Source organism: Clostridium sp. AT4, from assembly GCF_001517625.2.
In the GTDB taxonomy this organism is placed as follows: domain Bacteria; phylum Bacillota; class Clostridia; order Lachnospirales; family Lachnospiraceae; genus Enterocloster.
On the sequence record NZ_LN999827.1, the window covers coordinates 346,030 to 461,372 of the forward strand.

Here is a 115,343-nt window from a genome sequence, read left to right on the forward strand (position 1 = left end):
TCTTTAAGTTTTCTGTAACCTTGGCCTCCAGACCTTCGATCTGTGTCAAATCCTGATCCCACATTTTTTCATTGGTCAGAACAGCATGTACCAGCTCCTCCTCAGAATCATCCTTATGGTCGTAGTAGAATTCCAGTACCCAGCGGTCATCGCTTACGGTATACTCATTGCCGGCCGGACGCTTGCATACAAGACCTGCATCTGTAAGGGCCTGGATATCATTGCTGTAAAATGCAATGTATGCAGCCAGAGACATGGTCAGGCACTCAGGCAGCCTGCCCTCTTCCTTGATGTACTCCAGGAAGGACGGCATATTTCTTGCCTTCCACTTGGAGGTAGAATTTAAGGAAATGCTCATCAGCTCATGGTTTACAAATGGATTATTGAAACGGTCAGATACAGCTGCTGCGAATTTTAACAGGTCATCCTTGTCCAGAGGAAGGGTTGGGATCACCTCATCATAGAGCATCTTGTTCATGAAGCCCTTGATCACCTCATCGTTCATGCAGTCGCGGACAATATCCTCGCCTGCCAGGTATGCGCCCAGAACAAAGCCAGTATGAGCGCCGTTTAAGATACGCACCTTTCTCTTCTTATATGGGCTCATATCAGGTGTTACAAATACCTTGTCCATCAGTCCGGCCTTCTTAAATGGCAGAACATCATTTAACTTCTCGTCACCCTCGATTACCCAGACGCCGAATACCTCGCCAACGTCTGTCAGCGGATCCTCGTAGCCGTTCTTTGCATCCAGAGCCTTTACTTCCTCTGCATCACGGATACGGCCCGGAACGATACGGTCTACCAGGGAACCGCAGAAGGTGCAGTCCTCATTGACATACTTCTTAAATCCGTCCTCAAGTCCCCACTGCTCAATGTACTGATTTACGCACTTCAACAGCTCTTTGCCGTTGTTGTCGATCAGCTCGCAGGCCAGCATGATAATACCGGACTTTCCAGCCTGATAGCGATGATAGAGCACCTGTGTCAGCTTTGCAGGAAAGCTTGCAGGAGGGCAGTCATCCTTCTGGCAGGAAGGATCATACTGAATACCTGCCTCCGTCGTATTGGATACGATAATCTCAAGATCGTCGCTTGCGGCAACCTCCATCATCTTGTCATAGTCAGCCTTCTCATATGGATTTAAGCAGTTTGCAACGCTGGAAATCACACGCTTGTCGTCTACCTTCTGACCATTTTCACTTCCGCGCAGATACAGGGTGTACAGACCCTCCTGCTCGTTGATCATCTTTGCCAGACCCGGAGCAATGGGCTGTACCAGACAGCACTTTCCGTTCCATCCGGCCTTTTCATTTGCAAGATCAAACCAATAATCCACAAATGCACGAAGGAAGTTTCCCTCGCCGAACTGAAGGACCTTTACAGGGGCGTCCTCCAGGATATATCCGTCATAGCCGGATTTCTTCAACACATCATAATTTAAAAGTGCCATAATAAATGTTCTCTCCTTTCCTTTGTGAACCATCTTTGTACTTTATTTTACCACAGGTATTTACCCTTTTTAAATAGAAATATTTTATTTTGTAGAAAACATGAAAATTATAGCTGTATTTTTGTAAAATTTGTTGTGTTTCTCGGTATTGTGTATTTTTTATCAATGTTACATTTTCTTACATGGCTCTTTCATAAGAAAACAGACAACTTTTCCGCTCTTTATAAATTTTTTAATGGCAAATCCGTTCCTCAGCCCAGCCACAGTCCATATAATGATTATAATAGGACGGCAGATCATCACCGTATATTTCTCTCAAATCCGGATTATTATCTGAATAATACTGTGCATCGAATACAAAGGAAATATGTTCCGGTATGTCCGGTTCTTCATTTCAAGCTTATGTCTGTACAGGCCTATTATACCCCATTCATACCCCCAGGCCAAGGGGGATATTAAGCTTGAGCATTTTTTGAGTAAAAGGTGTACGCCCTAATAAATATTTGAGTACAAAAAACGAAAAAAGCCCCGGAAACACCAAGTTTCCAGGACTTTCCCATGTCAAAATTATTCACATGTATAAGGCATTAAAGCGATGTGGCGTGCGCGCTTGATAGCTACAGTTAAAGCTCTCTGGTGCTTTGCGCAGTTACCAGTGATACGACGGGGAAGGATTTTTCCTCTCTCGGATACGTATCTCTTCAGCTTGTTTACATCCTTATAGTCAATTACGCCATTCTTGTCGCCGCAGAATACGCAGACTTTCTTTCTTCTGCGCATACCGCCCGGTCTTCTCATCTTAGCGCCCTCTGGTCTTTCAGTCTTATTAAATGCCATTGGTGTTGTCCTCCTTTATTATTCACCGTGAAGAATCCCGGTCTAGTTGAATGGAAGTCCTTCGTCCTCAACTCCGTCCGGAATATTCATAAACCCATCACCAATCGCGCTGGCAGGAGCCGGTCTCTGAGAAGGCGCAGACTGTCCGTAACCGGACTGTCCATATCCGCCCATATCAGAAGCCGCACCCTTACTGTCCGCGAACTCCTGGTCATCTAAGATGACCTCGGTGGTGTATACCTTTTGACCGTCCTTATTTACATAGCTTCCTGTCTGGATACGTCCGGATACAAGAACACGCATGCCCTGGCGGAAATACCGCTCTGCAAACTCGCCTGCACGGTCAAATGCCACACAGTTGATAAAATCTGCAGTCTGCTCGGAGTTTCCATCCTGATTTCTGCGGCCTCTTCTGTCCACTGCGAGAGTGTATCTGGCAATCGCCATGGAACGCTCTCCCTGGGAATATCTTACTTCCGGATCTCTTGTCAATCTGCCCATTAAGATAACTCTGTTCATACGGTCACACTTCCTTTTCAATTCCGCTTAAGCGGTCTGGGTATCTCTTATGCCTCAGCCTTAACGCATAAGTATCTGATCACTGGTTCCATAATACGAACGTGAGCTTCTACTTCGTTCGGGCATACAGAATCAGACTCGAACTGGATGAAGTAGTAGTAAGCCTCATGCATCTTCTGGATCTCGTATGCAAGTCTCTTCTTACCCCACTCATCTACGTTAGTTACAGTACCGCCGAAACGGGTGATGTAACCCTTTACCTTCTCGAGTGCTGCTGCGCGCTCTTCGTCTTCAAGCTTCACATTCAGAACAACGGTTAATTCGTACTTGTTCATCTTGCTTTACCTCCTTGTGGTCTCTGGCCCCTGCTTTCAGTTTCAGGAGCAAGGATTTAATATGTCACGAATAGTTATTCTACCAAAGGTTTTGCTTAAATGCAAGCCCTTTTTTCGCTTTTTTCATGGGTTTGTGGACATTTCTCCGCCGCTCTTTTTCAGGCCTCTGGTATTCTTCTCCACCATCCTCCTGGCCACCATGATCTGATGGCCGCAGCCAGTGCATTTTAAGCGGAAATCCGCCCCCACCCGCAGGATCTCCCATTCGCTGCTGCCGCAGGGATGAGGCTTTTTAAGCTTCACAATGTCTCCCACCTGGTAATCTGGTTTTTCAGTCATAATCCGCTCTCCCTTTTTTATTCCTCTGCCCTTGTCCCTATTCTGCCTGTTCTTAGGAATCTGCCAGAATACGGTCAATGGCCTCCTGTTCCTCTTTTGTAAATACTGGTCCGTCCAGAGCCTTTATATTGTCCTCCAGCTGGGCGACGCTGCTGGCGCCGATGAGAACGCTGGTCACTTCCTTTCTGCGAAGGATCCAGGAAAGAGCCATCTGAGCCAGACTCTGACCACGATTTTCTGCCATCTCATTTAACGCGCGGATTTTTTCCAGGCGTTCTGGCGTGAGGTAGCGCCCTCCTACTGTGGTGTTGCTGCGTGACGCTCTGGAGCCCTCAGGAATCCCCTTTAAATACCGTCCCGTCAAAGCTCCCTGAGCCAATGGGCTGTAGCAGATGCATCCGACTCCTTCCCGATCCAGAACCTCAAAAAGCCCATCTTCGCACCAGCGCTCGAACATATTGTAGCGGGGCTGATGAAGCAGACACGGGGTCTTATTTTCCTTTAAAATGGCAATGGCCCGCTCTGCTTCCTCTGCCTCATAATTGGAAATTCCCACATAAAGGGCCTTTCCCTGGCGCACCATATCGGAAAGAGCGCCCATGGTTTCCTCTAAAGGAGTATACGGATCCGGACGGTGATGGTAAAATACATCCACGTAGTCAAGGCCCATGCGCTTTAAGCTGGCGTCCAGACTGGACATCAGGTATTTGCGGGATCCCCAGTTACCGTAAGGACCGGGCCAGCAGTCATAACCGGCCTTGGTGGAAATAAACAGCTGGTCTCTGTAGGAAGCCAGATCGGATGCCAGAACGGCTCCAAAATTTTCCTCCGCCTTTCCTCTGGCCGGAGCGCCGTAATTATTTGCAAGGTCAAAATGAGTAATCCCAAGATCAAAGGCCCGAAGAAGGATCTCTCTCTGCTCCTCCAGAGGCTTTTCCAGTCCAAAATTCTGCCACAGCCCCAGAGAAATCTCCGGAAGCAGTACGCCGCTTCTTCCGCTGCGTCTGTATTTCATATGGTCATATCTGTTTTCTGCTGCCTGATACATAATTATTTCCTCCTCTATCTGATACCGGCCACGGCTCCTAAGACCTGGCCGATACTGTCGTTAATGATCAAATCTGCCTGGGAATCTCTGGGAGTGGCAGAACGGTTGATAAGCACAAGTTTCTTTCCTCTATAATAGTCAATCAGGCCGGCAGCCGGATAGACTGCCAGAGACGTACCGCCCACGATCAGCAGATCTGCTTTTGAAATGTGCTCGATAGAGCGGCGCAGAACCGTATCATCCAGTCCCTCTTCATACAGAACCACATCCGGTTTGACTGTGCCGCCGCAGGTGCATCTGGGAACACCTTCACTGTTCGTTATATAATCCAGATCATAAAACTGTCCGCAGCGGGTGCAGTAATTTCGGTGTACGGAGCCATGCAGCTCCAGCACCTCCCTGCTTCCTGCCATCTGATGAAGCCCGTCAATATTCTGGGTAATAACAGCCTTTACCTTCCCCTCCTGCTCCAGCTTTGCAAGCGCTCTGTGGGCGTCATTGGGTACAGCCTCTTTATAAATCATCCTGTCTTTATAAAAACGGTAGAACTCCTCCGTATTCTTCATATAAAAGCTGTGGCTGATGATTGTTTCCGGAGGGTACTTATACTTCTGACGATACAGCCCGTCCTCGCTCCGAAAGTCCGGAATTTTGCTCTCAGTAGAAACACCAGCACCTCCAAAGAAAACTATATATTGGCTTTCCTGAATCCACTCCTTTAACTGCTGCCATTTTTCATCCATGAGTTTTCCTCCTTTGCCGGATTTTGAACCTATTATAGCACGGGTTTCGTTTAGATTCACTATGAAAAACAAAATTGCTCCCATCCGTTTACTTATACTTCCTCTGATGATATGATAAAAGAAATTAAACATTCGATCCCGGAGATAACATACATGAGCCAAATCAGAAGAATTACTACAATCAAACAGCAGGTATATGAGATATTAAGAGATGATATCTGCAGCGGCGTCTATGCGCCAGGACAGCAGATCCAGGAAACAGAGCTGTCAAAAAAACTGGAGATTTCCCGCAGCCCCATCCGTGAAGCCCTGCGCCAGCTGGTATCCGAAGGACTTGCCGTAGAATATCCCAACCGGGGCGTATTTGTAAAAACCTACACTCCAAAGGATATTGAAGATGTGTTCGATTTGCGGATCCTGCTGGAAAGCTATGCCATTATGCGTTCCGGAAACTGTCTGACCTTAGAAAAACACCATGAATTAAACGACTGCATGGAACGCTTAAAAACCTATCACAGCCAGGACGATATACAGCGTTATGTGGAAGAGGACACTCTGCTTCACCAGCTTTTGATCCAGCTCAGCGGAAATAATCTGGTAATCAGTACCTATGAACGCGTCTACGCCATGGTTCAGCGGTTCCGCATCTATTCCTTAAAAAGCCGGAAGCGTTTTGACGATTCCCTGACCGAGCATATACAGATTATCCAAAATGTACTGGCCGGAAATGTCAAAGAGGCAGACCGGATCAATCGGGAACACCTGCTTCTTGCAAAGGATGCCATTATCGTATATCTGGACCAGATGCATCAGGATTGATGTATTTCCATACAAAGACAGCCGGCGCACCCGCAAAAAAAGAGCCATCTCCCAAATTAGAAGAGACAGCTCTTTTTTCATATCATATCACAGTCCTGCATTCTTCCCATCAATGGATAAAGATAGACAGGATGCAGAAAATAGCTGAACCAAATGCCGGAACCAGAATAGATCCAATCGTCCATGTCTTTAAGCTGGTCTTGATATCCATACCGGAGAAATTGGTTACAACGTGGAAATAGGAATCGTTTAAGTAGCTTGGGCACATGGTTGTCAGACAAAGTGACAGTGCTGCAAGATACGGATTGATATTCAGTGTGCTGATCATCGGGGCAATAATCGCGGAGCCTGTAATCATAGCTGTAGTTCCGGAGCCCTGCGGGAAACGCATGATGACACCAATGATGATCGGTACTAAAATACCTGGAACTCCCGCTGCAACGATTGCGTCTGCCATCATCTTTGCTGCGCCTGTCGCATTGATAACTGCGCCAAGGGCACCGCCTGCTGCTGTGATGAATACGATAGGACCTGCATCACGACAGGCTTCCTGCATCAGATCCACACAGGTCTTGCGGTCATATTCCGCACACAGAAGGAATGCGCCCATGCAGAGGGAAATAAACAGCGCCATAACCGGCTGTCCGAGGAATTTCACACACTCTGCAAATGCAGTTCCCTGAAGCGCTCCAATCTGTCCTACCAGAGTGTTGGCAAAGATCAGAACAATGGGTACTAATAAGGTGGCAAAGGATAAAAATGCACTGGGAAGCTTCTCAGCAGCCAGCAGATCTGCAAAATCCTCTGTAGCAAGATCTTCATTGCGGCTCTGTTTTTCCTGAATGCGGTCAAGAACCTTTAACTGGCCCTCACTGTACTTGGAACGGTCGATCTCATAAGGCACAACCAGATCCGGGTATTTCTTTCCAAAATAACGGAAAAGAAATACAGAAAAGATAAACAGGGGAACAGAAATCAGGATACCAAAAATGATATACATTCCCAGATCCAGATTATAACCATTTTCCTGGAAAGTTCCTACAACTGCCAGAGGACCCGGTGTAGGCGGAACCATAAAGTGGGTAATGTAAAGTCCCATACCAAGAATGCCGCCCAGCCAAACCATGGATTTCTTGGTAAGGCGTGAAAACTCTTTTGCCAGAGAGGACAGGATAACGAAACCGGAATCGCAGAATACGGGAATGGAAACTACGAAGCCTGTAAATCCAAGAACCACATCGCAGTTCTTTACACCGACCATTTTAAGGATTGTCAGAGCCATACGCTTGGCAGCGCCGCTCTTCTCAAGGAAAATTCCCATGATACAGCCAAAGCCGATTACAACGCCGATACTTGCCATAGTGTTTCCAAAGCCCTTGGTAACGGTGCTTACACATTCGGTCAGGGTCGCAACTGTGGCTCCCTCCGGACCAAATGGCATTGCAAGAACCGCAATCAGGATTGCCGAGATGATCAGTGACGGAAATGCATGCATTTTTGTAAAAATGATCAGTACCATCATAACGACAATACCGATTGCCATAGCTAATACAGGATTCAGCATAAATAATTACCCCCTTACATGATTAAACCCCAAATATCAGATTACAGGACCCAGGCAGAAAATATCCATGGATCCGTAATAGCCCAGTGCCTCGTTCTTTGTCATTTTTCCTGAAAGAACATCCAGCATCAGACGGAAGGCCTCTTCTCCTACCTCCTCGATCGTCTTTTCCCCCTGAATGATCCGTCCTGCATTCAGATCCATATCGTGCTGCATCCGCTCATATGTATGAGGATTGCCGCAGATCTTGATTACAGGCATGGACGGAAAGCCCTGAGGTGCTCCTCTTCCAGTGGAGAACATCATAAACTGCGCTCCCGTGGCCGCCATTCCGGTCAGAATCTCCGGTTCCCGTCCCGGAGCATCCTTGATCCACAGCCCCTTCTGTCCGTCTACCCGGTCACAATATTCTAAAACTCCCTGGATCGGCCGATGGCCGGATTTTACGATCGCTCCCAGGCTCTTTTCCTCAATACTGGAAAGTCCTCCTGCAATATTGCCCGGTGTAGGCTGACCGCCTCTCATATCCTCTCCTACAGATTTAGCCCGTTTTTCCATCCGATCTACGATTTCATAGATTTTCTGGCCTATGGGGCCGTTTTCTCCGCCTACTGCCCGTTTAGCAAGAATGTGCTCGCCGCCTAAGAATTCTGTGGTTTCCCCAAATACCACAGTTGCTCCCAGGTCTACCAGCTTATCTGCCACATAACCAATCACGCAGTTGGAAGCCATACCGGAGGTAGTATCGGAAGCACCGCATTTAATTGCCATGACTACCTCAGAAATATCAACCGTTTCCCTCTGCAGTCCGGAAATCTCCTGAACCAGTCTCTGAGCCGCATCAATTCCGGCCTGGATTGCCCTGGAGGTTCCTCCCAGCTCCTGGATCCGGATAATCTCTACCGGTTTTCCGGCTGCCCGTATTTCTTCCACCATCCGCTCGTGGTCTGTTCCCTCACAGCCCAGGCTGACGATCAGCGCCGCTCCCACATTGGGGCTCTGTCCCAGATTGGAAAGGGTGTCCGTCACTCTCTTTAAGTCAATGGGAAGCTGGCAGCAGCCCTGATGATGAAAATATCCGATGGTTCCCTGCACCTGACGGCAGATTGCCTGGCCTACGTCATTAGCACAGATAACGCTGGGGATCACAGCTACCAGATTGCGGGCGCCAACCTTTCCATTGGCTCTCCGATATCCCTGAAATGTATATTCGCTCATTGCTCCACCTCCTCCAGATCGCCTCTGCCTCTTAATGCATCCAGGTTATGCACATGGACATAATCACCCTTTTTGATATCCGTGCTCGCCGCTCCAATGGATTCTCCATATTTCATAATATGAGCTCCCTTCGGAATGTCCGTCACTGCGATCTTGTGACCGTAGGGAACATCCCCATGGACGCAGATTTCTTCCTTCTGCCCCTTTTTATCCCGGACCTCTACCACCGTGCCGTCTGTGATATCATCGGCAAAAATGGTAGCTACATTGTCCAGATCGTCTACCTTTAACGCCAGCTTAAGCTCCATCTTAGTCCTCCTGTTCCTTTACTGCCAGCACTGCCACGCCATCGGGAATAACAATCACCCTTGCGTCCCGTCCCATCATCTCATAGGCCATTTCAAGAGCCTCATCCGGCGAAGAGGCCGGGATCATATTGGCTTTGCGTACCATCTCATGATCCAGATAGGTGGTCACAAGAATCACCTTATGCTTCTTTAAGATCCTGGAATAGATCTGTGCACACCACTGCTCCGGGATCGTCTCTCTGGGAGGAATCTTTGACAAATAAGCATCAATTTCATCCACCGTTCCCTGAACGATCAACTTTTCAAAATGAGTGCCGCCCATACCGTCAAAGCAGGAGGCACACATGATGATAACTCCGCCGTCTTTACAGCAGGCCTCTGCTGTGGCCACTGCCTTGGGACTCTGATACAGGTTCTGATCCAGAGGATAACCGCCGTTTGAGGTGATAACGATATCTCCCGTCATGCCCGGACACTGAGCCAGACCGCGGACAAACTCCACGCCTTTTTCATGAGCCTTTTCCAGATCTCCTGCAAAGGCTGCAATTACCTTTTTCTCCCCATTTAATGCTACATTTAAGATAAACTGAACATTCACTGCTCTGGCCGCATACACCATATCCTCATGGATGGGATTGTGCTCCAAAACGCCTGTAGCAGCATAGGGACTGGAAATGGCCTTGTAGGAATGGTTTTCATTTACGGTTGCCGCATTGCAGATACCCGGCAGGATACTCTTTCGTCCTCCTGAAAAGCCGGCAAAGAAATGCGGCTCAATAAATCCTTCCGTAATCAGCAGATCGCAGTCTAAGGCCAGTTTGTTTACCCACAGCTCCGCTCCGGAGGGAAGACCGGTCACATAGGCAAAATCATCCGGCTCAAATGCCTTATTTACCGCAATCTTCTCATGGTCTACGATCGGATCGCCAAACATCCTGCGCTGCTCTGCCTCTGTGGTAGGACGGTGAAGGCCGGTAGCGATCAGAATCGTAATATCTGCGTCCGGATTTCCTTTGCGGATCTCTGCCAGAAGCAAAGGCAGAGTCAGTTTACTTGGTACGGCCCTGGTGTGGTCTGAGGTAACAAGCACGATCCGGTTCTTTCCCTTTGCCAGTTCACTGAGCCTGGGTGTTCCGATGGGATGCTCCAGCGCCTCCTTTACCAGCTCCTCCTCACTCTTTCCTGCCTCGTATTCATCTGTGCGAGCCGTGATCACCGCCTCCAGATTTTTTTCATCCACATGGAGATCTAGACTGGAAGTGTAATATGGAATCTTAATAGTCTTCAAACTTCATCACCTTCCCTGAATTTTAATCCGTCTTTTTAAATTGTCGACTGTCTACTTTTTCATTCTATTGCATTTGCAGCTTAATGTCAATATTTTCCAATATTTTATTTTGTTTTCAACTTTTTTTGATATTTTTACACATATGACTGTCATAAAAAACAGACCCTCCATAGAATTACTTTTCCATGAACAGTCTGTTTCCTTTTTTATCCCCTTGCCACCTCTTTTACCAGAAGAAGCCTCTGCCCGGCCTTAATCTCCTCGTCCGCCAGTTCATTGGCTGATATGATGTGACTGATGGTCGTATGGAATTTTTTAGCGATCATCCAGAGACTGTCACCGGGCTGAACAATGTATCCCGCAATTCCCGGCAGCTCCTGAAGCTTCTTTAAATCCAGAGGGCCGGAAGAGATACCTGTGATCACCTGTTCCTTTACAGGCTGCAGAACCAGGAAGTCCAGCACTGCCACAGCCTTAATTTCCACCATATCTCCGCCCATCATCACGGCTGTGAGCTGTTCCAGCCCCGCATCCAGCTGATATACGCTGTCTTCCCGGATCCCTCTGGCCTCTGCCGTACATTTAAAGGGAATCTGCTCTACTGCCGGCTGAACCGGAGCCTGGTCATCACTGGTAAGATAAAGAAGTGTCACCTCCAAAACCCCCTCTATCTTTAAGCAGTCCTCTCCCGGTTCTACCTCATCCAGTTTTATGGTTCCGCTGTGATGACAGATCTGTAAAATCCGCTCTCCCTGGGGAAGCTTCACTTTTTCTCCGATTCTGGAACGGCATACATTTCGTGTAAGGATCCGGTCAAACACCGTTTCCCTACGCTCCGGCGTCAATTCCCGGCTGTTGGAATATACATCGCTTAAAAGCTCTGTTTCCAGTTCCTCATACAGACGGATATCCAGCTCAAGAACCCCGTCAATCTCCAGTTCCCGCATCTCTCCGTCATAATCCGGTTTTGCCTCGATCTCCCGATGGGAAAGCCGGACCGTAATCATGGGGATCTGATCCTCCTTTACTCCCTCTGCCTCCATTTCTCCTGAAAACGGGATCGTTTCCTCCAGCCACTGCACAGGCATTGTATCATCCTCCGCCTCATAGATCACAAATACCGTGAGCTCCCCTTCCAGATGCAGAGTGCCGTCAAGAGGCTTTACCGATACAGCCCGCAGCTTCATTTCTTTCCATAAAAGGCGGCCGATCCCCGGCTTTCCGCCTGTAAGCCCTACTGCCTCCCGAATCCGATAGGTATCCTTTCTGCATACTGCCATAGATGCGGCCGTCCTCCGGCGCTTTAGGGTTTCAACCGGCATTTCCCCATGATTCTCCGCAGCCCCTGTATAGGCCTCTGTATCCGTCCCCCCCTGCTTTACATCCACGGCAGCTTCTGTATCTTTTGATGCCTCAATCCGCACTTGAAGGGTAACGATCGCCTGAACTCCCAGTTTTCGGGAATGGATCATATTGGTATTCAGGTCATCCAGCGTCCAGGACAGACTCACTGTATCCTTATCCTCTAACTGGGGAACATTGATCATCTCCTCAAAAGGAATGCTGCCTCCCAGCGTCTGCAGTCCGCCCCCCTCCCTGCGGTACAGAACCTGAAATTCCAGACGTCCCTTTACATTTACCTTATCCCCCATAGGCTTTACCTGCTCCGCCTGGATCTCTCCATTATCCAGCATAACCTGCTCCATATCGTCCATGGTGTCAGGCACAATAAAATCATCATCCAGGGTGATCTGAGTAGCCACATTTCCTTTCCACTGGTTCATATGTATCTGTTTCTTTATAAGCTCCATAAAAACACCTGCCATCCCTCATAGTCTCTTATAAAAAGAATCTATGCAAATGGCAGGTTAAATATAACTCTCAATAAGTTTCCAAAAAATGGTGCCGCACACCCTTCTGGACATAGCCCAGACAGGCATCCAGATTGATATTTTCCACACTTTTCATGATATTCGCATCAATAAAGGGGCTGTTTTTCCTAAGCCTTGCGATAAGCTCCTTCATCTCCTGGCGCTTGGAAGTATGGACAATATCACCACCGTTCACCGCTTCCCCGGCAGCCGCCCGTTCTTTTGCGATCTGCTCCGTAAACCGGCAGGCACATTGGAGGAAATGAAGGTGGTTGCTGTCCCTCCAGGCCAAAATATCCTCTTCCTTTACAAAATACAAAGGCCGTATGAGCTCCATACCTGAAAAGTTGGTGCTGTGAAGCTTTGGCATCATGGTATTGATCTGGCCGCCGTAAAGGATCCCCATAAGAATGGTTTCGATCACATCATCAAAATGGTGTCCCAGTGCGATCTTATTGCAGCCCAGCTCCTTTGCATGGGAATAGAGGTAACCCCTCCGCATTCTGGCGCAGAGGTAACAGGGGGACTGATCCACATCCACCACAATATCAAAAATATCCGAGTCAAAGATCCGCACAGGGATATTCATAAGAGCTGCATTTTCCTCAATGAGCTTCCTGTTTTCCGGCTGATATCCCGGATCCATCACAATAAATTCCAGTTCAAACTTCGTATCACTCTGGCGCTTTAACTGCTGCAGGCACTTGGCAAGCAGCATGGAGTCCTTTCCTCCGGAAATGCACACAGCCACCCGGTCCCCGTCCTGAATCATCTCATATTCCTGAAGCCCCTTTACAAAGGGCCTCCAGATGGTTTTTCTGTATTCTTTTATAATACTCCGTTCTATATTAACGTAAGGGGCTTCCTGCTTCATCCCTGTGTGCTTTCTCCTTCTGTTTTCTCATTTCCGGATACGGATTTCTGTGAAAGAAGCTTTACCGTTTCCTTCAGCTGCGTAATCTCCTGAGTCATCATCCGGATCTGGTTCTTCATCTGCTCGTATTCCTCTAACGTCATAGTTTCCCGCTTTTTCGGCAGGGTAACGCCGTCCTTTTTTATGGGACGGGCCGGAATTCCCACGGCTGTTACATTGTCCTCCAAGGGCTTTAAAAGCACCGCATTGGCGGCAATAGAACAGTTGTCTCCCACCTCAAAGGCGCCTAAAATCTTAGCTCCTGCGCCTACCATAACGTTATTTCCAAGAGTTGGATGACGTTTTCCCTTTTTAGTTCCCACGCCACCCAGCGTAACTCCCTGGTAAATAGTGCAGTTATCTCCCACCACTGCCGTCTCTCCGATGACCACACCGCTTCCGTGGTCGATCAGAATCCCGCGTCCCAGCGTAGCGCCCGGATGGATCTCGATCAGCGTAAAGAAACGGGCTATCTGTGAAATAAGCCTGGCAATAAAAAACATTTTATGCTGGTAAAACCAGTGGGCAAACCGATGCCAGATCAAAGCATGAATGCCCTGATACAGCAAAAGAACCTCAAGCGCACTGCGGGCCGCCGGATCCCGCTCCTGCACTGCCTTTATATCCAGCCAAATATCCTTTAAGATCATTTCTGCTACCAACCTTTCCAAAATGCATCCATTTTGATTCATAACGCATTTTGATGTAGTATAGCATATGATCCCGGCGAAAAAAAGGATTTTCTTTCTACTTAAAAATAACCGGCTCCTCTAAAAGCTCTGTCCGCAGTACAATATAGGGGAAGGACTTCTCCGTGCCCGGATCTTCCCCCTTTTCCGGCCCCATCAGCTCCGTTGCAAGGACAATCGAATTTTCCGTCAGATAAAGTTCTCTTATGCTGATACTGTATCCCCCTGTAGGCTGGGCCCCATATCCTACCGCTATGTACAGGTTCTTATCATCCGTGTAAGTCAGCTTAAAGGGCTGGGACACCTTTTCTGAAATCAGCTTTGAAAGTTCTTCAGGCAGCTCCTCTGAAGGGACAGTCTGAAATTCCAGATCCCGCACCTTATCCCTGTTTTCCTTTGAAACGGAACAGCCTGTAAAGCCTGCAGCAAGAGAAAGAATCAGTCCCGTCATCCAAAGAATCCTTAAAACTCGTTTCATATCTGCAAAAACCTCCCGAAATATACCATCTGTTATCAGTATATTCCGGGAGGCCTGTCTGCGACCCTTACATTATTTTACGGATCCATCCTTCTGGCGCCTCAATGCGTCCCATCTGGATACCGGTCAGCGTATCATACAGCTTCTTTGTAACAGGACCCATCTCCTCCATACCACTTGGGAAGCAGATTTCCTTGCCATGGTCATTAACCTTTCCTACAGGGGAGATCACAGCCGCGGTTCCGCAGAGGCCGCATTCTGCAAATTCCTTTAATTCTTCCAGCTTTACAGGTCTCTGTGTTACCTTTAAGCCCAGATAATGTTCTGCCACATACATGAGAGAACGTCTCGTAATAGACGGGAGAATGGAATTGGATTTAGGCGTAACAACCTCTCCGTCCTTTGTAATAAAGATGAAATTAGCTCCGCCGGTTTCCTCTACATACGTTCTGGTGGCCGGATCCAGGAACATATTTTCATCAAATCCATTGGCATGAGCCGTTTCATGGGCATGAAGGCTCATGGCGTAATTTAATCCAGCCTTTACATGACCCGTTCCATGAGGAGCCGCACGGTCAAAATCACTGACGCAGATGGTAATCGGCTTCGCTCCGCCCTTAAAATAAGGACCCACTGGCGTCACAAACATTCTAAACTGATACTCATCAGACGGCTTAACGCCGATCACAGGACCAGAAGCAAACATATAGGGGCGTATATACAGGGTTGCTCCGCTGCCGTAAGGCGGAACCCAGGCCGCATTTGCCTTTACCACCTGATCCAGAGCTTCCAGAAAACGCTCTTTAGGAAACACAGGCATCTCCAGACGTCTGGCAGAGTCCATCATGCGCTCTGCATTTAAGTCCGGACGGAAGGTAACGATGCTGCCGTCCTCTGTGGTATACGCCTTTAATCCCTCAAAGCACTCCTGGCAGTACTGTAAAATGCCTGCACATTCATTGAGCACTACCGTTGAATCAGCCGTCAGCCGTCCCTCTCCCCATACTCCATTCTTATAATCTGCTACATATCGCATATCTGTGGGCACATAACTGAAACCGATATTACCCCAGTCCAGATTCTTTTTTTCCATAGCTGCTTCCTCCATTCCTGTCCTTGGAATTTATTTTACAGACATTATAGACTTATTAAATCAGAAAATCAACGTCAAAACAGGAGGATGGGTATATCATTCGGATATGGAAGGTATAACCCGTACCGGAAATACCTTTGGATAGAATTGACATCCTTCCAGCAGTGTTCTATGATACAGTCAGAAACGGCAGAAAGGACTTTATCGATGAAACTTCCTGAGTTCAGAAAACAAATAGAAACATATTCCATAGAAGAGCTGCGCTATCTGACCGCAGAACTGTACAAAGCGATCCCGAAGAAAATAAAAGAGGAAAAGGACATTGACCCCCTGGTTCTGTCTGTTCCGGAGCATTTCAAAGAAAATGGAACAGGCAAGGCCTCTTCCCCCTCTAAAGTAAAAAAAGCCCCGGATCTTGGAGCCCTGGAATCAGAGATTGAACTTTTTCTTGAAAATGCCTATGCACAGAATTATTTTGCCCCAAACCGCTTCGTTCCAAAGCATGAGCGGCCCAAATGGCGTTTTAAGGTGAAAAACTATATTAAAACCCTTCGGGATCATTATACAGAAGGGGAGGAGGCTGAGACTGCGGCTCTTCTTCTGGAAAAGCTGTACCGTATGCTGTGTTACGGCTGCTGCTATTATATTTTCAGTACAACCGATCCTTTCCAGTCCATCGGAATGAGGCAGAATGAACTTCTGGATCTTGTGATCAAAAAAAGTTTTGCCTGCGGAGTCACCAGTGAACGCATCTGCAAAATGGAAGAAATTTCCACATTAAGCGGATTAAGCTATGATATGCTTTCTGGATCCCTTCTTTCTGTCCTTGCTGCAAATTTAAAGACTGCAGATATGAAGGAAACTGCGATTGCAGAGGCAAAAAAACTGAGACAGAAAATTGTCAGCATACGTTATTCCGACCGTGAACAGAAAAACAGCTTAACTACTCTGATTCTGATGATCCATTTCTCTCTGTACGAATATGAGGAGGGGATCAGGGATTTTAAGGAAAAGTATCTGGAACCGGATAAAGAGATCTTATATTACGTACTGCTAAGCCATATGTTTTTCTATGATCTTAAAAATCACTGGGTGCGGGAGTACAAAACGGCTTTGAATCAAGGAATTTCTCTGAGGAAATCTCTGATGGAAATATATGAATATCTGATGGAGCATGGGGAATTTCCGGAGAGCTTTTATTTATAAAAGGAATGGAGGATACACTTATATGTGGCTGTTTTTCGCGCTGCTGTCCGCTCTCTTTGCGGCCCTTACTTCCATTTTGGCAAAACTTGGAATCGATGGAGTAAATTCAAATCTGGCAACCGCCATCCGGACCGTTGTAGTCGTAGTGATGGCCTGGGGAATGGTATTTCTTACCCATGCTCAAAACGGAATTTTTTCGATTGGAAGAAAAAGCTGGATTTTTCTCATCCTGTCCGGCCTTGCCACCGGCGCCTCCTGGCTCTGCTACTACCGTGCATTACAGCTGGGAGACGCCTCAAAAGTTGTTCCTGTGGATAAACTCAGCGTTGTGATGACGCTGATCCTTGCTTTTGTCTTTCTCCATGAAGATTTTACCGCAAAGTCGCTCATAGGGTGTATTCTTATTGGAGCCGGGACGTTGGTAATGGTATTATAGGTATACTGCTGAAGCTTTTTACCTCTCCAGAAAATCTATAAGTAAAAATAAAATCAAATTGGAAAGGTGACGATTATGTTAAAGAAAACTCATATGCTGTACAACAACCGGAAATGGATTTCCAACGGTATGACAGCCAGCATAAACCGCATAAAGGATATCCTGGCGATCAGTTTTCAGCCTGTGGTAGGGGAATTAAACCAAAAATACAAAGCGTCTATCCACCCTCTATAAGATAAATAGACGCTCTGTTCATTTGTATATCATGTTTCTTCATACTCAAAAATCAGTTCTTCTGTCAAATACTCATCGCTCATACAATGTAAATCTGATACCCCTTCACGGAGTAAAGGATAAAGAGCAGAACAATAGAAAAATTTCAGGGCTTCATCGAAAGACAGATTTTTCTTTTTCGAAAATCGCTCAATGATCCGGGCATATTTTTTTGCAGCAAAATCGGATTGGCTGTCAAATCTGTTCACTCCCTTCATAATGCAGATACTCATCAAGAACCGTTTGTGTACGCAGGCACATCTGCAGGTTTGGTTTTTCATAACGCAATCGGCGAATCGCTTCCTTCTTATCAATTAAATTATCAAAGTAAAGTTCAACAGTATTAAATACTTTATCATTTGCAGCACCGCCAATCACTATATCGTAATCGGTTGCATCATTCCCCTTCTGCATTTCAGAATTTTAAGTCTCTGATAAGCTGATTCGTCAAAACTGTAGTGAGAAACAATTCCTCTTTTCCCGCGCCGCTTAAATCTTTCATACCACTTTATTGCCTGTTCATAAAGTGGTGTTGTATAAAAACCACGCCCAAAATCAAGATTCTCTCTGGAATGTACTAAATCCGGAGTTTGAACTTCCAAATATGAACCATGATATAAAATCATAATTGGATACCCATTTCTTCTATAAGATTAATAATATCGTCCACAATATATTCTTTGCTCTGGGTATGAAGCATCTCATACTCCGGTATAACATAACTGTTTAAAATATCGCTCTTTTCTGTCAAAGCTCGATACCATTTTTTCAGACTCATTGCAATATTTTCAATGCAGAAAACAGCAAATTCCAGTTCATCGGTATTTTTTATTTTTATATCATCCAACATCGTCAGCTCCCCTCCGTCATTCATATTTTTGATCTCAGCATCTTGAGGTTAAAGTAAATACTTCTGTATACTTTTAATTTCCATGGAACAAGTATATGACAACCTTCTGCTTTTGGCTATCTCCCCAATGCATAAAATACCACAGCTTGTAATATGATGGTAAAAACGTTCTCAGGGTGAAATACCATGAAGGAATATATTGAAGAACGGGCCATTGCTATTGCGAATTACATTATCGACCACAACGCTACCGTGCGCCAGACAGCCAGACGGTTTGGAATTTCCAAGTCTACGGTACATAAGGATGTCACCGATCGTTTGGAACACATCAACCCATCCCTCGCCGCCCAGGCCAGAGTAGTGCTGGACATCAACAAATCCGAACGGCATATCCGGGGCGGACTGGCTACAAAGGAAAAATACCAGCATCGGCTGGCAATCTGCAGTAAAGAGAACAGCTAAACAAATACTTATGTGTACTACATAATCGAGTAGGAGGCGGTGATTAACCGCCGTCCTCTCACAGCACCGTACGTACCGTTCGGTATACGGCGCTTTCAATAGTTGACGTGCACAGACTGGTAGGCTGTGGCTAAATCATAATAGCCACTGTTTATCAGTCTTTCTTTATTCAGCGCCCAAATCACAGCTTTGTTATTACTGATATACCAATACTTTCTGCGACTGTTTGCTATTGTTGCCGCATAGTGTTCTGGAATTCCCAGCTTGACTAGATTCTTATATTTTGTTCTAGGTTTCTTCCACTGTTTCCATATACACATACGTATTCTGTGATAGAGCCATCCCCTCGCATACACTTTGATTTTTCCAAGGCTCGGCTTGATTGACTGACATGACCTACGGGAAGATAACTCTTTCAGTCTCGACTTAAACTTCTTCCATGACTTCGGATGTACTCGGACATAAATGCCCTGTTTTGGTTTCTGAAAAACTTCTTGTGAAAGCCCACGGAAAAGGTACATTTGTTGCTGCTGCAAAATCAAAAATCAGCAATTCAACATTTTTAAGTTTTACGGAAAACGTTACATCTATGGGAAAAACGCTTGTAACAAAAACAATTCGCGTTACTCATACTACCCCCACAGAACACCAAATGCATTTTTTTGAAATGGCTACGCAGGAGCCGCTTATTATGATCGAACGTCTTCGAATTGTAGATCATGTGCCAATTTGTGTAGAAACATCCTGGTTTTCTCAAAAATTTGATTCTCTGGAACATAAAGATTTAAATGGATCTCTGTATTCCATTTTGCAAAACGATTACAATATTATTCCCTATAATGGAAGTAAAACTATCGAACTATGTTATGCATCTCAGGAAGAATCCGAACTTCTCGATGTACCAAGAGGTTCTGCATTAATGCTTGTAGAAGACCTTGTGTATGACAGCAGCGGAACCCCTTTGCACATCTCGAAACAGGTTGTTCGCGGGGACAAATTCAAATATGCCCTCAAATAATTGTCAAAAAACACAGAACGACTGACGCAGTAAAAAGATACTATGCTTAACCTCTATATCCATTTTCTCCGTACCGCTCTCTCCATATCTGCCGGATCTCATCCATCAGCCGGATCAGCGCTATGCTGTCCTGAGGGCTGTGTATCCGGCTGAAGCTCTTTCCCTCTGCCACGCAGCGGGATACTTCGCGGATTTCATACTCAAAGCCGTTGATCTCTACAGGAAGCTCCACATCCCAGGCCTCTTTATCCAGAGGCTGCACGGTCATTTTCACCGCATGCTGAAAATCGGGAAGGAAAATGCTTCCTTTTGTACCTGTGATCACTGCGTTTCTCTCAATCAGACGGTCTGTAGCCTGAACCGAATCAGCCCGTACGCCTCCCGGATACCAGAGAGTCAGGCTGCTGTAGTCATCGGTCCCCAGCTCATTCAGCTTCATTTCCGTTTCAATGCGTTCCGGAACCATATTTAAAACCATCTGTATAAAGCCCAGATTGTAGATACCTATATCCATCAGGGCTCCGCCTCCCAGCTCCGGCGTAAGCTTCCGTGTTCTGCGGATTCCCGAGGCTTCAAAGCCGTACCGGCATTCCGCCTTCTGAAGCTCTCCAATCACACCCTCAGCCAGAAGCTCTCTCATTTTATCATAGAGCGGCAGGAATCGAATCCAGAATGCTTCCATAAGAAATAATCCTTTTTCCTCTGCCAGCCGGTACAGCTCTTCCGACTCTTCTCTTTTCGTTGTCAGAGGCTTCTCGCACAAAACGTGCTTTCCCGCCTCCAGACATTTCTTACAATCCTCAAAATGCAGACGGTTGGGCGTAGCCACATAAACTGCTTCTACCTGCCGGTCTGCCAGAAGCTCCTCATAGGAGGCATAATAGGTACTGATTCCATATTTTTCTGCAAATTCCTTTCCCCGCTCCAGACTCCGGGAGCCTACGGCCACAATCTGCTCCTCCTTTTCCATTTTCCCTACGGTTTGCGCAAACTTTCCTGCAATATTTCCTGTTGCCAAAATTCCCCACTTCATAGGCTGACCTCCTGTTTTTTCAGAATTATCATTTTCTTTCCCTATTATAATAATCACATGACAGCCTGTCAATTTTGCTCTTGTATCCCTCTTCAAAAACAGTTATAATTTTCTGTACTGTCCATTTTCGAGTTATAAGGAGGTTTTTACAAATGACATTTTATCAGGAACTGCAATTAAATTCCGCTGGTTCCAAAGCCCTGATCCGGATCACCCGGGACAAAAAGGAACGTATGCGCCACATTCTTATCTACAACTTCAAGGTCTATCTGGTTGTCGCCTTCTGCTTTGCCGCCGTCACGCTGTTCAGTATGATATTTGGAAATGAAAACAGTATCGCCGGAGTAGTTGTGCTGCTGGCTCTTTTAGTGCTGCGCCAGGCCGATTTTGGAATCCATACCTCTCACGGGCTTTTATGTATTGTCGGCATCTTTGGCATTCTCATGACCGGCCCCAGACTGTCCAATATGGTATCTCCCTTTGCCGCCTTTTTTATCAATCTGATCTGCATCCTGCTTTTGATGCTTTTAGGCTGCCACAATGTAATCATGTCCAACCATTCTACCTTTGTGCTGTCCTATCTGATTCTTCAGGGCTATGATGTAAGCGGCTATTCCTGGATGATGCGTACGGCCGGGCTTTTTGTGGGTATGCTTTTATGTATGGCAGTATTTTATAAAAATCAGAAACACCGGCTTCACAAAAGAGAATTTAAGGATCTGTTCCACGAATTTGATCCCCGCTCCCTGAGAAATCGGTGGTATATCAAGCTGACCTTATGTGTATCTACGGTACTTTTAATTGCATCTCTTCTCGGTATCCCACGGGCCATGTGGGCCGGAATTGCCTGTATGTCCGTGTGCCTTCCCTTCCAGAAGGATCTTGTAAAACGGGCTCACATACGCTGGATCTACAACATCCTGGGATGCATGATCTTTCTTGTAATCTATGCCGTTCTGCCCAAAGAACTCCATCCCATGATCGGACTTTTAGGCGGCATCGGAGTGGGATACTCTGCCGGATACCCCTGGCAGACGGTATTTAATACCTTCGGCGCCCTCTCCATTGCCTCCGGACTTTTCGGTGCAGCCGGCGCTGTGATCCTGCGCATTGCAACCAATGCAGGCGCTGCCTTCTATACAGCTCTGATGGGCAGTCTCATTGACAGGGCTTCCGACCGGCTTTTCTGCAGGGAATAGAATATGGAAAATCAAAAAACAGCCCAAGGGCCGCCGCCATTTTCAGGCAGCACACCCTGAGCTGTTTTTCATTTTAAAATATTACTTAAGCTCCGGCCAATACTCCTTATTTGCCACAATAAGCTCATCCAGGATCTGCTTTGCCACACCGGCGCTTGGCACGGTCTTGGACAGAGTAAGAGCCTGCCACAGCTTTAAGTAGCTCTTCTCTACATAAGCCTCTACCACAAGCTTCTCAACTGCCAGCTGCTCCTGCATCATCCCGCGCTCAAAGGTGGGGATCTCGCCCTGGCACATAGCCTCAGGACCGTTACTTCCTACTACACAGGGAACCTCTACCATGGCGTCGGAGTCAAAGTTGCTGATCGCGCCCTTGTTCTCCACGATGCACAGCATGATCTCATGGGTGTTGTAGGCGATAGCCTTTGCCAGAGACACGATAAAGGAAGCGTGATTGTCCACGGTAAACTCGCCGCCGGTGGCCGTACCCTTGCGGATGATCTCTCTGGCTGCGCCGAATACCTCTTTCTCACGGCCTTCGATCACCTCGTCGGCGCGGGTGTGGTTTGGGTCGGAATGTTCTACCACATAGTCGGGATAAAGATAATATTTCAGATAAGTATTTGGTAAAAACTGGGGATCCAGTGCCAGAAGGTCCTTTGCCTTTCTGTGGGTTGCCTGCCAGCTCTCATCCATGTGCTGAGTCTCAATGGCCTTCTGAGTAAGGTAACCGTTTTCAGACACATACTCTAAGAGCTTTGGCATATAATCCTCGCCTGTGGTCTTATCCTTTACGCTGGTCCACCAGCCGAAATGGTTCAGGCCGAAATAGCGCACATCCAGATCATCATACTCTTTTCCCACGATATAGGCCATTCTTCTTCTGGTTCCTACGGGCATATCGCAGATATTGATGACTCTTGCATCGGGACGCAGTACCCGGCAGGCCTCTGCCACGATAGCAGCCGGATTGGAGTAGTTTAACATCCAGCACTCAGGAGAATATTTTACCATATAGTCAATGATCTCCAGCATACCGGTGATGCTTCTCATACCGTAGGCAATACCGCCCGGTCCGCAGGTTTCCTGACCAACCACACCATACTTTAAGGGGATTCTCTCATCTAACTGGCGCATGGCGTATTTTCCCACACGGATATGTGCCATACAGAAATCCTTTCCTGTAAATGCTTCCGCAGGATCTGTGGTGTAGGAGAAATGAATGTGAGGTGCTTCCTCCTTCATCAGTATCTCCAGCGCTTCCCCGATGACAGCCTGACGCTCCCCGTCATTGTCGTAAAGGGTAACGGAATTTAACGGAAAATCCTCCTGGTGCTCCAGCATCATTTTCACGATTCCCGGTGTATAGGTGCTTCCGCCACCTGCGATTACTACATCAAATGCTTTCTTTGCCATATCTGCATACTCCCTTTCTAAACTTTACTGATCCAGGCCCAGTTCCCTATCCACTGCCTGTCTCACCTGGTTAATGTGGAGACCGTAAATTACCTGTACGTTTTCTCCCTTTTTCATCACTCCGGCAGCTCCTGTCTTCTGCTTTAAAACATCATCCTGTACCAGAGTATTATCCTTTACAATCAGACGCAGACGGGTAAAGCAGTTGTCTACCTTTACGATATTGCCTGCTCCGCCCAGCGCTTCCACGATCAGAGCTGCGTTGATTTCTTCGCCCTTTGCGTTCTTTTTGCCTTCCTGCTTCTCCTTGTACTCAGCCTTGGTATGAAGCTTCATTTCCATGCCCTCAGACTCACGTCCCAGAGTTTTTAAGTTGAACTTGGCGATCATAAAACGGAACAGCAGGTAGTAAACTACAAATTCGCCTACACCGATCAGCAGGTACGTCGGCCATGCTGTCTTTTCAATCCCCAACGGCAGGTTGTAAAGGATAAAGTCAATAAAACCATTCGGTCCGATGGCACGGCAGTTCAGCAGGTTAAATACAACCATACCCAAACCGCTTAATACAGCGTGCGCTACAAACAGGATAGGCGCTGTAAACAGGAAAGAGAACTCGATGGGCTCTGTTACGCCTGCGATAAAGGAGGTAAATGCCGCCGGGATCAGGATTGCCTTGATCTTTGTACGGTTCTCCGGTCTTGCAGTATGGTACATAGCCAGACATGCGCCCACCAGACCGAACATCTTGGAAAGTCCTCTTGCATCCCATACAACAGAAGCGGATAACATCGTTACGTTCGGATCTGCCATTTCTGCATAGTAAATGTTGCGGCAGCCCTCAAATACCTGTCCTGCCACCTCAGCAGTACCGCCAAGATTGGTGTACAGGAACGGAGTGTATACCAGATGGTGAAGTCCTGTGGGGATCAACAGACGCTCTAATGCTCCATAAAGGAAGATTCCGAAGTTTCCGGCCTGATTGATGAAATATCCCAGCTGGTCAATACCGGACTGAACCACCGGCCATACATAAGTCAGCACTACTGCCAACAGGATAACCACAGGAATCAGAACGATAAATACGAAACGTGTTCCGCCGTAAATCTGGAACGCATTGTTAAATTCTGTATCAATAAAACGGTTGTGTACATACGCGGTCACGCAGCCCAGGATCATTCCCAGGAATACGCCCATATCCAGAATCTGGATTCCCAGAACCATCGCCTGTCCGGTTCCTCTTAAGGCTGCCGGATCAGCTAAAATACCGCGAAGATCCATAAATTTGTTCATGGCATTGATAAATACCAGAAATGCCAGCATGGCAGTAAATCCGGCTTCCGCCTTTTTCTTCTTTGCCAGTCCAACTGCGATTCCTGCACAGAAGATCAGTCCCAGGTTATTTAAAATAGCCACCAGAGCGCCGGATAAGATGGTTCCGAAGCCCTTTGTTACCGGATTATCCAGGAATGGAAGGATCTCGATCAGTCTTGCGTTTGTAAATACATTTCCCACTGCAATGAGAAGACCGGCGATCGGAAGGATCAGCACCGGCATGAACATAGCTTTGGAAAATGCCTGCATTGTGCTCATAACTTTTTCTTTCATTTCATACCTCTCCGTTTTTCTAACTTTAACCCCGCGTGGTCGATGATTGGATTATACGCAGACAACGGGCAAAAGTACATAGATTTCAGACAAAAGAAAACGTGTTACCCGGATGTGTAACACGTTTTCTTATCCCAGAGAAACCTGGTAATATTCATAAACCAAAAGCTCGATCATGGTCATTATCTTAGAAAAAAACAGGGTCGGCTTCATGTTTCTGTCATCTAAAGGATTGTCATCCGGCACCTCTATAATACAGCCGCAGTGCTCCTTTAAGGGGCTTGCCCCGTCATTGGTAAAGCCCACGGTAAACACTGTGTTCTCCTCTGCCATTTTCACACGGTTGAGCACATAGGGAGAACGGCCCGATCTGGAAAAAACGATAAAAACGCCGATATCCTCCAGATTATTCTCAAAGACTCCAATGGAATCAGCCCCATCAGAAAAAATGCACTTGATTCCCAATACCAGCAGCTTTTTTGCCAGATATTCTGCCATCATGGATGAAAATCCCATGCCATAGATAAAAACCACCTGATCTGTCTGGTAGATCTTTTCTGCAGCCAGACGGAGGCTGCGGTAATTTTCCATGGAAACAGCTCCCTCTCCTGCAAAATGGCTGATAAAGCCCTCGTTCAGCTCATAGCTCTGGCTTCCTTCTCCCACAGCCCCCAAAAGCTTATAATACATCTCAATAAAACCGTTATAGCCCAGCTTTCTGGAAAGACGCATCACCGTAGAAGTAGAAGTAAAATTAGCCTTTGCAACTCCCCGGACCCCCAGCTTCAAAGCCTCATCAAGATGAAGCAGCAGATATTCCAGCACCGCCTGCTCTGTATCCGTCAAAGACACACCGCAGGTCAGCTTATTCAGATCCAGATTCATAAATTTCTCCTTCCTGCTCGGGCAGCTTCTGCAGATATCCAACTGCCACGATCCGGTCGATCAGGTCAATATACCTGCCATCCCGGTAGCTGTACCAGATCTGCTCACAAACCTGACGGAATGCTTCATATTCACTGTCTGTCAGCTGAGTGATCACAGCATTTTTCTGTAAAAGCGCTTCTCTCACAGCCGCCTCTTCCTCAGCCCACAGCTTCCTCTGATATTCGCAGGATTCCTCCGCCGTCTTATCCAGAATCAGCAAATCTCCTTCGGACAGCTTTTTCCGGCTTTCCAGGCTCATCACCAGCACATCTGCAGACCGTGTGTGATTGTCCTCTGTAAAATAAGGCGCCACCTCATAAAATGCCTGAGCATAATAATTTACAATGGAATTTTCCGCCGCGTCTGCCTCCTTTGACTGCAGCGTACGGTACAGTTCGGAATAATCCGCAGTTACCGGCCTTGCCCCCAGTGCTCTTGCCATAGAAAGCGCTGTTTCCGACTGCTGAACCCGTACGTCAAGTCCCTCAAGATCTCCAGGACTGTGTATTTCCCCCCTGGAACTGTAAAAGCAGCGGCTTCCTCCGTCATAGTAGGTCAATCCGTACATCCCAAGCTCTGCCATCTGCGCTCCCCGGAGCAGTTCTTCACCGATCGGGCCATTATGAACCGCCCAGAAATGTTCCGGATCCTCATAAATATACGGCATTCCCAGTACATTAAATTCCTCAACAAAATTTCCCAGAGCCGAAACATCTGCCTTTACGATATCTGTTCCTCCGTACTGAAGCTGCTCTAAACAGGCGCGCCCGTCCCCCATATCCGCATTATTCAATACTTCTATTTTTACCCGTCCCTCCGTCCGCTCCTCTACCTGCTCCGAAAACCATTCCACCGCTTTTGTTGTAATGCTTTCATCTGGAAGATTATTCTTTAAAAGAAGCGTTATCGAAGGCTCTTCCATCCGACCGTCAAAGCCATCGGAAGCAGAACCGCAGGATGCCGCTATCAAACAAAGTACAGCGGCAGCAGTCAGAAAAAACAGCCGTTTTTTTCTATTCACCATGATTTTTTCCTTTTGTTTATCTTATCGCAGCAGCCATCATTTATTCATCAAAGCAGCCAAGAACCGTCTCTAAAAGCAGCCCATTGGCAGTATCATTGATCCGCCGCTCCTCCTCTGCCTCCGGCCCCTCTGCGCCTTCCGGGTTTTCACCGCATATATCTGCTCCGATCAGTGTACGTCCTTTAAGAAAAGTCCTGATAAAATCCGCCGTTTCCGCTATGCCTGCCTGTCCCTGATCCCAGTTGGTGCGGGCAAAATCGGGCGAAAGGACATCCTTATCAATGGAGAGATACACAGGATCCTCAGAATCCTCCAATCGCCGGATATCTCCGGCGCATCCAGAATCCCCAAAGCATCTGGCATATTTTAAAGCTCCGGCTCCCCACTTCTCCTTAAGTGCCTCCTCCGGAATCCATACCACCTTTTTCCACAGTTCTTCCGGAAGCTCATTTTCCGCTTCTTTCACTGCCTCACAGGGTGGGCCTGCCAGAAAAACCCGGTTCAGATAAGGATTCTCCTCCAAAGAGGCCCGAATCCATCCCCCGCAGGAGAGAATATCTCCAAACATGGGCTGCTGCAGATCTGTGTGATGATCCAGTACCAAAAGATCGAAGGGTTCCTTCACCTGATCCAGCCACAGCTTTGTGACATAATGATAATTGCCGGAATCCAGAAAATGGATCCCCTCCGCTCCAAGAGGCTCCATCCTTTCCTTCAGCTCCCTTTCCCCCTCTTCGTCACAGTAGCAGTTGGTGCCGGGAATTGTTCTGCAGTCCAGCCATATTCTGTTTTCCTGCGGAACCGTTTCATAAAAGCTCTCTGTTTCGTAGATCCCGCTGAAATTCATCAGAACCACCTGTTTTTTTCTCATTTGTTTCTGGCTCCTTTTTACAGTGCTGTTCCCTTCTTCGGAATATAAAACCGGCCCATATCCATGCCCTCCAGTTTAAGCAGTGCTTCCTTTGTCCGAATCCCGCCTCCAAATCCGGTTAGATTTCCTCCCGTTCCTACAACCCGGTGACAGGGAATGATGATGCCTATGGGGTTATGTCCTACCGCTCCTCCCACTGCCTGGGCAGACATCCGCAAAATGCCTTTTCGGTCTGCCACCTGCTTTGCAATCTGGCCATAAGTTATTGTACAGCCATAGGGGATTTTTAACAGTTCCTCCCAGACCACCTTTCTGAAATCACTTCCCTGCGGCGCCAGAGCCGGGGTAAAGTCCGGCCTTTTTCCTGAAAAGTAAATATCCAGCCATTCCCTTGTTTCTCTCAGAATCCGGGGGATTTTGTCCGCAGCAGGAATACATACCTCACGCTCTTTCGTCAGCCGCTCTACATCTTCGGGATACCGCTCTTGTGGAAAGGAAAGCGCCGTCAAAGCATCCTCTGAAGCTGTAAGAGTCAAAGCACCTACAGGGGACTCATACACTGTCTGATAAATGATTCTTCCTTTGTCATCCATCCGCTCAAATTCTCCTGCTCTCCCAGATCATACCGTTTTTCGTGCCGCTCCCGCCATCTGTCCGATCAATCCCGGCCCAGAGTCCGGTCCGCCTTCAGGCAAAGAAAAAGGAGCCCTGCGGCTCCCTTCCCTTCTTATCACCTGCAGGCAGATTACTTTACTGCGATTGCCTCGATCTCACATAAAACTCCCTTTGGAAGAGTCTTTACTGCTACGCAGCTTCTTGCCGGCTTGGAGGTAAAATACTTTGCATATACTTCATTAAATGCTGCAAAGTCGCCCATATCTGCTAAAAAGCAGGTGGTCTTGAATACCTTATCGAAACCGCTGCCTGCTGCCTCCAGGATAGCGCCTACGTTCTTACAGCTCTGCTCTGCCTGAGCGGCAATGCCGTCTGCTACTGTACCGTCTGCCGGATTTACAGGAATCTGTCCGGAAGTATAGATTACCCCATTTACCTCAAATGCCTGAGAATAAGGTCCGATTGCACCTGGTGCGTTCTTTGTGTCAATTACGTTCATTCCGAAAACCTCCTAATACCTTAATAAGGCCTATTATAGCCGACTTTTATACATTATGCAATGTTTTATTCTTAATGCAGATCCTATGTTTATGCATCACTTACAGAGGACAACAGAGACAGCAGATATTCCTTCGTATTCCTCACCGGATCCTCCAGCACCAGTTCCAGAAACTGCTGCAGCCGGGTTCCAACCTCTTTTCCGGGCTTCATCCCCGCCTTTATAAGATCATTCCCCGTAACTGCCAGCATTTTAAGGCTTATGCAGTCGCCATCCCGGCGGATCTCATCTCTGAGACAGCAAAGTGCTCTCAGGCACTCCGCCGCAGGCGGACACTCCTCAGCCAGACACAGCTTTACTCTAAGGAGATCGTCAAACAGCTCCGGCTCCATCCGGCTCATAGCCCGGCGCAGTCCGGTTTTTATCCTGTCATTATGCTTGGAAAGCCCTTTTTTAAAATATCCAGCCTGTATAGCTGCACCGTCTTTATCGGACTGTATACTGTCCTCTGTCGGCTCCCCACACAGGGAAACTTTAATCCACTGAACCAGAGTCTTTACCCTGTAAATAGTATCATTATCCAGCTTCAGCGCCTTAAGCACCAAAACAGCCTCTTTAGGCTCGCATTTCCGCATAAAAACCGCCCAGCGCAGTGATTTTTCCGCCGGAACAGAGGACGGTATGTGAAAGCAGGAGCCGCCGGAAATCTCCGGGATCCGGTGAAAGGTCTCTGATACCCAGGGGCTGATCCCTGTCTCGTAAACTTGCCGGATGCGTCCGGGAAGTGGGCTTATAAGAAGCTTTGTAAGCTCCACCTGAACCCGCTCCCGGCTTACATGGACCAGATTGGGAGCAATTTTTTTTATGGCATTTTCCGTATGCTCCTCAATTTCAAAGCCAAGCTGGGCGGAAAAACGGATGGCTCTTAAAATGCGCAGAGCGTCCTCTGTAAAGCGCTCCTCTGCCGCTCCCACACAGCGGATCACACCATCCTCCAGATCCTTCCGGCCTCCAAAGGCATCCACAAGACCGCGATCCCGGTTATAAGCCATAGCATTGATGGTAAAATCCCGGCGCTTTAAGTCCTCAATGAGATCCGGCGTAAAGGTCACGCTGTCCGGATGACGGCCATCAGTATAATCGCCGTCAATCCGGAAGGTAGTAACCTCGTAGCCTTCCTTTCCCATCATTACAGTCACCGTGCCGTGCTGGATTCCTGTATCCACGGTTCTGCGGAATACAGCCTTGACCTCCTCCGGTTTTGCACTGGTGGTAATATCCCAGTCTCCCGGCTCCCGTCCCAGAAGCATATCCCGTACGCAGCCGCCTACCAGATACGCCTCATATCCATGCTCACAAAGCTTTTCTACAATCTCCTGTGCAGCAGCGGGAATCTGTATTTTCATCAATATGCCCGTCCCCAGTAAACCATCTTTTTCGCCGGCTTGCCGCAGCATACGCAGTGGTCGGAGAGATTCTCCTGCTCAAAGGGCATACATCTGGAGGTAGCGCCTGTCTCTTCCTTAATCTTATCCTCACACTCACGGCAGCCGCACCACATAGCCTTTACAAAACCTGGCTTATTGTTAATGGTATCCACAAACTCATCCCATTCTGTAGCAGTATAGGTATGAGCCTCTCTGTGAGCTCTGGCCTTTTCCAGCATATCCTTCTGAATGGTTTCAAGCAGTTCGCCGGCCTTTGCCTCCAGCTCGTCCAGGCAGACAACTGTCTTTTCGTGGGTATCTCTGCGCACCAGAACGGCCTGATTCTGCTCCATATCCTTAGGACCGATCTCCACACGCAGAGGAATACCTCGCATCTCGCAGTCTGCAAACTTCCAGCCGGGGCTCTTGTCCGTATCATCTACCTTTACAGCATAGCCGGACTTCACCAGCCGGTCTCTCAGCTCAAACGCCTTGTCTAAAACGCCTTCCTTCTTCTGCTGGATCGGTACAACCATGATCTGTACTGGAGCAATTCTCGGAGGCAGAACCAGGCCGTTGTCATCGCCATGTACCATGATAATAGCGCCGATCATACGGGTTGTCATACCCCAAGAAGTCTGGTAAACGTGCTTTAAGGTATTGTCCTTATCTGCAAACTGGATGCCGAAGGCCTTTGCAAAACCGTCGCCAAAGTTATGGCTGGTACCGGACTGCAGTGCCTTTCCGTCATGCATCAGAGACTCGATGGTATAGGTAGCCTCTGCGCCTGCAAACTTCTCCTTGTCTGTTTTCTGTCCCTTTACAACAGGGATCGCCAGAACCTGCTCGCAGAAGTCAGCGTACACATTTAACATCTGTACGGTTCTCTCCTCTGCCTCTTCCGCTGTGGCATGAGCCGTATGGCCCTCCTGCCATAAGAACTCTCTGGAGCGCAGGAACGGACGGGTTGTCTTCTCCCAACGGACAACAGAGCACCACTGGTTGTAAACTCTCGGAAGATCTCTGTAGGAGTGAATGTCCTTTGCGTAAAAATCACAGAATAACGTCTCAGAGGTAGGTCTTACACACATACGCTCCTGAAGAGGCTCCAATCCACCGTGTGTCACCCATGCAACCTCAGGCGCAAAGCCTTCTACATGATCCTTCTCCTTCTGAAGAAGGCTTTCCGGAATAAATACAGGCATATATACGTTCTGCACGCCTGTTTCCTTAAATCTGCGGTCCAACTCCTTCTGGATATTCTCCCAGATCGCATAGCCCGCAGGCTTGATTACCATACAGCCCTTTACGCTTGCATAATCGCAGAGTTCTGCTTTCTTTACCACATCCGTATACCACTGGGCGAAATCCACGTCCATGGATGTGATGGCTTCTACCATTTTTTTGTTGTCTGCCATGATGATTCTCCTTTTCTTTTCTATATAACAAAAAAGCCATCCAATCCCATGCATCTATGCGCTCTGCAAGGGACCGAACAGCTCGGCGGTACCACCCTGATTAGTCTTTATGACTCTCTCTTTTATCCATTAACGCCGGATCTGCGCTGTATTCATCATACAGGGCTCCAGGGCCGGTTGGGTCCGGGCTTTCGTAAGGAACTTCCACCTTTTGTTCCTCTCTCTGCAACGTGCTCCGGGCTTACTATTCCCCTTCTTAGCCTTTCTCATGTATCTATGTCGCATCATGGAAAGTATGTCTTTCGTCATTGTAAATTCTACGACGGATTGTGTGGTTTGTCAACATGGATATTTTTCTTAAGGTTTTGCATCTTATCTCCACAGAAACTTTGAAACAGTCTCCCCATATGTACTTTAACTTATTATAAACGAAAAACACATATCCTCCTGTGCACTCACATGGTACCTGTCTTCTACATCAGCCCCCCAACTATTGATCCCCCCTACGCCGCGTGTTGCTCCATAAATGCAAAGTACAGTTCTTCTGGCACATGGAAGTTCTTCTAAATGTGTAGCATTTTCAATTTCACATGCTGTATATGGCAGGCAGGAAAAATTAAATTTTTCCTGATTGCTGCATATCTGCAATGATTTTCTTCCAAAAGTTTTATTACTATTATCTAATGTTGTATTTCGATATATGGTTACCCACTTCGTGTCCATATGCATTCCGCAATCTTGCGGTGTAAGATAGGGCGTCATGTGTGGTTTTTCTATATAAATTCCTTTTTTTGCTCCAGCTTTCCTATCCGGATACGTTTCTCCTGAAAGCCCTTCATATTGATATTTTTCTGCCAATGTAGGCATGATCATCCGAAAACCAAACACCGGAAGTTCTGGTAAACCTGGTTTTCCATAATAATAATTTTCAACCAAAATTTTTCCTTCCGCATTAACAGTGTATGATATGTCTACTGCCGTTTTAGGATTTGTAATAGTTTCATATCTGAATATCACCTGTATCTTATCCACAAATTCAGCTGATGAAAAACAATTATTTTGAGGTGCGCAGGGAATCCCCAGATCTTTTCCATCTACAATTACCCTCTTATCAACACAACTAATAAACATATCTGATGCCAACCAGCTTCCACTTTTCAGATGAAAGCCACATCCTCTGTCATTATCTGTAAGTGCTCTCCAAAATGTAGGCTTTGGGCAACGATACAGCCACTCCATCCCCTCTTTAACCAACGATTCCATTCCACCCGTAACATAAGAAAAAATGTATGAAAATCCCTCACCAGATACTCCCAAAGTGCAATCTCCATATACAACTTTTAAACGATTTTTATTTATATTTTCCATAATAGTAATTTACCTCCTGCATTGCTGGTTTTTCTGTCCTATCTGCAAATACAATTCCATTTCCAGAAAAATTATAATCAGTTGGCCTATCGTCAAAATCTCCTCCATAACGAAGTACTTCTTCTCCTGTCACCTCATCTTTTACATATATTGCCTGATCAATATAATCCCAGATAAAACCTCCATGAAACATCATATACTCATCTAAAATACTCATATATGAACTCATTCCCCCCAGTGAATTTCCCATGCTATGCATAAATTCACATAAAAGATATGGCTTCTTAGGATTAGACGACAAATATGCCCTAACTTCATCAGGCGTTGCATACATCCTGCTTTCTATCTGAGATATCTCATCTTCATATTTTCTATTAACTGATACACCTTCATAATGCACCAATCGTCCATCTTCCTGCTGCATAAAATATTTATTCATTTCTGCTATATCATCCCCTGCATAAGATTCATTTCCCAAAGACCAAAAGAGGACCGATGTATGATTTTTAAATGTTTCATAATTGTTCTTTGCACGATCAATTACAGCATTCTTCCACTCAGGCAATGAACCCGGAACATTATACGATGGTTCCACCTCTCCCATCTTTTGCCAGGAGCCATGACTTTCTAAATTGGTTTCTGACATCATATAGATCCCCGCTTCGTCACACATATAATACCATGGTATTTGATTTGGATAATGGCAGGTTCTAACAGCATTAATATGATTCTTTTCAAAGTGCATTAAATCTATCTTCATTTCCTTTTCTGTAATACATCTCCCTACATGCGGCTCCCACTCATGCCGGTTTACACCTGTCAATATTAATCGTTTGCCATTTAGGCAAATAACCTTATCGATTATCTCCAATCTCCTAAATCCTACACGATACGGTACTACCTCAATTATATTTTCATCTTTATCCTTAACTTCCAGATAAAAATTATACAGGTATGGATTGCGGTTTTCCCATGGAATAACCTTTTGCGGAATCAATCCGCTAACAAAACCGTTTACTTCCAAACAACTATCTGAAGTATTATTCCCATATGTCATTGCAACATCACTTTTCCAGCATATATTTTCGTTATCCTTCAAAACCGCTGTTGCATGAACATCGCAGACACTTGCCAGAGAAAGCTTCACTTTTATATCTATTTTTCCATTTTCATTGGTGTCCAGCAATATAGGATGAATAAAAATATCTTCTACATGTGCATATGGCTTTGCCTTTAACTTTACGCTCCGAAAAATTCCAAAGAAACGAAAAAAATCCTGATCTTCCAAAAATGCTGCTGTGCTTCGTTTATAAACCTCAACAGCCAGAATATTTCCTGTATTTTTTATGTATGGGGTTAAATCAAACTCTGATGGAGTAAAACTATCTTCAGCATATCCGAGAAAATAGCCATTTAGCCACACATACATTGCCTGCTCTACTCCTTCAAAGCAGACAATTGTCCTTTTTCCATGAAACTCATTTGGTAAATCAAACTGACATACATATGAACCTACCGGGTTGTAGGAAGCATCACTGAATGCCCCCTCTCCTTTTCCTGCATTCGGAAGACTAAATGCAGGCCTGTAATATTCATGTCCCTCCCATGGATACATTGTATTAATATAATGAATTTTATCATATCCCTGAAGTTCAATATGCCCTGGAACTTTAATCGTATCAAAATCTGATCGATCATAATCTTCCCTGTAAAAATCTGCGGGACGTGAAGCAGCATTTTTACTGTAATGGAATTTCCATAATCCATCCAATAAAACTTCCCACTTATTACTGCTTTTCCCAATTTCCTCATAGCTTTCAAAATACATATGGTCACTATGCGCATCTAATCTGTTTACACAATAAATTTCCGGATTATCCAACCATTTAATATCTGCTTTCATTTCTGCTTCCTTTCTACAAGCAGAAAATGATGCGATTTTTATCATAATAAACCTGAATTATTCACGGAACAGTATCTGAATTGATAACAGTACCATGAATCTGAAAATTGATCCATGCAGCCATAACATCACTCAATTAACCCGTCAAAAGGGTATAAAATCCCTGTGGCAGAGTTCAGAGCAGTTGTTAAGCTGTCAATGTTCGTTAATAGTTGCTATTCCAGCTGTACATTCAGCTTGCCGATATTTGAAAGTGTCTCATAGAATTCATTCTTATAGGGGCAACTGCTGCACAGTTTGAATGTGATATATCTTGCTGAATGAACTACTTTTGCAGCAATCTTCAGCAATTTTAAACGGACGGTATCAATGCGTTGCTTTCTCATATTTGCTGATAGCACCAATCTTCTAAACCAATTAAATATGTTATACGCAAGAGCATGTACCTGCAGTCTATTGGCATTTACCATTCTGGTATGACTGCTTACGGACGCAAAATCAAAACCGGATTTGCTTTCTTTAATGAAGTTTTCCATCAGCCCTCGCTTGCAATAAAATTTGATGAGATACTCTGGTGAGGAATCCATGTTTGTGACAACAAATGTGTACATGTAAACCATTTGGTTTTCCGGCTTTTCAACCTTGCATACCACACGCCTTTCATAAGGCCATGAACTCGCTCTATACATGAATTCGCCATAGGCTACTGCATAATCGACTTTATTATTTTTGGTGATCTCATCAAGCTCATCCACAAGATAGGATGCTTTTTTACGGAGAATGCCATTCTCCTTCAGCCGGATCACATAGCTTGTGCCGTTTTCCTCACACTGCTTATAAAGATCAGGTGTAGCGAAACCGCTGTCACCACGAAGCAGAATACGGATCGCCGGATAATCATTCAGGTATTCATCAAGTATCGGCTGCAGGAAGTCAACCACTCCGGTAGAGGAATACTCGGTTCCATCACGAAGCTGGATTTTTACCAGATCTCCGGTCATTCCATCCTAACAGACAAGTGGATGGTATCCATTGCTTTGATAATGAAAGTTAAAGGCTCTGCCTTCCTGTTTGCCGTATGCATCAAGAAGAGTGGAATCCAGATCCAGAATAACAGCCTGTGGCATCTGAATACGATAAACTCTCTTTCGGAGTATTCTGCCAATCATAAGTAACTGGTTTAAGGTATCTTCATCCATACGGTTAAAGAATCTTGATACCGTAGGCTGTGATGCAAGGGTGTCTTTTTCAAGTACAGGCTTGAATACAGGATCATTTGTAAGTTCATCGGAAGTATCATCTTCAAAGTAGCCTGCAATGATCATATATATCATCTGGAGCAGGTTTTTCTGATCTGTATGATATCTGAATAATGCAGAATCGTTGGTCTTGAAAACTTTGCCTAAAAGATTATCAATACCAAGTTTGCTTACGAATTCTTTGATGAGAAGCAATCCTGCATCGGAGGATAAATCTCCTCCATCAAAATTTATTTTAATTTGTCTATTGCTTTCTAGTGATAAGGTGTTTACAATACTCATAAAGGGCTCCTTTGTTGGTATTTATTTTGATTAGACACCTTAATTTTACCACAAATGGATGCTCTTTTTTCATTCACTTGATAGGTGAAAAGCAATATTCAGTTAAAATACAGTAACTATGTGGCTTTCAGCCACATTCGTGGCAAAGTCGTGAATAATTCAGGATAAATATAACCGCATCATTTCCTATATCCATTTTAGCTATATATTTACTTCAACGCCTCATAATCAGCATCTGTATAATCTTTCGTTGCATCCCAGTTGGAAAATTCAAGCAAACTGTAATCTAAACCAACAGCCTCACATGCACGTTTCCACTCTGTGGTTGTATCATCTGCCAATGTCTTTAATGCGCTGTCATAATCTACAATACTCTGTGAAATAATTCCCTGTACAATAGCGCCAAGACTGGGCTGCACATCTTTAACCTCTGAATAAAATGCATTTGCCAGTTCACTTCTCTTAATAAGTGTGGGAACTGTTTTAGATGTTTCTTCGGCAATTGTGTAATACTGTTTCATATGTTCATTCGTCATATACTTTTCATTAATTTCCGGAATACAGGACACGAAGCTTCCACTTTCTACATTACTCTGCTGATAACCATACTCTTCATCATACAATGCCATCAGATACTCTGCTGCTTCTTTCGGATGTTTAGACTGCTTATAAATACCCATCCATGGTGATAATTCTCCTGCCTGTACATACGTATTGCTTACACCATCTGGAACAGGTACTGCCATAACTCCATAGTTCAAATCTGGATAATTTACATCCCATTGAGACACGCACCACATCCCCTGACAAAGGAACGCCGCCTGGCCCTGTGCAAATAACTCCCTCGCCTCTGGTGCACTGATATTATTCGTATCTGGATGAATACTTCCATCATCTACCAGTCCTTTAATCAACCCCAGTGCCTGGCTCATGGCCTCACTATCGTACGGTGCTGCACCATTATCTGTTAATACTTTTTGTGTTGCAGCAATCTTGCCTCCAGCTGCGGCAGCTAAAGATCTAGCCATAACATCCATACGATTCATCTGCTTTCCGCCATCGATCAAACCATATACATTGCCGTTCCCCATCTCTGTAACTTTTTTGCAGGCATCTCTAAATTCCGAATAGGTTCTTGGAATATCTGTAATACCTGCCTGATCCAGGATATCTTTATTATAAAAGAACAGGCACTGAATTATCGGCATCTGCTCGGTAACCGTATACCAATCTTCCCCAATATCAGTAACTCCCTCTGCAAAAGATGCTGGATCAAACTTATCTCTAAAATCATCTGTTACATAATTATTAATCGGTTGAAACCAGCCTTCATCTACCGCTGTATTTAAGGTTAATCCGACAGGTATCGGGAATAAATCTGGTCCTTCTCCCGATTTAATCATAGTAACAATTGTATTTTTAAATTGATCTACCGTAAGCATGGTATATTCAATTTTAATATTAGGATGAGTTTCTTCAAACTTTTTATGAAATTCTTCTCTCTGTTCAGCAGATCCATCGCTCCAATCGACCACACGCAGTGTGATCTGCCCATCCTCAGTTTTCTCCTCTTCTGTTGAAATACTGACATTTTCATTTTCTGGTGCAGCATTTGCTTCACCATTCCCTGTAGATGGCATTGCTCCACATCCTGATAATACAGACGTCATCATGATACCTGTCAACAACATTGCTTCAAATTTTTTTAATTTCATCCTTTTACCTCTTTCTTATTTGAATGGTTACCTTATCAACTTTTAACCGCACCAGCAATACCTTCCACAAAATACTTCTGCATAAAAATGAATAATACAATGACTGGTATTACTGCAATTGCTCCTCCTGCTGCGATTCCTGTCCAGTCTACTGTATTTTCTCCTTTAAATGCATACAGCCCTACTGCCAAGGTTCTGGATGATGGATTATTCAATGTTAATACCAATGGGAGCATAAATGCATTCCAAGCCCATATTGTTTCCATGATTACAACTGTTGTTGCTACAGGCTTGCATAATCTCATCATTATATAGTAAAATGTCTGAAAATAATTGCATCCGTCTATCTTGGAAGCTTCCTCCAGTTCATTTGGTACGGACTGAAAAAAGCTGGTAAACAACAGCAGAAAGATAACATGAGCGCCTCCAGCCTGAGACAAAATCAATCCTAATTTGGTTCCTACCAAATGCATTTCTTTTACCACTTCATATGTAGGAATAATAGTACTCACAAGAGGTATTGCAATACTTCCAAGGAATACTCCCATACATAAATTTCTTCCAATAAACTTGTATCTGCCCATTGCATATCCAGCCATCATAGTCATGACCAATACAATAATAACAGAAAATACTGTAACGATAATGGTATTTATAAAATAAGTTCCAAAATCAGCCTTATTCCAGATACGAATAAAATTATCTATGGTAGGCATTTGTGGAATCAACCCTAGACGATTCTGAAAAAATTCATTTTGACTTTTAAATGATGCGGAAATCATCCAAAAGAATGGATATATCCAAAAAAATCCAATCAAAAGCAATAGAATATGCTTTATCACTGATTTTAGTATGTGAATCCTTTTTTCTTTACTCAATTCATCCACCTCCATTAAGCATTTCTCTGCAAATGATTTTTAATTGCACTCAATATTAATCCAATTACTATTACCGCACCGCCAAAGAATAATGCCGCTGCACTTGCATAACCAAGTCTTGGCATTCCAATTTCACTGGAAAAAGCAGTTCTATATACATACGTTGCAATTACATCCGTTGCATAATAGGGTCCCCCTTCTGTCATTGTCTTTACAATATCAAATACTTTTAGGGAATTAATTGCACATAAGATAGCTATAATACCTCCTATTGGTGCAATAAGAGGCAATACAATGTGGAAAAAGGTCTGCCCCCTGGTTGCCCCGTCAATTGTTGCAGCTTCATATACATCTTTAGAAACACCCTGTAAACCTGCCAGCCAGTAAATCATATAGGTTCCACAATCTTTCCATAATGAAATAATCACTAATGTAGGCAATGCATACTTTGCATTTCCAAGAAAATTTATAGGGTTTTTAATAATATGCAGTGTAACCAGCAAATGATTTACCGGACCCTGTACTCCCAAAATAAAAATCATTATAATTCCAACTACAGATGCAGTTGTAACAACTGGTACAAAATACATTGTCCTGTATAATCCCCGGCCTTTCATTTTTTCATCATTTAATAAATATGCCAGAAATAACGATACTGAAAGTTCTAACGGAACAATCATTATCATATACTTAAAGCTATTCTTAAATGCATTCCAAAATAATTCATCATGCATCAATTCCCTGTAATTTTGTAATCCTATATAAGTCGCATTAGAGGTCATTCCTGACCAGTCAAGTAATGAATACTGAATACTGCATATAATTGGATAACCCTGAAAGAGGATATAGAATCCTACCGCAAGCGCCATAAATAGCCAGCACCATGCATTTAGTTTTAATTCCCTTATAAAACGAATTTTTTTGATTTCTAAATCCATGTTATTCTTTACTTTCGTCATTTTTAGCCCCCATTCCATACAGGTACTTACCTCTAACCGCTTCCTTCATCGGAAGCCCTGTATCATAATCTAATTGCCTAGGTTCATATTCCTCATTTTCTCTCTGTCTTGTAAATCCTTCATTATCCCATTTTGGAATATAGTCTTTATTCCAGGGTCTTAACGACCACTGATAACCTCTATACAAATCCCTGGTATCATTCATATGGTCGATCATTTTTTTGTGATATTCCTTAATTATATCCAAATATTCCGGATTATCTATCTCATTTACCATTTCATCTGGATCTTTCTTCAAATCATAAAACTCATCCTTATCAAAAAGATTGATTGCTAATTTGTACTCTTCAGAAATGATTCCTCTCATCATCTGAAGGCCGCCAAATCCATCATGATCAATCTCATATCTGGTAAATTCTGTATATACCTCACAATTCACCTTACTATTTGTATCATAGATTTGTGAAAGCATACTTTTTCCTTCCATTAATTTAGGAATATTCAAACCAAAGTAATCCATTATTGTAGGTGCAATATCAATATGAGACGCAGGCGCAGTAACAACTTTTCCTTTTTCTCCTCCTTTTATGATTAAAGGAATATTCGTTACTGCATCGTAGATTGCCGCGTTCTTGGAAAAAAGTCTATGTTCTCCCAACATATCTCCATGATCTGACGTATAAATTACCATAGCATCTGGAATTATCCGTTCAATTACATCCAATACCCGACCTATTTCATAATCTACAAAAGAATTACAGCCTAAAAATAACGCTAATGAATCTGTCGCCTGATTAATCTGCTCTTCTCCTGCTGTAAGATTATCACCAGCCCACAAACGCTGCATTAATGGTTTATTTTCCAAAGAGTCTGTAAATTTTTTAGTCGACGGAAACTTAAATCCCTGATACATCGTGTTATACGGCTCTGGACATAAAGAAGGTCCATGAGGCTCGTCATAAGATACCGTTAAAAAAAAGTCTTCATCCTTATACTGATCAAGAAATCTGATTGCTCGATCTGAACATCTGTGCGCAAAAGTAAACTTTTCTGAAAAATACGTTTTATAGGATTCCTCTGACTGCCTGGAGCGAACACGTTCCTCCTCACTGAGTTCATCTAAATAACATTTCATATCATACCAATAATCTTCATCCCATCCTTCCGGACAACATCCCAGTCCAAAATAATCACCTCCATCCAAATGCCATTTACCTATATAACCACATTTAATCCCATTATCCGTTAATCTCTGTCCAACTGTCTTAACGTTTGCTCCTAATGGAACTCCATTTGTTACCATACCATTTGAATGAGGAAATGTTCCGGTAAAAATTGCGCTTCTGGCTGGTCCGCACACTGGCTGGCAGGAATATGCATTTTCATAACGTATTCCCTGCTGCGCTAAAGCATCCAGGTTAGGGGTTATCATTCTTTTATTTCCGTAGCACCCCACCATATCCTTTCTGGTTGTATCTGTCATTAATAGAATAATCTGCTTTTTCAACGACACCTTGACCTCCACTATATTTTCCACCAATTCTTCTACGTATATAGTATTTTATATGGCTGTTAAGCACAATCTCAATAATTGCTTTTGACATGGATTTTTCTGCTTTTATATGTTATACTTACTATGATAATCATTTGAATCCACAGGAAAATTACCGAAGAATAATATCCACGAATAATAGTATTCTGTAAAAAACTATACTCTAAAAAGCTTATTAGCTTGAAAGCGAAATGGAGATTATTATGATTAATATCAGCGGACATTTACGGGATGAACGAAAAACTATAGGTTTTTTTAACAATGAAGTTCCCATCATGGTCAATTGTTGCGGAAAACAGATTTTTCAAACACAGAATTACTTCTGTAATAGAAAAAATGGAAGACTTGATTATCAGATTATTTATATCTATCGTGGATATGGACATTTTTATTTTAATAATGAATGGGTCACACTTTCTGCCGGAAATATTGTATTGTATCGTCCTGGAGTACCACAATTCTATTCCTATTATGCAAATGAAAAACCAGAGGTTTATTGGATCCATTTTACAGGCAATCAAAGTGAAGAAATTTTAAAAAAATATAACATTCAAAATTGCTATATCGGCGAAAATTTATATCTAAAACTACTTTTTCAGGACATTATCACCGAGCTTCAGCTAAAAAAAATACAGTATGATGATATTGTTCTACACAATTTTTTCATACTGCTGTGCTCTATTCAACGATCTTTTTATAAACTGTCCAAACCTTTTGAAAATGACTTTTCATTTGATCGGTTACTAATTGAACTAAATTCAAAATATGCAAATAAATGGACCGTAGCTTCTATGGCCGATTACTGTAAACTAAGCGAAAGTTATTTTTCCCACACTTTCCGAAAACGTATGGGAGTTTCACCTATGCACTATTTAAATAATCAGCGGATAGAAAAGGCCAAGGATTTCCTTTTATCAAATTCGATGACCATTGCTTCAATTGCTCATCTGGTTGGCTTTGATGATCCCTTATATTTTAGCCGTGTCTTTAAAAAGTACACAGGTATATCCCCACAAATGTATTATCAAACTACTGGGAACATAAATACTCCCGAATGGTTTCTAAACAATTCTCCTATACGGTAATTTGAGTTTATAAAATAATATAACAATATCTGCAAATGCCGCAGATACCGGATGAATCCGGCTCCTGCGGCATATCGTTATTCATTTATATTACAACACATTTCTTAAAGCAGATTATTAACGATACCACGGCACAACCTGAACCCGAAGCTCGGAACCGCCGTCATAGTAGAAATCTCCTACTTCCTTTAACTTATAGCCTTCCGGTACATTGGTCAGCTCGCTGGAATTTACATTTCCCTTTCCGTCTACAAGGCCCGCTGCCCAGATCTCTCCGTTCGCCCATACATGGTTCTCTTCCTCGCATACATACACTACGTTTACCATTCCGCCAAGTTTCTGCTCCGGCACAATCTGAATACGAAGCTCTGCGCCGCCGTCATAGTAGAAATCTCCTACTTCCTTTAACTTATAGCCTTCCGGTACATTGGTCAGCTCGCTGGAATTTACATTTCCCTTTCCATCTACAAGGCCCGCTGCCCAGATCTCTCCGTTCGCCCATACATGGTTCTCTTCCTCGCATACATACACTACGTTTACCATTCCGCCATACTTATGCTCTGGCACAACCTGAATACGAAGCTCAGAACCGCCGTCATAGTAGAAATCTCCCACTTCCTTTAACTTATAGCCTTCCGGCACATTGGTCAGCTCGCTGGAATTTACATTTCCCTTTCCGTCTACAAGGCCCGCTGCCCAGATCTCTCCGTTCGCCCATACATGGTTCTCTTCCTCGCATACATACACTACGTTTACCATTCCGCCATACTTATGCTCTGGCACAATCTGAATACGGAGTTCTGCGCCGCCGTCGTAGTAGAAGTCTCCTACTTCCTTTAACTTATAGCCTTCCGGCACATTGGTCAGCTCGCTGGAGTTTACATTTCCCTTTCCATCTACAAGGCCCGCTGCCCAGATAACGCCATTGGCCCAGACGGTATTATCCTCCTCACAGAAGTAAACTACATTTACTGCTCCGCCTGCTGCCGGACGGTGCTCGCTGTTATTACCACCTCCATGATTCCCATTTCCATGACCGTGTCCGCCTTCCCAACGATCGTCATCATCGTCATCGTCCCAACGGTCATCGTCGTCATCGTCATCGTCCCAGCGATCGTCATCATCATCGTCATCATCCCAACGATCTTCCCATCTGTCCTCCCAATCCTCTCCATGGTGAGGTCTTGCCTGAGCTTCTACACTGCCGAACTGGGTTCCTGCCATCACGAATGCTGCTGCAAATAATAAACCGGTTAAATTACGTTTTCTCATATAGGAAACCTCCTTTTATACATATTGTTTGTTTTATCTGTTTTTTATGAGCAGATTATAGCTAATTTTTCACCATGAATCAATAGATTTTAAAAAAAGTAAGAAAACGTATAGGAAATGTAAACAAGACAGAAAAATGTAAGAAACCGTTATGAAACTGTTACTTTTTCTGCATGTCCTTTCCCTGATGCAGTGACAGAAAGCAGTTTTCTTCATGCCCCCATACAACGCCAACCGCCTGCAGATAGGCATATACAACTGTAGTTCCCACAAACTTCATTCCGCGCTTTTTAAGATCTTCTGAAATCCGGTCAGACAAAGCAGAGTTTGTCTTGCCTGTCTCGCAGATTACCTTTCCCTCTGTCCAGTGCCACAGATAACAGTCAAAGCTTCCGTACTCTGCCTGAATCTTTCTAAATATACGGGCATTGGTGACAGCGGCAATTATTTTCAGAGAATTACGCACAATTCCCGCATTTTCTTTCAGTTCCTGAAGCTTCTCCTCTCCATACCCGCAGACAGTTTCCAGCTCAAACTCATCAAATGCCTGTTTGAAGGCCTCTCTCTTATTTAAAATGCATTCCCAGGAAAGCCCTGCCTGAAAACACTCCAAAACCAGCATTTCAAACAGCTTTCTGTCATCATGAACCGAGCGTCCCCATTCCTCATCATGGTAGCGGATATACCGCTCATTCTTTGGATTGGCCCAGCAGCACCTGCATTTTCCATCCTTCCATTTCACCCTGTCTTCCTCCTGTATAACAGAAAATGCTCCCGAAAGCCCCATACAGGGATTCCGGGAGTACATTTTCCTCTCATCATTTCACCTTTATTTTCTCAGAATAGTTACAGAATCTTTTCACCGCAGGCATATTTTCCATATACCTCCCGTTCGTCGCCCAGATAGATCACTCGCTCCAGACGCTGCTTCACCGTCAGCGGTTGGGGATGGATCAGGCGGCTGTCGTCAATGATAACCGCATCAAATTCATATCCCGGCTCAAAGCTTCCTGTTTTTCCAAAGAATGCCCCGCCGCCCTTGGAAGCCATATAAAAGACCTCCTCTGCGGTAAGAGGCTTTAAGGAGTCATCCTGCAGCCTCCATCTTAATTTGGATGCCTGGATGGCCTGAGACATGGCGGTAAAGAGATTTTCTGTAGAACCTCCTGCCACGTCGCTTCCAAGACCCACATGAAGGCCCTCCTCCAGATACCGCCGCACCGGTGCGACGCCGGAAGAGAGATTGGTATTGGATTCCGGACAATGGGCCACAAATACGCCTTTCTCCTTCATAAGAGCCATTTCCTCTTTTCCGGAATAAACGCAGTGAGCCATTACAGTGGGGCAGTCTCCTCCGAACAGTCCGAACTTATCATAAGCATCGCCATAAAATTCAGACCAGGGACAAAGCTCCTTCACCCAGGCAATTTCCCCCGGATTTTCTGATAGATGAGACTGCATCGGAAGATGGGTTTCCGTCTGAATCTCCTTTAAAAGCTCCATCAGCTCATCTGTACAGCTGGGAGTAAAACGCGGAGTCAGAATCGGTCTGGTATGCTTATACTTCCGGTCAGCTACGGCCTTCAGCCACTCCCTGGTAGCCTGAGCGGAAGCCTCAGCTGATGGCTCACATAGATAATCCGGGCTGTTGCGATCCATATTTACCTTTCCAACCATGGTGTGAAGCCCGGCCTCCTCTAAAAGATCCATCAGAATCAGCGTGGCCTCATTGTGAATGGTCCCGAAAATGCAGGCCCGCACGGTAGCGCTCTTTTTCAACTGCTCTGCAAACATTCCATAGGCCTTTTGGGCATACTCCGCATCCTTATATTTGGACTCCTCCGGAAATGTATTTGTTTCCAGCCACTCCAACAGCTCCATGTCCATTCCAAGGCTGCGGAATGTATACTGAGGAGCATGGATATGGAGATCCGTCAGTCCGGGGATAATCAGGCGATCCCCCATATCCTCCACGGGTATGCCCTTTAATTCCTCCGGAAGCACCGAATACACATCCCGAACCCGGCCTTCTTCACATACCAGCCAGCCCTGTTCCATCACTTCAAATCGGGTTCGCTCCTTTGTATAAATGATATTTCCCTTCAGTGCAAATGTTTTCTGTTCCATAGATTCCATCCTCCTTACAATTCCCTTTTATCCAAGGGTCATAAATGCATAGCGGAACACAAATACCACAGCGATCAGTCCTGTCAGTACTTCTACCTCCTTCGGTCTTCTTGCAAGGATCTTCAGAAGGCAGTATGTAATAAGCCCCATTGCAATCCCGTTTGCAATTGAATAGGTAAAAGGCATAAATACAACGGTACAGAAAGCCGGAAGTCCGTTTGTCATATCCGAAAAATCAACATCCTTGATATTGCTCAGCATCAGAACGCCCACAAAGATCAGAGCCGGTGCAGTTGCCGCTGCCGGCACAATGCTTACAACCGGGGCAAAAATAATGGCTCCAAGGAAAAGAGCTGCTGTTACCAGGCTGGTCATTCCAGTCCGTCCTCCTGCTGCAATGCCTGCGCTGGATTCCACTACAGTCGTTACGGTAGAAGTACCCACTAATGCTCCTGCTGCTGTGGAAATCGCATCCGCCATCAGTGCTTCCTGCATATGAATCACTTCTCCGTTCTCGTCGATCAGGCCGGACTGGCGTCCTGCTCCCATAAGTGTTCCCATTGAGTCAAACATATTTACCAGTGAAAAGCTGAGTACCAGCATAATAATAGTAAAAATGGCATCTGTAACGCTCTTTCCCTCAAACAGGCCTGCCACATCCATTTTAAACAGAGAAACCTCACCAAAATCTCTGAATTTTGCAGCCAGATCCAGATCAAAGGCAGACAGCTTTGTCACTCCCAGAGGGATTCCTACCACTGTGGCTGCTACAATTCCCCAGAGAATCGAACCCTTTACATTCTTTGTGTGAAGAACTCCTATGACAATCAGTCCGATCAAAGCCACCAGAGCGCCGCAGATCAGCTGTGTATCCACGCCATTTCTCCACTGGGCAAAATCAACCATGCTTACAAGCGTAGAGGGATTGCTTACAACCAGCCCCGCATTCTTTAATCCCACAATGGTGATAAACAGGCCGATTCCCGGCGTGATCGCCATTTTAATCGGCTCCGGTATGGCCCGGATAATCGCCTGGCGCAGTCCCACTGCTGTGATTACGATAAACAGTACGCCTGAAATAAATACAATTGTCAATGTCTGATGATAAGTATACCCCATTCCCAACACAACCGTATAAGCAAAAAATGCATTCAGTCCCATACCGGGAGCCTGAGCTAAAGGCACCTTGGCATATACCGCACACAGAATCGTACCAATAAAAGCGCCGATGCAGGTTCCAATAAATACGCCGTTGGAGATTTTAGAGGCCATATCCATGTCTCCCCCGATGACAAATGGATCAGCCAGGATCTGAGGATTCAGGATCAGGATATACGCCACCGTGATAAAGGTGGTGATCCCTGCCAAAACCTCTGTGCGCATATTAGAGCCGCTTTGTGAAATCCCAAAAAACCGTTCGAAAAAACCTTCCCTTTTTTCCAATGTTATGTCCTCTCTTTCACATTTTTCTTCATCAGCAGCCAGTCTGCGTGCGTTCTGCCTCATCCCTCCTTTCTCTACAGATAATCTCTGCTTGTGTAACCCACTGAATTTCATAGGATGCTCTTTCCTATGAACTAAAAAAGGTTCCGCCAACGCGGAACCTAAATCTGCTCATATCTGCCCCAAAGACCGCGCACAGCTGCATGGCGGCCGCCCAAAACCAGCCCCATGAAACTATGTAGTCAACTATTTACGGCAGTTGGTAGAAACTCTGGACCAATCTCCAGGATATACATAAAAAATCTGCTTTTATGAAGTTACTTTCATTATAAGCATTCCCATTTTATTTGTCTATCCTAAAAAGTATCGAAAAACCAAGCTCTTTTATAGGCACTTTATACAAAAATTTTTGTGGTGCCTTTTATTTTTTGTATTGTCTAAGTATTTATAAATACTCCCCATTGCTTCGGATTACATCCTGATACCAGTAAAAGGATTTCTTTTTCTGTCTCTTAAGACTTCCTTTTCCTTCATCATCTCTGTCTACATAAACAAACCCATATCGTTTGCTCATCTCCCCTGTAGATGCAGACACCAGGTCAATACAGCTCCAGACAATATAGCCCATAAGCTCTACTCCGTCTTCCATTGCCAGCTTCATCGCCTCAATGTGCTTTTTCAGATAGTCGATCCGGTAATCATCCTCAACCGTTCCTTCCGGTGTGAGCACATCTCTTGCGCCAAGACCATTTTCTACAATAAAAAGCGGTTTCTGATAGCGGTCATAAAGCTGATTCATTGTGATCCGAAGACCAAGAGGGTCAATGGCCCATCCCCACTGGCTTGTTTTCAGCCAGGGGTTTTTCACGGATTTCACCACATTTCCCTCATTTGACATCTTATCCGCCATATCCGCAGCCACACAGCGGCTGGAATAATAGCTGAAGGACATAAAATCAACTGTATTTTTTAAGATATCCGAATCTTCCGGCTCCATATTCAGACAGATACCCTTTTCCCTGAAAAGCTTTTTGGCATAGCTGGGATAATGTCCGCGAACCTGCACATCAATGAAAAACAGATTTTCCTGTTCTTTTTTTACAGACTCCCATACATCCTCCGGATTACAGGAATACGGATAAAAGCTTCCTCCGGCCAGCATACAGCCCACTTTATTTTCTGGATCTGTTTCATGGGCTGCTTTTGTGACAAGAGCGCTTGCTACAAGCATATGGTGAGCCGCCTGATAAATAACCTGATTTCTGTTTTCTCCCTCTGCAAAGGCAATTCCTGCCCCTGAAAACGGACTGTGCAGCACAATATTGATTTCATTAAATGTAAGCCAGTATTTTACCAGTCCCTTTAATTCCCTGAAGCATGTTTTTGCATACCGTACAAAGCAGCCGATCACCTCTCTGCTTCTCCAGGAGCCATATTTCCGGATCAGGCCATACGGCACATCAAAATGGCACAGCGTAACCAGAGGCTCTATCCCATATCTGCGGCATTCCTTAAACAGGTCTTTATAAAAAGCGATTCCTTCCGGATTGGGGAATGCCTCATCTCCCTCAGGAAACAGTCTGGACCAGGAAATAGAGGTGCGGAATACCTTAAGTCCCAATTCCCCCATTAAGGCCAGATCCTCTTTATAATGATGATAAAAATCAATCGCCTCATGGCTGGGATAAAAGGCATCTGTCTGCAGCTCAGGATCAGAAACCTTTCCCAGCTTCACATCCATACGACTGGAACCGTGGGGGATCAGGTCGATATTGCTGATCCCACGGCCTCCTTCCCGATAAGCTCCTTCTGCCTGATTGGCAGAAATGGCTCCTCCCCATAAAAAATTCTCCGGTACTCTGAAATCACTCAATGTTATTTCTCCTCTTCTGGAATATCCTCAAAACCGATCACCAGTGTCAGCACAAAGGACAGGACAATGGATAAAATGGTGATGCCTGCAATCCACGCAATACTTCTTCCCGGATTCGCCGGATCGATAAACTGTACTCCGGTGAGAACGCTGGGCGATACCATGGAACGACTGGCAAGCCCTCCGATTCCGGCCAGACAGCCACAAACAAAGCCTGTGATCAGAGAAGCCAGAAGAGGACGCTTTAAGCGCACTGCAACGCCATAGAGAGCAGGCTCTGTAGTTCCTGCGATCAGAGCAGAAGATGCTGCCGCAAGAGCCGTCTGTCGAAGCTCACTGTTCTTTGTTTTTAATGCAACTGCAAGAGATACGCCGCCCAGTGAAAGATTTGCTCCGATCTCAGAGGGCATTACTGTACCCTCCATTCCCGTCTCGGAAATAGTCTGTAAAATAGTTGGCGTAAATACACGGTGCATACCGGTAATTACAAGGAGCGGCCAGATCGCGCCCATGATTCCTACTGCCACAAAGCCAAGCTTGTCCTGAACTGCGAAAACGAATGAGGAAATGCCTTCTCCTACATATATACCTGCCGGCCCAATGATTAAAATAGCAATGGGAGCCGCAATCAGAAGAATCAGCATGGGCTTTAAGAAGTTCTTTGTCACAGCCGGAGTGATCTTATCAACGCCCCGCTCAATATAGGACAGAATCCATGTCATACAGATTGACGGGATAACGGTATAGGTATACTTTACGGAAGCAATGGGGATTCCCATAAAATGAGCCGCTGTATCGCCTACTGTAACTGCCTCCATCATGCTTCTGAAATCCGGATGGATCAGAACTCCTGCAATGGAAATTGCCAGAAACATATCCGTCTTAAATTTCTTTGCTGCGGACGCTGCTACCAGCATCGGAAGGAAGTAGAATGCTCCGTCGCCAATGGTATTGATCAGCTTATAGGTTTCTGAATCAGCAGACAGGATACCTGCCATTCCAAGGAGCATAACCAGAAGCTTTACCATGGAGCCGCCGATGATAGCCGGAATCAGCGGGGACATGGTTCCCACAATCGCATCCAGAATGTTATTTCCCACTTTTTTCAGTGTCAGAGGTTCTTTCTTCTCACCTTTGGCAATTTCACTCTGCTCGCCAAAATTTCCCAGTTTTAAAACCTCCTGATAAGCGGTTCCTACATGGTTGCCGATGATGATCTGGTACTGTCCTCCCTGTTTTACCAGACCCATAACACAGTCAATTGCTTTTACTGCCTCATCATCTGCCAGTGTTTCATCCTTTAACACAAAGCGGAGACGGGTCATACAGTGAGTAACGTTTGCAATGTTGTCGATCCCACCAATCTGCTCTACGATTTTTCTGGAAATAACCGTATAATCTTTTGCCATTTTCTTTTCCCCCTTAAGGATTTTGATAGATACATTATACGAAGGGAATCATCTACTGTCATCGCTTTCAGGGCCTAAAAAAACAAGTGACACCTTTAATCACTTGTTTTTTATATGTAACAGGATGTTTTATCAAATAGCTCCTGGCCCTTTAGAGGTATAGCGGTACAGCTTCTTGCCCAGACGTTCCACAATACTCACCGCCGGGATCTGGGTTGTAACATCATAATCACCCAGCCGCATATAGCTGACATAATATGCAATATTATGATCAGACAGCTTTGCTATGGTGCAGTTTTCCGTATTCGTGATGCTGAGGATCCGGCAGTTCTGCTCCTTAAACCGCATAACATGCCGGATGGTATCTCCGGATTCCCCCGATACAGAAAATACGATCACAAGACTGTCCTTTAAAAAACTGCTCTCTGTAGGATAGTGCGGTTCATCAATATACAGGCAGAATTTACCCATACTTGAAAAATACCGCGCTCCATATTTTGCCACGATCCCCGACATACCGCTGCCTACCAGAAAAACATGGTTTGCATGAAAAATAACCTCTGCCAGCATTTCCAGCTTATCTTCAAACTCCTGCGCTGCGGTTTTTTTTAGAAAGTCAACGACTTCTGAAATATCATCCCTTACGTTTGCCTGATCCTTCCTGGTCTGATAATCCCGAAGCTGCAGCTTAAATTCTGAATAGCCGCTGCATCCCATTTTTTTACAAAACCGCAGAATGGTAGACGTTGAAACATGTACCTCATCAGCCAGCTCCCGAATCCTCATATATTTCACCTTTTCAGGATCTTTTACAACATATTCATAGACCATTCTCTCCAGATCATTTAAGGCTTTTACCTGCTCCACATCAAACATTTTCATGTCCTCTCCCATCATTTCTAACACCAGTCTATCAGCCAAAGCTTCTGCCTGTCAAGTAAGTTTCCCTCTGTCTGCTCCTTCTTCCCATATCTCTGTCAGATCCTCGATCAAAAGCAGTCCCAGAGGCCCTAAAATAAATCCCAAAAAACCAAATAATTCCATTCCCACATACACTGCCGCCAGCGTTTCCAGAGGAGATAAGCCAACCTCACTGCCCATATACTTCGCTTCCAGATACTGGCGCGCAAAGTAACAGGCCAGATAGAGGGCCGAAAGGATCAAAGCATCCTTCCACTGTCCTCCCAGCACGCACAAAAAAGCCCAGGGCAGAAGGACAGCCCCTGCTCCCAAAAGAGGCAGGGCGTCCAGAAGAGCTATGGCTGTGCCTGCCAAAACAGCATATAGATTTCCCATCCAGATCATGGCTCCTATACTCAAACCACAGGTTAAAAGAAGGATGATGCCCTGGCTTTTAAACCATGCCTTCCCGGTCTGTACCAGGCGGCTCCCGATAAGATTAAACTCTCTGCGAAACAAGGACTGATCCCGCCTGTGCCGAAGCTCTTCCATCTCCTGAAGACTCAAGACGGCCGCCAGAAAGGAAACCAGGCAAACGAGAGTCAGACGTATAAAAAAAGCCGCTGCAGGCAGGGAATTTGTCATAAGAAAAGGCATCAGGCTTTCTTTCGCCTTCTCCCCCAATGTGGCTGTCATTTCAGCTGCTGTTTCAAACAGACAGCCGGACTTTAAGCCTGCTGCCCGTTCCATTTTCATACAGTATTCCGCCATCCGGCTGTCAAAATCCATGATCCACAGGGGCAGACGGACTGCCAGAAGCTGCAGTTCCCGGCACAGGCGCAGGATTCCCTGCCAGACCCAAATCCCCAGACCGCCAAATATAATCCCTATTTCTGCTGCTCCGATCAATCCAGAGGGAATTTTCCATGTTTTTCCAAATGCAGAAAACTGAAAACGATACCGGATAAAACGGACCGAAGGGCGCAGGATCAAGGCCAGCGTATAGCCAATGAAAAAAGGAGCCACAAGAGGCAGCAGGTACTTTAAACCTGCATAGACCAATCCTGTGGTTCCTGTTATGATTAAAAATTTCTTCAGTTTTTTACCGGGCTTTTCCATGGACTCACCTGTTTTTTGATTTGTACTTCCTTTGTACACTCCTAGTATGAGCCTTTGGAAAAATAATATTCATAAAACATATATTTTCTTTTTTTAAGACAGATCCCGGCACAACTCTCCCAGATATGCCGTCACTGCTCTGAGACAGCCGTCCACTCCTACGAGTCCGCTGTCTACGCACAGATGATAATTCTGCGCCTTTCCCCAGGTATTTCCAGTATAATACTGATAATAATCCTTCCGCTTCCGGTCTACCTCACGGATCCGGCGCTCCATTTCCTTTTCATCCGATCCCGGCTCCAGCTCCATCATACGGCGGATCCTGTTTTTCATCTTTGCATAAACAAAAATATTGATGCTGTCCTCCAATACCATATCAGCACACCGGCCGACAATAATACAGGGGCCATGGGATGCCAGACGGCGGATCACATTCGACTGCGCCACGAAAATCTGATCCGACATGGGAACCTGGTAAATGTCAGAAAATGCATGATAAAAATTCCGATCCAGGGGATCTTCCACCACAATATGCTCGTCATACCTGCGAAATGCTTCTTCCGCAATATTGATATCGTCGGCAGCCATGGAAATCAGTTCCTTATCATAAAAAGGAATCCCCAGCGCATCTGCCAGCTTTACCCCCAGCTCGCGTCCACCGCTTCCAAATTCACGGCTTACTGTAATTACTTTATTCATAACGTCCACCGTCCCTTCTCCTTTGTCTGTGCCTGTATGGATCCATAAGAGCCATCCGGTTATGGGGCTATTATAGCATACCTTACCGTCATTCCACAAGGATGAACCGGACGTAATTTTTCCTTATCTCCCCTCAGCCACAATCCGGTCGATCATATCCACATAATCGCTGCAGTATTTTCCGTACATAGGCATAACCGCAGCCTGAAAGCGGGACTTTTCTTCTTTGGAAAGCTCTGTTATGATACAGCCTGCTTCACGGATATTCTGCTCAGACTGTGCTTCGCGCTCCTTCCACAGAGAACGCTCATACCTTGCGGATTCTTTGGCACACTGGGTAATAATGATCCTGTACTCCTCAGGCAGCTTATCCCAGGTGGACTGGGCCGCCAGCTGCAGCTCCGGCACTCGGGTATGCTCGTCGATGGTGTAATACCTGGCTACCTCATAATGCCTTGTGGACTCATAAGAGGGCCAGTTATTTTCCGCTCCGTCGATTTCCCCGGTCTGAAGACCGGAATAAACTTCCCCGTAAGCCATCTGCTTCGGCACAGCTCCCAGCACGCGGATGCTGTCGCTCATAAGCTCCGACTCCTGAACACGGATGGTAAGCCCCTTCATATCCTCCAGCTTCTCTATGGGACGGACCGAATTGTAAAAATTTCTGGCTCCTGCGTCATACCAGGAAAGAGCTACCAGACTGGAGCCCTCAAAGGAACCTAAAAAGCTGTCCCCGATTTCCCCTTCCAGCACCTTCCACATATGCTCCGCACCTGTATACAGATAGGGAAGCTGAAGGACATTCAATTCCGGCACAAATTCCGATAAAGGCGACAGAGACACACGGGCAAAATCAACGCCGCCGAACTGAAGCTGCTCGATCACCGTTCTCTCATCCCCCAGAATCCCCTCGGCATTGATCAGGATTTCCACCTTTCCTCCGGTTCTCTGCTTTACCAGTTCTGCAAATCTGTAAGCTCCCTGAGTAGTAGGATAGTCCTCTGCCTGATTTTCTGCATAGGTCAGCACAAACTCTGGTACATTTTCTTCCCCAGCCCCCTTCTCTCTGCTTTGGCACCCCCATACCGAGGCGGACAACGCCAGGATCAGGCCGGCAGCCAGGATGTTTCTCTTCCCTTTCACTGCTTCCTCCTTACTTTTTTCCATGATTCATACGGGCAGTGATAAACGAATAGACCGCTTCACGGTCTCCTCCCAGCACCCGGTCCGTAAGCACATATCCATGGGTCGTATCGGAAAAGATCACCAGCATATCCGGTTTCTTTGAAATACGGCGGATCTTGTCCCATACAATATCCGTATGAGCCGTTCCCACAGTCACATGGATCCCCTTGCCGTCAATCATGATATGAGTATCCTCTTTGATCGCTGAAGCAATCTTTTTGGAACGTCTCCAGATCGCCAGGGGCTGAAGCACGGTAAACAGACTGCAGCCTAAGATCAGCATGGCCCGGTAGCCCCATCCTGCTCCTCCCCATTTTACATAGGTAAGGATAAATAAAGCCGCTGTAAATATCAGATTGCACACGCCTACCATAGATCCATACGTATAGTACATAGACAGACGCCAGTATTCTCCATTGCTGAGACGATAGGTATATTGATACATAAGCCTTCCTCCGAAGTGATTTTTAAAGCCGTCCTGATAAAGCATCAGAACGGCTTCATGATTGTTAATTATAAATGATTTCTGCTGTTATGCCAATACCTGAGGCAGCCACAGGCTGATTGCCGGTACAAATGTGATCAGAAGCAGCGTAATGATCATACACAGGTAGAATGGAAGGGTAGCTTTTACAACCTTCTCCATTGGCAGCTTTGCAATGGCGGAACCGATGAAAAGAACGGAACCAACCGGAGGAGTCAGAAGGCCGATACCGCAGTTTAATACTACCATGATACCGAACTGAATGGGATCGATACCGATAGAGGTTGCGATCGGCAGAAGGATAGGAGTTGCGATCAGGATGATCGGAGCCATATCCATGATACAGCCTAAAACCAGAAGGATCAGGTTTAACAGCAGTGCCAGTACGATTGGGTTGTTGGTAAAGTTTGTAATAGCAGTTGCTGCCAGATCCGGCACATGGAGCTGTGTCAGGCAGTAACCGAAAATACTGGAGGTTGCGATCAGGATCAGTACGATAGACAGTGTGTCGATGCAGTCGCCTAAAACTCTCCATACGCCCTTCCAGTCAAGTCCCTTGTAGATAAATACACTTACAAGAAGACTATAGATAACAGCGATCGCTGCGGACTCAGTAGCTGTGAACACACCGCCTACTACGCCTACTACAACGATCAGAACGGCTGCCAGAGCCCAGAAGGAAACGCTGAACTGCTTTAACAGCACCTTCATGCTGAACTTGTCGCCCTTTGGATAATTGCGCTTTACAGAAATAATGTAAGAGCCGATCATCAGGGAAGCAGCTAACAGAGCGCCTGGAATATATCCTGCTAAGAACAGGCTTCCTACGGAAATACCGCCGGCTGTGGTAGCGTAGATAACCATGTTGTGGCTTGGAGGTACTAACAGTCCCTCACAGGAAGATGTAATCGTAACTGCAGTGGAGAAATCTCCGTCATAGCCCTGGTCAACCATCATAGGGATCAGGATGGAACCTAAGGAAGCTGTATCTGCAGATGCAGAACCGGAAATACCGCCGAAGAAATAGGAAGCAACGATGTTTACCATTGCCATACCGCCGCGCATCCAGCCCACGCAGGCATTTGCCAGAGCGATCAGCTTTTCGGAAATACCGCCGGAGCCCATAAGGCATCCCATGGTGATAAAGAACGGAACAGCCATCAGGCTGAAGGAACTGATTCCCTTTACCATCTGCTGGCAGATCGTAGTCAGGTTATGTCCCTGAGCTACCAGACAGAATACGGAAGAAAGAGCAACCGCATAAGCGATGGGGAAACGCAGGAAGATCATCAGGAAAAAGCTTCCAAGTAAAACTAAAATTGCAAATGTATTCGCATCCATTATTTTGCTTCCTCCTTTACAAAGATCTTTTTCACATGATTGTAAAGAGCCTCAATCTCAAACACAACCATAGCCACTCCGGCTAAAGGAACCGGGAAGTACATCCAGAATCTGGATACCTTTGGCATACTTACATAAGTACCCTTGGAACCAATGCCGGTTGCATATTTCCAGCCCACTGTGATCATGATCACAGCCAGTACCAGTACGGCAACATCTGCAAGGATATCAAGGAAGGTTACTACCTTTTTCGGTAAGTAATTGTCAAATGCGGTCATACGGATATGAGCGCCTCTGCGGATGGCCAGCGCTGCAGAAAGCACTGCCATATAGGACATACAGGTAAGAACTACTTCTTCACTCCAGGCCGGGTCGGGAATAAAGGAAACGTAACGGCCCACAACAGACATGGATGTGATCACAATATCCGCAACCAGAAGCAGCTTGCAGATCAGCATTACAGCCTTGTATACCAGGTCGTATGCCGGTTTGATCTTGTCGATCTTGTTGAAAATCTCTGGCATTTCAGATTTTCCCCCTTTTCTTTATTGTGTATTTGGATATCTGTTAACAACATTTTAACAGATTCCCTGATACCAAAACAGGACACAGAAAATACCCAAAACTCTCTGTGTCCTGTCAGTTACAAATTTACTGCAAGATTACTCCATATCAAGGAGCTGCTGATACAGTTCAGCCTGATCGGAAGTGTTGGACTCGATTACATCCTTACAAGCCTCTTTCCATGGAGCCTTATCCTCAACCTCAACAACGGTCACGCCGTCAGCCTTAAGCTGCTCCAGAACCTCATTCTCTTTGTTCTCAGAATTTTTACGGTTGTTAGCAGAAGCGTACTCGCCTGCCTCCATCAAGATAGCCTGCTGATCCTCAGTCAGTCCGTTCCATGCCTCGTCTGTGATAACAACCTGAACAGCGCCCAGAGTATGTCCATCCAGCATCAGGTAAGGTGCAACCTCAGGGAATGCATTGGAAGCATAGTTTGCGATCGGCTGCTCAGCAGCGTCAACAACACCTGTCTGCAGTGCGGAGTACAGCTCGTTCATGGAAACAACAGTTGCGTTAGCGCCCAGTCCGGCTACCATACCTGTCATAACAGGGTCATTGGAAACACGGATCTTTAAGCCCTTTAAGTCTTCAAGTGTGTTAGCCTCTTCCTTAAAGAAGAAGTGACGGAAGCCTTCCTCACCGTAGAACAGACCTCTTACGCCCAGGCCCTGCTCAACCGGCTCTGCTAAGAACTCATCAGCCAGATCGCTGGTTGCGAAGTTCCAGAAATGCTCACGGTCAGCAAATGTATAAGGAATGGAAAGAAGCAGAGACTTCTTTGCGCCGTAGCCGTTTAATGCGAATGCGGAAATACGGGACATATCAATGGTACCGCCGCCGCCTAACATGGTATCCAGAACGTCATTCTCAGAACCCAGAACGCCGCTGGCCTGTACGTCGATTATCATCTTTCCATCGGAAAGCTCTTCAACCTTTTCCTTGAAATCGGTAGCCATCTGGCCAACGATCGTATCCAGTGGGTTAACCTCTGCGTATACCAGAGTTACCTCAGGCATATTTGCAGTGTCATACTTGCCGGAAGCTGCTGCCTCTGCCTTGGTCTCACCCTCTGCCGCCTCAGTCTTCTCTTCTGCCTTGGTCTCCTCCTTTGCAGCCTCAGTTGCAGCCGGAGCAGCTGTCGTAGTCTCTGGTGTCTTCAGACCGCAGCCTGCCAGAGTACCTGCAGCCATTGCTGCGCAAAGTGCTGTGCTTAACCATCTTTTCTTCATGTTACACATCCTCCTCTTAATACATCATTCACGTTTTTGATATATATCTTAACGCTTTATTTATGTTGATTTCATTATATAAGGAAAAGCGCACAATGAACATGGTAAATTTTTGCGAATCGTAGTATAATTTTAACTTTCTTTATATTTTCTTTATATTTTTCCTTATCACCCATTCCGATACTCCGTCGGACTCTGTCCGGTGATCCTCTTAAATACCTTTGTAAAGTAATTGGAATCACTGTAGCCTACCGCTTTTCCCACATCCTTGATATTAAAAGTGGGCTGCTCCAAAAGCTTTTTTGCCTCAGCAATGCGGTACTCGGTGAGATAAGCAGTAAAATTCTGGTCAAAGTACTGTTTAAAAAGCTTGCAGAAATAGGGCTCTGAGTAGTTCATTCTCCGTGCCAGCTCCTGCATGGAAATGTCATACATATAATTTTCTTCAATAAACGAGCGGATCATGGCCCCTACACGGCTCATGTGATCATTATCATCCTCCGGCTGAACCGGATCTTCTTCAAAATCAGCTTCCTCCGATTCATTTTGAAAGAACTGTTCCATCTCCTTCCTCTGCCCCTGCTCTTCTACCATGCGCATGGCCTCCTCGATCACAAGCATAAGCTCATTTTCATCATATGGCTTAAGCACATAATCAATGGCCCTTACAGAAATAGCTTTCTTTGCATAGGAAAATTCATCAAAAGCTGTAAGGAAAACGATCACACAATCCTTATCCTTTTCCCTGATTTTCTCTGCTGCCTGGATCCCGTTGATCCCCGGCATCTCTATATCTAAAACAGCAATCTGGATCTTCTCCTTTTCATACAGCTCCAGTGCCTGTCTGCCGTTTTCTGCCTGATAGATCTCACACTGGCCTTCCAGATTTTTACTGAGCATTTTATACAGTACAGCCCGCTCTATCATTTCATCATCCGCTATCAGCATTCGGTACATTATTTATCCCCCCTGTTATGCTTTTCCTGAGGAATGAACATCTGAATCACCGTGCCCCGTCCTTCTATGCTGGCGATCCGGAATTCTCCCTGTTTATACATCATGTGGATACGCTTGTAAATATTTCCCAGTCCTATTCCAATCCTGGAGGTCCGGCGCTCCTTCATGGCCTCCGTGACCTCTGCCAGACGCTCCTCAGACATTCCGAGCCCCGTATCGGCTACAGAAATAACAAGCCTGTTTCCCTGTTCCCAAATCCTTACGTGAACTCTTCCGCCCTGTTCCTTCTTTGACAAACCATGAACCATGGCATTTTCCACCACAGGCTGCAGCGTAAAGGCCGGAATCATAGCCTGCTCTGCATCAACCTTAAGATCACAGCTGTAGAGAATACGGCTTCCAAAACGCATCTGCTGAATATACATATAATCCTGCACCACCTTCAGTTCCCTGGCAAGGGTTACGATCTGCTCTGAGGTCTTTAAGTTATACCGGAACAGGCTGCTCATGCTGCTGATCATCCGCTCTGTCGTAACCGCCTCCTCCAGCTTTGCCATGCATGCGATCATATTCAGAGTATTAAAGAGGAAATGGGGATTGATCTGACTTTTCAGCAGCTCCAGCCTGGCTCCGCTAAGCTGCTTTTCCATCTCTACCCTTTCGATCTCTTCCCTGTGGAGCAGTTCGGACATACGGTGATTCTCCTTTAATGTATCAATATACCCCTTTGTAGACCGTTTCATTTTGTTAAATGCCCGCACCAGTTCGCCCATTTCATCCCGGTTTTCTACAGAGGGATCTTCTCCGGTAAAATCATTTTTGGCGATTTTTCTGGCGCACTGGGCCAGAAGGACTGCCGGAGATACCAGCGCGTTGGAGAGGATTTTGGTTAAAAACATCACAAAACCCATAAAGACGGCGGAAATAGCCAGAATCAGATAGGGCATGTTATAAAATACAGGTACTTTTTCCTGATAACTGTCATTTCCTTCTTTTAAAGTGACCTGCACCAGACGTCTGGCATAGGTCTGAAGATATTCCTGCATCTTGTACACCCGGTACAGCCGTTCCACAAAATCGCTTTCCCTTACCTGTGTCTCAGCAAGCTCATCCCGATAGGCCTGATAGGTTTCATAACCATTTAAAATACTCCAGGTGCGGGCGTAGCGCTCTGTGCCAATCCGGGCATAGTCAAAGGGAAGGGAACGGAGACAGCGCTCTGTACGGACGCAGGACAGAACATACTGATCTCTCGTATCAGGTGTGGCATCGCGGATATAATCCGCAAAGGACTCAATCTCAAGATCCAGTGCCTCCTGAAAATCATGGCAGCGGGAATTGTCATTTAAAATGGTATTGAAGCCTCCCAGCGAGAAGTTCATAATACAAATACTGAACGTAGCCGAAAGAGCCATGATCAAAATGACCATGGCTGCAAAAATACCGATCTTCTTTTTAATGGAAATCGTTAACCATATATTACGAAGCATAGATCTGTATTATAATCTGCGTTTCCTTTCTGTCTGTATCCTCGGCCCCTCCTGTGTTTTACGACTCAGTGCGTTTGAAAGATTGAGCCGTCTTTTGGGTTCTTTCCCGGCTCTTTGCCTCCATTATCTTTTTAGGTTCCTCTTTTGTAGTAGAAAGTTTTTTAGGTTCTTCCCTGGCTGTAGACAGCTTCTTCGGCTCTTCCTTCACCGCGGCTGTCTTTCTTACGCCGGTCTCTGGCTCCTTCTTTGCGGCAGCCTCCTTAACAGAGCTTTTTGCAGCCCTCCCGGCCTTCTTTTTGCCAGCTTCCGGCGTACAGGAAAATACCAGAAAGCTCATTGGCGGGATATTGCATTCGATGGAGTTCTCTCTGTCATCCCATGGAATCTTCTTCGAGCTCTTTGCGCGGGCGTTGATCCTGCCCTGACCGCCGAATTCCCTGGCTTCACTGTTGAAGATTTCCTTATATTTGCCTGCAAACGGTACTCCCAGACGGAATTTCTCATGCTCCACATTATCAAAGTTGCAGATAAAGAGCAGCGTTTCCTTTCCGTCTTTGCTTCTGCGTACATATAAAACCATGCTTTCTTCATAATAGCTACAGTTGATCCACTCAAATCCACTGGGGTCAAAGTCCTCCTCGTAAAGAGCCGGATGCTCCAGAACCATGTGGTTTAATGCCCTTACATAGCTCTGCATATTTTTGTGAAGAGGATACTGCAAAAGTTCCCATTCCAGAGAAGCATTTTCATTCCACTCGTCAATCTGGCCAAAGTCCTGTCCCATAAAGAGCAGCTTCTTGCCCGGATGGGACATCATAAAGCCGTACGCAGCGCGCAGATTTTCTGCTTTCTTTTCCAGAGTTTCTCCCGGCATTTTCCCCATCATGGAGCCTTTTCCGTGAACCACCTCGTCATGGGAAAATACCAGGACAAAGTTTTCACTGTAGGCATAGAGCATGGAAAAGGTAAGCCCGCCGTAATTATTTTTCCGGAAATAGGGATCGCAGCGCATATAGTTGGTGAAGTCATTCATCCAGCCCATATTCCACTTGTAGTCAAAGCCAAGACCGCCGTCCTTTGGATTGCCGGTGATCATGGGCCATGCTGTGGACTCCTCTGCGATCAGCACAGCGCCGTCTTTGCGTCCCTTAAATACGCTGTTTAAATGCTTTAAGAATTCTACGGCTTCCAGATTTTCATTTCCGCCGTACATATTGGCTACCCACTCGCCGTCATTTTTGCCGTAGTCCAGATACAGCATGGAAGCAACTGCATCCATTCGGATACCGTCTGCGTGATATTTTTCAGCCCAGAATAAGGCGTTTGCGATCAGGAAATTGGATACGCCGGGACGGCCGTAATTGTAGATCAGAGTTCCCCAGTGGGGGTGAGAACCCTGTCTGGGATCTGCGTGTTCATATACACAGGTACCGTCAAAGCAGGCCATGCCATAGGCATCTCTGGGGAAATGAGCCGGTACCCAGTCAAGGATCACCCCGATGCCGTTTTCATGCATATAATCCATAAAATACATGAAATCATCCGGGGTTCCGTATCGGCTGGTGGGCGCATAATACCCTGTCACCTGATATCCCCAGGAAGCGTCTAAGGGATGCTCCATCACCGGCATCAGTTCCACATGGGTATATCCCATATTCTTTACATAATCAGCCAGCTTTACAGCCAATTCCCGGTAATTATAGAACTCAGACCCGGCAATCACATTTCCATTTTCATCCTCTGCAAACGCCTTGCGGATCCAGGATCCCAGATGAACTTCGTAGATATTAAACGGCTTGTCCTTTGTATCAGATGCGGCCCTCTTTTTCATCCACTCCTGATCCTTCCACTGATAGTTTCCAATATCCCACACAATGGAGGCATTATTGGGGCGCAGCTCTGCATAGTTGGCATAGGGATCACATTTTAACATGGGTTCCCCGGCCCGCGTTTTCACCTCATACTTATAAAGGCAGCCTGGTTTTAAGCCGGGAATGAACAGCTCAAATACACTTGCATCTCCCTCCCCCAGCTTCCTCATCTGATGGCGTCTGCCGTCCCAGAGGTTAAAATCTCCTACCACGCTGACTCTCATGGCACAAGGGGCCCATACGGAAAAATATACACCCTCCACACCGTCTATTGTCATGGGATGAGCACCCATTTTCTCATAGATGTTATAGAAAATTCCCGCTTCAAACTTCTTGAGCTCCCGCTCCGTATACTGAGGGCCAAAGGCGTAAGGATCTGTAACTTCTTCCTCCGCCCCATTATCATAGGTCACTAAAAGCGTATAGGCTGTTTTCGTCTTTCTGGGAATGAGGACTGCAAAAAAGCCTGCTTCATCTGCCAGCTCCATATCATATGTCTTTCCCGTATTGGAAAGCTTTACCTTTACAGCCGAAGCCGTAGGAAACAGAGCCTGGATCAAAAGCCCCTTTTCTGTTATGTGAGATCCCAGAAGTCTGTGAGGATCTGCAGACTCCGAATAAGTCAGCTCCTCAATTCCCGCCCAATCCATCAAATCGTATAATACCTGTTCCATAAATACAGCTTCCCCCTTCTGCCGACTACAATGTCTGAGCCCGTTCTGAAATATTTTGCCTGAAATTGATCACATCATGCTCATACTCCTCTTCCATCAGAGGAGAAGCAATCATAAAATCCGCGCTTGCTTTATTGTTTGCAATGGGAATGTCATAAACCTGTGCGATCCGAAGAAGCGCCTTCACATCCGGATCGTGAGGCTGGGCCGTGAGAGGATCGGAAAAGAAAATCACAAAATCAATCTTTCCTTCCACAATCTTGGCTCCGATCTGCTGGTCGCCGCCTAAGGGCCCGCTGTTGTATCCCTTTACCGAAAGGCCCGTATACTCTGTAATCATCCTGGCTGTGGTGCCTGTCCCGCACAGAAAATGCTTTGACAGTGCTTCCTTATGCTCCAGACACCAGTCCATCAGTTCATGCTTTTTCTGGTCGTGTGCAATCAACGCAATGTTTTTCTGTTTTCCAATGGTCATTGATAAGTAATCCATTTTCCCGGCCTCCTTTTATGCTGTGCCTGTTTCTTTTCTACTCTGAAACCCGGTTTACCAGGGTTCCTATTCCCTCAATGGAGCACTCCACCACATCCCCGGGCTTTAAAAAACGGGGCGGATCAAAGCCCATTCCCACACCGGCCGGCGTTCCTGTAGCAATAATGGTGCCTGCCTTCAGGGTCATTCCGGCAGAAAGCTCGCTTACCACATGGTCAATGCCAAATATCATAAGCTCTGTACTGCTGTCCTGGCGAAGCTCTCCGTTTACCCTGGACTGAATGGAAAGCCTGGGCGGATAGGGAAATTCCTCCGCGGTAACAATACAAGGCCCCATGGGAAGAAATCCATCCAGGCTTTTGCCGAAATACCACTGCTTATGACGGGTCTGAAGGGTTCTGGCACTCACATCATTGATCACCGTATAACCGAAAATATAATTTTTCACCTCGGAGACAGGCACATTTTTTGCGTCCTTTCCAATAATAACCGCCAGTTCAGCTTCGTAATCCAAATCCTGCACTAACTCCTTATGACTGGGGATTTCAGCGCCTGTACCCGTAGCTTCGCTGACCCGTTTTGAGAAATATACGGCAAAGGGGCGCTCTCCGCCAAAGGCCTCCTTCTTATAGCGGGCCGATTCCTCTGCATGGGCCATATAATTGATGCCCAGGCAAATTACATCCTGCACAGGATGAGGAATAGGCGCAAGAAGGATAGCCTCCTCTGCGGGAACTGCCCCTTTGATCTTATAAGGATCCTGTCCTGACACATACTCCAGAAGCTGTTTTTCAGACTCACTGATGCCCTCGATCAGCTCCTGCATGGTTTTATAATCCATATCCAGAGAGCGCAACGGATAGATCCATGTTCCATCCCTGTTTATAACGCCCAGTCTTCTCTTATGTTCAATCTCATATGTAACAAATTTCATTGACGGCCTCCTGTATTCTGCACTCACTTATTGTCTACTGTACCACATTTTTCCGATTTTTTCTACTTTTCGGCTCTGATTTCTATTTTTTCAGTCTCTTACTGCTGCGAATCCCTGAAAATCCTTCCCAGCTGTATCACCACTGTAGGAAGAAATGCAGCCATTCCTACAGCTGCCGCCTGAACCGGCATGAGATCGGATGCGGCAAAAAACATCTGCAGCCCCGGCACAAAAAGAACCGCTGCCAAAAGAATGCTCCCAAGCATAAATGCCGCCAGACTGCCCGGATTGCTGAGAAGGCCAAGCTGTATGATCGAATGGCTGCTGCGGCAGTTAAAGCCGTGAAACAGACGCGCCAGTGTAAGCGCAGAAAATGCCATAGTACAGGCCAGAGCTTCTCCCCCCTGTCTCATTCCCAGGCTCCAGGCCCACATGGTTGCTCCCGCCATCAGGCCGCCCTGAAAAAAGATCTGTCCGACAAAGCTGGGAGTCAAAATCCCTTCCTTCGGGTCTCTGGGCGGTTTCTTAAGCAGTCCATCCTCTGCCGGCTCCATCCCAATGGCGATTGCCGGGAGAGAATCGGTGATCAGGTTGATAAACAGCAGATGAACCGGAGCAAAGGGAAGGGGAAGCCCCAAAAGCGAAGTGTAAAGGACGCACAAAATCCCTGCCATATTTCCGGACAAAAGAAACTGGATGGCATTTTTAATATTGCGGTATACGTTTCTTCCATTGGCAGCAGCTTTGATAATCGTAGCAAAATTGTCATCCGCCAGAATCATGGAGGCGGCATCCTTTGACACCTCTGTTCCTCCCAGACCCATAGCAATGCCGATATCTGCTTTTTTCAGGGCGGGAGCATCATTTACCCCGTCGCCCGTCATGGCTACGATATGCCCCCGGTTCTGCCATGCTTTTACAATGCGTATTTTATGCTCCGGAGATACGCGGGCATAAACAGAAATCTGCGGCAGCTTTTTTTCCAGTTCTTCTTCTGTCATCTGATCCAGCCGGGCTCCTGTAAGCGCCAGATCTCCGGGCAAAAAAATGCCGATCCGGCCTGCTACAGCCATTGCCGTTGTCCGGTGATCTCCTGTGATCATCACCGTGCGTATTCCGGCCTGACGGGCCGCAGCCACTGCCGGGCGTGACTCCGGCCGGGGCGGATCCATCATTGCCGCAAGCCCCAGAAACACAAGGTCTGTTTCCGGATCCTCCTGCCATTTGGCTCCGGACCGGCAGGCAAATGCCAAAATTCTGAGCCCCCGTAAGGACCATTCCTGATTCTGATTTAAAATCGCCGCCCGGTCGGAAGCAGAAAGCTGTCGTGACGGAACAAGATCCGCTCCGGCAGGATTTATGATCCGTGTGCAACGCTCCAGCAGCACATCCGGAGCACCCTTAACAAACATGATTTCTTCCCCCTGCACCTCATGGATGGTCGTCATTCTCTTTCTTGCAGAATCAAAGGGAATCTCCCCTTTTCTTGGACAGCACAGACGCAGCTGTTCCGGGACTGCTCCGGCAGCCTGAACCATATGAAACAGGGCCAGCTCCACCGGATCCCCCTCCTTATCCCCGGCAGATGGAGATGTATTATTATTTAAAGCGGCTGCCATTAAAAAGAGCTTCGCATCCTTTTTTCCTGATCCCGCATACTCTTTCAGCTGATCCGTCTCCATTTCTCTTCCATTGATGTAGACCGCCTCTGTTTCCATACGGTTCTGAGTCAGTGTTCCCGTCTTATCAGAGCAGATCACAGATACGCAGCCAAGGCTTTCCACTGCCTTTAAATCCTTGATGATCGCGTGCTCCCTTGCCATTTTCTGGGTTCCCATGGCCTGGACAATGGTAACAATGGAGCTTAATGCTTCCGGGATTGCCGCCACAGCCAGAGCCACGGCAAACATCAACGCGTCCAGTACAGGTTCCTTCCGGTAAACACTGAGTCCAAAAACCAAAACACAGATTCCCATGATGCCAAGCGCCAGATGACCGGAAAAATGGTCCAGGCTAATCTGCAGGGGTGTTTTCTGTACCTCTGCCCGGTTCATCAAAGAAGCGATCGAACCGATCTCCGTATTCATTCCTGTGGCTGTAACTACTGCGGCAGCCCGCCCGGAGGTAACCAGAGAACCGGAAAATACCATATTGACCTGATCTCCGGGAGACAGCCGCTCTCCTTCCGTTCTCAGACACCCGGTATGTTTTTCTGCGCTGAGCGATTCTCCGGTAAGAGAGCTTTCATTCACCGTAAGTCCATAAACTTCCAGCAGCCGGCCATCTGCCGGTACCAGGCTTCCGGCCTCTAAAATCATCAGGTCTCCCGGCACTACGTTCGAGGAAGGAATGGTAACCGACTGTCCCTCTCTCACTACCCTGGCCTCAGGAGAGGACAGCTTTTGAAGGCTTTCCAGGGATTTTTCCGCCTTCCTGTGCTGGATCGTTCCCAACAGGGCATTTAAAAACAAAACCGTAAAAATAACCAGAGCGCTCTCCGGATCTCCTGTAGCCATGGATATCCCGGCAGCGATCATTAAGATCACTACCAGAAGATCCTTAAACTGACTTAGAAAAATCTGCCACCAGGGTACAGCCTCCCGCTCATATAGAACATTTTCCCCATATTTTTCCAGCCTGGAATGGGCCTCTGCATCGGTCAGCCCCCGGCGGCAGGAGGAAAGCTCCCTTAAAACCTCTTCCTCTGATCTGCTGTACCATTCTGTCATTCCGGCTCCCCCTTTTATACTCTGGATCTGTAAAAACCGCAACTAAAAATGCTCCCGGGACCATCCTTGAGCGGCCCCGGAAGCATCCGGTCTGTACACTCTGTTTAATTTATGAAAAAGGGAGGTCTGTTATGACATCAGCCAAATATCATGCCAAATACGACCTTCATCCCCTCGGATATGGAGGATTTTTCAATGTATTCCTCTCTGGTATGAGCGCCTTTGCCCCGGTAGCAGCCCGCGCAGACGCTGGGGATTCCCAACGACATGGGGATATTGCAGTCTGTGGAACCGGAGCCTGTCTGGGGGCGCTGCCCTGTAACCTGCGCTGCAGCCATGCAGGCCCGCTCTAAAAGAGTCCTCTGGCGCTCCGGGTCAATGCTGCCGGAGCAGGGACGAATCCCTAAAACCTCCGTTTCGATCTCCATCCCCTGCGCTCTAGCCTGTTCGATCACTTTATCAAACTGATCCTGCATATAGTCCAGATGTTCCCTCCGGTCTGAACGGAACTCATAAAGCATATGAGCCTCCTGAGCAATGGTATTAACCGATGTTCCGCCCTGGATCTGGCCTACATTAAAAGTCGTTTTTCCCTGCTTAGGAATCTGGATCCGGTACAGCGCTCCAATGATGCCTGCCAGCCTTTCAATGGCATTTTCCCGGCCGAAATCATTAAAGGAGTGTCCTCCTTTCGTGCGCACTGTGACCTTAAATCGCTTAGATCCCACAGCCTGGTCTACGATCTTATCCAGCTGGCTGTCAAAGGTACAAAAAGCTGTGATCCGACCGGCATAATCCTCGCATATGTTCCGGACGCCCTTTAGATTTCCCAGCCCTTCTTCCCCGGAATTGCATACAAACAAAAGCCCCGGGCGGTCAGAGGGATACACCTCCTCAAGGCGCCCTTCCCGGATGGCCTCTGCCAGATACTTTGCCCCAAGGAGCAGGCAGACAAGACAGGCTGTATCATCCCCAATGCCCGGACAGAAGATACGGTCTCCTTCCTCTTTTAAAGGCAGCTCCTCCTCATCAGGAAATACCACATCCGTATGGGCCATATAGACCTCCAGGCCATTTTTTTCACGGATCACGGCCGGCCAGACAACATTTAATGCCTCATCTATATATACCCCTTCTGCCCCCTGCTCTTTTAACCACCGGGAACAGAATTCCGCCCGTTTTTCCTCATGGTTTGAGGGCGCAGGAATCCTGGCAATAGTTCTTAAAAGTTCCAGGGCCTCCTCCTCATGTTCTCTGATAAACACTTCCATTGACTCACTGAGCATCTTTTTTTCCTTCTTTCTCCCGAACCGTTTTTTCAGGCAGAACCTCCGGGTTCTCCATAAATACACAGACTGCCCGCGCTCCGATCATAACCTTTTTCTGATCCTTTAATACAGGGCCTTTTCCCTCCGGCCAGAAACCGTTTACACTGTCCTCGGCTGTATTGAAAACCATCTGCCATGCCCTTCCTTTGGGGAGATTCGGCAGCGCAAATTCATGTGGCTCCCAGTGCATATTATAGGCTGTATAAAAGCTGGTTTTTTCTGTATCCTCTGAATAATCGCCGCAGTAAAATGCGCCGAACTGACGGCTGCACCGGTCAAATTCCGGCTGCCATGCCTTCTCTCCGTGATAGGACAGATCCGGCAGTCCCAGCCCCCGGTAATCCATCAGTCTGGGTTCTTTCGCCATATGGAACAGATCATGGGACTTTCTGAATGAGATCACCTGTTTTACAAAGGCAAATAGATCCTTATTACGCCGTATAAGCCCCCAGTTCAGCCAGGAAATTTCATTGTCCTGACAGTAGGAATTGTTATTTCCCTGTTTGGTCTGCCCAAACTCATCACCAGATAGAAGAAGGGGCGTTCCCTGGCTTAAAAACAGAAGAAGCAGGGCATTCTTTAACTGACGAAGCCGCAGACTGAGAACTTTTTTCTTTCTCACCGGCCCCTCTGCCCCGCAGTTCCAGGACTGATTCTGGTCTGAGCCGTCCTGATTATCTTCCCCATTGTCCTCATTATGCTTTTCATTATAGGAAACCATGTCCATCATGGTAAAGCCGTTTACATTTGCCATGTAATTGATGACTCCCATATGATCCGGATTGTGGCGGATATGGTAGGATAGCGCACTTAACATCCCCTCATCGCCCTTTAAAAAGCGTCTCATATCCATCATAAAGCCGGAATTATACTCACAGATGCGGCGGGAATCCCCCTCCTTCCAGCCTTCTCCCCACAGCTTTAAATCCTTTAAATAAGGGTCTTCCGCCAACAGGGAAAGAGGTGCAAAACCTACCAGATGAACGCCGTCTACATGGTATTCCATCGCCCAGAAGCGCACCACATCCAGCACATATCCCGGCGCTTCACTTCCGTCAAAATACAGTTCGATCACCAGTTCAATCCCTGCATGGTGAAGAGCCTTTACCATCCGTTTAAACTCTGCAGACGGGTTTCCGGATGAACAATAGGAGGCCTTGGGAGCAAAATAAAAGCCGCTGCAGTAGCCCCAGTAATTGAGCTTTACAGGCTCTGTATGAGAAGGCCTTTCTTCCTGTTCTTCCCTCCGCATTCCCTGGGGAAGACCGAAAATTTCGGACTTTTCCGGAAGGATAATCTCATTAAATTCCACCGGAGGCATCATTTCCAACGTGGTAATCCCCAGCTCTTTAAGATAGGAAATCTTTTCAATTACTCCTTCAAAGGTTCCCCTCTTTTCCGGACTCAAACCAGAAGAAGCATGCTTTGTAAAACCTCTGGGATGGATCTTGTAAATGATGCAGTCCTGAGCAGGAACAGCCGGAAGACGGTCATCTTCCCAGTCAAAATCCGCACCTTTTTTCGGAAATACTGTATGGATCCCGCCTGTTCCCCGTTCTTTATGGCCCCAGCGTCCGCAGCCTGCAAACTGCCGTCCAAACGGATCTGCTGCCTCCTTTCCATCCTCCTCAAAGGCGTATTCCAGACCCTCAAACTCTCCCTTTACGGTCATAAAGTGTACATTTCCCATCCGTCCCTCATGGGGGAAGGGGATTCTGGCGACAGGCTGCCTGCTCCCTTTTTTGAAGAGAAGCAGCCCGCATCTTTCTGCCTCCGAAATAAAACACACATCAAAGCCATCCCCATTCGCCGCCACACCAGGCGGATAGATCCGGCTTTTGTCTGCCACCGCAATATAATCCTGTTTCATCTATATGCCGCCTTTCACTGAATTCATACTCTACTGCTCTGCAATCTTTGCAGCCAGCTCTTCCAGATACATCCACCGCTCCATCTTCTCCTCTAAAGCGGCTTCCGCCTCCTCCTTCTCTGCCATGAGCTGGTTCAATTTTACAAAATCATGGGCTGAAGCCTGGATTTCCTGTTCCAGAGAGGAAATCCTCTCCTCCAGGTCTGCCATCTCACCTTCGATGGTTTCATAGTCTCTCTGCTCCTTATAGCTGAATTTCAGCTTCTGGGGGCCGCGGGTGCGCTGGGTTTTTCCGTTTGTACGGACTTCGGTTTTCCCTTCCTGTCCGCCTCCCGGCTGTCCTCCTTCTGCTTCTGCCCTTTTAAGGCAGGCATTCTGATAATCCGTATACCCGCCTTCATACTGCTGTACCCTTCCATCGCCCTCAAAGGCAAAGATCCTGTTTACCACGCGGTCCAGGAAATACCGGTCATGGGATACGGTAATCACAATCCCCGGGAAGGTGTCCAGATAATCCTCCAGGATCACCAGCGTCTGGATATCCAGGTCATTGGTAGGCTCATCCAGAAGGATCACATTGGGCGCTTCCATCAGGATACGGAGCAGATACAGCCTGCGCTTCTCCCCTCCGGAGAGCTTTCCGATCACCGTATACTGAACACTGGACGGAAATAAAAACCGCTCCAGCATCTGGCTGGCGCTGATGCTTCCATCTTTTGTTTTCACATATTCTGCAGCGTTTTTAATATAATCAATGACGCGCAGGCTCTCGTCCATGGCTTCATTTTCCTGGGAAAAATAACCCAGCTTTACCGTCTGTCCGATTTCTGTTGTACCGGAATCCGGCTGTACCCAGCCTGCAATGATCTTCATCAGAGTAGACTTTCCGCTTCCGTTGGGGCCGATAATTCCCACACGGTCATTTTTCAGGAAAATATAGGTGAAATCCTTTAAGAGCACCTTATCTCCGTAGGACTTGGAAATATCCTTCAGCTCTACCGTAGTCCGTCCCAGACGGCTGGCAATGGACTCTAACTGTACATTTCTGTCATACTGGGGCCCCTCCTGGTCACGCAATGCCTCATAGCGCTGGATATGGGCCTTCTGCTTGGTTGAACGGGCTCTGGCCCCTCTCTGCATCCAGGCGATCTCTGTCCTTAAAATGGACTGGCGCTTGCGCTCTGTGGCCTCTGCCATCTCTATCCGCTCTGCTTTAAGTTCCAGGTATTTTTCGTATCCTCCCTGATAGCTGTAGAGCTTTCCCTTGTCCAGCTCCACGATCCGGCTGGTTACACTGTCCAGAAAATACCGGTCATGGGTGATCATCAAAAGAGCGCCCTTAAAGGCCTTTAAATATGCCTCCAGCCACTCTGCCATGCCGCTGTCCAGATGGTTGGTCGGCTCGTCCAGAATCAGCAGATCTGCCGTACTTAAAAGAACGCTGGCTAAAGCTACCCTCTTTCTCTGTCCGCCGGAAAGAGTATCTATCTTTGCCTCGCAGTCCGGCACCTCCAGACGGTTTAACATAGAGCGGGCCGCTGCCTTTAACTCCTCCTTTGAGGAAAAATGAGGCTCATTTTCATTTTCACGCACAATGGCCTCCAGCACGGTTTCTCCATCCTGAAATTCCGGGATCTGGGGCAGATACCGGATATACAGGCTGCGTCCCTTCACCACCGAACCCTCATCCGGCTCCTCCAAGCCTGCCGCGATCCGAAGGAGCGTGGACTTTCCGGTTCCGTTGATTCCGATCAGGCCGACCTTTTCCCCCTCATTGATGGAAAATGCCGTATCGTCAAACAGCAGACGTTCGGTATATGATTTCGTTAAATGCTCAATGGTAAGAAGATTCATGGATCCGTTTCCTTTCCCTCATTTGCTATTCAATCACCAGTTCTACCGGACAATGGTCCGAGCCAAATACCTCTGTATGGATTCCTGCGCTTACCAGACGGTCCTTTAAGGCCTCGCTGGTACAGAAATAGTCGATGCGCCACCCGGCATTCTTCTCTCTGGCCTTAAAACGGTAGGACCACCAGGAATACACGCCCTCTGTATTCGGATTAAAATAACGCCAGGTATCAATAAAGCCGGCATCCAGAAGCTCTGTAAATTTTCCCCGCTCCTCATCGGTAAAACCGGCATTTTTCCGGTTAGTTTTGGGATTTTTCAGGTCAATCTCTTTGTGGGCCACATTCAGATCCCCGCAGAAAATCACCGGCTTTTTCTCCTCCAGCTGCTTCAGATAGGCTAAAAATGCTGCTTCCCATTCCATGCGGTAATCCAGCCTTGCAAGGCCGTCCTGAGAATTGGGAGTATAGCAGGTGACAACGTAATAATCGCCAAATTCAGCCGTGATCACACGGCCCTCATGGTCATGCTCCTCAATCCCCAGTCCGTATGATACAGAAACCGGCTCCTCCTTACAGAATAAAGCCGTTCCGGAATACCCCTTCTTCTCTGCATAATTCCAATACTGAAAATACCCCGGAAGCTCAAGGTCAATCTGTCCCTCCTGAAGCTTGCTCTCCTGAATACAGAATACATCTGCATCCGCCTCCTTAAAAAAGTCCAGGAACCCTTTTCCCACACAGGCCCGCAGGCCGTTTACATTCCATGAAATCAGTTTTTTCATACAGAACTCCTTTCCTGATCCAAAAAGCCCTACTGCGGATACTCCAGTCTGGATTCCGGATAGCTGTCAATCTGTTCCAGCACCTTTAAGTATCTTGCAGCCAGATACTTTGCCATCCCCAGATTCATATCCAGATAATTGCCGCAGTCCCTTGCAGAAGCCCCAGGCACCTCACCCTCAAAATCCCGGATAAAGGCAAATAGCTCCACCATCAGAGGCAGAATCTCCCTTGAAGCCAGATTGCCTGCCAGAAGCAGATAAAAACCGGTACGGCAGCCCATAGGACCAAAGTAAATGGTACGGCTTCCATACTCCTTATGGTTTCTTAAAAAGGTAGCTGCCAGATGCTCAATGGTATGCATCTCCGCCGTATTCATCACCGGTTCCTCATTGGGAGAGGTCATACGCAGGTCAAAGGTCGTAATCACCTGATTCCCTACCTGATCCTTTCTTGAAACATATACCCCCGGCTGAAGCCGGATATGGTCGATGGTAAAACTTGCAATTTTTTCCATTTTGAATCTTCTCCTTTTCTTCATTGTCTCGCTGCCTGCGGTGTGCACTGCACACCACAAACCGCCTCTTCTTCCATCCGAAAAGGCAGGACCCTTTGTCCAGATCCTGCCTCCGTCTTGTGCCAAAACGCACCTTATAATCAATCATCCTGCTCGTCGCTTTCAGCAACGGTAAATGTAAATCTCTTTCTAGCCATCTCATCGCTTTCCAGATACTCATCATATGTGGTGATCTTGTCAATGAGCTTTCCATTGATGATTTCCATGATGCGGTTGGCTGTTGTCTGTACGATCTGATGGTCACGGGAGGAGAAGATCATCACACCCGGGAACTTGATCATACCACGGTTTAACGCATCAATAGACTCCATATCCAGGTGGTCTGTAGGCTCGTCAAGCATCAGTACATTTGCACCGGAAATCATCAGCTTGGACAGCATACAGCGAACCTTCTCGCCTCCAGAAAGAACCTTTACCTTCTTTACACCATCCTCGCCCGCAAAAAGCATACGGCCCAGGAAACCACGCACATATGTTACATCCTTTTCAGGAGAATACTGGGTCAGCCACTCTACGATAGTATCGTCATTTGCAAACTCAGCGGAGTTGTCCTTGGGAAAATAAGACTGGGTAGTTGTCAGACCCCACTTATAGTTTCCCTCGTCGGGTTCCATCTCACCTGCAAGAATCTTAAAGAGAACGGTCTTTGCACGCTCGTTTGGCCCTACCAGAGCAACCTTGTCCTCTCTTCCCAGAATAAAGGAAATGTCGTCAAGAATCTTCTCGCCGTCAATGGTCTTGCTTAAATGCTCTACGGTCAGAACCTCATTTCCGATCTCACGGGAGGGACGGAAGTCAATGTAAGGATACTTTCTGCTGGATGGCTTAATATCGTCCAGCTCGATCTTTTCCAGGGCGCGCTTACGGGAGGTTGCCTGCTTGGACTTGGAAGCATTTGCAGAGAAACGCTGGATGAACTCCTGCAGCTCCTTAATTTTCTCTTCCTTCTTCCGGTTGGCTTCCTTCATCTGCTTGATGATCAGCTGGCTGGACTCTACCCAGAAATCGTAGTTTCCGGCATACAGCTGAATCTTGCCATAGTCGATATCTGCAATCTGTGTGCAGACCTTATTTAAGAAATAACGGTCATGGGATACCACGATAACGGTATTTTCAAAGTTAATCAGAAACTCTTCCAGCCATGCAATGGCGTCCAGATCCAGGTGGTTGGTAGGCTCGTCCAGAAGCAGGATGTCAGGATTTCCGAATAATGCCTGTGCAAGAAGCACCTTTACCTTCTGTGCGCCCAGAAGATTTCCCATCTGGGAATAGTGGAGCTCAGGGCCGATGCCAAGGCCGTTTAACAGGCTCTCTGCATCAGACTCTGCTTCCCAGCCGTTCATGGTGGCAAACTCGCCTTCCAGCTCTGCCGCCTTGATGCCGTCCTCGTCTGTGAAGTCCTCCTTCATGTAGATGGCTTCTTTTTCCTTCATAATCTGGTACAGTCTGGCATTTCCCATGATAACCGTATCAAGCACTGTATACTCGTCATATTTGAAATGATCCTGCTGTAAGAAGGAAAGTCTCTGTCCCGGTGTAATGGCAATCTCACCGCTGGTCGGCTCTAACTGGCCGGACAGAATCTTTAAAAATGTAGACTTTCCCGCACCGTTTGCACCGATCAGTCCATAGCAGTTACCCTCGGTGAATTTGATATTCACTTCCTCAAACAATGCCTTCTTGCCTACGCGAAGGGAGATATTATTTGCACTAATCATGTCTCTTACCTTTCTTTGGAATCTTATTTTTATCGTTCCTCGTCAAAAGAGGGGTCAGAATCTGGCCCCTCTTTTTATGTTTCTCTCAATATCAGATTGTACAGGGAAAACAGGGTTTTTGCAAGGGGATTTTCGGAAAAAATAGGACATTTTGCATCTCCCTACTGTCCCTTCACAATCTCCACTGGAAAATTCATCCCCTCAGAGGTCACATACGTCACCCGGACCGGATCTCCGCTGTCCTCTGACAGCGCACCGTCCTCTATGGGGCAGTTATCCTTTAAAAAGCTCAGTTCTCTTCCGTCCGCTGTTTTCATCGCAAAGGAACTCATGGCATTAGCCGTGGTGGTTCCTTCCTCTGTGGAAATCGTCCACTCTTCCTGCTCCGGCAGGGCCACTACCAGATCCGCATCCTCCAGTTTTCCAAGCGGCTCGCCAATATAGGCAATGGCAATCTGGATATCCTCTGCAATCTCCGTCTCTACATCCCGGATATCGCTTAGGGAAATCTCATACTCTTTCCCATCATCTGCCAGAAGCGTAAAGGCAGAACCATCTTCTTTTTCCTCAATCACTGTTCCCTGAAGCATATGATAGCGCCCGGCTTCTGCTGGTTCCTCTGTCTGTGCCGGGGTTGTCTCTGTCTCAGAGGATGCCTCCGATTCTGTGGCTGTCTCTGTCTGCGGAACCGATGAAGACGGCATCTCATCCTGATTTTTGCTGCATCCCGAAGCAAGAAGAACTCCTGCCATCACTGCCACAGCTGTCATATATACCTGTTTTCTCATATTTTTACCTCCGATCTTCCGTCAAAAAACAAAATTTCCATACTTTTACCCAGATGTTACCATCCCTGTCTGAAAAATACAAGAAGTTTTCCCTTACAGTTTCTTAATATTATGCACGGAACGCGCCTATTCCTCAACAAAAACAGACAGCGCCGGAGGATGCTTTTCTCCTCAGGCACTGCCTGCCATTTATTTTCTCTATCAAATCGTTCCATATCTCCCCAGAAAGCTCTGCGTCCGCTCATTATCTGAGGAAAATACCTCCTCTGGTGTTCCCTCTTCCACGATCACCCCTCCGGCCATAAAGACGACCCTGTGGGAAATATCTCTGGCAAAGGCCATCTCATGTGTTACGATCACCATGGCAATATGGAGATCTGCCAGGGAGCGGATCACCTTCAACACCTCTCCCGTAAGCTCCGGATCGAGAGCTGAGGTAGGCTCATCAAAAAACAGGATCCTGGGCTTTAAGGCCAGGGCTCTTGCGATAGCAACCCTCTGGCACTGACCGCCGGAAAGCTGGTATGGATAGGCGTCTTCTTTATCTTCAAGTCCCATCTTTTTTAACAGCTCTCTGGCTTCTGAATAGACCTCCTCCTTATTGCGCTTCTGTACATGGATCGGCGCATCTGTGATATTTTTCATCACCGAAAAATGAGGAAACAGATTAAAATTCTGAAATACCAGACCATACTGGCTGCGGATTTCCTTTAATTCTGCAGGAGATGCATACTGAATGGAACCGGAATCATTTCCCCATACCGCCTTTTTTCCCAAATAAACCACCTCGCCCCGATCCATGGTTTCCAGCATGGTGGCACAGCGCAGGAGGGTTGATTTGCCGGAGCCTGAAGGGCCGATGATGGAAACGATCTCCCCGTCCTCCACGCTCATTGATATATCCTTTAATACCTTCAGATCGCCGAAGGACTTTTCCACATGATTTAATTCCAAAAGCTTCATTTTCCACATCCTCCTGTTTCTAACGGTAATACTCCAGCTTTTTTTCCATCCATTCCATGGTGCAGGCCACAATCAGATTGAAGATGTAATAGAAAAGGCCGGCTGCCACAAAGGGAATCATACTGGTCTGAGAGGATGCCAGCGCCTTTGCAACTGAAAACATCTCCACTACGCTTAGGGTAAACGCCAGCGACGTGTCTTTTACCAGGGTAATCACCTCATTGGTAATCGAGGGGAGGATCCGCTTGATCACCTGAGGCAGAATGATCTTAAAAAAGGTCTGGAACCGGCTGTAGCCCAGGATATAGGCCGCCTCATACTGTCCCTGAGGCATGGACTGAATGCCGCTGCGGTAAATTTCCGCAAAATAGGCGGCATAGTTAATCACAAACCCGATAAAGGTAGCCCAAAGACGGTAGCCGCTTCCTACACGGATGCCGAAAAGATAGTAAGGGCCAAAATAAACCACCATGAGCTGCAGCATCAGGGGCGTTCCCCTCATAATAGAAATGTAAACCTTAACCAGATTTCTAAGGAAACCGTTTTTCGTCATACGGCCAAAAGCCACTATGAGACCCAAAGGCAGAGAAAATACAAGCGTAACCACAAATATCTGTATGCTGGTTCCCATGCCTCCTGCTAACTGTGCAACCATCTGGGAAAGTGTCATTTTACCCATTTTAAACTACCTGCTTTCATTTTCCAATTGTCGTAATGTCCTTGCCAAACCATTTTTCAGAGATGGTCTTTAAGGTGCCGTCCGCAGCCATCTCCTCCAATGCGCCCTGGACTTTATCCTTTAACTCTGTGTTTCCCTTCTTAAAGCCGATCGCATACTCCTCTGCCGCCAGCGAATCCTCCAGTATAACAAAATCTGCGTTTCTCTGGCTGATCTGATATCCGGCCACAACTACATCCATGGCAATGGCGTCTACTGCGCCCTGCTCCAGATCCATAAAGGCTGTGTTGTAATCTGCGGTAGTAAGAAGCTGTGCAAAGGTGGCTGTCAGATCAGGAACCTCCTTTAAGGCTGCTTCCGCGGAGGAATCCACCTGACACTCCACTACCTTTCCTGCAAGGTCTGCCTGGCTTTTAATTCCGGAATCCCCTGCCACTACAAACACCTGAGAATTTTCCATGTAGGGCTCGCTCCATGTATATCCGTCCTCCCGGCCGGTCATGGTAAAGCCATTCCAGATACAGTCAATATTTCCCGACTCCAGTTCCATATCCTTTGCATCCCATGCGATAGGCTGGGGCTTATACTCCAGACCCAGGCGCTTTGCAGCCTCCTGTGCCAGCTCCAGGTCAAAGCCTGTATACTCGCCATCATCTCCCATAAATCCCATCGGCGGGAAATCCTGATCAAATCCCACGATCAGGGTACCGCCTTCTGCCTTTGTTTCTCCTTCTGCTTCAGCGGCTTTTTCTGTGGTCTCTGCTGCCTCTGTTTTTGCTTCTGTGGATTCAGCCTTTGTCTCAGCCGGTGCAGATGCGGCTCCACCGGAGCAGGCTGCCAGTGACATGGTCATTATAGATACAAGTGCGGCACATACAACTCTTTTTTTCATAATCGTTTCCTCCTCGATGGCGAGCCTTTGGCTTCCTGCTTTGAATCTCCATAAATCGTGTCGGCTCTTATTTGCTAATGTGTTATCATATTAGCATACTAAAGTGTTTTTGTAAAGGGGAAAATGAAAATTATTTCCTCTTCCGTACTTCCGAAGTTATTTTCCCGCAGCCTTTCCATGGTGGTGGAAGTGTGGTATCATGGTTTTTAGAAGAATGGAGTGAACGTAATGAAAATAGTAAGTCCTAAAACATTTATCGTTTCATTACTGCTTGGAATACTTGTTCTCTATAAAGTGTTGTCCATTGATGGCTTTACCGACATACTGTGGATTATCCTGATGGGATATTGGACCATAAGGGGAATGGAGGTTGCATTTTCACAGGAGTCGGCTGTTTTAATCTTTGCAGCGGGCTATGCAGTGTGGATTGCTCTGTATATTTCAAAGCATAAGAAAAAAGCGGTTGAAACCGGAAGTTGGGAAACTGGAAAATTAAATGCCGATAATGAACGGGCATGGAAGCTCTCAGATCTTTGTCATAATGTTATATATTTTATTGCCGCTGTGTTTCTGATCTTTTATTTTATTTTCGGGGATCCGATGATTTATATAAATAATTACAGGCTGAGGACAGCATTAGTGAAGGAATGGTAAGCCTGATATTTATGAATCACAGCAGAGTCGTTTCCAGTGTATGCAGATATCCTTCGTCTACAGGGTATTCATTAAATCTTGCTGTTAATGCTGCTTCTGATTTTGATCAATATGATAACTATTCAAGGATAGATTATGGAGATTTAATCGAGTTTGAAGTAACCCTGGAAGATGGAATTGTTAATCTGACAGCTGCTAAACCGGATATTTAGAGGGGATCCGCTGCGTATGAACCGTGGTAAAAATTTAAGGATGAGGGAATGAAATGAACGAATGGAATAAAGCTCAGGCAGGCTATTTATATGACGCCAACTATGACAGGGAAGTTGTGGAAAACAGAACGAAATGCGCTGATCTGTGCTATGAATTTAATCAGTGCAAACCATCGGATACAAAAAAACAGGCGGAAATTATAAAGAAAATAATTGGATGTATTAAAGGAGACTTTGTAATTACAGCGCCCTTTTACTGCGACTATGGGAGCAATATAACGATTGGGAATAATTTCTACACAAATCACAACTGCACAATATTGGATGGGGCTAAGGTTACCTTTGGCGATAACGTATTTATTGCTCCTAATGTTGTTTTTTCAACAGCTGGTCATGCCATAGATGCAGGGCAAAGAGCAAAGGGACTGGAAATCGCACTTCCAATTACTGTCGGTGACAATGTATGGATTGGTGCAAATGTATCTGTGCTGCCGGGAGTTTCGATCGGAAGCAATACAATAATAGGTGCTGGAAGCGTTGTTAATAAAGATATACCTGATGGAGTAATTGCCGCAGGCGTTCCCTGCAGGGTAATTCGCAGAATAACGGAGAAAGACAGACAAAAATATCCAGAGTATATAGAAATATAGCGAATTTTCTGGTTCACGGAATTGGGAATTGACTGGGCTGAAAGCTGAAATAGAAACAGGAAAGTCGAAAGTTGTAAGGTGACAGTGAAAATGAAATGTACAGTATTTTATGAGAGTTGGCAGCTGGAATGCTGTGGTAAAGCTTTTTCTATAGGTGATATAGTGAAGTGGTTCGTTTATAAAATAGAACGTGAACAGATACTTGCCCCTGTAGACCTCGGAACGATTGACTATTGTTATGAAGCTCATGATGAAAATTGGGAAAAATTATTTGTTCGAAAGGCTTTGAAAAGAAAATCGAAGATATGAGAGCAACAGGGTATATTGTTGAGTTAAATGAATGTTCAATCAGACATTCCAAACAGGAAGAAGTTACATTCAAATAGCTTCCGTTTTTGAAGCTGCCTTTTGGGTGCAGTATAGTCTGTAATATCTTAGCGTTTATTGATGTTATTATGTGGTATGATTTATAAGTAAAAAACAACAAATTGGAATTTTCACATATAAAATGGGAGTGGACAAAATGAGAATAAGTGGCATAAAGTTTAGAGAGACTTTATTAAGTCAAATGAAGGACTATCTGGATGGAAGAATCACGAAAGAAGAATATTACAATCAAGCAGAACCCTTTTATACTGAATACGCAAATACTTATGAAAATCCACTGTTTCACAAGTGCTTTATGGATAAAGTTCCAGACGCTTGTTTGCTTTATATTGATGAGCCTGGGCTTACTCCAGAAATAAAAGAATCGAGATTCCATGAAGCATTGCAGGAAGCGTATGTGACCTTGGAGAAACTGTGATGTGGCGTAGAGATTTTAATATAGTTGATTAAAATAATAAGGGACAGATGATACAAGAGGACATCATATTCCAGCTTATCAAATAATCAATCAAAGGAGGAAAACACATGCCCAAACACATTTTAGTAATCTCTACAAGCCCAAGAAAAGGCGGCAACTCAGAGACTCTTGCAAACGAATTTATCCGAGGAGCAGAGGAGTCAGGAAACCAGGTAGAAAAGATATGCTTATACGATAAAACCATCAGCTTCTGCAAAGGCTGTCTGACCTGCCTGAAAACCAGAACGTGTATCATCCATGATGATGCAGAAATCATTGCACAGAAAATGAAAACAGCAGATGTGCTGGTATTTGCCACTCCGGTTTACTATTATGAAATGAGCGGACAGATGAAGACCATGCTGGATCGTGCAAATCCGCTGTATGATTCTGATTATCAGTTCCGGGATGTTTATCTTTTGGCAGCGGCCGCGGAGGATGAGGATACCGCAGTTGAGGGAGCCGTACACGGACTTTCCGGTTGGATTGCCTGCTTCCCCAAATCCCGTCTGGCAGGAGTCGTATTCGGCGGCGGCGTTGGTGCAGTTGGTGAAATTGCAGGAAATCCAGCTCTTGAAAAGGCCTATGAAATGGGAAAAGCAGTCTGCTAGAATCTACGGAATATACATAGAAAAATGGATGCCGCAAAGTCCGGGCGGCATCCTCTTTTTCTTATATAGCGGTATTTATGCTAATCCTGATACACTACCTTTCCCTCACAGATGGTATACTTCACCTTTCCTGTCATAGACCGGCCCAAAAATGGGGTGTTGGATGCCTTTGATGCAAACTGATCTGCCGTCCATGTTTCATTTTCATCAAAAATAACAAGATCCGCAGGTGCGCCCTCGCAGATCCGGCCACAGTCCAGCTTGTATAATCTGGCCGGGTTTAAGCTCATCTTTTCCATCAGCTCCAGCAGGCTCAAATGGCCAGGCTTCACCAGTTGTTCAATTCCCAGAGAAAGGGCTGTTTCCAGTCCGATAATGCCGCTGGGAGCTTCTGTAAGGGGCTTATCCTTCTCCTCCTTACTGTGAGGCGCATGGTCTGTAGCGATCAGGTCAATGGTTCCGTCCTTTAAGCCGGCAATCAGCATCTGGCGATCCAATTCCGTACGCAGAGGAGGATTCATCTTCGCAAGAGTTCCGTGTTCCAGCACTGCTTCCTCGGTAAGCGTAAAGTGATGAGGCGTTACCTCAGCCCACACATCTGCCCCCAGCTTCTTTGCCAGACGCACCAGCTCTACGGAATAGCCAGAGCTGATATGCTGAACATCGATCCTGGCTCCTGTTTCCAGAGCGATCATACAGTCTCTTGCTACCAGGGAATCCTCTGCCAGAGAAGGGGAACCATAAATCCCAAGCTGATCGGATACAGCGCCATGGTTGATGCCGTTTTCACGGATAAATGATTTATCTTCCTCATGGAAGCTGATTACTGTATCCAGTCTGGCGGCCTCCTCCATAGCCTTAAGCACAAAGGGGCCGTCCATTAAGGGGATTCCGTCATCGGTAAAGCCGGCGGCTCCTGCAGCCAGCAGGCCCTCCATATCGGTCAGTTCTTCGCCCTTAAATCCCTTTGACACAGCGGCACAGCTGAGTACATGGATTCCTGTCTTTTTCCCCTCTTCAAGAACATAGCGCAGCGTTTCCTCATTATCAACTAACGGCTTTGTATTTGCCATACATACTACAGTAGTAAAGCCTCCTTTGGCAGCTGCAGCCGCTCCTGTATGAATATCCTCTTTATAGGTCAGGCCCGGATCTCTGAAATGGACATGAACATCCACCAGACCCGGAGCCGTCACCAGACCCGTTCCATCGATTATCTGTTCATATTCCGCTTCTGTTCTTCCTCCCAGCGTATCCGGAGGGCAGATTTCTCTGATGATTCCATCCTCAATCACAAGATCTGCTCTGCTGTCTGTCTTTCCCGCCGGATCCAGTACCCGGCTTCCCTTGATAAGTATCATATAACTGTTTCTTCCTTTCTTTTCCGCAATTTATACTATAACTGAAAGCTTTCCCCCTGACAACGAATTTCCATAATCTTTTCTGCATAGTCAGCTGCACAGGGCAGAGTCTTAAAACGCTCTGTCACGCCAAAATCTCCCCAGAAATGCATGGGAAACACAATATCAGCTCCCACCATATGCATAAAATCATCCATTCCCAGATAAAAGTCCTTTCCTTGCCGGGGATCCAGCAGCATAAAAGCCACATCAATATGATTTCCAGCTATTTTCAGAAGTTCACTGTGAAATGCTTCGCTCATTCGGAAGTTATATTCCTCCGGTTCACCCTCCCAGACCCAGTTATTCAGATCTCCTGCGTGATAAAGAACCTTTCCCTCTGCTTCAATCAGAAAGGCTACTCCCTCATCTGTAGATTTAAATGCTTTGACCGTTACAGGCACCTTTTCTCCTGTCTCCTTCTGAAAAGAAAATTCCTCTCCCGGCCCCAAAAAACTGGTCCGACACAAAAATTCCTCCGGAACTCTTTTTCTCCAGATATCGTCCGAAAGGACAAACCAGATTTTGGGATGATTCTCTGCCAGATCAAAAATTCCAGGCGAGAAATGATCTCCATGACGATGGCTGGCAAACACAATCAGCAGCTGATCTTGTCGGATTTCAGGGATCTCTCCCTCAAAATAATCAAAGAGCAACGCAATCTGCTCCATTTCCACCAGAAAACTGCTGTGGTGGATATAGGTAATCTTCATATTCTGCCTTCTCCTTTCGGATTATTTCACATAAAAACGCGGAATGTGTCTCATTACAAGCCTACCGCAACACACATTCCGCGTCAATACTTTATTACAGTTCCTTTCCGCACTCCGTACACATGCCGGCTACTGCCGCCATAGCTACCTCATCCTTCTTTACCATTTCATAAAGCCGGTAACCGCCGCTTAAATTCCAGGTCTTAAACCCAGCCTGATCCAGAATTCTCTGGGCCAGATAACCTCTTAAGCCGATCTGGCAGGTGATATATATATCCTTTTCCCGATCAAGCTCACCCATGCGTTCTCTTAAGGAATCCAGAGGAATATTGATAAACCCTGGTATCATACCTCTCTGGCACTCTTCCGGGGTACGCACATCCAGGCGCACTGCATCTTCCGGGATCCGATCCAGATCTTCCACATAGAACGGTTTCATAAGGCTCTCTATTACGTTTCCAATTACATATCCAGCCATATTTACCGGATCCTTTGCTGATGAAAATGGCGGAGCATACGCTAACTCCATCTCCTGCAGATCAAAGCCTGTAAGGCCAAAGCGAACTGCATTTGCCATATCATCAATACGTTTGTCTACACCCTTTCCGCCTACAATCTGTGCACCCAGAATACGGCCTGTATCCGGCTCAAACAAGGTCTTTACTGTCATCATCTCACCGCCGGGATAATATCCAGCCTGAGAAGCAGAGGTGGTGATTACCTTACAGAAAGCACGTCCCTGAGCCTGCAGGCTTTCTTCCTTTTCACCTGTCACAGCCACCGTAAGACCGAAAAATTTCATGATGGAGGTACCCTGACTGCCCTTATAAGCCGTTTTTCTTCCACAGAGATTATCTCCAACAATACGCCCCTGCTTATTGGCCGGGGAAGCCAGAGGAATCAGGACCTGTTTTCCGCTTACGATATGACGTACACTGGCTGCATCACCCAGAGCATAGACATCAGGCGCACTGGTTTCCATGTAGGAATTTACCAGGATTTCCCCTCTGGCTCCCAATTCAATTCCGCTGTCCTTTAAAAATCCGGTATCAGGACGTACTCCTATACTTAAGATAACCATATCAGCCGGGATTTTCCTTCCGTCCTTTAAGATTACTCCATCCTTGTCCATAGCAGTACAGGTCTGGCCCAGATAGAGGTCAATTCCCTGCGCGCGGATATAATTATGCACCTGATGAGCCATATCCATATCAATGGGGGGCATCACATGAGAAGCACCCTCTACAACTGTTACATGCACACCTCGTTCTGCAAGATTTTCTGCCATTTCCAGACCGATAAAGCCTGCTCCGATCACCGCACAGCTTCTGGGCGCAGTTTCCTTTATGTGGTCGTAGATACGATAGGTATCGGGAATATTTCTCAGGGTAAATACCTTATTTTCCTCGATTCCGGGAATTGCAGGACGGATGGGAGCTGCACCGGGAGACAGCACCAGACGGTCATAGCTTTCCTTATAGGTTTCCTCCCCATGACGTACTGTTACCGTCTTACCTACTGTATCTACCGCTGTAACCTCACTCTCTGTCCTCACGTCCACATTAAATCTCTGATGAAAACGCTCCGGTGTCTGCAGCTGCAAAGCCCCCTTATCTGTGATCACTCCTCCAACATAGTAAGGAAGGCCACAGTTTGCATAGGAAATATACTGCCCCCGTTCAAACATGATAATCTGTGCGTTTTCATCATTTCTGCGAAGTCTGGCTGCTGTGCCTGCTCCTCCTGCCACGCCTCCTACGATCAATACCTTCATATAGAATACCTCCTTTTTTATTTTTTCTCCAAAAGCCGTCTCACGTCTGCCTCCTGTTCATCAAACAACAGTTCTTTATTATAATGGTAATACCGTTCGCACTCATATTCCTTTAAAAACTCTATGCTGCAAGAACCTGTATTTAATGAGGTAATAAAAATAACCATCTCCTGACCATTTCCAAAGGCCGTTTCCATAAAGTCAAATGCGTGTTCCAATGCTTTCGCGCAGGCCTCCTTCTGATTCTCATAGCTGTCGCTGCACTCCATAAACTGCTCTCTGGTCCACTGCCAGGCCGCTTCTGCCTCATTTAAAGAAGCTCCCTTCATCTCCTGAACCCAGCTTTCTAACCGGGCAGCCACTCTGCGGTACCGCCTGTCCTCTCTCCGGTCTGACAGCCCGCTGTCCTTTCTGTGGATTCTGGTAAGCTCTGTCTCTTCCGCCACACTGGCCAGACGCACAGCCGGGACTACATCCTGAGAACAATCCAACTCCCGTTTAAATTCCTTTAAACGGGCCATCAAAAGTTCCATTTCCGCCTTATTTTCATAAAGCTCCCGGAAACCGTCCGTCAGCTTTGCAAGGAGCAGATCCACAACGCTGAGGCGCTCATCAAAAGGCGCCCGCTCCAGCCTTGTACATACCTCTTCCCGGATCACTCCTTTTAAGATTTCCTCTACCTGATACTCATTCTGATATTTATAATACAGTTCCAGGTAATTGGCAAAATCCTTTGCAACCGCCGGATGCTGGAGATACTGCCCTGCCACTTCCCGGTCTGCCCTTTTATCCAGATTTTCATAGACTGTAATGAGCTGGGACAGATCTTCCCAGCCTCTGGGCGTAACAAACCGCTTTCCATCCACGGTGGTCTCTACCTGGCAGAAATACTGGGGACGGATGTCCAGATAGGATAAAACGGCCGGATGGATATTCTGCGCATAGGCATATTCCTTCCATACCTTCAGATCCGGCTCTACGGTAATTTTTTTGATTCGATCCAGTGTTACCACGTCAAATTCCCGGACAGATTTATTGTACTCCGGCGGGTTTCCCGCTGCCACGATGATCCATCCCTCCGGTATCTTATGGGTTCCGAAGGTTTTGCACTGAAGAAACTGCAGCATGGCAGGAGCCAATGTCTCCGATACGCAGTTGATCTCGTCGATAAAAAGGATCCCTTCCTTAAGCCCTGTATCGCGGATCCTGTCATACACCGAAGCCACAATTTCGCTCATTGTGTACTCCGTCACCGCATATTCCTTTCCTCCGTAAACCTTATGTTCAATAAACGGAAGACCCACGGCGCTCTGCCTTGTATGGTGGGTAATGGTATAGGCAACCAGACCCAAACCGCATTCTCTGGCAATCTGCTCCATGATCTGGGTTTTTCCCACTCCCGGCGGGCCGATCAAAAGCACCGGCCGCTGGCGGATGGAGGGGATCACATATTCTCCGCAGTCATCCTTTAAAAGATAGGCTGCTGCGGTATCCTTTATCTCTTCCTTGGCTCGTTTAATATTCACTCTCTGTCCTTCTTTCTCTTCGAATCTCCCCCCGAAATCTCCATAAGCTGCTCCTCCTCCAGAACCACCTTCATCGCCCAGTCAGGCACTGATTCATCGGAATATAAATGTTCAATAAATACAAAGGCAGCATCATAAACCGGAGCCTGAACCGGATAGATTCCTTTTCCATCCGTAAAGTAGATCAGTCCCCGAAGCCTGTCTACCTCTCTTTTAGCCCGAAGCTCATTTACATATTCAAAGGCCGGGCGGAAATCTGTTCCTCCAAAGCCAGTAATCTGAAAATGCTCCATATAAGCCTTTAGATCCTCTGCACATTCAATCAGCACATCCGACTGCACCTTATCGTCACACTGCAAAATATGAATCCGTATCTTTCTGAAATAAGTATCTGACTCAGAAAGCACATCATATGTCTCCTCTAAAAACCTCTGAACCAGTTCCCCGGAACAGGACATACTGGTGTCAATAACAATCACAAAATCCTCAATCCGAAATACCTCTTTTGTTTCCAGAGGCTCGATCAAAGGCATATTTCCATAAAGGGACATTCCATAGGAATAAAAAACCGGATCAAAAGAGTCCGGATCCACCTCAATTTCCTCTTTAAGCACAGAAAAACGCCGGAGAAACTGACGGTAATCGTACCGCTCCCTGTTTTCTGCCCGAAGCATATCCTGAAGGCTTTCATTTTCCTGTGATTCATCCTGAGAACCCATAGTTTCCATCTGAGTCTGCATTTTTTCCCGTTTATCATTCCACTGGTTCTGGCGTGTAATGGCCTGACGGGAATTTTCATCCTGTTCCCAGAGATCATGGTCGTCCACCTTAAATTCTGCCTGAAGCTGTCCCAGTCTCCGTTCAGAAAGCTCCATCCGGCTTAAGACCCGGTAAATGCGCTCTGCCGTAAGAACCTTGCTGCCGGTTCTTCCCTGTTTGGGAATACCGTCTCTGCCATCCAGCCTTTCTGTCTGAATTTTGTTTTTCTCCTCCGGCTCCTCCATCTGCCGTTTCAGGCGCAGGTAGGTTTCGCGGCGAAGAGGGCTTTGAGGCACATGGACGCATTTCTGGTACAGGCCGTCGATCACCGCTTCCATCGCAATATCGCAGGCCAGATCCCACAGGTCCTTCTTTCGCCCCTTTCTTGTATACATATGGCAGAACAGGCAGTGAAACACCATATGCAGATAGGCACGGTTGACGCATACACGGCCCTTTTTATAGAGGTTTAAAAGAAATTCCGGATCATAAAAGATCACCGCCCCATCTATGGATATACCATTCCGGCCCCAATCTGCCTCAAACCCCAAGCTGCTTAAGGACACATCCAGAAAGTGCATATTTACATACAGCTCGCTTCTGGCCTGATACAAGATCCGGGTACAGATTCCAACCGTATCCAGTTCCTGAAGCTGTCTCTCTCTTACGGGATCAATCATAAAGAACCTTCTCCATCAGACGCTCCGGCCTCCATCTGCGACGCCTGGGCCTGCTCTGTCATCAGCCGGTGCTCTTCCTTAAGTTCCTCATACAGCTTATAAAAGCTCCATCCGCAGTTGTGCTCCGTCACAATGGCTTTTAAAGCGATCTTAGGCACCCCGGCTTTTCTTAACTGGTATAACAGGGTGTCGATCCGGCTGCTGGTAAAATCCTTCATCACCAGCATCTGTTCCGGGATCACAGGAAGAGGCTCATCCACGTTCTTTCGCTCCTGAAAGCCCGGCATGCCGGCCAGACAGCCTATGGTTTCCATGACCTGTTCCGGTTTTACATTGCGGATTTTCACACCCATACGCACCAGAACGCTCTTCATCATCATTTCATGCTTTTTCATTCCGGGATCATTCGTCCCATAATATAATACAAGCTCCACTGTCTTTCTCCTTTCCTGAGTTTCCTCATTTTACGCTGTGCTCTGGCAGTTGGTGTACAGGGCGACTTTGGAGGTCATTAGAAAATCTTAGAGGATTAAATTTTTCGTTAAGAGTCATATCAAACCTGTTTGAGCGCAGCGAGTTTTTGATATGGCTCTTGTTTTTAGAAAAATTTCAGCCTCTTAGTTTTTCTTATGACCGGAAACCGGAGCCCGGAACACCAGACTCCAGAGCACGGTGTAAAATGAGGAAACTCAAACCTTCGATTTATTTAAACAGCTCCTCACTGTCCATCATCAGCGTAAAGGGACCGTCATTTAAAAGCTCCACCTTCATATCAGCGCCAAACTGCCCTTTTTCCACCACGTCCGCCTGTTCCCGGCACCGGGCCAGAAAGTGCTCGTAGAGCTTTTCCGCCATCTGAGGTGCTCCTGCCTTTACAAAGCTGGGGCGGTTGCCCTTGCGGCAGTCTGCATAAAGGGTAAACTGGCTGATTACAAGAAGCTCTCCTCCCACATCCGCCAGACTTAAATTGGTTTTTCCATTCTCATCCTCAAAAATACGCAGGCGGCAGATTTTGTCTGCCATCTTTTCCGTCAGCTCTCTGGTATCCCCATCAGCCACGCCCAGAAGAATCAGAAGGCCTTTTCCAATTCTTCCCAAAAGTTCTCCGTCTACTGTAACACTTGCCTGGGTCACTCTCTGAACAACTGCTCTCATTTTCTCTCGTCCTCCTGTGTGTGATACATTCTCATCCTCTCCTGCACTTCTCCCGCGTTTTGCAAAGCACCGGAAAAAGAAAGAGCCAGCCGGTTCCATAAGGCCGCCGGCTGGCGCAGGTTTTATTTTTCTCCCGGAGCTCCGGGCTATTCTTCCTGCTGGTTTTTCGCAAAGGCTATGATGGCCTCATTTAACGAAAACATCTTTTTATCCAGCATATCTACCATATCCGCACAGTCTTTTAATTCCATCAGAAGGTTCTCCGGAGCGTTTCCTTCAAATTTGTAAGCAATTTTGTGCTCTAAACTGGCCCAGAAATCCATGGCAACGGAGCGGATCTGGATCTCCACTTTTGTTTCCACGGCTCCGTCTGAAAGGTAAACCGGCACAGTTACCACCATATGGTAGCTCTTATATCCGTTGGGCTTTGGATATTTGATATAGTCCTTTACATGAAGAACTGTAACATCCCTCTGCCCCGAAATAATCTGAGCGATCTGATAAATATCAGATGTAAAGGAGCAGATAATGCGGATACCCGCAATATCGCTCAAATACTCCTGCATATTTTCAATGCTTACCTCACGCCCGTCCTTTTTCAGTTTATTTACAATACTGTCCGCTGTCTTCAGCCTTGATTTAATATGCTCAATCGGATTGTAATCATACCTGTTTATGAACTCATTATTTAGGATTTCAATCTTTGTATTCATCTTTTTTAAGGCTGAATCATAGAGAAACATCACAGAACGCCACTGGTCGATCTGTTCGTTCGTTTTGGGGATATTGATCATTCCTATCCCTTCCTCTCCTACAGCTTCAGTCCCTTTAACAGATCCCCCAGGCCTGTGGTGGCTGAAGCGGTCTCTTTATAGTTGAAGGTTTCATGCTCTTCACGCGCAGTCTCCTGCTCGGCCAGAACCTTCATGCTCAGGCTGATCTTTCCGTCTGCAATGGAAAGGATCTTTACCTTTACGGTCTGTCCTTCCTTGAGAACAGCTCCCGGATGCTTGATGCGCTGGGTACTGATCTGGGAAATATGCACAAGTCCGTCTACGCCCTCTGCCAGCTTCACAAAAGCGCCGTAATCCTTTAAGCTGTCTACGGTGCCCTCTACTACATCACCCGGCTTAAACTGAGCCAGACGCTCTTTGCGGGCCTCTTCCCTCTTCTGGCGTTCCACCTGACGGCCAGACAGAACCAGTCTCTTCTTTTCCGGATCTACTGTAATGATCACAGCCTCCACATGCTTGCCCTGCCAGTCCTCCAGCTTTTCTACATAATCCGCTGACAGCTGAGACGCCGGGATAAATGCTCTTACCTCATCTACAAAGGCAACAACCCCGCCCTTTACAGCCTCGGAAATCTTTACCTTGAGAACGGTCTTATCCTCCATCATCTGAGCAAACTCAGCCCACTTCTGTCCTTCAGCGCTGTCGTCTTCCGGCATATCTCTTCTCTGATCCAGAGCCGCATAGGAAGCCTCCAGTTCAGCCGCATAATCCTCCATGGTTTCAACAGGCTCCTCTGCCTTAACCTCTGTCTCCAATTCCTTATTCATGTCTTCGCTCATGTTCTTCTCCTCACCTTCCGCTTTTCATTCCCTGTCTCAGTCTGTTTTGATCCTTTCAGACTGTCTGGATATTCAGCTTTTTACATTATATCAGCAAACCACCTGATATTTCTATACTTTTTCAGAAAAATTATTCCTGTTTTTTATTTTTGCTGTTTTTTCCTTTGTACCGGAAAGTTTCCTGTGCTATATTTTAGGAAGAACACTTGCATTTATTTCATAAGGAGGATATTTTCATGATCGATCTTTTAGATCTTCATACACATACCATCGCCAGCGGCCATGCCTACAACACGCTTTATGAAATGGCCCAGTCCGCTGCCGAAAAAGGACTAGCCCTTTACGGCTGTTCCGAACACGCTCCCGCTATGCCCGGAAGCTGCCACAAATTCTATTTCAGTAATTTTGACGTGATCCCCAGAGTGATCCGTGGAATCCCGGTTTTAATGGGAACCGAGCTGAACATTCTTGATCATACAGGACGAGTAGACTTAGAGGATCATTACCTGCAAAAAATAGATTACGCGATTGCCAGCCTCCACACCCCCTGTATCGACAATCACGGCACTGTATCCGACTATACAAATGCCTATCTGGGCGTCATGGAGAACCCTCTGATCCACATCATCGGCCATCCCGATGATTCCCGCCTGCCTGCCGACTGGACCGCAGTAGCTGCTGCGGCTGCAAAGCATCATAAACTCCTGGAACTCAACAGCCACTCTCTTGCTCCCAACTCTTCCAGAAAAGGTGCCAGAGAAAATTATGAACAGCTGCTGACTGCCTGTATGCGCTATGGGACCTCTATCATTATAGACAGCGACGCACACTGTGAAAATGATGTGGGAAACCACGAAATGGCCCACAGGCTTTTAGCTGATCTCCATTTTCCCGAGGAACTGGTAGTAAATACCTCTCTCTCAAAAGCCGCAGCCTTTATCCCGTCTCTGGACCGGCTTTTAAAGGAAGAACCGGAGCTTTTTTATAACGCATTATCTCATCCTCAGGGAGGAAACAACCGAACATGATCAACTTTTTAAATCTGGAATACTTTCTGGCAGCTGCCGAAGAGCTGAATTTTACGCGGGCCGCCAAACGGCTCTATATTTCCCAGCAGTCCTTAAGCAATCACATTTCCAATATGGAAAAGGAATTTGACGTTGTCCTTTTTAACCGCACTTCCCCGCTGACTTTGACCTATGCGGGGCAGGCCCTAAAGGTTCGGGCCAGAGAACTTTTGGATTTAAAGGATGAAACCTACCGGGAAATCGCTGATATCAAGGATTTCTCCACCGGCCAGCTTTCCATCGGCGTTTCGCACACAAGAGGCCGTTTTATCCTGCCGGAAATCCTTCCTACCTACCAGTCTGAATTTCCGGGCATCGAACTTCATCTGATCGAAGGCAATTCAAGCGAACTGGCAAATGACCTCCTCCATGGAACCATCGACCTGATGATCGATCTGCTTCCCTTTACGGCAGAAAATGTAGACACCGTACCCATCTGCCAGGAGGAGATCCTTCTGGTGGTTCCGGATGAAGTCCTGAAAAAAGCCCATCCCGATGGGTGGGATGAGCTTCGCAAAAAGATGGAGCAGGGCGCCGATGTACGTCTCCTTGAAAACTGCCCCTTTGTACTTTTAAATAAGGGAAATCGGGTGCGCACCATTGCAGATGAAATTTTTGAAGATGCTCAGGTAACTCCCCATATCGCTCTGGAGACGGAAAACATAGAAACGGCACTTGCACTCAGCGTCAAGGGAATGGGGATCACCTTTTATCCCCGGATGTTCATGTCCCCGGATCATGCCGCAAATACCAACAAAAATCCCCTGACCCATCAGACGGGGCTGAATCTCTATCCATTAAACTACTCCCGGGCCCACGGCACTCTGGGGCTGGGCTACCACAAGGGACACTATATGTCCAGGGCAACCCATGAGTTTATCAGGATTGCGTTGGAGAGGATTCCTTACAAGAATGACTGAAGCTGATGTTTTTATCTGTTTTGCCTTGACATCAAAAGCAGAACTCCTTATAATATAAACAGTAATTATTATCATTATTATATTAGAAGGAGACGCCTATGAAAGTTTTAAAGTATAGCCGTCAGAGGGAAGCCATCAAAGCCAGCTTGATGAACCGGTGCGATCATCCAACGGCAGACGCCCTATACGCCAGCATTCGGGAGGAATTTCCCAATATCAGCCTGGGAACCGTTTATCGGAACTTAAATCTGCTGGTGGAGACGGGCGAGATCCGTAAATTAAGCTGCGGAAGCGGAGCAGACCACTATGACGGCGATGTATCGCCCCACTACCATTTTGTATGCAGAGAATGCGGCCATGTCTATGATATGGATATTCAGGAAATGGATGAATTAAATGCAGCAGTCCAGAGCCATGCGCCGGGACATATTGATTCTCATTCCATTCTGTTTTTTGGCCAGTGCCAGTCCTGTATGGATATGGAAAATCCAAAAAAAGATCAAAAAACTATTGACAAAACAGCATAAATCATTTATATTGATATCAGTAATCATTACTATTATTGATTCGCAATGTTAACAGGGTTCCGGGGCATCCCCGGTTCCCACACACTATATAATAAAGGAGATCAAGACTATGAAGAAATGGGTTTGTACAGTTTGTGGTTACGTTTATGAGGGTGAGCAGGCTCCTGAGAAATGTCCTCAGTGCGGCGTTCCTGCTTCCAAGTTCAAGGAGCAGGCTGCTGATCAGATGGCTTGGGCTTGCGAGCATGAGGTTGGCGTTGCTCAGGGTTCCCCTGAGGATATCATGGCTGACTTAAGAGCTAACTTTGAGGGTGAGTGCTCTGAGGTTGGTATGTACCTGGCTATGTCCAGAGTCGCTCACAGAGAGGGCTATCCTGAGATTGGCCTGTACTGGGAGAAGGCTGCTCTGGAAGAGGCTGAGCATGCTGCTAAGTTTGCTGAACTCTTAGGCGAGGTTGTTACAAGCTCCACCAAGAAGAACCTGGAGATGAGAGTTGCTGCTGAGAACGGCGCTACTGCCGGCAAGTTCGATCTGGCTAAGAGAGCTAAGGCTGCTAACCTGGATGCAATCCATGACACTGTTCATGAGATGGCTAAGGATGAGGCTAGACACGGCAGAGCATTTGAGGGTCTGTTAAAGAGATACTTTGGCTAATTAAAATTCGATAAACCTGATATCTGAGAGGGAAAGGATTCGTCTTTTCCCTCTTTCTTCATTTTCCAGCATCCATGCTGTATACTGTTATTTCCCTCCTCTTCGCCTTCCATCACCTAATAGACAAACGTTCTGTTTGGGGTTACAATAGAATTGGTGGATCGTGATATATGCGTTTTCACTGAACATATCATTTTTCAGCGCCTCATCACTCCTTTATGGCGCTACAGGAGGTTTTTTGTGAGTCACTCAAGTACAACCCATCGGGATTCCTGGAAGTCCAACTGGGGGTTCGTCCTGGCCTGCATCGGCTCTGCAGTAGGCATGGGCAATATCTGGATGTTCCCCACCAGGGTCTCAAAGTACGGAGGCGGCACCTTCTTGCTGCCCTATTTTCTTTTTGTAATCATCATTGGTCTTTCCGGCGTCATCGGTGAAATGGCATTCGGGCGGGCCACCCGTTCCGGCCCCATCGGAGCCTTTGGCCAGGCCATAGCAAGCCGCGGGAAAAATCCCAAGATCGGACAGGCGATCGGCTATCTTCCCGTGATCGGATCTCTGGCTCTGGCGATTGGTTATTCTGTCATCGTTGGCTGGATCCTCAAATACGCTGCAGGTTCCCTTACCGGCTCGGTGCTGGCCCAAGCAGATATTGAAGGCTTCGGACAAGCCTTTGGGCAGATGGCAGCTCCCTTTGGCAATAACTTCTGGCAGACTGTAGGCATCGTAATAACCTTTATCATCATGGTCTGTGGTATTTCAGGAGGGATTGAAAAAATCAATAAGGTTATTATGCCCCTGTTCTTTTTCCTGTTTTTGGGGCTGGCTGTATATATGGCTTTCCAGCCGGGAGCGGCAGAAGGATATCGTTACATCTTTCGTATTGAACCGGAAGGACTGGCAGATCCCATGACCTGGGTTTTTGCCCTTGGACAGGCATTTTTCTCCCTGTCTCTGGCAGGAAACGGCACTCTGATCTACGGCTCCTATTTAAAAGACAGCGAGGATGTTACCAGTGCAGCCCGCAAAGTGGCCTTCTTTGACACTATGGCCGCTCTTCTTGCAGCCCTTGTTATCATTCCCGCCATGGCTACCACCGGTTCTCAGTTAAATGAAGGCGGTCCCGGACTTATCTTTATTTATCTGCCCAACCTGTTTAAATCCATGCCCGGGAGCCGCATCCTGGTAATCGTTTTCTTTACAGCCGTATTTTTTGCCGGTATTTCATCCATTATCAACCTGTTTGAAGCTCCTATTGCCACTTTGGAACAGCATTTTAAACTGAGCCGCCGTGTATCTGTCACTATTGCTGCATCGCTGGCTCTCGCAGTAGGCCTTTGCATCCAGGGAATCGTATCCGGCTGGATGGACTTCGTTTCTATCTATATCTGTCCATTGGGCGCCGGCCTGGCAGGAATCATGTTTTTCTGGGTATATGGCAGCGATTTTGCAAAAAAAGAAGCGGAAAAGGGCCGCCCAAAACCCCTTGGTCCCTGGTTCCGCTTTATGACCGCCTATGTCTTCTGCGGACTTACCATCGCAGTATTTATACTGGGAATTATCTTCGGAGGCATTGGCTGATACAAAAGAGAGGTATCTAAAATGAATCAATTTCCATCACAGGGACAGACGGGATCAGCTTCCAATGTCCCTGCAAATCCCCTGGGCACTCTGCCTATTAACCAGCTTTTAGCCCGCTTTGCCATTCCCAGCATCATAGCCATGCTGGTCAGTGCCCTGTATAATATCGTAGATCAGTTTTTTATCGGCCGCAGTGTGGGAATGCTTGGAAATGCTGCTACCAATGTTGCATTTCCTCTAACCATCACCTGTACCGCCCTTTCCCTGATGTTTGGCATCGGCGGCGCAGCTAACTTTAATCTTTCCATGGGCCATGGCGAACGGGAAGATGCTGCCCGTTATGCGGGAAATGCTGTTTTTATGCTGTTTTTTACAGGATTGATCCTCTGCCTGGGAGTACGCTTATTTTTAAAGCCTCTCATGATAGCCTTTGGAGCCACAGAAGAAGTTTTAGATTACTCTCTTGTATACACAGGCATTACTTCCCTTGGTTTTCCATTCCTGATCCTTACTACTGGAGGCTCTAACCTGATCCGGGCAGACGGAAGTCCCCGTTTCTCCATGGTCTGCACACTTACAGGCGCACTGATCAACACGATCTTAGACCCTTTGTTTATCTTTACTTTTCATATGGGAATGGCCGGTGCTGCTCTGGCAACCATTATCGGCCAGATTGTATCCGGTATCATGGTAATCATCTATCTGACCCGCTTTAAAACAGTCCATTTGACATTTGACTACCTTCGTCCCATTCCTTCCCACATTAAAGCGATCATATCCCTGGGAATGGCACCCTTCTTTAACCAAATTGCAATGATGGTGGTACAGATTGTTATGAATAATGTACTTCGCTATTACGGCGGACAGTCTCATTACGGCAGTGAGATTCCTCTTGCCTGTGCCGGGATCATCAGCAAGGTAAACATGATCTTCTTCTCCCTGGTCATCGGTCTTTCCCAGGGACTGCAGCCCATTGTCAGCTTTAACTACGGAGCAGGAAAATACCGCCGTGTACGTTCCGCCTATCTGAAAGCAGTATGTATCGCCACCTGTATTTCCTCTGTATCCTTTTTATGCTTTCAGCTGATCCCCAGACAGATCATCTCCATTTTCGGTTCAGGAAGTGAGGAATATTTCCGCTTTGCAGAGCAGTATTTCCGTATTTTCCTTTTCTTTACATTTTTAAATGGCCTTCAGCCCATTACGGCCAACTATTTTACCTCCATTGGAAAGGCAGGTACGGGTATATTTATATCCCTCACACGCCAGATTATCTTCCTTCTGCCTCTAATCCTCATTCTTCCTATGTTCTTAGGAATTGAGGGCGTTATGTACTCGGCTCCTGTGGCAGATCTGATGGCCGCTGTTTTGGCAGTCTTCTTTGTGTCCAGAGAGCTAAAGCGAATGAAACAGATGGAGCATCTGTCTGAAGCATAAAATCCACACAGCCCCGACAGTATCATTGTATATCTGCCGGGGCTGTATGGATTTTACATTTATCTGACTATAGCTGTTTTAAAAGCTGTTCATACCGTTCCCGGTTTTCCCTGGGAATCTTAAGGGCATCCATCGCCTGACCGGAGGACCAGCTCATGGTCTCCATCAGATTGCGGATGGAGGAAAGAAGACCATGTTCCATGCCCTGTTCCAGCCCCTGCTCCAATCCTTTTTCCATTCCCCTGTCTTCAATTCCTTTACTAAGATTACACATGAGCGATACCTCCCGTTCTAAATCCCTTGTCATCTTAACTGAAAAATCTTCCTCTAAAATATGTTTCTTCTTCTGCGGATCCTGCTCATCAGAAAGAAGGACATCTAAAAGCTTTATAATACCTGAATAATGTTCATTCTCTGAGTCTCCCAGACAGATTATAACTGCCGTCATCAGGTCATAATTTTCCTTCTTCTCCTTTTCCTCTCCTACCATGCACTCTTCTGTAATCGAATATCGGTTAATCGTATTTTTCCGCCGTTTAGGTGGATTCATACAGATCCAGATCGAGTAAACCTTGCATATCTTTTCATAGTGTCCATCTGTAAATTCTGACCCGTACTGCGAAGAAATCATTCGGCTGCAATAATAAATTCCTCTTTTGATAATCGGATATCCCGGATAAAAATCATTCTGCGCTTCCACATTGATAATCAAGCGGATCGGCTCTCCTGTACCGGGTACTGCTGCAAGGAAGCGTATATCATAGGTAATTGTTCCTTCTTCCAGTCTGGCATCTTCTGTACTCATTCCCCGAATCGTATCGGAACCATTCGCGGACCGTTCATCCGAATTTACTGCTGTATGGGCAATCTGCGGTTCCCCTTCAATATAATACTCTGCAATGTCCTTAACACTGCATTCTCTATATTCCTCAATACAGCTTTTCATAATCCAGGCTAAAATCTCTTTATTAGCCAGAAGCCGTTTACAGGCCGCGTCATAAGATGCCTTATCTGCAGCAAAATCCAGATTTCTTGCTAAAGTATTTTCTGTTTTCACTTGCCTGCATCCCCTTTCAACCGTTTTCCTTCTTAAATTCTACCATACTATCAATATCCACGCCAGACTATGAAAACGAAATTTAAATTTTTTAAAAAAAGCTGTTGACAAAACAGCATAAATCATTTATATTGATATCAGTAATCATTACTATTATTGATTCGCAATGTTAACAGGGTTCCGGGGCATCTCCGGTTCCCACACACTATATAATAAAGGAGATCAAGACTATGAAGAAATGGGTTTGTACAGTTTGCGGTTACGTTTATGAGGGTGAGCAGGCTCCTGAGAAATGTCCTCAGTGCGGCGTTCCTGCTTCCAAGTTCAAGGAGCAGGCTGCTGATCAGATGGCTTGGGCTTGCGAGCATGAGGTTGGCGTTGCTCAGGGTTCCCCTGAGGATATCATGGCTGATTTAAGAGCTAACTTTGAGGGCGAGTGCTCTGAGGTTGGTATGTACCTGGCTATGTCCAGAGTCGCTCACAGAGAGGGCTATCCTGAGATCGGCCTGTACTGGGAGAAGGCTGCTCTGGAAGAGGCTGAGCATGCTGCTAAGTTTGCTGAACTCTTAGGCGAGGTTGTTACAAGCTCCACTAAGAAGAACCTGGAGATGAGAGTTGCTGCTGAGAACGGCGCTACTGCCGGCAAGTTCGACCTGGCTAAGAGAGCTAAGGCTGCTAACCTGGATGCAATCCATGACACTGTTCATGAGATGGCTAAGGATGAGGCTCGTCACGGAAAGGCATTTGAAGGTCTGTTAAAGAGATACTTTGGCTAATACTTCCATAATCATTACACACTCTCACTGATAATCCCAGCTGAATCATAAAGCCGCAGTCTATCTGCCTTTTACAAAAAGGGGCTGTCGGTTAATATGATATGCTCTCTTCTAGGTAGACAAGTAAAATAATAAAAACTTGTCACTTAGGAGGGAGCATATTTTATGTCTAAAAAAATATCCGTTGAGGATAAGATATATGTTGTAAATCTATATTGGGACAAAAAAAGAAAACCAATATCAAATTGCGTCTATGTTTGGTGTCAGTATAGCATCTATCCAACAATGGATTTGAAATTATGGATCTATGGGAACAAATGCATTCACATTGAATGGGAATAAGAAATATTCTAAAAAATTGAAACAACAAGCAGTTTTGAATTATTTAGCAGACTTAGGTTCTCAAGATGATATTTATAAAAATACGGAATTCGTTTAAAATCCAAGTTGCAAATCTAAATAAAGAAGTATAATGATCATGAAGAATTAAAATCTTCTGGAACCGGAGGAAACATAATCATGACCAAAGAAAAAAACATATTTGAAGAACGGGTTGAAATAGTACAATACTGTATCGCACATGACCACAATTATGCTAAATCAACAGAACAATATCAGGTGTCCTATTAACAGGCACGCAATTATACTGTGAAATATGAAGCAAGCGGAGTAGAAGCTTTAATAGATAACCGTAGCAAATGAAAAAGTCCTGATGAGATGAGTGAGTTGGAAAAGCTACGTGCTGAAGTTAAGATTTTAAGAGTAGAAAAAGAACGGGGCTGAGCCTGATTCGGTATAATCATATATATCAGGCAATCAAAAAAATAATTTTTAAAAAAGTCCATACAATTTCATTGGGGTAAGTATGGACTTTTTTGCCCTCTTAAATATAAGAGCCTGCGAGACTTTTTCTGTAAAATAACCATCACAAGGTCCTTCTATGATAAAATAAATATCATTAGGAGGGCCTTTTATTATGGCAAGACAAAAGAAACCTGTACACAGAGTACAAATGACCGATGGAAAAAGAAATATCATTCGTCAGCTTCTCGAAGAATACGATATTGAGACTGCTGAAGATATCCAGGATGCTCTTAAAGATCTCCTTGGTGGCACCATCAAGGAAATGATGGAGGCAGAAATGGATGACCATCTCGGATATGAGAAATCCGAGCGTTCTGACAACGACGATTATCGAAACGGCTATAAACGCAAGCAGGTAAACAGTCGGTATGGTTCTATGGAAATCGAAGTACCACAAGATCGAAAGTCCACCTTTGAACCACAGGTTGTCAAAAAGCGTCAGAAGGATATTTCTGACATTGACCAGAAGATTATCTCCATGTATGCCAAAGGAATGACTACACGCCAAATTTCGGAAACGATTGAAGATATCTATGGCTTTGAAACATCTGAGAGTTTTATTTCTGATGTAACAGATAAGATACTTCCGCAGATTGAAGACTGGCAGAAGCGACCGCTAGACGACGTGTATCCGATTGTTTACATTGATGCTATCCACTATTCTGGGCGGGACAACGGAGTGATACGTAAACTTGCAGCCTATGTAATTCTGGGCATTAACACAGAGGGCAAAAAGGAAGTATTGACCATCACGATTGGCGACAATGAAAGTGCGAAATACTGGCTTTCTGTCTTAAATGAACTAAAAAATCGAGGGGTTAAAGATATCCTGATTATCTGTGCAGACGGCCTTACAGGCATTAAAGAAGCGATTTCGGCGGCATTTCCAAAGACAGAATATCAGAGGTGTATTGTCCATCAGGTAAGAAATACGCTGAAATACGTTCCGGATAAAGACAGGAAAGCTTTCGCTGCAGATTTAAAAACCATCTATCAGGCTGCTGATGAGCAGAAGGCTCTGGCTGCTTTAGACCGTGTGACAGAAAAATGGAGTCCGAAATATCCGAATTCCATGAAACGCTGGAAGGACAACTGGGATGCTGTTTCTCCGATTTTTAAGTTTTCAACCACTGTCCGGAAGGTCATTTATACAACAAATGCGATAGAATCACTGAACTCCACATACCGGAAACTGAACCGTCAGAGAAGCGTATTTCCAAGTGATACAGCGCTGTTAAAAGCCTTATATCTGGCCACTTTCGAGGCTACTAAGAAATGGGCAACTACCATCCGGGACTGGGGCCAGGTCTATGGGGAGTTGAGTATCATGTACGAAGGACGACTTCCAGAATAAGTAAAAACATAGTCTAAGACAGGCGGCCAGCCGCCTGCTCTTGACATGCCTGGCAGTAACTGTTATATATAAAACAAGGGTGAAAAGCCTGATTTGTAAGCTTCTCACCATTCATTATCATAGAAGAATCTAATTTACAGAGATTTTCTCATAGTCTCAAATATAATTTTTATAGCTGAAAAAGTAACAGATATAGGAATAATTTTCCCTTAAGTTTATGATGTTGACCACAGCAGGTTCTAAGACGTTTCTCTTTATTTCATCGTAAGTCCGCTTCCGGAATCATCTCTGCCAGTAATAATAGACTTCATGAGTGCACTGATCCATGGTGTTTAGTCCTCCTATTTGAAAAAAGCTATTATTTTTCTCAAGTATACACTAATAATGGATTTAGTGAAAGGTGAGCGGTTTGACCTTTACATCATATCTGCCTTCTCATGCTCTTGTATGTACTTTTTAACTGTGCTTCATTTATTCTCACCGTAACTTTGGTAGATACCGATGATGGCATTACCATTGTCACCCCAATCAGGGAAGGCAGCACCCTGCATCTACCTGTTTGATTCTCCCCACCAGACGTTTTTGCTTCCCAAAGGCCATGGTAAGCGATGAGGTACTGCGGGATTTTCTGAAGGAAAAGTTACCAATCAAAAAATAGAGTGTTTTAAAAAAATAACACAAGACACAATTTCTTATGATATAAAACAGGCTACTGCAAAAGGCACCTATCACACAAATTCCCCTCCTAAGTAAACAAGCTTATCATTTCACCTATCTACCTAGAAGGGAGCATTTCATTTTACAAAAAATGTAAGTTAGTTGTCTTTTCTTAAATAATTCTCACATCAATAAAACCTCGTTCTTCTGCAAGAGAAGAAAGCTTTTCCATATATGATACAGTGGGAATTGGTTTCCTTTCCCATCCCCCCCGTACGCCAACCGGACGAAAACGAATTAGTTTTAATAGTGTTTTTTTAATCTCATCCATACCAAGGGTATCCGCAATTCCACAGATACATTCTTCTGCATCCACTTCTCCCTCCACACATACAATGCGGATTTCTGTCAGCTTTCCCAATGCTGCAATCCTCTGAAGATTTTCCCTCAATACATCATTTGTGCCACCTGTCAATGCACGAAAGCATTCCCCAGACCATGCCTTCACATCTAGCATAACACCGTCACAGTAATCCATCACCTGATGATTCCACACTGGGATTGTACCATTACAATCCATCAGACAACTCAGATTTTTTTCTTTGCATGCTTGAAATAATTTTATGAGAAAATCCATGTATAAGCTGCATTCTCCGCCAGACACGGTAATCCCCCGGATAAAAGGCATGCTACTACTCACCTTACCCATAATTTGGGAAACTGTCATCCACTTTACCTTAGGCGAGCTTTGATGTGAGCAGACTGAAATACAGGCATCGCACCCAATACATCTTTCTTCATTCCAAACAACCATTTCGTTCTCCATTGAAAGTGCTTTTGGCGGGCAACTTTCTATACATACACCGCAATTCAGACAAATCTTCTGCGTTTCCGGATTATGGCAATAATGGCAGGCAATATTACACCCTTGAAGAAAGATAACTGTCCGATTCCCTGGACCATCTACCAAAGAATACTCCAAAATCCTGTTGACAGGAACACTCTTTTTAGTCCAAAACTGCTTCTCATTCATTAGTACGAACCTTTCTTTGATTCAAGCGATTAAGCTTATAATTACTACTTCCATTTTGAATCGTATCCTGCAACACAACCTCTCCCTGATCATATTTTTCAATATCACTGCGTTTTACAAGATATCCAGTAATACGAACAAGATCACTGTCAGACTGATAAATGGCAAGATATTTATCCCCTTCTAAAAATGCACCTTTTATTATATCCAGAACTGCTGCCGGATTCCTTTTAGCTGTTTCCTCAAAAGGAAAAATATCTGAACAACCTGTAGGAAAAAACTTGTGAAAACGTGCACTATGTCTTAGATGTGCATATAAGCTATCCGGTTCGTCTCCAACCACAATCCGAACACCAGAGGTCACACCTGTATCTGTAGAAAGGCCCGCCTGTGCATGCAGTAGATAATGTCCACCAGAAACCTCACAATATTTCGCCGGATATGATGCGGCAAAATCTGAAATGATCTTCATAATCTTTTCTGCAAGATCATCTGCCTCTGGATCGTTTCCGTAACGCTTTCCGCTCTCTCTCATCAGATAGTTCACACCATCGCATAAACCTGCCACACCAAACATAGCTGTAAAATTCTCTCTCTCAATCAATCCTTCCTTTACCAAAAAAGAACTTTGGAAGAAACCTGACTTATCTACTAAGAAACGAATTCTTTCATCCATATATTGACCAAGCCCCAAAAGGGCCTCTGGAAGAATCTCATTCAGAAATTGCTCCGTACTGTCAGCCATTTTAGCAAGACGCGGAATCACTACTCTTGATAAAATATAGGATCCCCCCCGCAAAGGCAGTATATTGTAGCAACTGGAAACGCCATAATCCCAGTATGTGTTTTTATGCAACTGATGATTAGCAATAGCTGGGTTAGCACAATTCAGTGCACATAAAATCGCCTTTTCCATAAGTTCATCTGGCGTATTCTCCAGATCATACTTTATGGTAATATTAGGAACTGCATTTTGAAGTTCCTGTTCACACTCCAAAAAAAGCCTCGTAGCCCGTAAATCTGTCGGCCCCAAATTTGCATGGCAATAGCCATCTGCAATCGTACGATCAATGTAATTTAAAAACAGTTTAAACTTATTTTTTACCTCCTCATCACTCAAACCGTCTAGAAATGGATTTAACAAGGTATCCACATTTCCAATATAAACAGGCATTGTGGTAATAGATGGGATATGGTAATAGAGTGTAAGCAAAGCAAAAATTGCTTCATCCAAATTCTTAGGAGGAGTTATTTTTAAAAATCTACTTCCCTGTTTCATGAATCTTTCAAAATCCACCATAACATAACGAGGTCTGTAAGGAGCACTTCCTTCATTCATATCACATAAAGCTCTGGTTTTAAAATATTTTTCAAACTTTTCCGGGATATCTAACACATCAAGACTATCTTCAGCCTGTCTAGCCAATTGAATCAGTTTCTGGCGATAAGTCAACTGCTTCGATGTTAAGATATCATATGTAGCCTTTGCCAATCTTTCTTTATCCATAAATTCTCCTTCCTAAACATCCATATACCTCAAACTATGTCATTACAGAGTTCTGCTTCTTTCAAAAACTTTTTAATTCGCAAAATCCCATTACTCTGCTGTAGAAAACATTCCCTCCTTCAAAAACGAATATACCTGCTGATGCAGACATATTCAAACATAAAAATTTATTAGAATTTCCCAAGTTTCTTTTGTGACTCCAAGCGGCTGATGGACGCCTCAATTGACATTCTAGCATAGATAGCAGCTACCTCTGCATTACGCTCCTCAATGGCCTCCAACATTTTCCCATGATAATAAATCGCGTTCTGTGGTCCTATTTTATGATACATCTGATCCTGATTTGCCTCAAAAATATCCGTAAACGTTTTTGAAATCTGAATAATCATTGGATTTCTTGTCCCAATTGCAATGATATCATGAAAGCGCTGGTCTATTGCCCGGAATTTCTGCATATTATCCTTCATATCTACCATTTCCTGATAATTTTGCTTCAGAAGTTCTATTTCTTCATCTGTTGCGTATTTCAGAAACAGTTCTACATTATAAGAATCAAACATCTTTCGAAATTCAAGAATCTTAAGCATATAATCTGCATCTGCACCCAAAATAGCTGCACTCATAAAGGACATATTATCCTTTTGCTCTACATATGTTCCTGATCCTCGCACTTTATTCAAAACAGACATGGTTACCAGACGTTCAATTGCCTCTCTTACTGCAACCCGACTTACCCCTATACTCTCGACTAGTTGAACCTCTGTTGCTATTTTGTCACCTGGCTTCCATATTCCAGAACGAATTTGATCTACTATGTAATCATAGGCAATCTCCGAAGCTTGATTTTTATACATGATATCCCCTCCTACTTATTCTCCTTCGTATACAAATAAACCATTCTTTCCGTAAATCTTGGTCGTCAGATGTTTCCTTATTTCAATTTTGTTCTCCTGCTAGATTTCTTTTAATTTTTCAATGAACAGTTTTATACAGATATCCCAGTAAATCCAATCGTGAAGTCCATGATTCCCATAAAATTGTGTTTCAAATCCACAGTCCTTTAGTTTCTCATAAAACTTTCGATTCATCCTATAATTATTTGTATCTTCCTCACCGCAAGTCACAAATGCAAATGGCTTCTGTTGAAGCTCTCTGCAGGCTTCTGCAAGCACCAAAGGATCATCCTTACTACCTGTTACCTTGTCGCTTCCGCCAAAAATCAAATCATACCGAAAAAAACCAAATCCCATTTGATTCATCAGCGGCTCTAAGGTCTCCGGATCCACGGCTCCTGAAAAATCACCAAATGCTCCGTAACGTTCGGGATAGGTCAATGCACATTTACTTGCCCCATATCCTCCCATAGACGGACCTGCAATAAATCTGTCCTTGCGGTCTGTAGAAACCGGAAAGGTATATTCTATCATTCTGGGCAGTTCTTCTGTTATATAGTCAAAATACCTTAAGCCATATAAAGCATTACTATAGAATCCATTCTGCCCCGATGGCATGACAACCGCAATTCCCGCCGCTTCGGCATATCGCTCTATATTTGTATGTCGAAGCCACATAGTATAATCATCTAATGCTCCATGGAGAAGATACAATACTCTAATTTCCCTTTTCTTATATATTTCCTCATAATCATGAAAAAAATAATCATTATCTGGCAAAGTAGGTAGTAAAACATTGACATCCACATGGTTTTCCAATGATTTTGAATAAAAATTGCAATGGTTTAAAATCATACTGCCTCTCTCTCCTTGGCATGTGCCAGACTTGCTTTTGCCCGTTTTTCATTTCCTTTCTTCGCTGCATATCCAAAAAATCCCAATCCTACCAATGTTGCCACGTAGGGCATTGCCTGAATAATCTCAGACGGCATATTTAAAGTCTGAAGAACATTTGCCAATGCTGTTACTGCACCAAAGGCCAACGCTGCAAGAAAGCTTGGTAAGGGAAGTGCCGCACCTAAGTTTTGTGCCGCAATAGCCATAAAACCACGGCCTGCTACCATGTCTCTAGAGAACCAACTTAAATATCCCATGGACATATAAGCTCCTGCCAAAGATGCGACCACCGCACTGATTGCTAATGTAATAAATCTTACCTTCATGACATCAATTCCAACAGAGGCTGCCGCATTGGGATTTTCACCTACTGTTCTGATTCGAAGTCCAAGCGGGGTCCGAAAAACAATAATATAAGTAAGAAAAACTGTCAAAAATGCCACATAAGTCAACGCATTATGTCCAGAAAGTGCAGTTCCCAAGACAGGTATATCTTTCAAAATAGGTATATCCAGATTAGGAACTACCAAAGACGGCAGGGAACTGGAGGTTCCTTTATCCTGAACCAGAAGATACAATGCAAACACAGTTCCAGCTGAAGCAAATGTATTCAATGCAATACCGGTTAATGTTCTGTCCGAATTCAAAACCAGATGAAAATAACCAAGCATCATGGATATCAGCAGGCCACCAGCAATAGCTCCCAGTACACCAATAAGCACATTTTGTGTCAATGCACTGGTAAGCATTCCCAAAAATGCCGCAGATAACATAATTCCCTCAAATGCAATATGGAGCATTCCACCCCTGTTACAGATTAAAGCTGCCATAGCACCCAGAATCAGCGGAGTCGATACGCGAATGACTGAAAAGAGAAACTCTGGTGTAAAAATCGCAACAAATATTTTATCCATCTATTACACCTCCGCCATTTCTACTAATTCTTTTTTAGCTTCTGCTACAATTCTCTTATGCTTCATCTTATACAAAAAACGTTCTGCTACAATCATAATTACAATGATTGAAATCATAATATTGGCAAGCTCCACCGGCACATCACTGTTTCTTTGCATACAATCTGCCCCCACACGAATATACGCCAGAAAAAGAGCTGACAGAGGAAGCATTTTCGGGTTATAGGCTGCCATAATTCCGATCATTATTCCGTCAAAGCCATGATTGGTCAATGCCTGATACTGGAATCTTTTATACATTCCAAGAACCTCCACAGCACCACCCATGCCTGCTAAAAATCCGCCAATCAACTGTGCCTTTGCAATCACATAATTTACATTGATACCTGAATATCTTGCAAAATCCACATTCCGCCCCACTGTCCGAATCTCATAACCGGCTTTGCTTTTATTTAGGTACAAATATCCCAACACCAATATTACAATACCAATCAGAATACCATAGTGAATGCCGGTTCCCTGAATCATTTCCCCAATTCTTGCCGTCTTATCGAAGCGATAAGATGCCAGAAAACCTGCACCTGGATCTCTTACTAGATGGTTAATTACAAAAAGCCCCACATAAAGACACATGTTATTTACCATAATCGAACTTACTACTGGTTTGGCATTATATTTAATAAATAAAAATGCCGGAATTGCACAAGCTGCTGCTCCTGCTAGACCACCTACAATCAAACATATCGCTGTATGCAGACCTATCGGAAGATGTAGGCAAGTTGCTGCAACTGTTGCCAGCATGGCTCCCACAAAAAATCCACCTTCCACTGCCATATTAGTCTGATTAGCAGAAAAAATCAGGCACACGCCAGTTCCCACAAACAACATGGGTGTTAAATTGGTAATGATATTTCCAATTTTTCTTTTTGATTCTAATGGCCCCAGCACAAATGATCTAATCGTTTCCAGCGGGCTTTCACTGATAAAGCAAATAATCACAAAAGCAATAACCATTGCGATCCCGATTGCCAACAGGGTCCTTAATATTTGAAATTGCTGTTCTATTTTCTTTGTACTCAATTGGATGCCCTCCTTATCTCTTCGGGAGTCATCTGTTTTAACCCAAGCATATACAGTCCCATTTCTTCTTCTGTAATATCTTCTGCATTTTCAAAATATGCTGAAATTTTTCCGCCGCACATGACAATCAGGCGGTCGCTGACCTCCATTACCTCACTTAAATCAGCTGAAATTAAAAGAACTGATGCTCCTGCATCCCGAAGTTCCACTAATTTATTGCGAAGGAACATACTGGCTCCGATATCAATGCCTCGCGTTGGTTGATTAGCGATAATCAAATCTGCATGATTGGTAAATTCACGAGCAGCTACCACCTTCTGCATATTACCACCAGAAAGCATTCTGATTGGCTGATCCTTTCCATCACATTTCACATTGAATTTATCAATCAATTCCTCTACCATATGATCAATTTTTTTCTGATCTAGCAAGAGTCCTTTCTGGAATTTCTTTTTATAATACCGGTCTGAGATAATATTTTCAGCAATGCTTCCGTCTCCTACAATACCATAAGTCATTCTATCTTCAGAAATATGAGCCACCCCATTTTCCCTAAGTTCGCGAACAGACATGTTTCTGGTACTTTTCCCATTTACTTCCACTTCGCCATCAAAATCTCGATCCATTCCCGAAATGATTTCAGAAATCTCGCTCTGCCCATTTCCTTCAACTCCTGCAATTCCCAGAATTACCCCTCTAGGAATTTGAAAAGAAACATCCTTCAGCACCTGTTTTCCTAATGCATTTGCCTTATTGACATGAGATACCTTCAACACAGTTTCCTTCGCAACCGCCCTCTCTTTATCGATATTCAAACGTACATCTCGACCAACCATCATACGGGAAATATCCTGTTCCGAAACATTAACAATTTCTTCCACACCAATCATCTTTCCGGCACGCAAAACTGTCACTCTATCGCAAAGCTCCTTGACTTCATGGAGCTTATGAGAAATGAACACAACAGTATATCCCTGTTTTTTCAGGTTTTTCAATTCAATAAACAGTTCTTTTGTTTCTTGGGGAGTTAAAACTGCTGTCGGTTCATCCAAAATTAAAATTTTGGCGCCTCGTACAAGCGCCTTTAAAATTTCCACCTTTTGCTTTAATCCTACTGACAGATCAATCACTTTTGCTTTGGGATCCACAATGAGATTGTATTTTTCTGACGCTTCCCTAGCAATCGCCTCAGCTTTGGCCACATCATAAAATCCTTTTTTCTTCGGTTCCATTCCTATGACCAAATTATCTGCCACGCTCAGGGATGGAACCAGCATAAAGTGCTGATGTACCATTCCAATTCCATACTGAATTGCCACAGTCGGATTATCAATATGTATTTCCTTTCCATGAAGTAAAATTCTTCCTTCATCTGGTTTCTCTGAACCAAACAACATCTTCATTAGAGTACTTTTACCCGCACCATTTTCACCCACTAAGGCATGAATCTCACCTTCATGTATCGAAAAGTTTACATTTTTATTTGCCACAAATCCATTGGAATAGACTTTTGTAATATTTTCCATGGACAAAATGTTCTTTTCCAAACAATTCCCTCCATTCCCTATAAAATACACAGCCGCAGTTTTACTTCTGCGGCTGTTAAAAATCACTTACTGAACGCTGTCTTTCAAGGCCTGAATAGAAGCATCATCCGCACCGATTGCAGAAAATACGCTTACTTCACCAGAAGCTACTTTTGCTTCCATGTCTTTTAACGTAGCAATCTGCTCCTCTGTAAAAATAGCTCTGAAGTTCTCATTATCTGCTGCACCTACGACACCAGCAGCAAGTCCCTGTTTATCATATGTTCCATAAGGAAGAGTTCCCTCCAATGCGCGGCTTACACAACCATACACTGTCTGATCACATTTTTTCTGCATAGAAGTACAGATTGCAGCTGCAGTTTCAGGATCATCCTCTTTCAGGATTTCATACTGGTCTCCATCCACGCCGATTGCATAAACATTTTTTTCAGCACATCCGGATAATACACCAAGTCCGGCTCCACCTGCTACTGCAAACACAACATCAGCACCCTGATCAATCTGAGCCATAGCAAGTTCTTTACCCTTAGCAGCATCATTAAAGCTTCCGATATAAGAAATCAAAACCTTGATTTCTGGATCAACGGCTTTGGCCCCCTCAATATAACCAACAAGGAAATCTTCGATTGCTGTATTCTGTCCGCCACCTACAAATCCAATCACATGCTCGTCATTTGTCTTCTCATCTCCAGAAGTTGTCAACATCGCTGCTGCAGCTCCTACCACATACGATCCTTCATTCTGACCGTGTTCCATAGAATATACATTAGGAAAATCCTCAGAAGTAACTCCTTCATCTGCATTTGCGACTGCTGCATCGTAAAGGATAAACTGCTGCTCTGGATAATCCTCCGCAACCTCTAAAAGACTTTCTCTTAAGTTAGGTGTACCGGCAATGATAATATCCCATTCTGGATCCTCTGCCAGATCAATAAAGGTAGGAACCTGCTTTGTTGCATCACCTGCAAGCTCGATACATTTTGTTCTAACGCCATAATCAATGGCAATTTCTTCAAGACCTGCATAAGAAAGATCACAAATAGACTTATCACCCAAATTAGTATTGATCACTAAACAAACGCCAATATCCTCATCCTCAAATTTTGACAGATCAATTTTCCCTGTGTTTTCTGCTCCCGTCCCCGCTACAGTTGCAGACACTTCCTTTTTTTCTGTTGTCTCACTTGCACTTTCAATTTCGACTGTTTTTCCACCACAGCCCACCACCCCGCAAGCAGCCATAGTACATGACAATGCTAATGCTAAAACTTTTTTCATTTCATAACCTCCTCAAGTTGAATTTTTATATCATCCCCTCGCCGGGAAGATGTTCTGATTTTTATGAAGCATTGACTGAAAATACTCAATGGACACCCTCATGATTGGACCAATCAAAATTGCAGAAATCACAGTTCCAATCCCCCATTCCGCACGAAGCACAATTCCTATGCTGATCAGTAAAAAATCTTGTATGATTTTAACCTTATCAAAGCGTAAATTTCCTTTTTTGCAAACATATTTTACCAATCCTTCCAAAGCTCCAAATCCTCTATCAACTGCTACATACAATCCAAGACCTCCGCCCATCATAACGCAGCTTAACAGCATACACATAAACCGAAACCATGCAGGTGCAGACGCAATGGGGAGAAGCGCAAACAGGAATGTTCCAATATCTACAAAACTTCCAATTAAAAATACACATAAAACCGTTCCGATATTGATCATTTTCCGATCACAAATAAAAAGTAAAATTAAGAAAACTATATTTGCTGTCATATTCGCTGTTCCATAACTCATATTCAAAAGTTTATGGAGGCCATCACTAAATGTCGCCATCGCTCCTGAACCCATTCCAGCTTGGTAAAATAGTGCTGTTCCAAAAGATGATATCAACAAGCCAAAAGATATTATTATTACATCAATTATAATATGATATTTTTTATTTTCATTTTTAGTCATTTTCACTTTTAATCACATCTTCTTCTTTATTTTATTATCTATATTTCAAATTATATCTATTTTTCAAAGAATGTCAAGTGCTTTTATGTTTGTTTTTATCATTAAATAGTAGTATTTTTTATTGCATTTTCCTTTTTATTATGATATATTCATATTATTAAAAGGAAACAGGAGGAAACTTTTTATGGCTCTTGAAAACGAATTAATGCATCATATCAAATGTAAAATCGGAGATGTAGGCCGCTATGTCTTATTACCAGGCGATCCCGGACGCGTAGCGAAAATTGCCGCCTATTTAGACAATGCAGTTCATATTCAAACAAATCGTGAATACGAGGTATGGACTGGCTATTTAGACGGCAAAAAAGTCAGTGTCATGTCTACCGGAATGGGGGGGCCTTCTGCTGCCATTGGCTTAGAAGAATTAAAGATGATCGGTGCCGATACTTTCATCCGCATTGGCACCTGCGGCGGTATTGATCCAGAATTGGAACCAGGAACCCTTATCATCCCTACAGGTGCCATCAGAAAAGACGGCACTGGAAGAGAGTATGTTCCCATCGAATTTCCTGCGGTTCCCAATTTCGATCTGGTATCTGCATTAAAAGACGCTGCAAAAAAGCTGAAAAAGAAAAGCGCTCTGGGAGTTGTAGAATGCAAAGATTCTTACTATGGGCAACATGCCCCAGAGCGCATGCCCGCAAAATATGAATTGCTTCAAAAATGGGAGGCATGGAAAACAGCCGGAGCAATTGGTTCTGAAATGGAATCTTCTACTCTTTTTATTGTCGCTTCTGTTTTACGTGTTCGCTGCGCAACCATTCTACTTTTATGCCGTAACAGAGAACGAGAAGATAAATACAACACTGGCTTAATTCGAGAAACCGACACTTCTAACGCTATTGAGACAGCAATAGAAGCTCTCAGAACTATCATTGCTAAAGACAAGGATAATTAAATATTATACGCAATGTCTATCATTGTGGGCCAAACTGTATTCCACTGATCAGAGAAAATTTTATTCTTCCATCTAACAAAGAATTTTCTCTCCTCTATAAAAAGTCTCTTACCAGCCAGTAACATCTTCCCACATTCTCGACTGATCAAATCCGGGAATCGAAAGAAACTAAGGGAGGCATTAAAACCATGTATGCAGTAATGAATCGGATTTATAATTTGGGAGCACAGCGCTGGGAAAAGCACGACGAGAAACGCTCAAAGGGGAAACCACCCTCAATCTTTTTAAAACGAGAATACCAAGACGATGTGGTACTTACACATCCTCTTTATGTGTGAGAGTAAATTCGTTTGCTTTGCCATAAAATCGATGCACACCCGCATAGCGGGTGGTTCTTTGTTTCGCAAGTCTCCGTTTTTCGGAACACGAAAAACTCCAACATACTCAATTGGATAAAGCCTTAATTAAAACAGCGCCCGCAACAGAATTTCCTCTGCCGGAGCGCTGTTTTCAAAACATATTTATAATCGGGATTGTAAGTCTTTACACTCCCATCTTCCTCTGAACAAACTTTACAACTTCCATAATCGGAATGATCAATACTGCCAGTCCCAGAGCAATAATATACTCATGGAAATCAATAGGAGTAAACTCAAATGCCTTTGCAAGGAACGGAACCTCGATTACTGCGGTTGTCAGAATCAGGGATACGATCATTGCACCGTAAAGGAAGGTATTTCCGGTCTTCATGGTGAAGATAGAACCTCTGCGGCTTCTCATATTCAGAGAGTGGCAGATCTCAACCATGGACAGGGTCAGGAATGCCATTGTTGTTCCGTCAGGGCTGTTTACAAATTCCCAGACGCCGCTTTCAATATAATGGCCTATGATATAGGAAACCATTACAAGGATCGTTACAACAAAACCCTGGAAGAATACGTCAAATCCCATACCGCCGGCAAAAATGCCTTCTCTCGGGTCTCTTGGAGACTGCTTCATAATGTCAGCCTCGCTCTTTTCCATACCCAGAGCCAGAGCAGGGAAACAGTCTGTGATCAGGTTGATCCACAAAAGATGTACCGGCTCCAGAATCGTAAAGCCGATCAGCGTTGCAAAGAAGATTGCCAGCACCTCTGCCAGATTGGAGGCTAACAGGAACTGAATCGCCTTACGGATATTTGCGTAAATGCGGCGTCCCTCTTCTACTGCGGATACGATTGTTGCAAAGTTGTCATCTGCAAGAACCATGTCTGCTACATTTTTGGTTACGTCTGTACCCGTAATACCCATTCCCACACCGATATCCGCACTCTTGATAGAAGGAGCATCGTTTACGCCGTCACCGGTCATAGCTGTAATACGGCCCTTTGCCTTCCATGCATTTACAATGCGTACCTTATGCTCAGGCTGTACGCGGGCATAAACGGAGTATTTTTCAATATCTGTCTTAAACTGCTCGTCGCTGATCTCATTTAACTGAGCGCCTGTAATCGCCTGGCTGGCATCCTCGATGATTCCCAGCTCCTTTGCAATGGCTACCGCTGTATCCTTGTGATCACCGGTAATCATAATAGGGCGGATTCCTGCCTCACGGCACTCAACGATTGCCGCCTTTACCTCAGGACGTACCGGGTCGATCATGCCGGAAAGTCCTACATATACCAGATCCTGCTCCAGATTGGAGGCGTCTGTATTCTCAGGCAGTGCCTTCCATTCTCTCATGGAACCGCAGAGTACGCGGAGCGCCTTATCTGCCATGGACTTATTATTCTTTAAAATGCTGCTGCGGATTTCGTCGGTCATTTCCACGATCTGTCCGCCCACATAGGCCTTTGTACAGCGTTTTAATACTTCATCCGGAGCGCCCTTTGTAAACTGGATGAAACGTCCGTCCGCAGTCTGATGAATGGTTGTCATCATCTTACGCATGGAATCAAAGGGAGCCTCAGCCACACGGACATATTCCTTTTCCAGCTGATCCTTTGGAAGTCCATTCTTTGCAGCATCATTTACAAGAGCACACTCGGTAGGTTCTCCCACTGCCTCGCCGCTGTCAGGGCTTAAGGA

The 115,343-nt window shown here is 45.5% G+C and carries 109 protein-coding genes, 2 pseudogenes and 1 riboswitch (2 of these 112 only partly in view); of the genes and pseudogenes, 22 read left to right on the plus strand and 89 right to left on the minus strand.

Annotated elements, in window-relative coordinates; genetic code table 11:
• The 7 genes from BN3656_RS04785 to BN3656_RS04815 form a co-directional block, all read right to left on the minus strand.
• Positions 1-1,453 carry the 5' portion of a tagaturonate reductase gene (locus BN3656_RS04785; protein ID WP_066544737.1) on the minus strand. It extends 47 nt beyond the left edge of the window, so only the first 1,453 of its 1,500 coding nucleotides appear in the window; its start codon is at positions 1,451-1,453; its stop codon lies off the left edge, out of view.
• Positions 1,454-2,020: 567 nt separating this feature from the next.
• The gene (gene rpsR / locus BN3656_RS04790) at positions 2,021-2,290 is read right to left on the minus strand and encodes a 30S ribosomal protein S18 (RefSeq protein WP_066544740.1); all 270 of its coding nucleotides are present in this window, start codon (positions 2,288-2,290) and stop codon (positions 2,021-2,023) included.
• Between the two features lie 42 nt (positions 2,291-2,332).
• Positions 2,333-2,809, minus strand: coding sequence for a single-stranded DNA-binding protein (locus BN3656_RS04795; protein WP_066544742.1), 477 nt, complete (start codon positions 2,807-2,809; stop codon positions 2,333-2,335).
• A 47-nt stretch (positions 2,810-2,856) separates the two neighbouring features.
• Complete coding sequence (rpsF, locus tag BN3656_RS04800) at positions 2,857-3,144, minus strand: 30S ribosomal protein S6 (RefSeq protein ID WP_066544744.1); 288 nt, start codon at positions 3,142-3,144, stop codon at positions 2,857-2,859.
• A gap of 123 nt (positions 3,145-3,267) precedes the next feature.
• On the minus strand, positions 3,268-3,483 hold the full coding sequence (locus BN3656_RS04805) for a DUF951 domain-containing protein (protein ID WP_066545283.1): 216 nt from the start codon (positions 3,481-3,483) through the stop codon (positions 3,268-3,270).
• A 52-nt stretch (positions 3,484-3,535) separates the two neighbouring features.
• Positions 3,536-4,531 (minus strand): aldo/keto reductase, encoded by a 996-nt coding sequence (locus tag BN3656_RS04810; RefSeq protein WP_066544746.1) that lies wholly within the window; start codon positions 4,529-4,531, stop codon positions 3,536-3,538.
• A 14-nt stretch (positions 4,532-4,545) separates the two neighbouring features.
• Positions 4,546-5,274: an NAD-dependent protein deacylase gene (locus BN3656_RS04815; protein WP_066544747.1), complete on the minus strand. Its 729-nt coding sequence runs from the start codon at positions 5,272-5,274 to the stop codon at positions 4,546-4,548.
• A 153-nt stretch (positions 5,275-5,427) separates the two neighbouring features.
• Here BN3656_RS04815 and BN3656_RS04820 point away from each other — a divergent pair, with 153 nt between their 5' ends.
• Positions 5,428-6,093 carry a GntR family transcriptional regulator gene (locus tag BN3656_RS04820; RefSeq protein WP_066544749.1) on the plus strand — a complete coding sequence of 222 codons (666 nt, stop codon included), beginning with the start codon at positions 5,428-5,430 and terminating at the stop codon, positions 6,091-6,093.
• Positions 6,094-6,202: 109 nt separating this feature from the next.
• On the opposite strand, the gene BN3656_RS04825 is transcribed toward BN3656_RS04820, so the two are convergent.
• From BN3656_RS04825 to BN3656_RS04865, 9 genes are all read right to left on the minus strand, one after another.
• Entirely contained in the window at positions 6,203-7,657 is a 1,455-nt protein-coding gene (locus tag BN3656_RS04825) for a GntP family permease (protein ID WP_066544751.1), read from the minus strand.
• A 36-nt stretch (positions 7,658-7,693) separates the two neighbouring features.
• Positions 7,694-8,875 (minus strand): UxaA family hydrolase, encoded by a 1,182-nt coding sequence (locus BN3656_RS04830; protein ID WP_066544753.1) that lies wholly within the window; start codon positions 8,873-8,875, stop codon positions 7,694-7,696.
• Positions 8,872-9,183: a UxaA family hydrolase gene (locus tag BN3656_RS04835; protein ID WP_066544754.1), complete on the minus strand. Its 312-nt coding sequence runs from the start codon at positions 9,181-9,183 to the stop codon at positions 8,872-8,874. The genes BN3656_RS04830 and BN3656_RS04835 overlap by 4 nt, the downstream gene beginning before the upstream one ends.
• A gap of 1 nt (position 9,184) precedes the next feature.
• Positions 9,185-10,471 (minus strand): nickel-dependent lactate racemase, encoded by a 1,287-nt coding sequence (gene larA, locus BN3656_RS04840; RefSeq protein WP_066544755.1) that lies wholly within the window; start codon positions 10,469-10,471, stop codon positions 9,185-9,187.
• 206 nt (positions 10,472-10,677) lie between these two features.
• Positions 10,678-12,297 (minus strand): SPOCS domain-containing protein, encoded by a 1,620-nt coding sequence (locus BN3656_RS04845; protein ID WP_347460621.1) that lies wholly within the window; start codon positions 12,295-12,297, stop codon positions 10,678-10,680.
• A gap of 55 nt (positions 12,298-12,352) precedes the next feature.
• Positions 12,353-13,216 (minus strand): ATP-binding protein, encoded by an 864-nt coding sequence (locus tag BN3656_RS04850; RefSeq protein ID WP_066544757.1) that lies wholly within the window; start codon positions 13,214-13,216, stop codon positions 12,353-12,355.
• Positions 13,213-13,905, minus strand: a complete 693-nt coding sequence (gene cysE, locus BN3656_RS04855) for a serine O-acetyltransferase (protein WP_066544759.1) — start codon at positions 13,903-13,905, stop codon at positions 13,213-13,215. Before cysE ends, BN3656_RS04850 begins: the two co-directional genes overlap by 4 nt.
• A gap of 97 nt (positions 13,906-14,002) precedes the next feature.
• Positions 14,003-14,395 (minus strand): protease complex subunit PrcB family protein, encoded by a 393-nt coding sequence (locus BN3656_RS04860; RefSeq protein ID WP_242962950.1) that lies wholly within the window; start codon positions 14,393-14,395, stop codon positions 14,003-14,005.
• Between the two features lie 94 nt (positions 14,396-14,489).
• Positions 14,490-15,515 carry a branched-chain amino acid aminotransferase gene (locus BN3656_RS04865; RefSeq protein ID WP_066544763.1) on the minus strand — a complete coding sequence of 342 codons (1,026 nt, stop codon included), beginning with the start codon at positions 15,513-15,515 and terminating at the stop codon, positions 14,490-14,492.
• Positions 15,516-15,686: 171 nt separating this feature from the next.
• On the opposite strand from BN3656_RS04865, the gene BN3656_RS04870 reads away from it, so the two are divergent.
• The 3 genes from BN3656_RS04870 (at position 15,687) to BN3656_RS16610 (ending at position 17,391) form a co-directional block, all read left to right on the plus strand.
• Positions 15,687-16,721 (plus strand): hypothetical protein, encoded by a 1,035-nt coding sequence (locus BN3656_RS04870; RefSeq protein WP_096807393.1) that lies wholly within the window; start codon positions 15,687-15,689, stop codon positions 16,719-16,721.
• 22 nt (positions 16,722-16,743) lie between these two features.
• A complete protein-coding gene (locus tag BN3656_RS04875; RefSeq protein ID WP_066544766.1) occupies positions 16,744-17,157 on the plus strand; it encodes an EamA family transporter in 414 nt (137 codons plus the stop codon).
• A 75-nt stretch (positions 17,158-17,232) separates the two neighbouring features.
• Entirely contained in the window at positions 17,233-17,391 is a 159-nt protein-coding gene (locus BN3656_RS16610) for a hypothetical protein (protein ID WP_167544859.1), read from the plus strand.
• Positions 17,392-17,420: 29 nt separating this feature from the next.
• Here BN3656_RS16610 and BN3656_RS04880 read toward each other — a convergent pair whose 3' ends face one another.
• Genes BN3656_RS04880 through BN3656_RS04890 form a run of 4 tightly spaced genes read right to left on the minus strand, consistent with a single transcriptional unit; the run spans position 17,421 to position 18,304 of the window.
• A complete protein-coding gene (locus BN3656_RS04880; RefSeq protein WP_347460625.1) occupies positions 17,421-17,711 on the minus strand; it encodes a DUF3791 domain-containing protein in 291 nt (96 codons plus the stop codon).
• Positions 17,626-17,844, minus strand: a complete 219-nt coding sequence (locus BN3656_RS17065; protein WP_340274990.1) for a DUF3990 domain-containing protein — start codon at positions 17,842-17,844, stop codon at positions 17,626-17,628. Before BN3656_RS17065 ends, BN3656_RS04880 begins: the two co-directional genes overlap by 86 nt.
• On the minus strand, positions 17,808-18,056 hold the full coding sequence (locus BN3656_RS17070; protein ID WP_337434561.1) for a DUF3990 domain-containing protein: 249 nt from the start codon (positions 18,054-18,056) through the stop codon (positions 17,808-17,810). Before BN3656_RS17070 ends, BN3656_RS17065 begins: the two co-directional genes overlap by 37 nt.
• Entirely contained in the window at positions 18,053-18,304 is a 252-nt protein-coding gene (locus tag BN3656_RS04890; RefSeq protein ID WP_347460628.1) for a DUF3791 domain-containing protein, read from the minus strand. The genes BN3656_RS17070 and BN3656_RS04890 overlap by 4 nt, the downstream gene beginning before the upstream one ends.
• A gap of 162 nt (positions 18,305-18,466) precedes the next feature.
• Here BN3656_RS04890 and spoIIID point away from each other — a divergent pair, with 162 nt between their 5' ends.
• The gene (gene spoIIID, locus BN3656_RS04895) at positions 18,467-18,742 is read left to right on the plus strand and encodes a sporulation transcriptional regulator SpoIIID (protein WP_066544770.1); all 276 of its coding nucleotides are present in this window, start codon (positions 18,467-18,469) and stop codon (positions 18,740-18,742) included.
• A gap of 95 nt (positions 18,743-18,837) precedes the next feature.
• On the opposite strand, the pseudogene BN3656_RS17075 reads toward spoIIID, so the two are convergent.
• Positions 18,838-19,215, minus strand: a pseudogene (locus BN3656_RS17075) (group II intron reverse transcriptase/maturase); the annotation flags it as partial.
• Positions 19,216-19,238: 23 nt separating this feature from the next.
• On the opposite strand from BN3656_RS17075, the gene BN3656_RS04905 reads away from it, so the two are divergent.
• Positions 19,239-19,760, plus strand: a complete 522-nt coding sequence (locus tag BN3656_RS04905; RefSeq protein WP_207653710.1) for a GntR family transcriptional regulator — start codon at positions 19,239-19,241, stop codon at positions 19,758-19,760.
• 46 nt (positions 19,761-19,806) lie between these two features.
• Here BN3656_RS04905 and BN3656_RS04910 read toward each other — a convergent pair whose 3' ends face one another.
• Positions 19,807-20,793, minus strand: coding sequence for a Gfo/Idh/MocA family oxidoreductase (locus tag BN3656_RS04910; RefSeq protein ID WP_066544776.1), 987 nt, complete (start codon positions 20,791-20,793; stop codon positions 19,807-19,809).
• A 152-nt stretch (positions 20,794-20,945) separates the two neighbouring features.
• Between BN3656_RS04910 and BN3656_RS04915 the strand changes: the two genes are divergently transcribed.
• On the plus strand, positions 20,946-21,992 hold the full coding sequence (locus BN3656_RS04915; RefSeq protein WP_066544781.1) for an FUSC family protein: 1,047 nt from the start codon (positions 20,946-20,948) through the stop codon (positions 21,990-21,992).
• Positions 21,993-22,073: 81 nt separating this feature from the next.
• On the opposite strand, the gene BN3656_RS04920 is transcribed toward BN3656_RS04915, so the two are convergent.
• From BN3656_RS04920 to BN3656_RS16615, 17 genes and pseudogenes are all read right to left on the minus strand, one after another.
• A complete protein-coding gene (locus BN3656_RS04920; RefSeq protein ID WP_066544783.1) occupies positions 22,074-23,408 on the minus strand; it encodes a 6-phospho-alpha-glucosidase in 1,335 nt (444 codons plus the stop codon).
• 24 nt (positions 23,409-23,432) lie between these two features.
• A complete protein-coding gene (locus BN3656_RS04925; protein WP_066544785.1) occupies positions 23,433-25,016 on the minus strand; it encodes a PTS transporter subunit EIIC in 1,584 nt (527 codons plus the stop codon).
• Between the two features lie 129 nt (positions 25,017-25,145).
• On the minus strand, positions 25,146-25,901 hold the full coding sequence (locus tag BN3656_RS04930; RefSeq protein ID WP_066544789.1) for a MurR/RpiR family transcriptional regulator: 756 nt from the start codon (positions 25,899-25,901) through the stop codon (positions 25,146-25,148).
• Positions 25,882-26,967, minus strand: a complete 1,086-nt coding sequence (locus BN3656_RS04935; RefSeq protein ID WP_066544790.1) for a DctP family TRAP transporter solute-binding subunit — start codon at positions 26,965-26,967, stop codon at positions 25,882-25,884. Before BN3656_RS04935 ends, BN3656_RS04930 begins: the two co-directional genes overlap by 20 nt.
• 40 nt (positions 26,968-27,007) lie before the next feature.
• Positions 27,008-27,838 (minus strand): arginase family protein, encoded by an 831-nt coding sequence (locus BN3656_RS04940; protein ID WP_066544792.1) that lies wholly within the window; start codon positions 27,836-27,838, stop codon positions 27,008-27,010.
• Between the two features lie 17 nt (positions 27,839-27,855).
• Positions 27,856-28,431 (minus strand): methylated-DNA--[protein]-cysteine S-methyltransferase, encoded by a 576-nt coding sequence (locus tag BN3656_RS04945; protein WP_081422852.1) that lies wholly within the window; start codon positions 28,429-28,431, stop codon positions 27,856-27,858.
• A 152-nt stretch (positions 28,432-28,583) separates the two neighbouring features.
• Positions 28,584-28,952 (minus strand): RidA family protein, encoded by a 369-nt coding sequence (locus BN3656_RS04950; protein ID WP_066544793.1) that lies wholly within the window; start codon positions 28,950-28,952, stop codon positions 28,584-28,586.
• A gap of 89 nt (positions 28,953-29,041) precedes the next feature.
• A complete protein-coding gene (locus BN3656_RS04955) occupies positions 29,042-30,358 on the minus strand; it encodes a CCA tRNA nucleotidyltransferase (RefSeq protein WP_066544795.1) in 1,317 nt (438 codons plus the stop codon).
• On the minus strand, positions 30,358-31,797 hold the full coding sequence (gene proS, locus BN3656_RS04960; protein ID WP_066544797.1) for a proline--tRNA ligase: 1,440 nt from the start codon (positions 31,795-31,797) through the stop codon (positions 30,358-30,360). The genes BN3656_RS04955 and proS overlap by 1 nt, the downstream gene beginning before the upstream one ends.
• A gap of 414 nt (positions 31,798-32,211) precedes the next feature.
• Positions 32,212-33,165: a beta-galactosidase small subunit gene (locus BN3656_RS04965; RefSeq protein ID WP_066544799.1), complete on the minus strand. Its 954-nt coding sequence runs from the start codon at positions 33,163-33,165 to the stop codon at positions 32,212-32,214.
• The gene (locus tag BN3656_RS04970; protein WP_066544801.1) at positions 33,149-35,068 is read right to left on the minus strand and encodes a glycoside hydrolase family 2 TIM barrel-domain containing protein; all 1,920 of its coding nucleotides are present in this window, start codon (positions 35,066-35,068) and stop codon (positions 33,149-33,151) included. The genes BN3656_RS04965 and BN3656_RS04970 overlap by 17 nt, the downstream gene beginning before the upstream one ends.
• A gap of 215 nt (positions 35,069-35,283) precedes the next feature.
• Positions 35,284-36,609: pseudogene (locus tag BN3656_RS04975) on the minus strand (IS1380 family transposase).
• Positions 36,610-36,818: 209 nt separating this feature from the next.
• Positions 36,819-38,324, minus strand: coding sequence for an extracellular solute-binding protein (locus BN3656_RS04980; RefSeq protein ID WP_066544805.1), 1,506 nt, complete (start codon positions 38,322-38,324; stop codon positions 36,819-36,821).
• 35 nt (positions 38,325-38,359) lie between these two features.
• Entirely contained in the window at positions 38,360-39,202 is an 843-nt protein-coding gene (locus tag BN3656_RS04985) for a carbohydrate ABC transporter permease (protein ID WP_331624946.1), read from the minus strand.
• 14 nt (positions 39,203-39,216) lie between these two features.
• Positions 39,217-40,161, minus strand: a complete 945-nt coding sequence (locus BN3656_RS04990) for a sugar ABC transporter permease (RefSeq protein ID WP_242962939.1) — start codon at positions 40,159-40,161, stop codon at positions 39,217-39,219.
• Positions 40,142-41,644 (minus strand): sulfatase-like hydrolase/transferase, encoded by a 1,503-nt coding sequence (locus tag BN3656_RS04995; RefSeq protein ID WP_347460636.1) that lies wholly within the window; start codon positions 41,642-41,644, stop codon positions 40,142-40,144. The genes BN3656_RS04990 and BN3656_RS04995 overlap by 20 nt, the downstream gene beginning before the upstream one ends.
• Positions 41,598-41,765 carry a hypothetical protein gene (locus BN3656_RS16615; protein ID WP_167544854.1) on the minus strand — a complete coding sequence of 56 codons (168 nt, stop codon included), beginning with the start codon at positions 41,763-41,765 and terminating at the stop codon, positions 41,598-41,600. Before BN3656_RS16615 ends, BN3656_RS04995 begins: the two co-directional genes overlap by 47 nt.
• Positions 41,766-41,916: 151 nt before the next feature.
• Between BN3656_RS16615 and BN3656_RS05000 the strand changes: the two genes are divergently transcribed.
• Positions 41,917-42,798 carry an AraC family transcriptional regulator gene (locus BN3656_RS05000; RefSeq protein ID WP_066544813.1) on the plus strand — a complete coding sequence of 294 codons (882 nt, stop codon included), beginning with the start codon at positions 41,917-41,919 and terminating at the stop codon, positions 42,796-42,798.
• Between the two features lie 117 nt (positions 42,799-42,915).
• Here the strand turns inward: BN3656_RS05000 and BN3656_RS16410 are convergent, their stop codons facing one another.
• The 30 genes from BN3656_RS16410 to BN3656_RS05150 all read right to left on the minus strand — a co-directional run bounded on the left by BN3656_RS16410 (position 42,916) and on the right by BN3656_RS05150 (position 79,039).
• Positions 42,916-44,070, minus strand: coding sequence for a hypothetical protein (locus BN3656_RS16410; protein WP_066544815.1), 1,155 nt, complete (start codon positions 44,068-44,070; stop codon positions 42,916-42,918).
• Between the two features lie 160 nt (positions 44,071-44,230).
• Positions 44,231-44,857: a DNA-3-methyladenine glycosylase I gene (locus BN3656_RS05010; RefSeq protein ID WP_347460709.1), complete on the minus strand. Its 627-nt coding sequence runs from the start codon at positions 44,855-44,857 to the stop codon at positions 44,231-44,233.
• A 59-nt stretch (positions 44,858-44,916) separates the two neighbouring features.
• Positions 44,917-46,197, minus strand: coding sequence for an amidohydrolase family protein (locus tag BN3656_RS05015; protein WP_066544817.1), 1,281 nt, complete (start codon positions 46,195-46,197; stop codon positions 44,917-44,919).
• A gap of 27 nt (positions 46,198-46,224) precedes the next feature.
• A complete protein-coding gene (locus BN3656_RS05020) occupies positions 46,225-47,580 on the minus strand; it encodes an NCS2 family permease (protein WP_347460711.1) in 1,356 nt (451 codons plus the stop codon).
• Between the two features lie 279 nt (positions 47,581-47,859).
• Positions 47,860-47,956: riboswitch (purine riboswitch) on the minus strand.
• 129 nt (positions 47,957-48,085) lie between these two features.
• Positions 48,086-49,513 (minus strand): 6-phospho-beta-glucosidase, encoded by a 1,428-nt coding sequence (ascB, locus tag BN3656_RS05025; protein WP_066544819.1) that lies wholly within the window; start codon positions 49,511-49,513, stop codon positions 48,086-48,088.
• A 2-nt stretch (positions 49,514-49,515) separates the two neighbouring features.
• The gene (ascF, locus tag BN3656_RS05030; RefSeq protein ID WP_066544821.1) at positions 49,516-50,922 is read right to left on the minus strand and encodes a PTS cellobiose/arbutin/salicin transporter subunit IIBC; all 1,407 of its coding nucleotides are present in this window, start codon (positions 50,920-50,922) and stop codon (positions 49,516-49,518) included.
• 132 nt (positions 50,923-51,054) lie between these two features.
• Positions 51,055-51,843, minus strand: a complete 789-nt coding sequence (locus BN3656_RS05035) for a MurR/RpiR family transcriptional regulator (protein WP_242962940.1) — start codon at positions 51,841-51,843, stop codon at positions 51,055-51,057.
• Positions 51,844-51,855: 12 nt separating this feature from the next.
• Entirely contained in the window at positions 51,856-52,941 is a 1,086-nt protein-coding gene (locus BN3656_RS05040; RefSeq protein WP_066544825.1) for an AI-2E family transporter, read from the minus strand.
• Between the two features lie 93 nt (positions 52,942-53,034).
• Positions 53,035-53,640 carry a cytidylate kinase-like family protein gene (locus BN3656_RS05045; protein ID WP_066545300.1) on the minus strand — a complete coding sequence of 202 codons (606 nt, stop codon included), beginning with the start codon at positions 53,638-53,640 and terminating at the stop codon, positions 53,035-53,037.
• A gap of 123 nt (positions 53,641-53,763) precedes the next feature.
• The gene (locus BN3656_RS05050) at positions 53,764-54,783 is read right to left on the minus strand and encodes a TRAP transporter substrate-binding protein (protein ID WP_242962941.1); all 1,020 of its coding nucleotides are present in this window, start codon (positions 54,781-54,783) and stop codon (positions 53,764-53,766) included.
• A 10-nt stretch (positions 54,784-54,793) separates the two neighbouring features.
• Positions 54,794-55,270, minus strand: coding sequence for a YcxB family protein (locus BN3656_RS05055; protein ID WP_242962942.1), 477 nt, complete (start codon positions 55,268-55,270; stop codon positions 54,794-54,796).
• A gap of 87 nt (positions 55,271-55,357) precedes the next feature.
• On the minus strand, positions 55,358-56,650 hold the full coding sequence (locus tag BN3656_RS05060) for a TRAP transporter large permease (protein ID WP_066544833.1): 1,293 nt from the start codon (positions 56,648-56,650) through the stop codon (positions 55,358-55,360).
• Positions 56,650-57,174, minus strand: coding sequence for a TRAP transporter small permease (locus BN3656_RS05065; RefSeq protein WP_066544835.1), 525 nt, complete (start codon positions 57,172-57,174; stop codon positions 56,650-56,652). Before BN3656_RS05065 ends, BN3656_RS05060 begins: the two co-directional genes overlap by 1 nt.
• A 138-nt stretch (positions 57,175-57,312) precedes the next feature.
• Positions 57,313-58,446 carry a TRAP transporter substrate-binding protein gene (locus BN3656_RS05070; protein ID WP_066544839.1) on the minus strand — a complete coding sequence of 378 codons (1,134 nt, stop codon included), beginning with the start codon at positions 58,444-58,446 and terminating at the stop codon, positions 57,313-57,315.
• Positions 58,447-58,614: 168 nt separating this feature from the next.
• Complete coding sequence (locus BN3656_RS05075; protein ID WP_066544840.1) at positions 58,615-59,403, minus strand: response regulator; 789 nt, start codon at positions 59,401-59,403, stop codon at positions 58,615-58,617.
• Positions 59,403-60,893, minus strand: coding sequence for a sensor histidine kinase (locus BN3656_RS05080; RefSeq protein ID WP_066544841.1), 1,491 nt, complete (start codon positions 60,891-60,893; stop codon positions 59,403-59,405). Before BN3656_RS05080 ends, BN3656_RS05075 begins: the two co-directional genes overlap by 1 nt.
• Before the next feature lie 58 nt (positions 60,894-60,951).
• The gene (gene glgB, locus BN3656_RS05085; RefSeq protein ID WP_081422853.1) at positions 60,952-63,438 is read right to left on the minus strand and encodes a 1,4-alpha-glucan branching protein GlgB; all 2,487 of its coding nucleotides are present in this window, start codon (positions 63,436-63,438) and stop codon (positions 60,952-60,954) included.
• A 25-nt stretch (positions 63,439-63,463) separates the two neighbouring features.
• The gene (locus BN3656_RS05090; protein ID WP_066544843.1) at positions 63,464-63,928 is read right to left on the minus strand and encodes a methylglyoxal synthase; all 465 of its coding nucleotides are present in this window, start codon (positions 63,926-63,928) and stop codon (positions 63,464-63,466) included.
• A gap of 37 nt (positions 63,929-63,965) precedes the next feature.
• The gene (locus tag BN3656_RS05095) at positions 63,966-64,862 is read right to left on the minus strand and encodes a fumarylacetoacetate hydrolase family protein (RefSeq protein ID WP_066544845.1); all 897 of its coding nucleotides are present in this window, start codon (positions 64,860-64,862) and stop codon (positions 63,966-63,968) included.
• 98 nt (positions 64,863-64,960) lie between these two features.
• A complete protein-coding gene (locus tag BN3656_RS05100; RefSeq protein WP_066544847.1) occupies positions 64,961-67,591 on the minus strand; it encodes a cation-translocating P-type ATPase in 2,631 nt (876 codons plus the stop codon).
• A 137-nt stretch (positions 67,592-67,728) separates the two neighbouring features.
• Positions 67,729-68,877: a M20/M25/M40 family metallo-hydrolase gene (locus BN3656_RS05105; protein ID WP_179297075.1), complete on the minus strand. Its 1,149-nt coding sequence runs from the start codon at positions 68,875-68,877 to the stop codon at positions 67,729-67,731.
• On the minus strand, positions 68,867-70,789 hold the full coding sequence (locus tag BN3656_RS05110; protein WP_081422854.1) for an alpha-amylase: 1,923 nt from the start codon (positions 70,787-70,789) through the stop codon (positions 68,867-68,869). Before BN3656_RS05110 ends, BN3656_RS05105 begins: the two co-directional genes overlap by 11 nt.
• Positions 70,790-70,819: 30 nt before the next feature.
• Complete coding sequence (locus BN3656_RS05115) at positions 70,820-72,643, minus strand: ABC-F family ATP-binding cassette domain-containing protein (protein ID WP_066544849.1); 1,824 nt, start codon at positions 72,641-72,643, stop codon at positions 70,820-70,822.
• Between the two features lie 25 nt (positions 72,644-72,668).
• Positions 72,669-73,424, minus strand: coding sequence for an exodeoxyribonuclease III (locus tag BN3656_RS05120; protein WP_066544850.1), 756 nt, complete (start codon positions 73,422-73,424; stop codon positions 72,669-72,671).
• Positions 73,425-73,453: 29 nt separating this feature from the next.
• Positions 73,454-73,939: an S-ribosylhomocysteine lyase gene (locus tag BN3656_RS05125; RefSeq protein ID WP_066544852.1), complete on the minus strand. Its 486-nt coding sequence runs from the start codon at positions 73,937-73,939 to the stop codon at positions 73,454-73,456.
• A gap of 140 nt (positions 73,940-74,079) precedes the next feature.
• Complete coding sequence (locus BN3656_RS05130) at positions 74,080-75,717, minus strand: ATP-binding cassette domain-containing protein (protein WP_066544854.1); 1,638 nt, start codon at positions 75,715-75,717, stop codon at positions 74,080-74,082.
• Positions 75,718-75,878: 161 nt separating this feature from the next.
• The gene (locus tag BN3656_RS05135) at positions 75,879-76,505 is read right to left on the minus strand and encodes a hypothetical protein (protein ID WP_066544855.1); all 627 of its coding nucleotides are present in this window, start codon (positions 76,503-76,505) and stop codon (positions 75,879-75,881) included.
• 201 nt (positions 76,506-76,706) lie between these two features.
• Positions 76,707-77,468, minus strand: coding sequence for an amino acid ABC transporter ATP-binding protein (locus BN3656_RS05140; protein WP_066544856.1), 762 nt, complete (start codon positions 77,466-77,468; stop codon positions 76,707-76,709).
• 19 nt (positions 77,469-77,487) lie between these two features.
• Positions 77,488-78,147 carry an amino acid ABC transporter permease gene (locus BN3656_RS05145; protein ID WP_066544862.1) on the minus strand — a complete coding sequence of 220 codons (660 nt, stop codon included), beginning with the start codon at positions 78,145-78,147 and terminating at the stop codon, positions 77,488-77,490.
• 16 nt (positions 78,148-78,163) lie between these two features.
• Positions 78,164-79,039: an amino acid ABC transporter substrate-binding protein gene (locus BN3656_RS05150; protein ID WP_066544868.1), complete on the minus strand. Its 876-nt coding sequence runs from the start codon at positions 79,037-79,039 to the stop codon at positions 78,164-78,166.
• 228 nt (positions 79,040-79,267) lie between these two features.
• Here BN3656_RS05150 and BN3656_RS05155 point away from each other — a divergent pair, with 228 nt between their 5' ends.
• The 5 genes from BN3656_RS05155 to BN3656_RS05180 all read left to right on the plus strand — a co-directional run bounded on the left by BN3656_RS05155 (position 79,268) and on the right by BN3656_RS05180 (position 82,010).
• Positions 79,268-79,693: a hypothetical protein gene (locus tag BN3656_RS05155; RefSeq protein WP_066544869.1), complete on the plus strand. Its 426-nt coding sequence runs from the start codon at positions 79,268-79,270 to the stop codon at positions 79,691-79,693.
• Positions 79,694-79,958: 265 nt separating this feature from the next.
• Positions 79,959-80,555 (plus strand): sugar O-acetyltransferase, encoded by a 597-nt coding sequence (locus tag BN3656_RS05165; protein WP_066544873.1) that lies wholly within the window; start codon positions 79,959-79,961, stop codon positions 80,553-80,555.
• Between the two features lie 90 nt (positions 80,556-80,645).
• A complete protein-coding gene (locus BN3656_RS05170; protein WP_066544879.1) occupies positions 80,646-80,864 on the plus strand; it encodes a DUF6578 domain-containing protein in 219 nt (72 codons plus the stop codon).
• A gap of 214 nt (positions 80,865-81,078) precedes the next feature.
• Positions 81,079-81,360, plus strand: coding sequence for a hypothetical protein (locus BN3656_RS05175; protein WP_066544881.1), 282 nt, complete (start codon positions 81,079-81,081; stop codon positions 81,358-81,360).
• Between the two features lie 107 nt (positions 81,361-81,467).
• Positions 81,468-82,010: a flavodoxin family protein gene (locus BN3656_RS05180; RefSeq protein WP_066544882.1), complete on the plus strand. Its 543-nt coding sequence runs from the start codon at positions 81,468-81,470 to the stop codon at positions 82,008-82,010.
• An 80-nt stretch (positions 82,011-82,090) separates the two neighbouring features.
• Here the strand turns inward: BN3656_RS05180 and BN3656_RS05185 are convergent, their stop codons facing one another.
• The 9 genes from BN3656_RS05185 to BN3656_RS05225 form a co-directional block, all read right to left on the minus strand.
• On the minus strand, positions 82,091-83,371 hold the full coding sequence (locus tag BN3656_RS05185) for a dihydroorotase (protein ID WP_081422855.1): 1,281 nt from the start codon (positions 83,369-83,371) through the stop codon (positions 82,091-82,093).
• A gap of 35 nt (positions 83,372-83,406) precedes the next feature.
• Positions 83,407-84,123 carry an MBL fold metallo-hydrolase gene (locus tag BN3656_RS05190; RefSeq protein WP_066544883.1) on the minus strand — a complete coding sequence of 239 codons (717 nt, stop codon included), beginning with the start codon at positions 84,121-84,123 and terminating at the stop codon, positions 83,407-83,409.
• Positions 84,124-84,217: 94 nt separating this feature from the next.
• Positions 84,218-85,897 carry an FAD-dependent oxidoreductase gene (locus BN3656_RS05195; RefSeq protein WP_066544889.1) on the minus strand — a complete coding sequence of 560 codons (1,680 nt, stop codon included), beginning with the start codon at positions 85,895-85,897 and terminating at the stop codon, positions 84,218-84,220.
• 17 nt (positions 85,898-85,914) lie between these two features.
• Entirely contained in the window at positions 85,915-87,423 is a 1,509-nt protein-coding gene (locus BN3656_RS05200) for an AAA family ATPase (RefSeq protein ID WP_066544891.1), read from the minus strand.
• The gene (locus BN3656_RS05205) at positions 87,420-88,862 is read right to left on the minus strand and encodes a VWA-like domain-containing protein (RefSeq protein WP_066544893.1); all 1,443 of its coding nucleotides are present in this window, start codon (positions 88,860-88,862) and stop codon (positions 87,420-87,422) included. Before BN3656_RS05205 ends, BN3656_RS05200 begins: the two co-directional genes overlap by 4 nt.
• Positions 88,859-89,296, minus strand: coding sequence for a DUF3783 domain-containing protein (locus BN3656_RS05210; RefSeq protein ID WP_331467873.1), 438 nt, complete (start codon positions 89,294-89,296; stop codon positions 88,859-88,861). The genes BN3656_RS05205 and BN3656_RS05210 overlap by 4 nt, the downstream gene beginning before the upstream one ends.
• Before the next feature lie 268 nt (positions 89,297-89,564).
• Positions 89,565-90,017, minus strand: coding sequence for a D-aminoacyl-tRNA deacylase (dtd, locus tag BN3656_RS05215; RefSeq protein WP_066545309.1), 453 nt, complete (start codon positions 90,015-90,017; stop codon positions 89,565-89,567).
• A gap of 146 nt (positions 90,018-90,163) precedes the next feature.
• On the minus strand, positions 90,164-90,811 hold the full coding sequence (locus tag BN3656_RS05220; protein ID WP_066544897.1) for a GTP pyrophosphokinase family protein: 648 nt from the start codon (positions 90,809-90,811) through the stop codon (positions 90,164-90,166).
• A 17-nt stretch (positions 90,812-90,828) separates the two neighbouring features.
• The gene (locus tag BN3656_RS05225) at positions 90,829-91,590 is read right to left on the minus strand and encodes a S1 RNA-binding domain-containing protein (RefSeq protein WP_066544902.1); all 762 of its coding nucleotides are present in this window, start codon (positions 91,588-91,590) and stop codon (positions 90,829-90,831) included.
• A gap of 236 nt (positions 91,591-91,826) precedes the next feature.
• Between BN3656_RS05225 and BN3656_RS05230 the strand changes: the two genes are divergently transcribed.
• The 6 genes from BN3656_RS05230 to BN3656_RS05255 all read left to right on the plus strand — a co-directional run bounded on the left by BN3656_RS05230 (position 91,827) and on the right by BN3656_RS05255 (position 97,777).
• Positions 91,827-92,618 carry a phosphatase gene (locus tag BN3656_RS05230; protein WP_143331326.1) on the plus strand — a complete coding sequence of 264 codons (792 nt, stop codon included), beginning with the start codon at positions 91,827-91,829 and terminating at the stop codon, positions 92,616-92,618.
• On the plus strand, positions 92,615-93,577 hold the full coding sequence (locus BN3656_RS05235) for a LysR family transcriptional regulator (protein WP_066544903.1): 963 nt from the start codon (positions 92,615-92,617) through the stop codon (positions 93,575-93,577). Before BN3656_RS05230 ends, BN3656_RS05235 begins: the two co-directional genes overlap by 4 nt.
• Positions 93,578-93,675: 98 nt before the next feature.
• Positions 93,676-94,104 (plus strand): transcriptional repressor, encoded by a 429-nt coding sequence (locus BN3656_RS05240; protein ID WP_066544904.1) that lies wholly within the window; start codon positions 93,676-93,678, stop codon positions 94,102-94,104.
• Positions 94,105-94,213: 109 nt separating this feature from the next.
• Positions 94,214-94,759, plus strand: a complete 546-nt coding sequence (locus BN3656_RS05245) for an NADH peroxidase (protein ID WP_066544905.1) — start codon at positions 94,214-94,216, stop codon at positions 94,757-94,759.
• 240 nt (positions 94,760-94,999) lie between these two features.
• On the plus strand, positions 95,000-96,340 hold the full coding sequence (locus BN3656_RS05250; RefSeq protein ID WP_066544916.1) for a sodium-dependent transporter: 1,341 nt from the start codon (positions 95,000-95,002) through the stop codon (positions 96,338-96,340).
• A gap of 21 nt (positions 96,341-96,361) precedes the next feature.
• Positions 96,362-97,777, plus strand: coding sequence for an MATE family efflux transporter (locus BN3656_RS05255; RefSeq protein ID WP_066544921.1), 1,416 nt, complete (start codon positions 96,362-96,364; stop codon positions 97,775-97,777).
• 67 nt (positions 97,778-97,844) lie between these two features.
• On the opposite strand, the gene BN3656_RS05260 is transcribed toward BN3656_RS05255, so the two are convergent.
• Positions 97,845-98,834: a hypothetical protein gene (locus tag BN3656_RS05260; protein WP_066544922.1), complete on the minus strand. Its 990-nt coding sequence runs from the start codon at positions 98,832-98,834 to the stop codon at positions 97,845-97,847.
• Between the two features lie 230 nt (positions 98,835-99,064).
• Between BN3656_RS05260 and BN3656_RS05265 the strand changes: the two genes are divergently transcribed.
• Both BN3656_RS05265 and BN3656_RS05270 read left to right on the plus strand, forming a co-directional pair.
• Positions 99,065-99,610, plus strand: coding sequence for an NADH peroxidase (locus tag BN3656_RS05265; protein ID WP_066544923.1), 546 nt, complete (start codon positions 99,065-99,067; stop codon positions 99,608-99,610).
• 976 nt (positions 99,611-100,586) lie between these two features.
• A complete protein-coding gene (locus BN3656_RS05270; protein ID WP_066544925.1) occupies positions 100,587-101,828 on the plus strand; it encodes an IS256 family transposase in 1,242 nt (413 codons plus the stop codon).
• Between the two features lie 829 nt (positions 101,829-102,657).
• On the opposite strand, the gene BN3656_RS05275 is transcribed toward BN3656_RS05270, so the two are convergent.
• The 9 genes from BN3656_RS05275 to BN3656_RS05315 all read right to left on the minus strand — a co-directional run bounded on the left by BN3656_RS05275 (position 102,658) and on the right by BN3656_RS05315 (position 112,318).
• Positions 102,658-103,518: a YjjW family glycine radical enzyme activase gene (locus BN3656_RS05275; RefSeq protein WP_066544926.1), complete on the minus strand. Its 861-nt coding sequence runs from the start codon at positions 103,516-103,518 to the stop codon at positions 102,658-102,660.
• Positions 103,511-105,025 (minus strand): YjjI family glycine radical enzyme, encoded by a 1,515-nt coding sequence (locus BN3656_RS05280; RefSeq protein WP_066544930.1) that lies wholly within the window; start codon positions 105,023-105,025, stop codon positions 103,511-103,513. The genes BN3656_RS05275 and BN3656_RS05280 overlap by 8 nt, the downstream gene beginning before the upstream one ends.
• 170 nt (positions 105,026-105,195) lie before the next feature.
• Complete coding sequence (locus BN3656_RS05285; RefSeq protein WP_066544933.1) at positions 105,196-105,879, minus strand: GntR family transcriptional regulator; 684 nt, start codon at positions 105,877-105,879, stop codon at positions 105,196-105,198.
• Between the two features lie 99 nt (positions 105,880-105,978).
• The gene (locus BN3656_RS05290) at positions 105,979-106,773 is read right to left on the minus strand and encodes an alpha/beta hydrolase family protein (RefSeq protein ID WP_066544934.1); all 795 of its coding nucleotides are present in this window, start codon (positions 106,771-106,773) and stop codon (positions 105,979-105,981) included.
• Complete coding sequence (locus BN3656_RS05295; RefSeq protein ID WP_066544936.1) at positions 106,770-107,729, minus strand: ABC transporter permease; 960 nt, start codon at positions 107,727-107,729, stop codon at positions 106,770-106,772. Before BN3656_RS05295 ends, BN3656_RS05290 begins: the two co-directional genes overlap by 4 nt.
• Positions 107,730-107,732: 3 nt before the next feature.
• Positions 107,733-108,809, minus strand: a complete 1,077-nt coding sequence (locus tag BN3656_RS05300; protein ID WP_066544938.1) for an ABC transporter permease — start codon at positions 108,807-108,809, stop codon at positions 107,733-107,735.
• Positions 108,806-110,356, minus strand: coding sequence for an ABC transporter ATP-binding protein (locus BN3656_RS05305; protein WP_347460658.1), 1,551 nt, complete (start codon positions 110,354-110,356; stop codon positions 108,806-108,808). The genes BN3656_RS05300 and BN3656_RS05305 overlap by 4 nt, the downstream gene beginning before the upstream one ends.
• Positions 110,357-110,422: 66 nt before the next feature.
• The gene (locus BN3656_RS05310) at positions 110,423-111,634 is read right to left on the minus strand and encodes a BMP family ABC transporter substrate-binding protein (protein ID WP_066544940.1); all 1,212 of its coding nucleotides are present in this window, start codon (positions 111,632-111,634) and stop codon (positions 110,423-110,425) included.
• A 30-nt stretch (positions 111,635-111,664) separates the two neighbouring features.
• Complete coding sequence (locus BN3656_RS05315) at positions 111,665-112,318, minus strand: YitT family protein (protein WP_066544942.1); 654 nt, start codon at positions 112,316-112,318, stop codon at positions 111,665-111,667.
• Between the two features lie 184 nt (positions 112,319-112,502).
• On the opposite strand from BN3656_RS05315, the gene BN3656_RS05320 reads away from it, so the two are divergent.
• Positions 112,503-113,276 carry a nucleoside phosphorylase gene (locus BN3656_RS05320; RefSeq protein ID WP_066544944.1) on the plus strand — a complete coding sequence of 258 codons (774 nt, stop codon included), beginning with the start codon at positions 112,503-112,505 and terminating at the stop codon, positions 113,274-113,276.
• A gap of 543 nt (positions 113,277-113,819) precedes the next feature.
• Here the strand turns inward: BN3656_RS05320 and BN3656_RS05325 are convergent.
• Positions 113,820-115,343: the 3' portion of a cation-translocating P-type ATPase gene (locus tag BN3656_RS05325; protein ID WP_081422856.1), read on the minus strand. The gene runs 1,125 nt beyond the window's last position; 1,524 of the gene's 2,649 nt are visible here — the last part of the coding sequence; its start codon lies beyond the right edge, outside the window — the gene reads right to left on this strand; the stop codon is at positions 113,820-113,822.

Excerpts from the sequence above, each read along its gene's own strand:
- BN3656_RS05020 (WP_347460711.1), bottom strand. The coding sequence starts at position 47,580 with ATGCGCACAGAGGTTTTGGCAGGGATCACCACCTTTATCACGGTGGCG.
- BN3656_RS05165 (WP_066544873.1), top strand. The coding sequence starts at position 79,959 with ATGAACGAATGGAATAAAGCTCAGGCAGGCTATTTATATGACGCCAAC.
- BN3656_RS05155 (WP_066544869.1), top strand. The coding sequence starts at position 79,268 with ATGAAAATAGTAAGTCCTAAAACATTTATCGTTTCATTACTGCTTGGA.
- BN3656_RS04910 (WP_066544776.1), bottom strand. The coding sequence starts at position 20,793 with ATGAAGTGGGGAATTTTGGCAACAGGAAATATTGCAGGAAAGTTTGCG.
- BN3656_RS04935 (WP_066544790.1), bottom strand. The coding sequence starts at position 26,967 with ATGGTGAATAGAAAAAAACGGCTGTTTTTTCTGACTGCTGCCGCTGTA.
- BN3656_RS05110 (WP_081422854.1), bottom strand. The coding sequence starts at position 70,789 with ATGAAACAGGATTATATTGCGGTGGCAGACAAAAGCCGGATCTATCCG.
- BN3656_RS05080 (WP_066544841.1), bottom strand. The coding sequence starts at position 60,893 with ATGCTTCGTAATATATGGTTAACGATTTCCATTAAAAAGAAGATCGGT.
- BN3656_RS05140 (WP_066544856.1), bottom strand. The coding sequence starts at position 77,468 with ATGAAGCTTTTGGAATTAAATCATGTGGAAAAGTCCTTCGGCGATCTG.
- BN3656_RS05000 (WP_066544813.1), top strand. The coding sequence starts at position 41,917 with ATGATTAATATCAGCGGACATTTACGGGATGAACGAAAAACTATAGGT.
- BN3656_RS04965 (WP_066544799.1), bottom strand. The coding sequence starts at position 33,165 with ATGGAAAATATAAATAAAAATCGTTTAAAAGTTGTATATGGAGATTGC.
- glgB (WP_081422853.1), bottom strand. The coding sequence starts at position 63,438 with ATGGAACAGGTATTATACGATTTGATGGATTGGGCGGGAATTGAGGAG.
- BN3656_RS04955 (WP_066544795.1), bottom strand. The coding sequence starts at position 30,358 with ATGAAAATACAGATTCCCGCTGCTGCACAGGAGATTGTAGAAAAGCTT.
- BN3656_RS05180 (WP_066544882.1), top strand. The coding sequence starts at position 81,468 with ATGCCCAAACACATTTTAGTAATCTCTACAAGCCCAAGAAAAGGCGGC.
- BN3656_RS04970 (WP_066544801.1), bottom strand. The coding sequence starts at position 35,068 with ATGAAAGCAGATATTAAATGGTTGGATAATCCGGAAATTTATTGTGTA.
- BN3656_RS05285 (WP_066544933.1), bottom strand. The coding sequence starts at position 105,879 with ATGTATAAAAATCAAGCTTCGGAGATTGCCTATGATTACATAGTAGAT.
- BN3656_RS05015 (WP_066544817.1), bottom strand. The coding sequence starts at position 46,197 with ATGGAACAGAAAACATTTGCACTGAAGGGAAATATCATTTATACAAAG.
- BN3656_RS04870 (WP_096807393.1), top strand. The coding sequence starts at position 15,687 with ATGATACAGTCAGAAACGGCAGAAAGGACTTTATCGATGAAACTTCCT.
- BN3656_RS04950 (WP_066544793.1), bottom strand. The coding sequence starts at position 28,952 with ATGAACGTAATTGACACAAAGAACGCACCAGGTGCAATCGGACCTTAT.
- BN3656_RS05045 (WP_066545300.1), bottom strand. The coding sequence starts at position 53,640 with ATGAATAAAGTAATTACAGTAAGCCGTGAATTTGGAAGCGGTGGACGC.
- ascF (WP_066544821.1), bottom strand. The coding sequence starts at position 50,922 with ATGGCAAAAGATTATACGGTTATTTCCAGAAAAATCGTAGAGCAGATT.
- BN3656_RS05060 (WP_066544833.1), bottom strand. The coding sequence starts at position 56,650 with ATGGATGCGAATACATTTGCAATTTTAGTTTTACTTGGAAGCTTTTTC.
- BN3656_RS05235 (WP_066544903.1), top strand. The coding sequence starts at position 92,615 with ATGATCAACTTTTTAAATCTGGAATACTTTCTGGCAGCTGCCGAAGAG.
- BN3656_RS05095 (WP_066544845.1), bottom strand. The coding sequence starts at position 64,862 with ATGAAATTTGTTACATATGAGATTGAACATAAGAGAAGACTGGGCGTT.
- BN3656_RS05205 (WP_066544893.1), bottom strand. The coding sequence starts at position 88,862 with ATGATTGATCCCGTAAGAGAGAGACAGCTTCAGGAACTGGATACGGTT.
- BN3656_RS05135 (WP_066544855.1), bottom strand. The coding sequence starts at position 76,505 with ATGAGAAAACAGGTATATATGACAGCTGTGGCAGTGATGGCAGGAGTT.
- BN3656_RS04875 (WP_066544766.1), top strand. The coding sequence starts at position 16,744 with ATGTGGCTGTTTTTCGCGCTGCTGTCCGCTCTCTTTGCGGCCCTTACT.
- BN3656_RS04815 (WP_066544747.1), bottom strand. The coding sequence starts at position 5,274 with ATGGATGAAAAATGGCAGCAGTTAAAGGAGTGGATTCAGGAAAGCCAA.
- BN3656_RS04810 (WP_066544746.1), bottom strand. The coding sequence starts at position 4,531 with ATGTATCAGGCAGCAGAAAACAGATATGACCATATGAAATACAGACGC.
- BN3656_RS05120 (WP_066544850.1), bottom strand. The coding sequence starts at position 73,424 with ATGAAAAAACTGATTTCATGGAATGTAAACGGCCTGCGGGCCTGTGTG.
- BN3656_RS05275 (WP_066544926.1), bottom strand. The coding sequence starts at position 103,518 with ATGAATGAGAAGCAGTTTTGGACTAAAAAGAGTGTTCCTGTCAACAGG.
- BN3656_RS05195 (WP_066544889.1), bottom strand. The coding sequence starts at position 85,897 with ATGAAGGTATTGATCGTAGGAGGCGTGGCAGGAGGAGCAGGCACAGCA.
- BN3656_RS05185 (WP_081422855.1), bottom strand. The coding sequence starts at position 83,371 with ATGATACTTATCAAGGGAAGCCGGGTACTGGATCCGGCGGGAAAGACA.
- BN3656_RS05255 (WP_066544921.1), top strand. The coding sequence starts at position 96,362 with ATGAATCAATTTCCATCACAGGGACAGACGGGATCAGCTTCCAATGTC.
- BN3656_RS17070 (WP_337434561.1), bottom strand. The coding sequence starts at position 18,056 with ATGATTTTATATCATGGTTCATATTTGGAAGTTCAAACTCCGGATTTA.
- BN3656_RS05065 (WP_066544835.1), bottom strand. The coding sequence starts at position 57,174 with ATGCCAGAGATTTTCAACAAGATCGACAAGATCAAACCGGCATACGAC.
- BN3656_RS05320 (WP_066544944.1), top strand. The coding sequence starts at position 112,503 with ATGGCTCTTGAAAACGAATTAATGCATCATATCAAATGTAAAATCGGA.
- BN3656_RS04850 (WP_066544757.1), bottom strand. The coding sequence starts at position 13,216 with ATGAAGCAGGAAGCCCCTTACGTTAATATAGAACGGAGTATTATAAAA.
- spoIIID (WP_066544770.1), top strand. The coding sequence starts at position 18,467 with ATGAAGGAATATATTGAAGAACGGGCCATTGCTATTGCGAATTACATT.
- rpsF (WP_066544744.1), bottom strand. The coding sequence starts at position 3,144 with ATGAACAAGTACGAATTAACCGTTGTTCTGAATGTGAAGCTTGAAGAC.
- BN3656_RS05150 (WP_066544868.1), bottom strand. The coding sequence starts at position 79,039 with ATGAAAAAAAGAGTTGTATGTGCCGCACTTGTATCTATAATGACCATG.
- BN3656_RS05190 (WP_066544883.1), bottom strand. The coding sequence starts at position 84,123 with ATGAAGATTACCTATATCCACCACAGCAGTTTTCTGGTGGAAATGGAG.
- BN3656_RS04795 (WP_066544742.1), bottom strand. The coding sequence starts at position 2,809 with ATGAACAGAGTTATCTTAATGGGCAGATTGACAAGAGATCCGGAAGTA.
- BN3656_RS05295 (WP_066544936.1), bottom strand. The coding sequence starts at position 107,729 with ATGGATAAAATATTTGTTGCGATTTTTACACCAGAGTTTCTCTTTTCA.
- BN3656_RS05310 (WP_066544940.1), bottom strand. The coding sequence starts at position 111,634 with ATGAAAAAAGTTTTAGCATTAGCATTGTCATGTACTATGGCTGCTTGC.
- BN3656_RS05270 (WP_066544925.1), top strand. The coding sequence starts at position 100,587 with ATGGCAAGACAAAAGAAACCTGTACACAGAGTACAAATGACCGATGGA.
- BN3656_RS04805 (WP_066545283.1), bottom strand. The coding sequence starts at position 3,483 with ATGACTGAAAAACCAGATTACCAGGTGGGAGACATTGTGAAGCTTAAA.
- BN3656_RS04925 (WP_066544785.1), bottom strand. The coding sequence starts at position 25,016 with ATGAAAGAAAAAGTTATGAGCACAATGCAGGCATTTTCCAAAGCTATG.
- BN3656_RS04940 (WP_066544792.1), bottom strand. The coding sequence starts at position 27,838 with ATGAGAAAAAAACAGGTGGTTCTGATGAATTTCAGCGGGATCTACGAA.
- BN3656_RS04890 (WP_347460628.1), bottom strand. The coding sequence starts at position 18,304 with ATGAATGACGGAGGGGAGCTGACGATGTTGGATGATATAAAAATAAAA.
- BN3656_RS05130 (WP_066544854.1), bottom strand. The coding sequence starts at position 75,717 with ATGATTAGTGCAAATAATATCTCCCTTCGCGTAGGCAAGAAGGCATTG.
- BN3656_RS04835 (WP_066544754.1), bottom strand. The coding sequence starts at position 9,183 with ATGGAGCTTAAGCTGGCGTTAAAGGTAGACGATCTGGACAATGTAGCT.
- BN3656_RS05090 (WP_066544843.1), bottom strand. The coding sequence starts at position 63,928 with ATGGATTACTTATCAATGACCATTGGAAAACAGAAAAACATTGCGTTG.
- BN3656_RS04990 (WP_242962939.1), bottom strand. The coding sequence starts at position 40,161 with ATGACGAAAGTAAAGAATAACATGGATTTAGAAATCAAAAAAATTCGT.
- BN3656_RS04995 (WP_347460636.1), bottom strand. The coding sequence starts at position 41,644 with ATGACAGATACAACCAGAAAGGATATGGTGGGGTGCTACGGAAATAAA.
- BN3656_RS04860 (WP_242962950.1), bottom strand. The coding sequence starts at position 14,395 with ATGACGGGACTGATTCTTTCTCTTGCTGCAGGCTTTACAGGCTGTTCC.
- BN3656_RS05315 (WP_066544942.1), bottom strand. The coding sequence starts at position 112,318 with ATGACTAAAAATGAAAATAAAAAATATCATATTATAATTGATGTAATA.
- dtd (WP_066545309.1), bottom strand. The coding sequence starts at position 90,017 with ATGAGAGCAGTTGTTCAGAGAGTGACCCAGGCAAGTGTTACAGTAGAC.
- BN3656_RS04915 (WP_066544781.1), top strand. The coding sequence starts at position 20,946 with ATGACATTTTATCAGGAACTGCAATTAAATTCCGCTGGTTCCAAAGCC.
- BN3656_RS05040 (WP_066544825.1), bottom strand. The coding sequence starts at position 52,941 with ATGGAAAAGCCCGGTAAAAAACTGAAGAAATTTTTAATCATAACAGGA.
- BN3656_RS04825 (WP_066544751.1), bottom strand. The coding sequence starts at position 7,657 with ATGCTGAATCCTGTATTAGCTATGGCAATCGGTATTGTCGTTATGATG.
- BN3656_RS05245 (WP_066544905.1), top strand. The coding sequence starts at position 94,214 with ATGAAGAAATGGGTTTGTACAGTTTGTGGTTACGTTTATGAGGGTGAG.
- BN3656_RS05170 (WP_066544879.1), top strand. The coding sequence starts at position 80,646 with ATGAAATGTACAGTATTTTATGAGAGTTGGCAGCTGGAATGCTGTGGT.
- proS (WP_066544797.1), bottom strand. The coding sequence starts at position 31,797 with ATGGCAGACAACAAAAAAATGGTAGAAGCCATCACATCCATGGACGTG.
- BN3656_RS05265 (WP_066544923.1), top strand. The coding sequence starts at position 99,065 with ATGAAGAAATGGGTTTGTACAGTTTGCGGTTACGTTTATGAGGGTGAG.
- BN3656_RS05280 (WP_066544930.1), bottom strand. The coding sequence starts at position 105,025 with ATGGATAAAGAAAGATTGGCAAAGGCTACATATGATATCTTAACATCG.
- BN3656_RS04820 (WP_066544749.1), top strand. The coding sequence starts at position 5,428 with ATGAGCCAAATCAGAAGAATTACTACAATCAAACAGCAGGTATATGAG.
- BN3656_RS05055 (WP_242962942.1), bottom strand. The coding sequence starts at position 55,270 with ATGTATCAATATACCTATCGTCTCAGCAATGGAGAATACTGGCGTCTG.
- BN3656_RS16610 (WP_167544859.1), top strand. The coding sequence starts at position 17,233 with ATGTTAAAGAAAACTCATATGCTGTACAACAACCGGAAATGGATTTCC.
- BN3656_RS05220 (WP_066544897.1), bottom strand. The coding sequence starts at position 90,811 with ATGATCAATATCCCCAAAACGAACGAACAGATCGACCAGTGGCGTTCT.
- BN3656_RS05115 (WP_066544849.1), bottom strand. The coding sequence starts at position 72,643 with ATGAATCTTCTTACCATTGAGCATTTAACGAAATCATATACCGAACGT.
- BN3656_RS16615 (WP_167544854.1), bottom strand. The coding sequence starts at position 41,765 with ATGTCAAAAGCAATTATTGAGATTGTGCTTAACAGCCATATAAAATAC.
- cysE (WP_066544759.1), bottom strand. The coding sequence starts at position 13,905 with ATGATCTTAAAGGATATTTGGCTGGATATAAAGGCAGTGCAGGAGCGG.
- BN3656_RS04980 (WP_066544805.1), bottom strand. The coding sequence starts at position 38,324 with ATGAAATTAAAAAAATTTGAAGCAATGTTGTTGACAGGTATCATGATG.
- BN3656_RS04845 (WP_347460621.1), bottom strand. The coding sequence starts at position 12,297 with ATGGCAGGTGTTTTTATGGAGCTTATAAAGAAACAGATACATATGAAC.
- BN3656_RS05100 (WP_066544847.1), bottom strand. The coding sequence starts at position 67,591 with ATGACAGAATGGTACAGCAGATCAGAGGAAGAGGTTTTAAGGGAGCTT.
- BN3656_RS05010 (WP_347460709.1), bottom strand. The coding sequence starts at position 44,857 with ATGGGGCTTTCGGGAGCATTTTCTGTTATACAGGAGGAAGACAGGGTG.
- BN3656_RS16410 (WP_066544815.1), bottom strand. The coding sequence starts at position 44,070 with ATGAGAAAACGTAATTTAACCGGTTTATTATTTGCAGCAGCATTCGTG.
- BN3656_RS05230 (WP_143331326.1), top strand. The coding sequence starts at position 91,827 with ATGATCGATCTTTTAGATCTTCATACACATACCATCGCCAGCGGCCAT.
- BN3656_RS05145 (WP_066544862.1), bottom strand. The coding sequence starts at position 78,147 with ATGGGTAAAATGACACTTTCCCAGATGGTTGCACAGTTAGCAGGAGGC.
- BN3656_RS04945 (WP_081422852.1), bottom strand. The coding sequence starts at position 28,431 with ATGGATGACAAAGGAAGAATCATTTATCAGACAGTGTATGAGTCCCCT.
- BN3656_RS04930 (WP_066544789.1), bottom strand. The coding sequence starts at position 25,901 with ATGAATCTGGATCTGAATAAGCTGACCTGCGGTGTGTCTTTGACGGAT.
- BN3656_RS05225 (WP_066544902.1), bottom strand. The coding sequence starts at position 91,590 with ATGAGCGAAGACATGAATAAGGAATTGGAGACAGAGGTTAAGGCAGAG.
- BN3656_RS05070 (WP_066544839.1), bottom strand. The coding sequence starts at position 58,446 with ATGAAGAAAAGATGGTTAAGCACAGCACTTTGCGCAGCAATGGCTGCA.
- BN3656_RS05240 (WP_066544904.1), top strand. The coding sequence starts at position 93,676 with ATGAAAGTTTTAAAGTATAGCCGTCAGAGGGAAGCCATCAAAGCCAGC.
- BN3656_RS17065 (WP_340274990.1), bottom strand. The coding sequence starts at position 17,844 with ATGCAGAAGGGGAATGATGCAACCGATTACGATATAGTGATTGGCGGT.
- BN3656_RS04920 (WP_066544783.1), bottom strand. The coding sequence starts at position 23,408 with ATGGCAAAGAAAGCATTTGATGTAGTAATCGCAGGTGGCGGAAGCACC.
- BN3656_RS05175 (WP_066544881.1), top strand. The coding sequence starts at position 81,079 with ATGAGAATAAGTGGCATAAAGTTTAGAGAGACTTTATTAAGTCAAATG.
- BN3656_RS04830 (WP_066544753.1), bottom strand. The coding sequence starts at position 8,875 with ATGAGCGAATATACATTTCAGGGATATCGGAGAGCCAATGGAAAGGTT.
- BN3656_RS04865 (WP_066544763.1), bottom strand. The coding sequence starts at position 15,515 with ATGGAAAAAAAGAATCTGGACTGGGGTAATATCGGTTTCAGTTATGTG.
- BN3656_RS05105 (WP_179297075.1), bottom strand. The coding sequence starts at position 68,877 with ATGCTCAGTGAGTCAATGGAAGTGTTTATCAGAGAACATGAGGAGGAG.
- BN3656_RS05125 (WP_066544852.1), bottom strand. The coding sequence starts at position 73,939 with ATGGAAAAAATTGCAAGTTTTACCATCGACCATATCCGGCTTCAGCCG.
- BN3656_RS05075 (WP_066544840.1), bottom strand. The coding sequence starts at position 59,403 with ATGTACCGAATGCTGATAGCGGATGATGAAATGATAGAGCGGGCTGTA.
- rpsR (WP_066544740.1), bottom strand. The coding sequence starts at position 2,290 with ATGGCATTTAATAAGACTGAAAGACCAGAGGGCGCTAAGATGAGAAGA.
- BN3656_RS04880 (WP_347460625.1), bottom strand. The coding sequence starts at position 17,711 with ATGAAAAACCAAACCTGCAGATGTGCCTGCGTACACAAACGGTTCTTG.
- BN3656_RS05290 (WP_066544934.1), bottom strand. The coding sequence starts at position 106,773 with ATGATTTTAAACCATTGCAATTTTTATTCAAAATCATTGGAAAACCAT.